Below are 115343 nucleotides of genomic sequence, written 5' to 3'. Positions count from 1 at the left end.
ATCGTCGACCACCACACCTATGTGTTCCTCGGTGATGGCTGCATGATGGAAGGCATTTCCCACGAAGTCGCTTCCCTGGCCGGTACCCTGGACCTGGGCAAGCTGATCGCCTTCTACGACGACAACGGCATCTCCATCGACGGCGAAGTCGAAGGCTGGTTCACCGACGACACGCCGAAGCGTTTCGAAGCCTACAACTGGCAAGTGATCCGCAACGTCGACGGTCACGATCCGGAAGAGATCAAGACCGCGATCGAGACCGCGCGCAAAAGCGAGCGTCCGACCCTGATCTGCTGCAAGACCACCATCGGCTTCGGTTCGCCGAACAAGCAAGGCAAGGAAGACTGCCACGGCGCCCCCCTGGGTGACGCGGAAATCGCCCTGACCCGTGCGGCGCTGAAGTGGAACCACGGCCCGTTCGAAATCCCGGCCGACATCTATGCCGAGTGGGATGCCAAGGAAGCCGGTCGCGCTGCCGAAGCCGAGTGGGATCAGCGTTTCGCTGCGTACTCTGCGGCCTTCCCGACCGAAGCCAATGAACTGGTCCGTCGCCTGAGCGGCGAGCTGCCGGCTGACTTCTCCGAAAAGGCCTCGGCCTACATCGCTGAAGTCGCGGCCAAGGGCGAAACCATCGCCAGCCGTAAAGCCAGCCAGAATGCCCTGAACGCCTTCGGCCCATTGCTGCCTGAGTTCCTCGGTGGTTCGGCTGACCTGGCCGGTTCCAACCTGACCCTGTGGAAAGGTTGCAAAGGTGTCAGCGCTGAAGATGCCAGCGGCAACTACATGTACTACGGCGTGCGCGAATTCGGCATGACCGCGATCATGAACGGCGTGTCCCTGCACGGCGGCCTGGTGCCTTACGGCGCGACCTTCCTGATGTTCATGGAATACGCCCGCAACGCGGTGCGCATGTCGGCGCTGATGAAGACCCGCGTGATCCATGTCTACACCCACGACTCCATCGGTCTGGGCGAAGACGGCCCGACTCACCAGCCGATCGAGCAACTGGCGAGCCTGCGTTGCACGCCGAACCTCAATACCTGGCGCCCATCCGACGCGGTGGAATCCGCCGTGGCCTGGAAAAACGCCATCGAGCGCAAGGACGGCCCTTCGGCGCTGATCTTCTCCCGGCAGAACCTGCAGCACCAGAGCCGTGATGCCGAGCAGATCGACAACATCAGCCGTGGTGGTTATGTGCTGAAGGATTGCGCCGGCGAGCCTGAGCTGATCCTGATCGCGACCGGTTCGGAAGTGGGCCTGGCGGTGCAGGCGTTCGACAAGTTGACCGAGCAGGGCCGCAAGGTTCGCGTGGTGTCGATGCCGTGCACCAGCATTTTCGATGCTCAGGACGCGAGCTACCGCCAGGCGGTATTGCCCCTGCAGGTCGGCGCGCGTATCGCCATCGAAGCCGCTCACGCGGACTACTGGTACAAGTACGTGGGCCTGGAAGGCCGCGTGATCGGCATGACCACCTACGGTGAGTCGGCGCCGGCGCCAGCCTTGTTCGAAGAGTTCGGCTTCACCCTGGAGAACATCCTGGGTCAGGCTGAAGAGCTGCTGGAAGACTAAGCGCCGAACGCCCTGCGTTCGGATCGCGAGCAAGCTCGCTCCTACAGTGTCTAGGTCGTTCGCAGATTTTATGTATGACCCGGACGATTCGGGTCGTGCGTAGATTTTGCGCACGGCCCGGAACGGTGTTCGGGTCGTTCGCAAATCTTGCGGACAACCCGGCCCCCTGTAGGAGCGAGCTTGCTCGCGATAGGTCTCCCAGACGACACAAGAACCCAAACGAGAACCCCATGCCCCAACCGCGTCCCTACAGAGTTGCACTCAACGGCTATGGCCGTATCGGTCGTTGTGTCCTGCGTGCGCTGTTCGAGCGAGGGGATCGGGCCGGTTTTGAAATCGTTGCCCTCAACGATCTGGCCGATATGGCCAGCCTCGAATACCTGACACGTTTCGACTCCACCCACGGCCGCTTTCCTGGCGAAGTGCGGGTCGAGGACGATTGTCTGAATATCAATGGCCGCTGCGTGAAAGTCTTGCGCAACGCCACCCCCGAAGAAATCGACTGGGCCGCGCTGGACGTGGACCTGGTGCTGGAGTGCTCTGGCGCCTACCACACCCGCGAAGACGGCGAACGCTTCCTCGCCGCCGGCGTCCCCCGGGTGCTGTTCTCCCAGCCAATGGCCAGCGAGACCGACGTCGACGCGACCATCGTCTACGGTGTCAACCAGGACTGCCTGAGCGGCGACGAACGCCTGGTCTCCAACGCCTCCTGCACCACCAACTGTGGCGTGCCGCTGTTGCGCCTGCTGGACCAGGCCATCGGCCTGGAATACGTGTCCATCACCACCATCCACTCGGCGATGAACGACCAGCCGGTGATCGACGCCTACCACGCCGAAGACCTGCGCCGTACGCGCTCGGCGTTCCAGTCGGTGATCCCGGTGTCCACGGGCCTGGCGCGGGGCATCGAACGGCTGCTGCCGGAACTTGCCGGGCGAATCCAGGCCAAAGCCGTACGGGTGCCGACGGTGAACGTGTCCTGCCTCGACATCACGATGCAGACCGTCAGCGACACCGATGCCGTGGAGGTCAACCGGATCCTGCGCGAGGCCGCCACCAGCGGCCCGCTCAAAGGCCTGCTGGCCTATACCGAACTGCCCCACGCCAGCTGCGATTTCAACCATGACCCTCATTCGGCGATTGTCGATGCGAGTCAGACCCGCGTTTCCGGCCCAAGGCTGGTGAACGTGTTGGCCTGGTTCGACAACGAATGGGGTTTTGCCAACCGAATGATCGACGTTGCAGAGCATTACCTGCACGTTGTCCACCAAAAACCGTAAACCAGAGATTGCGACCCATGACCGTGTTGAAGATGACCGACCTCGATCTGCAAGGTAAGCGCGTACTGATTCGCGAAGACCTCAACGTCCCCGTCAAGGACGGTGTTGTCACCAGCGATGCGCGTATCCTGGCTTCGCTGCCGACCATCAAGCTGGCCCTGGAAAAAGGCGCGGCCGTCATGGTCTGCTCGCACCTGGGCCGTCCGACCGAAGGCGAGTTCTCGGCCGAGAACAGCCTTGCGCCTGTCGCCGACTACCTGAGCAAGGCCCTGGGCCGTGACGTGCCGCTGGTGGCCGATTACCTGAACGGTGTCGAGATCAAGGCCGGCGACATCGTGCTGTTCGAAAACGTGCGCTTCAACAAGGGCGAGAAAAAGAACGCCGACGAATTGGCCCAGCAATACGCCGCCCTGTGCGACGTGTTCGTGATGGACGCTTTCGGCACCGCCCACCGCGCCGAGGGTTCGACCCACGGCGTGGCCAAGTTCGCCAAGGTCGCCGCGGCCGGTCCCCTGCTGGCGGCTGAACTGGATGCCCTGGGCAAGGCTCTGGGCGCACCGGCCCAGCCGATGGCCGCCATCGTCGCCGGTTCCAAGGTGTCGACCAAGCTCGACGTACTCAACAGCCTGAGCCAGATCTGCAACCAGTTGATCGTTGGCGGCGGTATTGCCAACACCTTCCTGGCGGCTGCCGGTCATCCAGTGGGCAAGTCCCTCTACGAGCCGGACCTGCTGGACACCGCCCGCGCCATCGCCGCCAAGGTCAGCGTGCCGCTGCCCGTGGACGTAGTGGTGGCCAAGGAGTTCGCCGAGAGCGCCGTGGCGACCGTGAAACTGATCGCCGACGTTGCCGCTGACGACATGATCCTGGATATCGGCCCGCAAACCGCCGCGCACTTCGCTGAACTGCTGAAGTCGTCGCAGACCATCCTCTGGAACGGCCCGGTCGGTGTGTTCGAATTCGACCAGTTCGGCAATGGCACCAAAGTTCTGGCCCAGGCCATCGCCGACAGTTCGGCCTTTTCCATTGCCGGTGGTGGCGACACCCTGGCGGCCATCGACAAGTACGGCGTGGCCAAGGACATCTCCTATATTTCCACCGGCGGTGGTGCGTTCCTCGAGTTCGTCGAAGGCAAGGTGCTGCCAGCCGTGGAAGTGCTGGAAGCCCGCGCCAAGGCCTGAGCCGGTGTTGGCCTTTGACAGGGCGTCTTCATCGGGTCAGGCCGTCAAAGTACGGCACATCGTCCGGCACCCGGGAACAGGGTTGTCCTTGGCGGGTCAGATTCACTACAGGCAGTGCTGGCGGCCCGGGGTCGCCAGTCGAGGAACCGGCATGAAAGGCTTTATCGCCCTTGTTTCACTCGCTCTTCTGGGCGGTTGCTCCAGCTTCAATCTGCCCTCGTTTTCGTCATCGAAGCCGGCGGACAACTGGACGCACTGGACCTGTGACAGCCACGCCGAAGTGCTCTGGCGTTATGTCGACACGACGCAGCAGGCGGTGGATGTGCGCCTGGCCAGCGGTGACCAGGTGTACCGCCTCAAACCCGAGGTCGGTGCTGCCGAGAGCGGTGTGCTGTACAGCGACAACGTCCTGGCGTTTCACAAAAATGGTGAGGAAGGCCTGGTTTACTGGGTTGCCACCAACGATTTGATCGGCCGGGCCTGCAAGGCGCAGTAACGGCTGAGCACGGCCCCTTGTAGGAGCGAGCTTGCTCGCGATGAGATGAGCCAGGCGCAGAAGATCTGTCGGCTGGGCCATTTTTCGCGAGCAAGCTCGCTCCTACAGGGGCCGGCATTTAATGAAGAATCCGCAGGCGGGGCTGACCCCCGATCTGCAATGACTTGAATAGCAGCCGCCGCTCCGGCAGGCTTGCACGATTAACGACCCTCGTCCGGGAGAGACACACACAATGGCACTTATCAGCATGCGCCAGATGTTGGACCACGCAGCCGAATACGGCTACGGCGTTCCAGCCTTCAACGTCAACAACCTTGAGCAGATGCGCGCCATCATGGAAGCCGCTGACAAGACTGACTCCCCGGTGATCGTCCAGGCTTCGGCCGGTGCCCGCAAATACGCCGGCGCGCCGTTCCTGCGCCACCTGATCCTGGCCGCTATCGAAGAATTCCCGCATATCCCGGTGTGCATGCACCAGGACCACGGCACCAGCCCGGACGTCTGCCAGCGTTCCATCCAACTAGGCTTCAGCTCGGTGATGATGGACGGTTCCCTCGGCGAAGACGGCAAGACTCCGACCGACTACGAATACAACGTCCGTGTGACCCAACAGACCGTGGCCATGGCTCACGCCTGCGGCGTTTCGGTTGAAGGCGAGCTGGGTTGCCTGGGTTCGCTGGAAACCGGCATGGCCGGTGAAGAAGACGGCATCGGCGCTGAAGGCGTGCTCGATCACAGCCAGATGCTGACCGACCCGGAAGAAGCGGCAGACTTCGTCAAGAAGACCCAGGTCGACGCCCTGGCCATCGCCATCGGCACCAGCCACGGCGCCTACAAGTTCACCAAGCCGCCTACCGGCGACGTGCTGGCGATCGACCGTATCAAGGAAATCCACAAGCGCATTCCGAACACTCACCTGGTGATGCATGGTTCGTCGTCGGTGCCGCAAGAGTGGCTGGCGATCATCAACCAGTACGGTGGCGACATCAAGGAAACCTACGGCGTACCGGTTGAAGAAATCGTCGAAGGCATCAAGCACGGCGTGCGCAAGGTCAACATCGACACCGACCTGCGCCTGGCGTCCACCGGTGCCATGCGTCGCCTGATGGCCACCAACCCGAGCGAGTTCGACCCACGCAAGTTCTTCGGCGCCACCGTGACCGCCATGCGTGACGTGTGTATCGCTCGTTACGAAGCCTTCGGTACCGCCGGCCAGGCCTCGAAGATCAAGCCGATCTCCCTGGAAGCGATGTTCCAGCGTTACCTGAAAGGTGAGTTGAACGCCAAGGTCAACTAAGACTGGCAGCGTCATGAAAAACCCGCAGCGATGCGGGTTTTTTTATGTCCGAGCGAAGTGACTGTGGTGAGCGGGCTTGCCCTAATGTCAGTCAAGGCAGTTTGCGGTCTGGCACGGTCTTGTGGCGAGCGGGCAAGCCCCGATGCCAGTCAGTTGAGGACAATCTCAAGCCTGGCGGAAATTTGTGGCGAGCGGGCTTGCCCGCGCTCGGCCGCGCAGCAGCCGTAAACCCTGTGGTCGCGGTCTACCTGATGCACCGCAATCAGCGGTTTCAGGGCCGCTTCGCAGCCCAGCGCGGGCAAGCCCGCTCGCCACAAGACTGCGTTCGGCTTCAAATTTCCTTGACTGACGGGCATTGGGGCTTGCCTGCTCACCACATATCCTGGTTGTTTCAAAGCCAAATGGCATCCCACAACGGGTAGTCACCAATCTGTTCGACCAAGCCCGCGCGAAGAGGATTGGCGACGATGTATCGCGCCGTGTTGCGCAAATCTTCACCATCGCGAATGGCTCTGTCGTGATAACCACTTTGCCAGAAACGACCGCAATCATGAGTTGCCCGATTGATGGTCAACGTACTGCGAGATTTGAGGCTGCCAATGACCTGTGAGAGATGGCTATGGTGCAGTTGGAACAGCCAGTGGAAGTGATCCGGCATGATCACCCAGGCCATGGAGTCCACGCGGCCTTGTTCATGGGCTCGCTTCATTTCAGCGACGAGCAAACGCGCCAACTGCCAATCGGCAAATAGCGGTAATCGGTTATGCACTACTGCTGTGACCAGGTAGGCGCGGCCTGGTTCGGAGTATCGACCGATACGAAGGCGATGTGAGTCGGGGCGTTGAGGCAATCCGTTGCACTCTTTGGCTGGAGAGGATGCTACTAACGCTAGCAGCGCAGGCAACGACGTATGGAACGGAGGGTTTACCGCGTATTACAGAGCTGATTGTCTATGTGGCTCTGGATGTGGATGTGGATCTGAATGTTGGTCTGAATCTGGATCTGGATCTGGATGTGGATGTGGATGTGGATCTGGATCTGGATGTGGATGTGGATGTGGCGAGCGGGCTTGCCCGCGCTCGGCTGCGCAGCAGCCGTAAAACCATAGCCCCGGTTATGCCTGATACAGCACGTCGGCCGGTTTTGGGGGCGCTTCGCACCCCAGCGCGGGCAAGCCCGCTCGCCACAAGAGTGCGCTTTCAAGCAGCACACTCATCACCACCCAGACCATTCCCACTGAATAGGCTCAGCGCGAACTCACCTCCGGGGGGTGGAAAGACTGGCCCTCCCAGATATCGCCCACGCGCACCTCTTCACCCGGATTGACGGCGATCCAGCGCCAGGATCGAAGATGGGTCGGGTGATACGCTGGTTTGCTTTCCGATTCCCGGATTTCACTCACGTAAAAACCATGAACAGTGGATTCCATGACCAAGGCCCATTTCATATTCACCTCTGCCTGTCGTTCGACGCCATTGAATCGTTGACCAGACTTTGCACGCCTGTCTACTGTCAGAAATGACAGGTTTATAGACGGCTTTCGAATAGAGACTAACGCCTTGAGAAATAAAGCTGAGTTTCAAGAGGCAGGGCGTCAATGCACCCGCAACCGGCGCATATTTTCCAATGATGCTCCGATTGCCCGCTAATTAGGATTTCTTGCGTCATAAATACGGCGTTACTTTGGTCCATCGATTTTGAACAGTTTGAATTTCTGGTTTGTCGATCCCACATGGGGGTAATCGATAATACCGGCATTATCTGCTGTATTAGAACCGGCCACATCCATCACTTTTCCATCATATCGATTCTCAAGATAGACAAGTCCGAGTCCCGCGTCCTTGAACATCCACAGCTGGGCCGGCCGCTCAGTGATGGGTGATGCCCCTACATCATTGTTGTTCATCTCTCCGGCCGCCAGATCTTTTTCCCTTTGGTTGATCAGCAAGTAGTACCCGCCAGGTCGACGGGATAATGCCCAGGTGGATTCGAGCGAACTGTTGTCATGATACAGCTTGATACGGTGGACGCGCTGGTCACTCCCACTGACAGCCATATCGACAATACTTCTCTGGTTTAGCGCCGTGTAGATTTTATAGATACCTTCTTCGATGTCCAGAGCCCCGCCCGGAGCTCCCTTGGATGTATTTTCAGGGGTTGTAGCATCACGAGGGGTCGCTTCTTTTTTCATGATGACTCTCCTTATACCTTGCATAAGGTGCGCGGAATGTTGACGTGATCAACGCAACTGTCGAGGTGGCATGTAACCGCTGCGAGCGCCGGGTGACATGACCCAGGCCCATTTCATATCCACCTCTGCATGCCAATAACCGTCAGTGACTGAATAGATTGAACACGCTTTGCAAACTGGTCTACTGTCAGAACTGACAGGTTTATAGACAGTTTCCGAATAGGGCGTAGCACCCCAGCGCATAAAAGGTGTCTTTAAGAGCGCGCGAGAATATCAACCCTTCACATGATCAATGTCCAACTTGTAGAAGGTCACCATCCCACCCTCATTGGTATAACCGGTATTGTCCTGCACATAGACCCCCGCCTTGAAATACAGCGGTTTGTCACGCCAGGTGGTGCTGATCTGGGTGTACCAGCTGGCATCGGCGGCATGCACACTCAAGTAACCGCCGCGACTCAGGTGAATCACATAAGTGAAGGATTTATCCAACGGAACATTATCGGCAATCTCGATCACCCGGCTGTCCTTGTCGTCGGGGTGATTGCGGATCTTCACCACAATAATCCCGGTTTTGCGACTGTCCTTGTACTGGTACTCGACCTTGAGCATCGGCTGGGTGCTGTTGTACGCATGGATCTGGCCGATGACGATCTTGCCCGACGAAGGCACCTGGTTCACCGCCAGCGTGGCGCGCAGGTAGTTGTTGGCCTCGCCGTACAACCAGTTGCGCAGGCGGCCGTCGGGCCAGGTCTCGCGCAATTCGCTGCGCGGGTAGATGGCGTTTTCGGTCTTGGAACCGGTGACCGGCGACCAGAAGAACAACGTGCCGGTGTCGGAGTGAAAGTATTGATCCTTGAAGCCCTCTACCAACTTGGGCGTATCGATCGTCGCCGGCGGGGTGCCGACGGGAACGCTGAGGTTCCAGGTGGTCAGGTCGATCATGTCTGTTTCTTCCCTGTAAGCCGCTTGCACACGGGCAGCGGTTCAGCCTGGGAATATTCAGACAAACCGCTTTGGCCCGCGCTTTCGGCGTCCTTTATAACGGCTGAAGAATAGTTTGTTAACGCCGATCCGGCGAACGGTTGACGCCAATCCCTCGACGAACACCGGCCGCGCGGCCAGTTATAGAAGCGTCGTGCTGGGCTTTTATTAAGAAGCGATATAAGCACCTGTTATTTATGACAGTTGTTTTTCATCGGGCGAATTCCCACGATGGGGGTTCAACCGCTGACAAAAATGGACATCACTATGGACAAAGAGGAAGCACAGAACGAGCCTGAATATCTGAAGTACTTCAAGCGCAAACAAAAAATCAACCTGCGCGGCAGGCTGCACGGCGGGCCGGTGGAGTCCGAGCGCGGCGAGCTGTGTGGTATCGACTGGACGCACCGAACACTGACCTATCATGGGGAGTTCGGCCTCTACAATACGGTGCGTTTTGATGAGATTTTCGAGATTGAACCGATTGCGGAATATCGCACCTCGTAAAATCGACTGACCGTGTTACGGTCGTCATCGTGGTACGGCGTTGGCTCGCAGGCCTCGGGCGTTTTCCGAGCCGCGTCCGGGAGATGGGTACCGACCGTTAGTCGGGAGATTGTGGCCGCGCCTGGATGATGGCCTATTGCTCACTACGCTTTGCACAATCCCGGTCTAGAGTAGTGCTTAGGTTTAGCCCGGTTTCCTAGATTTCCGGTGGAGTTCCCCGAACAAGAGAAGCAGCATGGATTGCGTGCAACAGATACCCGGTGATGGTAGTTCCGTCCTTCTGGTCGTTGATGATTACCCTGAAAATCTGATCAGCATGCGTGCCTTGCTGGAACGTCAGGATTGGCAGGTGGTAACGGCTGCCTCGGGCATTGAGGCGCTGACGTTGCTGCTCGAGCATGAGATTGACCTGGTGCTGCTGGATGTTCAGATGCCCGGGATGGACGGTTTTGAAGTGGCCCGCCTGATGCGCGGCAGCCTGCGGACTCGTCTGACTCCGATTATTTTCCTCACCGCCAACGAGCAATCCCAGGATGCCGTGATCAAGGGTTATGCCAGTGGCGCGGTGGATTACCTGTTCAAACCGTTCAACCCCGATATTCTCAGGCCCAAGGTCCAGGCGTTGCTGGAGCAGCAGCGCAACCGCCGCGCCTTGCAGTGCCTGAGCCGCGATCTGGAAGCGGCCCGGGCGTTCAATGCCTCGGTGCTGGAGAATGCCGCCGAAGGCATTCTGGTGGTCAACGAAGACGGCATCATCCGTTTCGCCAACCCGGCGATCTCGCGTTTGCTCAACCTCTCGCTCGACGCCCTGGCCGGCCAGCCGTTCCTGGATTTTCTGCAGAACCCGCATTTTGCCGAATGGCAGACCTCGCCGCTGTACGAGGAATACCGCAAAGGCGAGACCTATCGCGTGCATGACGCCTACTTGCGCACCGGCCAGGACCAGATGCTGCCGGTGGCCTTGTCCTGCGCGCCGTTGCCGGGTGACCAGAAGGCCATGGTGGTGACGGTGCTGGATATGTCGGTGGTGCGGCATCTGCACCAGCAGTTGGAATTCCAGGCGGTGACCGATCCGCTGACCGGCCTGCTCAATCGCCGGGGCTTCTACCAGACAGCGGAAAATACCCTGCGCCGCAGCGACGGCGCGAACAAGTCCCTGGTGTTGATGTACCTGGACCTCGATGGCTTCAAGCGGGTCAACGATTCCCTGGGGCATGAAGCCGGCGACCGGGTGTTGCGCTGGGTCTCGGAGCAGTTGAAGTCCTGCCTCAATCCGTTCGATATCCTGGCGCGCATGGGCGGTGACGAATTCACCACCTTGCTCAATCTGGAGCGCCCCGAGCAGGCGGCGAAAATCGCCGAGCGGCTGATCGAGCGGGTGTCGATTCGCCAACAGATCGACGGCATGGAAATGACGCTCGGGGTCAGCATCGGCATTGCCACTTACCCCGATTGCGGCTCCAACCTCGATGGCCTGTTGCGGGCGTCGGATATCGCCATGTACGAGGCCAAGCGTGCCGGCCGCCAGCAATACCGTTACTACGATCACGAGATGAACGGCCGCGCCCGTTCGCGCCTGATGTTGGAGGAAAGTGTTCGCACGGCCATCGAGAGCAAGGAATTCAAGATGGTCTACCAGCCCCAGGTCTCCCTGGAAGATGGCCGCCTGCGCGGGTTCGAGGCGTTGCTGCGCTGGCACCATCCGAGTGTTGGCGATGTGCCGCCAGGGCTGTTCCTGCCGTTGCTGGAAGAGGTGCGGTTGATCAGCCGGCTGGGCAGTTGGATCTATCGCCAGGCGGCGACCCAGCGCCACGCCTGGAGCGGCGTGTACGCCGAGGACCTGGTGTTGAGCGTCAGCCTGAGCGCCACGCAGTTCAACATGCCGAACCTGGCGGACGAGTTGCAGGAGGTGCTGGAACGCCACGACCTGCGGGCGCGCCAGTTGGAAGTCGAGGTGACGGAGGCGGCGTTGATGCTGGACTTCGAGGCGTCGCGCAAGCAACTGCGGCGCATCCGTGCCCTGGGGGTGCGGGTGGCCCTGGACGATTTCGGTTCCGGGCATTGTTCGCTGAACCATCTGCGCGACCTCGAATTGGATACCCTCAAGCTTGACCGGCAATTGATCGCCAAGATTCTCGAATCACCGCGGGATGCGGCCATGGCCCGCACCGTGATCGACCTGTGCGAGCAATTCGGTTTGCTGGTGATCGCCGAAGGGGTGGAAACCATTGAGCAATGGCAGTGGCTCAAGGCCAACGGTTGCCCGATGGTCCAGGGTTTCCTGGTGGCCCGGCCACTGACGGCCAAGGACGCCACGGGCTTCGGCTCGGCGTTCGACTGGAGCGCGTTGTCCGCCTGAATTCGCTACACTGGCTTCTTTTTCGGTGTACGTAAGGCCTGTCATGACCGTGCTGAAATACCTTCAGGCTTATCCCGCGTCCCTGCAGGAACAGGTCCGTCAGATGATTGCCCGGGACGCCCTGGGTGACTACCTGAGCCAGCGTTATCCGGAGCGACACGCGGTGCAGAGCGACAAGGCGCTGTACGGCTATGCCCTGGCGTTGAAGCAGGAGCATCTGCGCAACGCGCCGGCCATCGACAAGGTGCTCTTCGATAACCGCCTGGACCTCACTCACCGCGCCCTCGGCCTGCACACCGCGATCTCGCGGGTCCAGGGCGGCAAGCTCAAGGCCAAGAAGGAAATCCGCATCGCCTCGCTGTTCAAGGACGCGGCGCCGCAGTTTCTGAAGATGATCGTGGTGCACGAACTGGCGCACCTCAAGGAGTCCGATCACAACAAGGCGTTCTACCAGCTGTGTGAATACATGCAGCCCGGTTATCACCAGTTGGAGTTCGACCTGCGGGTGTACCTGACCTGGCGCGATCTGCAGGGCAAATCGGCAAACCCGTAGGCGCCGGTTGCGCTCTTGATGAGTAGAAGCATTGGAAGGTCAACCCTAAGGATTACCGGATGGACGTCAGCAAGACCAAGAGCAGTTTTTACCGCCGTCTGTATGTGGCCTGGCTGATCGACAGCGGAGCTGCCAGCAATGTGCCGGCCCTGACCGAAGCCACCGGCATGCCGCGGCGTACGGCGCAGGATACGATCCAGGCCCTGGCCGACCTGGATATCATCTGCGAGTTCGAACAGGAAGACGGCGCCCGCAACCATGCCGGGCGGTACCGGATTCGCAGTTGGGGGCCGATCGACAAAAGCTGGATCGGCGACAACCTGGCTTCGATCAAGCAGGTGCTGGGTTACCCCTGAAAGGCGAACACGGTCCTTGAGCTGGCTGGCCGGCGATAGCGCCCGACAGGGCGCTGGAAAACCTCAGGACTTGCGCATGCCGATATGCGGGATATCGTCCTCCAGATACGCCTCGCCGACCACTTCGAAACCATAACGCCCGTAATAAGCCTGCAAGTGCGCCTGGGCCGACAGATAGATCGGCACTTGCGGCCAAAGCTTCTCGGCCTGCTTCAGCGCCTGGGCCATCAGCTCGTGGCCCAGCCCTTGGCCACGGGCCTCGGGGGCGATCACCACCCGCCCGATCACCACGTCGCCGCCCTGGGAGACCGGGTCTAGCAGACGCAGGTAAGCCACCAGTCGATCATCGCGCCAGGCCATCAGATGGCAGGTGTCGCCCTCCAGGTCGCGCCCGTCGACTTCCTGGTAGGGACATTTCTGCTCGACCACGAAGACTTCGGTACGCAGTTGCAGGATGCTGTACAACTGTTCTTTGCCAAGATCTCCATGATGTTTGCAGAGCCAGTCGATGGTCATTCTCGCCTCGGTATTCAATTGAGTTGATACCGATACTAGGCGGGTTGCCAGCCCTCGCCAACCGCGAATTTTTTTCCCAGCCAGGGCTGAAGCTGGAAGGCTCCTTGCAAGGGAGTCGAGCCCTGTCCGGTTGGTTGGCGGCTACTTGCTATCATTCACTTTGCTCGGCATCGTCATCTTTGTGTAATCTGCTGAGCCGTGCTTTTGCTCTGGCTCGGATGAGCTAATGTTAGGACCAGGGATGTAGCCGGTTGCTTCCAGACCGGCTCCTCCGGCTTCGGCTAACTCTGCTGGGCTATGTGCCCGCTAAGGATCTTTAGCATGCCGCGATTGCATCGAGCTTTTGTTTTGCTTGGATTGCTGCTGCTTTCACAAGGCGCTGCCGCCGACAAGTTGCGTTTGGTCGCCGACGGCTGGCCACCGTTTACCGATGCAACGCTGGTCAACGGCGGTCTGGCCACCGATATCGTCAGTACGGCGCTGGCGAGAGCCGGCTATGCCAGCGACTTTGAACAGGTCCCCTGGGCGCGTGCGCTCAAGGGCGTGGGCGAGGGCCGCTATGATGTGCTGATCAATGCCTGGTACAGCGACGAACGCACCTTGCTAGGGCAGTTTTCCGCCGAGTACCTGGTCAATCGCGTGCTGTTTCTCAAGCGCAAGGAGTCGGCCATCGAGTTCGATAATCTGAGCCAGTTGCACGACCTGCCGATTGCGGTGGTGCGTGACTATGCCTATAGCGCCGAGTTCGATGGCGACGCGCAGTTGCAGAAAATCCCGGTGCACAACTTTGCCATGGCCGTGCGCATGCTGGCCGCGGACCGGGTGAAGTTGACCCTGGAAGACGAGTATGTGGCGCGTTACTACCTCAAGAGCGAGGCGCCACGGGTGCGCAATGCCGTGGAGTTCCTGCCCAAGCCGCTGAGCGAGAACGCCCTGCATATCCTGGTGAGCCTGAAGAACCCGCAACATGCACAGATCGTGGCCGGCTTCGACCGCGAGATCGCGGCGATGAAGGCCGACGGCAGCTATGAGCGGCTGCTCAAGCTGCACGGGATGTAACGCAGACACCGTAACCCTTGTAGGAGCTGGCTTGCCAGCGATGAGGCCCTTGAGTCTTGCGGTGTTCTTGCTGACGTCATCGCCGGCAAGCCGGCTCCCACAGGACTGCGTCTCACCACAAAAGTATCGTGCTGCCGAGGTCCCTGTAGGAGCTGGCTTGCCAGCGATGAGGCCCTTGAGTCTTGCAGTGTTCTTGCTGACGTCATCGCCGGCAAGCCGGCTCCCACGGGAGGCGGGGTGTTTCAGGACTCTGCGTTTTCTTCCGGGTCCTTGATCAGGTGTGCCGCCAGGGTCCGTAGCGGCCCCAGTTGCCGGCAGATCAGCGCCAGTTGGGTCTGCACCAACCGCTGGATCTCGTCGATCTCGTCCGGCATGTGCTCCAGCTCCGTGGCCAGGGCTTCCTCGGCATCGCTTTGAATGGCGACCGGGGTCTTGTTCGCCAAGCCCCCGGCTATCTCTTCGATACTCGTGGCCAAGGTGCCGCCAGCGCCCTCGAGCAGATGATCGCGCACGGCCTCCGGTAGCTGGTTTTCACGGTGTGCACCGAGCCCCGACAGGTAGCTGAGCAAGGTGTGCGACAGCACCAGGAAGCGGAAACCGACATCGGCTTCCTTACGGAAATGCCCCGGCTCCATCAACATGTTCGCCAGGGTGGTCGACAGCGCCGCATCGGCGTTGTGGGCGTTGCGCCGGGCCAGCCGGTAGGCGAGGTCGTCGCTCTTGCCCTGGGCGTACTGGCGCATGATCTGGCGCAGGTACAGGCTGTTGCAGCTCAGGGTATTGGCCAGCACCTTGTTCAGGCGCCGTCCCTGCCAGTCCGGCAGGAACAGGAACACCGCGAGGCCGGCGATCAGCGCACCCAGCAGGGTGTCGAGCAGGCGCGGCAGGAACAGGCCGTAGCCGTCACCCACCTGGTTGAAGCAGAACAGCACCGTCAGGGTCATGGCGGCGGTCGCCAGGGTGTAGCGGGTGGTGCGGTTGATAAAGAACACCACCCCGGCGGCGATGGTGAACAAGGCCTGGATCAGGGGGCTCGGGAACAGGTCGAACAACGCCCAGGCGGCGGTCAGGCCGATGGCCGTGCCGAGGATCCGCTGGCCCAGTTTGCGCCGGGTCGCGCCGTAGCTCGGCTGGCAGACGAACAGGGTGGTGAGGATGATCCAGTAGCCCTGGGACGGGTGCACCAAATGCACCATGCCATAACCGATGCTCAGCGCCAGCGGCAGGCGCAGGGCGTGGCGGAACAGCAGCGAGGTCGGGGTCAGCTGGGTGCGCAGGCGCGTCCAGACGTCCTTGAGGTTGCGCGGCGAACGGTCCAGCAGGCTGCTGTCGGTGGCGTCGGCGAGGCTGTCGGGGTTGCTCGCGTCGCTCAGCAGGCGGTCGAGGGTACCAAGGTTGGCGGCCAGTGCCCGCAGCGAACGCAGCAAACCGCGCCAGGCCGGGTTGCTCTGGATGCGCAGGTGTTCCAGGGAAGCGTGCAGGTCACCCAGGGCTTCGGCGAAGCTGGCGTTGTAGACGAACGGCTGGCGCAGCTGGATCGACACCGCCAGGGCCTGGCAGGCCTTGCCTTGCTCGCGCAGCAGGCGTTGGCAGCGGAACAGCACGTCGCTGTGGAAGAACGCGTCGGCCAGGGCGTTGTACGGATAGTGCGAGGAACTGGCGCGCTCGTGGATGTCCTGGGCGAGGAAGTACAGCTTCAGGTAACGGCTGACCTTCGACCCCGGCCGGCCGTTGCCGACCCGGTGCAGGATGATTTCCTTGGCGCTGTTCAGCGCCGCGACCACCTTGCCGTTCTGTTGCGCCAGTTTCAGGCGTCGGGCTTCGACGTCCAGTTGGCGGATCGGCTCGAACAGCGAGGACTTGAGCTTGAGGTAGTAGCCCAGTTCGCGGAACAGCTTGGCCAGGCTCTGTTGCACCGGCTGGTTGGAGAACATCGCTTGCCAAAGCACCGAGAGCACGCCGTACCAGGCCGCGCCGGTGACCAGCAGCACCGGTTCGTGCCAGAGGTTGGCGACTTCGCCGCCGCGCTGGTCGACGCCGATCATGGTGTAGACCGAGAGGATCAGGGTCGCCGAGGCAATGGCGCCATAGCGCTCGCCGAGGGCGCCGAGCATGGTCAGGGCAAAGGCCGCCAGGGCCATGGCGCAGACGAAGACCAGCGGATAGGGGAACAGCAGCTCGACCGAGAATGCCGCGACACTGAAGCACACCAGCGTCACCGCCAGGGCATTGAGGCGGCCCTGCCAACTGTCGTCGGTTTCGGCCAGGGCACAGGCGATGACCCCGAGGAACAGCGGGATCAGCAACTTCATCTCGTTCTGGAACCAGCACAAGGTCATGATGCCGGTCAGGGCGATAAACACCCGAACGCTATAGCTGAATTTGTCCAGCGCCCAGAGACGGCGCAGGGACTGGTTGAACGAGGTCGATGCCATGAAGGTGAGAGAGCCTGCCAAGCGGTTGATCTGAATGATGGGTAGACGGGCGGCATTGCAATGACGCCACATCGGTCTACAGCAAAATTTGTTCCGTGATCGGTGTGCGGCCGAGAATTGTGTTCAGCGCAAAAGCATCGTCAGGCCCAGGACCCTGTAGGAGCGAGCTTGCTCGCGATGAGGCCCTTGAATCTTGTGGCGCTCTGGTGGCCGCTATCGCGAGCAAGCTCGCTCCTACAGGGGGGCTGGGTCGACGATCATTCTGCGGTGAAACGCAAATTCGTGGGAGCCGGCTTGCTGGCGATGAGGCCCGCAGCTCAGGCGAATTGCGCCGCCGCGTACCCCGAGGCCCAGGCCCACTGGAAGTTGAAACCGCCCAGGTGGCCGCTGACATCCAGCACTTCACCGATAAAGTACAGCCCCGGACTTTTCAGCGATTCCATGGTTTTCGATGAGACTTCCCGGGTGTCGACGCCGCCCAGGGTCACTTCGGCGGTGCGATAGCCTTCAGTACCGGCCGGCACCAGGCGCCAGTCGCCGAGTTTCTCCGCAACCTCGGCCAACTCCGCCGGGGTGTACTGCTTCATCGGCTTGGAAACGAACCAGTGGTCGGCCAACAGGTTGGCCATCTTCTTGGTGAACAGCTCGCCCAGCAGGGTTTTCAGCTCGCTGTTGGGCCGTTCGGCCTGCTGCTGTTGCAGCCAGTCCAGTGCGTCGTGGTCCGGCAGCAGGTTGATGTGCAGCGTGTCGCCGGGGTTCCAGAACGAAGAAATCTGCAGGATCGCCGGGCCGCTGAGGCCACGGTGAGTGAACAGGATATTTTCCCGGAAGCTCTGCTCGTTGCAGCTCACCAGGCAATCCACCGAAGTCCCGGACAGCTCGGTGCAGAGGGCCTTGAGTTGATCGGTAATGGTGAACGGCACCAGGCCCGCGCGGGTCGGTAACACCAGGTGGCCGAACTGCTTGGCCACCTGATAGCCGAAGCCGGTGGCGCCCAGGGTCGGGATCGACAGCCCGCCGGTGGCGATCACCAGGGACTGGCAGGTGATCTGGCCGAGGGTGGTTTGCAGCAGGTAGCCGTTCTCCAGTTTTTCGATGTGCTGGATGGCGGTGTCCAGGTGCAGGCTGACGCCGGCCTGGTCGCACTCGTCGAGGAGCATGCCGAGGATGTCGCTGGACTTGTTGTCGCAGAACAGCTGGCCGAGTTTTTTCTCGTGATAGGGCACGCCGTGCTTGGCCACCATCGCGATGAAGTCCCACTGGGTATAGCGGGCCAGGGCCGACTTGCAGAAATGCGGGTTCTGCGAAAGGAAGTTGCCAGGCTCGCTGTACATATTGGTGAAATTGCAACGCCCGCCGCCGGACATCAGGATTTTCTTGCCGGCCTTGTTGGCGTGGTCGATCAGCATCACCTGGCGCCCACGGGCGGCGGCGGTAAAGGCGCACATCAAACCGGCGGCGCCAGCGCCGATGACTACAACTTCAGTAACGGGCACAACGATGTCCTCATGTATGTTTCAGGCGGGCGCGGTTTTTGTGTGGGAGCCGGCTTGCTGGCGATTCAGGCGACGCGGTGTTTCAGCTACACCGCGTTATCGTTCATCGCCAGCAAGCCGGCTCCTACAGGTCTCTGGCGTTTGCGCGGACAAGGCCAGTCGCGCCGAGCAGGCTCGCGATAGTCAGAGAATCCGCACGCGCAGCGAACGGCCCTTGATCTTGCCGTCGTTCAGGCGCTGCAAGGCCTGCTTGGCCACGCCGCGTTCTACCGCGACATAAGCCTGGAAGTCGAAAATGGCGATCTTGCCGACCTGGGCACCGGGAATTCCGGCGTCGCCGGTCAGGGCGCCGAGGATGTCTCCCGGGCGAACCTTGTCCTTGCGGCCGGCAGCGATGCACAAGGTGCTCATGACCGGCAGCAGCGGACCGCCGCCCTGGGACTTGAGGTTGTCGAGTTGGTCCCAGTTCAACGGCGACTTCTGCACTTCCTCGATGGCCCGCGCACGCAGGCTTTCGGACGGCGCCACCAGGCTGATCGCCAGGCCGGTCTCGCCCGCCCGGCCGGTACGGCCGACACGGTGGATATGCATCTCCGAATCACGTGCCAGTTCGACGTTGATCACCATGTCCAGGGCATCGATATCCAGGCCGCGTGCCGCGACGTCGGTCGCCACCAGCACCGAGATGCTGCGGTTGGCGAACATCGCCAGGACCTGGTCGCGGTCACGCTGCTCCAGGTCGCCGTGCAGCGCGACGGCGGAGACGCCCTTGGCGGTCAAGGTGTCGACGGTTTCCTGGACCTGCTGCTTGGTGAAGCAGAACGCCACGCAGGACTGTGGGCGGAAGTGGTTGAGCACCTTGACCACGGCTTCCATGCGCTCTTCCGGGGAAATCTCGTAGAAGCGCTGTTCGATCTGGCTATCGGCGTGCATCGCCTCGGCCTTGACCTGCTGCGGGTTGCGCATGAACTTGGAGGCCAGCTGCTTGATGCTCACCGGGTAGGTGGCGGAGAACAGCAGGGTCTGCCGGCGCTCGGGGAGCTGGGCGATGATTTCCTCGATGGCATCGTAGAAACCCATGTCGAGCATGCGGTCGGCTTCGTCGAGGACCAGGGTATTGAGGCCGTGCAGGACCAGCGAACCTTTGCGCAGGTGCTGCTGGATGCGTCCCGGGGTGCCGACGATGATGTGGGTGCCGTGTTCCAGGGAGGCGATTTGCGGGCCGAGGGACACGCCGCCGCAGAGGGTCAGCACCTTGATGTTGTCTTCGGCGCGGGCCAGGCGGCGGATTTCCTTGGCGACCTGGTCGGCCAATTCGCGGGTGGGGCAGATCACCAGGGCCTGGCAGCCGAAGAAGCGTGGGTTGATCGGGTTCAGCAGGCCGATGCCGAAGGCGGCGGTTTTGCCGCTGCCGGTCTTGGCCTGGGCGATCAGGTCCATGCCTTTGAGGATCACCGGCAAGCTTTGCGCCTGGATCGGCGTCATCTGGGCATAACCGAGGGAGTCGAGGTTAGCCAGCATGGCGGCGGACAGGGGCAAGGAGTTAAACGCGGTGGCGATGGTGGTCACGGGACTGGCCTGCAAAACAAAATGTCGCGCAGTGTATCAGTCCCGATTGGCGCTGCTGCAAATTCTGGACGAAAAGTAGCCAAATAGTGTCGGACCCCAGCCATTTAGGAGTTCCTGAGGCCACATCTGTGGCGAGCGGGCTTGTGTGGCGAGGGGGCTTGCCCCTGTTCGGCTGCGCAGCAGTCGTAAAACCGGCCACTTCGTCGTGTCAGGCACAACGAGTTCTCTGGTTTCAGGGGCGCTTCGCGCCCCAGCGCGGGCAAGCCCGCTCGCCACAAATTTCGGCCAGACTTAAGATCGCTCTTAACTCGCAGGCTCTAGGGCAAGCCAGCTCGTCACACCGTGAGATCAGTGTTCGATGTGCTGTTCCTGAACCACCTTGGTCCGGCGCCCATCCTGGGGCGACAACTGCAGAAAAATCGCCGCCGCCAGCATCGCCATGACGCCCACGGTGAGGAAGGTCAGCTGGAACGCGCCAAGCACCGTCTCCACGCCATCATTGCCGACGGCGGCGGTAAAGCCGCCGAGCAGGGCGCCGGCGCACGCCACCCCAAGGCTCAGGGACAACTGCGCCACCACCGACAGCAAGCTGTTACCGCTGCTGGCGGCCTTGTCGTCGAGGTCGATCAGGGTCACGGTGTTCATCGCCGTGAATTGCAGCGAGTTGATCGCCCCGGCAATCGCCAGCATGCCCAGTAGCAAGGGGTAAGGCGTGTGCTCGGTGACCAGGCCCATGGCCGCGAGCATGATGCCCAGGGCCAGGGTGTTGCCGGTGAGGACGATGCGATAGCCCAGGCGCTCGATCAGCGGCCGGGCAATCGACTTGGCGAACATCGCCGCCGCCGCCAGGGGCAACATGCTCATCCCGGCCTGGGATGGCGAGTAACCCAGGGCCACTTGCAACAGCAACGGCACCAGGAACGGCAGGGCGCCGCTGCCCAGGCGGGCGAACAGATTACCGAGGATGCCGACGGCAAAGGTCCGGGTCTTGAACAGCGACGGGGCGAACAACGGGTTATCGATATGCCCGGCCCGCAGCCAGTACGCCGCCAGGCAGGCGAGGCCGGCGAAAAGCAGCAACATCACCCGCAGGTGTGGCAGTTGCAGTTCGCCCAGGCCCTCCATGGCGATGGTGATCAGCAGCATCGCCGCGCCGAACAGCAGGAAACCGATACCGTCGAAGCGTGTGCGCTCACTGCCGCGCAGGTCCGGGATGAACTTCCATACCGCATAGCAGCCGAGCAGGCCCACGGGCAGGTTGATCAGAAAAATCCAGTGCCAGGTCAGGTATTGCACCATCCAGCCGCCCATGGTCGGGCCGATCAACGGGCCGAGCAGACCGGGGATGGTGATGAACCCCATGATCCGCACCAGCTCCGAGCGCGGATAGGCGCGCAGCACCACCAGTCTTCCCACCGGCAACATCAGGGAACCGCCCAGGCCCTGGATGATCCGTGCACCCACCAGCATGTTCAGCGAGCTGGACATGGCACAGAGCAGCGAGCCGATGCTGAACAGCAGGATCGCGCCGAAGAAGATGCGTTTGGTGCCGAAGCGGTCGGAAACCCAGCCCGAGGCGGGGATCAGCAAGGCCACGGTGAGCATGTAGGCGATCACCACGCCCTGCATGCGCAGGGGGTTTTCCGCGAGGTCGAGGGCCATGGCGGGCAGGGCGGTGTTGAGGATGGTCCCGTCGAGGGACTGCATGAAGAAGGCAATGGCCACCACCCACGGTAGCCAGCGAGCGGTCGTTACGTCGAGAGGGGCACGGTCGGGCATGGGCGGCTCTATTTGTTAGCTGGCTACGTAGTTGCAGTATGCCTGATCGGTCAGAAATCGTGTAGGCGCGCAGGTGATTGCCGGCCATGGCAATGCTGGATTCACCACCGCTATCGCCAGCAAGCCGGCTCCCACAGGGTGTCGTCGGACACGAAGTTTGTGTACGGCCCAATCCCGTGGGAGCCGGCTTGCTGGCGATAGGGCCGGTGAGTGCGCTATAGCCGACAAGCCGGTCTCACTGCTCGCCGTTACTCGCGGTGGGTGGCAGCAGGAAACCGAGCAGGGCCTGATGGACCGCGTTGGCCGATTGTCGCGACTCCAGGTCCAGCAGGTGACCGGTGTCCTCGGCGATGGAGAAGCTGCAACGGCGGATGTATTCCTGAAATACCCGGGCACCCTCGGCCGGGGTGTAGATGTCCTTGGCACCGTTGATGAAATGCACCGGGCTGCGGATCTCGGACAGCGCCCGCAGATAGTTGCCGTCACCCAGTTGCAGCACCTGGTCGATATGGAAGCGCGCCTGGCGGTATTCGGTGCTGGGCATCGAGGACAGGTGCTGGTGGTTGGTGGTCTTGAGGCGCGATGGCAGGTAGTGGCCGACGGTATCGTTGAGCAGGTGGCCGATGGCGGATTTGTCGTCCAGCGCAATCAGTTCATGGACCCGTTGCACATACGCCCGCATCGGCGGGTTCAGGTCGGGCGCCAGGGCCATCACCACCGAGCTTTCGAGGGTCGGCGGGTGGCGGGTCAGGGCCAGCAGGGTGGAAATACCGCCCCAGGAGGCGGACACCAGGTGATTGACCTCGAAGCGCTGCACCAGGGCCAGGAGGATTTCCACCTCGTCGTCCTTCGTCACCAGGCCCGGGTCGGGATTGTAGGCTTGCGAGCGCCCGGCGAACGGCAGGTCGAACAGCACCACGTTGAAGTGTTCGGCCAGGCACTTGCTGGTGCGGGTAAAGGAACTGGTGGTGGCCAGGGCGCCATTGACCAGCAGGACGGTCTTGCGCCGCGGATCGTCGCCGATGCGTTCGACATGGATGTTGAAGTGTCGGTACAGGTTGGGGATAACAAAGCTTCCATGATTCATATCCAAGCTCCGGCAAAACACTTTCGGGGTTGAAAGAGGTGCGGCACGGCATTGAGTAAGGAAATCGCAGGTAAAGCCTGATCTTTGATTGTGAGGGTGGCGTTTTGATGGTGTGCCGAAAGCAAGAGGAATATATAGCGCGCCGGGCGGCGTAGGGGCAACTGGCTGAACGGATAGGTAAGAGGGTGTTTCAGCCAACCAGTCTTGTATTGCCCAATAACCGCTATCGCCAGCAAGCCGGTTCCCACTGGGCGTCGTCGGACACGAAGCCTGCGCATGCGCAATCCCTTGTAGGAGCGAGCTTGCTCGCGATGAGGTCCTTGAGAATTGCAGCGCCGGTCAGGCCGTCATCGCGAGCAAGCTCGCTCCTACAACGGGGAGGGGGGGCGTGTTCAGGGGGAATGCGGGGTGTCGGCGGACGCGGACACCCCCGGGGGTTACAGGGTCAAGGTCAGCTTGCTGATCAGCGCCCCCGGCAGCAGGTTCGACGCAGTCTGCCGCTGGTCGTAGGTACTGGCCGACAGCAGCAACTCGCGTTCCTGGGTCAGGGCTTCCAAGTGGCTGCCCAGCAGGCTGTAGACACTGTCATCGAAGCGCATGGTGCTGACCGGCGCCTGGATCTCGCCGTTCTCCACCCAGAAGGTGGCGAAGCGGGTCATGCCGGTCATCCGCGCCGCCGGTTGGTCCGAGTAGTTCAGGTACCACAGGTTGCTGATGTACAGGCCGGTGCCCAGTTGCTTGAGGATATCGGCCTGGGCCAGTTGCCCGGCGCGCATCTGCAAGGCCCCCGGGTACTCGCCGCCGCTGGCGCCGTTGGTGGTCAGGCCGTATTCGGCGGCGCTGCGCGAATTGATCAATTGTTGATCAGCGGCGCCCGCCGCGACCAGCGACACATCGCCCCGTGGATAACCTTCGTTGGAAAACGCCGGGCTCAACGAACCGCTGATCTGCTCGCTGATCCAGACGTTGTGACTGAAGCTGGCTTCGCCGGCATAGAGCCTTTGCAGCGGGCTGTGTTTGCTGCCGATGGCCTGGGCCGAGAAACCGCCCCAACTGAGCATGCCCATGACTTCTTCCAGCGCTGCCGGTGCCAGGTAGGCGCGATACTCGCCCGGCGCCAGGGTGCGCAATGGCCGCCCGAGAAAGTCGAGCTGCTCACGGGCCTGCTGGAAGCGCCGGGCGAAGCTGTCGCTGTCCCAGTCATGGCCGGCAAAGCTGGCTTTCACCGCCTGGCCGTTTTCGTGGAACAGGCTCCAGTCGAAGTTGAAACTATTGGCCTGGTGCCAGCCGAAAGCCCCGTCGGAGCTGGCAAAACCCCGGCTGATGGGACCGGCGGCGTAGAAGCCGACCAGGTCCAGGCCGACCGCGGCTCGGCTGATCTCCTCCAGTACCTGTGCCGTTTCCGGCAACGCATGGCTTTGCACGTTCTGGCTTTGCCAGGCGTTGTGGTTGAGCAGCAGGTACGGGTCCGCCGGCAACAGCGGGAGGATTTCGCGCAGTTGTTGCAGGCCGTCCGCCAGGCGCTGATGATCCGGCGCGAGTTCGCCGCAGAGGGTGATCTGCAAGTCGGCGTGGCGCCCGTCATTGATCAGCTTGAAGCTCACCGACGCTTGCTGCACCTGCCCGGCCTGACGCACCCGGCCGTGATTGAAGCGGATAAAGTCCGAGGCTTCGGCGGCATAACCCAGGGTGAAGCGTTCCGGGCCACGCAGCTGTGCCTGCAACCCGTCGACCAGGGCGCGGAAGTGTTCGACCTGACTCAGTGAAGTACTCATCAGGCATCTCCTCCAAACACATCGACGTTACTGAAGACACAGGCGGGCGAGGCATGCCCGACGCGGATCACCTGGTTCGGCTCGCCTTTGCCACAATTCGGCGTGCCCAGGACCTGGAAGGTCTCGGCATTGCCGACGGCGCTGAGATTGCGCCAGAACTGTGCGGAAATCGCCCGGTAGTTGGGGTTTTTCACCACACCCTTGAGCTCGCCGTTCTCGATCAACTGGCCCCACTCGCAGCCGAACTGGAATTTGTTGCGGGCGTCGTCGATGGACCAGGAACGGTTGGTGGACATCAGGATGCCGTTCTCGATACCGCCGACCAGTTGCGCGAAGGACTGGTCGCCCGGTTCGATATTGAGGTTGGCCATGCGGTCGATGGGCGCCCGGTTCCAGCTGCAGGCGCGGCTGTTGGCGACGCCGTCGAGGCCGGAACGGAATTGTGACAGTGCACCGCCCAGTGGGCGCAGCAGCCGGCCTTCGCGAATCAGGAACTCCTTGTGGGCCGGGGTGCCGTCGTCGTCATGGCTGTAGCTGGCCAGCTGTTGCGCGATGGTCGGATCGAAGGTCACGTTGAGCAGCGCCGAGCCATATTGCAGGCTGCCAAAGTCGCTGGCCTTGACGAAGCTGGTGCCGGCGTAATTGCGCTCGTCGCCGAGGATGCGATCCAGCTCCAGCGGGTGACCGATGGATTCGTGGATCTGCAGGATCATCTGGTCCGGGGTCAGCAGCAGGTCGCGCGGGCCTTGCGGGGTGTTGGGCGCCAGCAGCAATTGCAGGGCCTGGTCGGCGATCCGGGTACCGGCGCCGATCAGCCCGGAGCGCGTGATGACATCAGCGCTGCCTTGCTGGCCGAAGTTTTCCCGGCCCAGGGTGCGGGTCTGGCTGTCCGCGCCGTCGTAGGCAGTGACGCTCAGGCCCGGATAGACGAAGCGCAGCGCCTGGCGCAGTTCGGCGCCAGCGTTGTTGAGGTAGATCTGCTCGACCTGGGTCAGGCCGAGGCTGACTTCCCAGTTGACCAGCCGCTCGTCCTTGGGCACGGCCGCCGATTCGGCGCCGAGCAGGGCGTAGCAGTCGCTCAGGGACGGGAAGGGTTGCTCGAGTTGTGGCGAGCGGTAATCGGCGCGGTCGCTGGACACGGCTTGCTGGCGCAGGTCGAGCAGGGCATGGGGGGCCATCAACCGGGCGTAGTTTTCGGCGCGTTCGAGGGCGCTTTGCAGGCCGGCCTGGGACAGGTCGTTGGTGGCGGCATAGGCTTCGACGCCGTTGAGCCGTACGGTCAGCATCGCCCCTTCGTCGAGGCGCAGGCTCGGGGGTTCCGCCACGTTCTTGCGGACCGAGAGGTATTGGCCGGATTCGCGCACGTAACGCAGCGAGAAAAATTCAGCGCCCGTGCGCAAGCCGGCGAACCGTTGCTTGAGCTGGGGGTGGAAGTCGAACATGGGGAACCTCCCTGGAAATGGCGGTGAAACGGATGATAGAGGTGGCGAGGGCCCTGCACTGATGCCAGTCAATTAAGAAAGTTTGAAGCCGGGCACGGTCTTGTGGCGAGCGGGCTTGCCCGCGCTGGGCTGCGAAGCGGCCCTGAAACCATTCAACTCGGTCCACCTGATGTACCGAGCTCTCAGGTTTTGGGGGCGCTTCGCGCCCCAGCGCGGGCAAGCCCGCTCGCCACACAAGAGCGCCCGGCTTCAACACGCCTTAACTGACAAGCCCACGCCACACTATCTTCATCGCACTCTACTGCGCGGTGAGCTTGCCTGCGAAGTTTTCTAAGGGATTACAGCGGGCAGCCCTTGGCGCGCAGGATCGCGTCGAAACGGTCCGGGTCCAGGGTGCCGGCTTCAATCGCCGCCAGCGTGGCTTTTTCCCGTGCCAGCAGGTCGTGGCAGCGGATCAGCAACTCCGGCAGTTCGGAGCGGGCCGCGGCGACAACGCCGTCACCGTCGCCGATCATCAGGTCGCCCGGGGTCACGAGCATGCCAGCACAGGAAATCGGTACGTTGATCTCGCCACCGCCGTCGGTGCTCGGGCCACGGTGTACGCCGCCGATGGCATAGGCTGGCAGTTCGCCGGTCTGCCATTCGTCGAGGTCACGCAGGGCCCCGTTGATCACCACGCCGACGATGCCGGCCTTGAGGGCCATGGCGCGCATGATGCCGCCGAACACGGCGCGGGTCAGGTCAGCGCTGCCGTCGATCACCAGCACGTCGCCCGGACGGGCCATCTGCATGGCCTTGAGGATCATCAGGTTGTCGCCCGGACGCACGCGTACGGTCAGGGCATTGCCGAGCATCGGGGTGTTGCCGTGGAACGGTCGCAGGCCCAGGCCGCCGACGTTACGACCGAGGCAATCGCTGACGGCGGCGGCCGGGATCTTGCTGAATTCCTTCAGCCATTTTGGATCGAGTGGTTCAGGATTCGGGTTGATCAGGTAGCCGGTGGGCCATTTGCTCGAAGAAACGACATCAAACATGGGAAAGCCTCGTGGCCAGCAATGTGGCGGTGTGTCGAATTGGGGCGAGGGGTGAAACGTTTGCGCGCCCTTAGATTAGGCCTGCGCGGAGGTAGGAGCAAGGGTGGGGCGGTGTGGGATGGGTTTACGTTGTGTTAATCAAATGCTGAGGTGTAGATCAAGCTGTAGGAGCTGTTTCCTACAGGTTGGTGTGTAATCGCAGGCGGTCGCCGTTGCGCGATCCTTGTGGGAGATTCTATGTTTGAGGGGAACCCTCAAACATAGATTTCGGTTGGTACTGACTTTGATTTTTCATCAAGGAAAACGCGATCCTCGCAAGCTTGCGGGCCAGCGCAACCAGGGCCTGTGTGGTCTTCAGACCTCTTGCCAGATAGCTCTCGTATAGCGGTTTCCACGTCGCTGATCGGCTCGCAGCCATAGCCGCGTTGTGCAGCAAACGGCGTATCTCTGAGTCTCCTCGCTTCGTCAGCTTGCGCCGGCCACTCTTCTGTCCTGAGTCAGACACCCTCAAATCCATGCCTAAAAATGCAATATAGGCATCGCTGCTCTTGAACTCACCACGCTGAAAAGCCATTGTCAGGGCCGTTGCCGTTAAAAAACCAACCCCCTCTAACGCTTGGCAACGCTCTACCTGACTCAGAAGTCCTGCCTCCTTGAGGGTGTCCCTGATCTTTTTCTGGATCAGTAGATCAAGTCTGACCATTGAGTCCGCATGACTCTTAAAGGCCTCTTTCAGAAGCGGCTCATCAGCCCAGCTTTGGGTCAGACTTACCTTCGCTTGGATCAGCGCCGCACGCCTACGTAGCAAGCTCTGAAGCCTGGTATAGACGGCTGGTGGGGGATTCCAGGCACGCAAATCATCCCCTTCATTTTTCAAATACCGCGCCAGCAAACGGGCATCCGAAGCATCGGTCTTGGCCCGCCCACCTATGCCCTTCCGGTAATTACTCAGGCGAAAACCGTCAATGACGTAGACCTGATGGCCCATTTCATAGGCGAGCTCAACGGTGTCCATATGAAAGATACCGGTTGCCTCAATGGCAATCGCACTGGACGGCAATGACTCCAACCACTGCTTGAGGGCTGAGCGGTTGTTGGGGATGATCTGGATCTGGTCCAGATCAGCTTGATAAACCACGATTTCGCTTTTGGCGACATCAACACCGATGACTGAGCGTGACACACGGATTGCCATACAAAACTCTCCGAGTTAGGGTTTAGAGGCTTGTTGGGGCTTCACCCTGGCGCTGGCTTGCTTCTATCGTCGGTGCTTGTCCGATGCATTCCTTATCGGCGCTTTGGGTGAGGGGGTGGGGCGAAGTCTCCCACGGTCTGTACTGGCTAGAGTCAGATTCCGGCTTTTAGTCCCACCACCCCTTCAAGTCTAAACATACAAGCTGGCTTGCCGGCGATGAGGCCCTCAAGCCTTGCACCGTCCATGCGGACGTCATCGCCAGCAAGCCGGCTCCTACCGTCGCGGCATTACCGCACCTTTCGCAGCGGCGTGCCACGCACCGGTGCATCGCCCGCCACGTAGTAGTCGGCCTTGCTGCGCGGCAGCGGCTGGCGGCCACGGATCTTGTCGGCGATTTTCTCGGCGATCATGATCGTCGGCGCGTTCAGGTTGCCGGTGGTGATGATCGGCATGATCGACGCGTCGACCACCCGCAGGCCCTGCATGCCATGCACGCGACCCTGGTTGTCGACCACCGCCATGTCATCAGTGCCCATCTTGCACGAGCAGGACGGATGGAACGCGGTCTCGGCGTGCTCACGGACGAACTGGTCCAACTGCTCGTCGGTCTGCACCTCGATGCCCGGGCTGATTTCACGCCCGCGGTAAGCGTCCAGGGCCGGCTGCTGCATGATTTCCCGGGTCAGGCGGATGCCGTCGCGGAATTCCTGCCAGTCCTGTTCGGTGGCCATGTAGTTGAACAGGATGCTCGGGTGCTGGCGCGGGTCCTTGGACTTGGCCTGCACACGACCGCGGCTCGGCGAACGCATGGAGCCCATGTGCGCCTGGAAGCCGTGCTCTTTCACCCCGTTGCTGCCGTTGTAGTTAATCGCCACCGGCAGGAAGTGGTACTGGATGTTCGGCCATTCGAACTCCTCACGGGTACGAATGAAACCGCCGGCTTCGAACTGGTTGCTGGCACCGATGCCGGTGCCGTTGAACAGCCACTCGGCGCCGATGGCCGGCTGGTTGTACCAGAGCAGCGAGGGATACAGCGAGACCGGCTGGGTGCAGGCGTATTGCAGGTACAGTTCGAGGTGGTCCTGCAGGTTCTCGCCGACACCCGGCAGATCGTGCACCACCGGGATGTCCAGGCTTTCCAGCAGTTGGCGCGGACCTACGCCGGAACGTTGCAGCAGTTGTGGCGAAGCAATCGCGCCGCTGCTGACGATGACTTCCTTGCGGGCACGGACTTCGACCGGTTCTTCGGCCGAACCCAGCAGGTAACGCACGCCGACCGCGCGCTTGTCTTCGAAGAGGATCTTGTCGGTCAGGGCGTGGGTGACGATGGTCAGGGTCGAGCGCTGCTTGGCCGTGTCCAGGTAACCGCGCGCGGTGCTGGCGCGACGGCCTTTGGGCGTCACGGTGCGGTCCATCGGACCGAAGCCTTCCTGCTGGTAGCCGTTGAGGTCGACGGTACGCGGGTAACCGGCCTGCACGCCGGCTTCGACCATGGCGTGGAACAGTGGGTTGTTGCCGGCCTTGGGCGTGGTCACGCTGACCGGGCCTTCGCCGCCGTGGTAGTCGTTGGCGCCGATGTCGCGGGTTTCCGCCTTGCGAAAATACGGCAGGCAATCGAGGTAGGCCCAGTCTTCCAGGCCTGGCAGTTTGGCCCAGCCGTCGTAGTCCATGGCGTTGCCGCGGATGTAGCACATGCCGTTGATCAGCGAGGAACCGCCGAGGCCTTTGCCGCGACCGCATTCCATGCGACGACCATCCATGTGCGGTTCCGCGTCGGTTTCGTAGGCCCAGTTGTAGCGCCGGCCTTGTAGCGGGAAGGCCAGGGCGGCAGGCATCTGGGTGCGGAAGTCGAAGCGGTAGTCGGGACCGCCGGCTTCGAGCAGCAGGACGGTGACACCGGCGTCTTCGGTCAGGCGGGTGGCCAGGGTGTTACCGGCGGAGCCGGCACCGATGATGATGTAATCGAATTCTTGGGACATTGAATGCAGCCCTCGTTGAAGTGGGTCAGGTCGCAGGCCGGCGCGGTTCAAATGTGGCGAGGGAGCTTGCTCCCGCTCGGCTGCGCAGCAGTCGCAAAGTCAGCGACTGGGTTCTGTCTGAATGAGTGAGGTGCCTGGAGTTGGGGCCGCTTCGCAGCCCAGCGGGAGCAAGCTCCCTCGCCACAAAGGGGCGCAACTCCAGAACCGCATCAGGTCAGAACACCGAGGCGTAATCGCCCAACTCGACCTGTACCGATTTGATCCGGGTGAAGTTGTTCAGCGAGCTGATGCCGTTCTCACGGCCGACACCCGATTGCTTGTAGCCGCCGACCGGCATCTTGGCGTCGGACTCGCCCCAGGCGTTGATCCAGCAGATACCCGCTTCAAGCTGATGAATCACGCGGTGGGCGCGGTTCAGGTCGCGGGTCACCACACCGGCGGCCAGGCCGAAGTCGGTGTCGTTGGCGCGGCGGATCACTTCTTCTTCGGTTTCGTAGCTGAGGATGCTCATCACCGGGCCGAAGATTTCTTCACGGACGATGGTCATGTCATCGCTGCAATCGGTGAACACGGTTGGTGCGACAAAGGCACCCTTGGCGAATTCACCCGCAGTCAGGCGTTCGCCGCCGCACAGCAGGCGCGCGCCTTCTTCCTTGCCCTTGGCGATGTAGCCGAGCACGCTTTCCATATGGGCGAAGCTGACCAGCGGGCCGAAGTTGGTGTTCTCATCTTCCGGGTTACCGACGCGGATACGCGCGACACGCTCGACGATCTTGGCTTCGAAAGCGGCTTTCAGGTGGCTCGGCACGAACACGCGGGTGCCGTTGGTGCAGACCTGGCCGGAGCTGTAGAAGTTGGCCATCATCGCGGTGTCGGCGGCGCGATCGAGGTCGGCGTCGTCGAAAATGATCAGCGGCGACTTGCCGCCCAGTTCCATGGTCACGTCCTTGAGCGACGAGCTGGAAGCGCTGGCCATGACCTTCTTGCCGGTGTCGGTGCCGCCGGTGAAGGAGACTTTCTCGATGCGCGGGTGCTCGGTCAGCCAGGTGCCGACTTCACGGCCGCTGCCGGTGAGGACGTTGAACACGCCGTCTGGTACGCCGGCCGCGGTGTAGATCTCGGCCAGTTTCAGGGTGGTCAGCGAGGTGACTTCGCTGGGCTTGAAGATCATCGCGTTACCGGCGGCCAGGGCCGGTGCGGATTTCCACAGGGCGATCTGGATCGGGTAGTTCCACGCGCCGATACCGGCCACCACGCCCAGCGGCTCGCGACGGGTGTAGACGAACGAGGTGGTGCGCAGTGGAATCTGCTCGCCTTCGATGGCAGGCACCAGGCCGGCGTAGTATTCCAGCACGTCGGCGCCGGTGACGATGTCGACGTAACGGGTTTCCGAGTAAGCCTTGCCGGTGTCCAGGGTTTCCAGTGCGGCCAACTCGTCGTTGCGCTCACGGAGGATGTCGACGGCGCGGCGCAGGATGCGCGAACGCTCCATGGCGGTCATCGCGGCCCAGATTTTCTGGCCCTTTTCGGCACTGACCACGGCCCGCTCGACGTCTTCTTTGGTCGCACGTTGCACTTTGGCGAGCACTTCACCGTTGGCCGGGTTGATGGCATCGAAAGTGGCATCGCCGCCGGCGTCGGTGTAGCCGCCGTCGATGTAGAGTTTTTGCAGTTCGAAACGGGCCATAGTGTCCTCGCAAGTGCATAAGTGGTTGGCGTTAACCGCCGGGTGCGCCAGTAAGGTTCTGGCAACACCGGTCAGCAGTCGTTCAGGGGCCGAGCGTTAACCGCTGCTCTAGCGCTCCTGCTTAGCCAGTTGGAAATCCATGTATTCGTAAGCGATCCGTTGCGCCTGTGCGGTGTCGAAAGCGTCTCCCGACAACGCGCCGCGCAACCACAAACCGTCGATCAACGCTGCCAGCCCCCTTGCCGCGCTGCGGGCTGCGGGCAGCGGCAGGACGCGGCGGAACTGGCAACACAGGTTCGAATACAGACGGTGATCGTTGATCCGCTGCAACCTGTGCAAAGACGGGTGGTGCATGCTGGTGGCCCAGAAGGCCAACCAGGTTTTCATTGCCGGGCCATTGACCTGGCTGGCGTCGAAGTTGCCTTCGATAATCACCTGCAGATGGGCCCGCGGGCTGTCATCTGTCAGCGCCAGGCGGCGCGCGGCGACGTTCTCGGTGAGGACATTCATCAGATACCGCATCGTGGCGGCGATCAGGCCATTCTTGTCCTGAAAATAGTGACTGATGATGCCATTCGAGACACCGGCCAAACGAGCGATCAGCGCAATGCTGGCGTCCCCCATCCCGACCTGATCGACCGCCGTCAAAGTGGCTTCGATCAATTGCTGGCGGCGTATGGGTTGCATACCGACCTTGGGCATCGTGCACCTCTCTTTAGGCCCGGCGGCAGACGTAGAACGACTACCGGCATGTGGGCCAGTCTATTTTGTTTTGATTGAACGTTCAATCAACAAAGAATAAGATCCGCGACAAAATGTCGCTGCCTACCGGTTTTTCCGGGGCGCCTTTATATCACCCACCGGTCGACTGCCCATTAAACGATCGGTCGGGTGCCGTGTTGCCTTGTGTCTTTCTCCCGCACTGCCTGGAGCCTCTGTGCAATGAGTTCTGCCTCTCTTATAAAGACCCCCGTCGAAAAGGTGCGGGTCAACGGTTGGGTGTTCTACACCTCGACCGCGTTGATTCTGCTGCTTACCGCCATCCTGATCATCGCTCCGCAAGAGGCCGGCAAACTGCTCGGCGTGGCTCAGGCCTGGCTCTCGCGCAGCTTTGGCTGGTACTACATGGTGGTGATCGCGTCCTACCTGGTGTTTGTCATCGGGCTGGCGTTTTCTTCCTACGGCAAGTTGAAACTGGGCACCCAGATGGACACCCCGGATTTCAGCTACGGCGCCTGGGCCGGGATGCTGTTCTCCTCGGGGATCGGTATTTCGCTGCTGTACTTCGGCGCTTCCGAGCCGCTGGACCACTATTTCAATCCGCCTGAAGGCATCGCTGGCAGCCATGCGGCCGCGCGCCAGGCGCTGCAGTTGACCTTTCTGCACTGGGGCCTGCACGGCTGGGCGATTTATGCGCTGGTGGGCCTGGCCGTGGCGTACTTCGCCTATCGGCACAACCAGCCGCTGGCGTTGCGCTCGGCGCTGTACCCGCTGGTGGGTGAGCGTTGGGTCAAGGGCGCGGCTGGTCACGCGGTTGACGGCTTCGGCATGTTCGTGACCCTGCTGGGCCTGGTGACCAACCTGGGCATCGGCTCGATGCAGGTGTCTTCGGGTCTGGAAAGCCTGTTCGGCATGACCCACAGCAACACCAACCTGCTGATCGTGATCCTGGTGATGAGCAGCGTGGCGACCATCGCCGCCGTGTCGGGGGTGGAGAACGGCATTCGCCGCCTGTCCAACCTGAACATCGTGCTGTTCAGCGGCCTGCTGATCTTCGTGCTGCTGTTCGGCCCGACCCTGCACCTGCTCAACGGGTTCGTGCAGAACATCGGCGATTACCTCAACGGCGTGGTGCTGAAGACCTTCGACCTCTACGTCTACGAGAACGACGCCGAGAAGTCCGACCGCTGGCTGGGCCTGTGGACCCTGTTCTACTGGGCCTGGTGGATTTCCTGGGCGCCATTCGTGGGTATGTTCATCGCGCGTATTTCCCGTGGCCGTACCGTGCGTGAACTGGTGGCCGGCGTGCTGCTGATTCCGTTGGGCTTCACCCTGGCGTGGCTGTCGATCTTCGGCAACTCGGCCCTGGACCTGGTGATGAACCATGACGCGGTGGCCCTGGGCAAAACGGCGCTGGAGCAACCGTCCATGGCCATCTACCAGTTGCTGGAACATTACCCGGCGTCGAAAATCGTCATCGGCGTGTCGATCTTTGTCGGTTTTGTGCTGTTCCTGACCCCGGCGGACTCCGGTGCGGTGATGATGGCCAACCTGTCCTGCAAGGGCGGCGAGGTGGATGAAGATGCGCCGCACTGGTTGCGGATCTTCTGGTCGGCGGTGATCACCCTGGTGACCATTGGTTTGTTGTTCGCCGGTAACTTCGAAGCCATGCAAACCATGGTGGTGCTGGCGGGCCTGCCGTTCTCCGTGGTGCTGGTGTTCTTCATGTTCGGTTTGCACAAGGCCATGGCCCAGGATGTGCGCATCGAAGCGGAAAAGTTCGAAAGCCATCGGCAGCTCCTTGGCCGGGGTTATAGCTAAGCGTCGAGCCAGGCGGTGCTTCCGTTGCACCGCCGTCAGGTCGCAAACAAAAACGCCGCGAGATTCTCGCGGCGTTTTTGCCTCTGTCTCAACCCAGGTTCTTGCCCAGCAGCGCGTGGTACAGCTCGCTGTCGCCGAGAATCCCCACGACCTTGTTGTTGTCGTGCAGCACCAGCTTATGGCCGGTCTGGTAGCGGATCTGCAAGGCATCGCGCATACCGATGTTCGAGTCGACCAGCGTCGGCGTGCGGCCCAGGGCCTCGACCGATTGGCCCTGCACCCAGCTTTGCAGGTTCAGGCTGGCACCGTTCTGGCGGGCACCCTTGACGGTATTGCCTTCGGCCAGGTCGATCCACGAATCGCCACCCGGATCGATGCACACCGAACCGTTGACCCGCTTGCAGTTGTCCAGGGTGCGCATCAGGCTGCGTCCGCAGAGCACGTTGAGCGGATTGGTGTGGGCGACGAAGGTGCGCACGTATTCGTCCGCCGGGTTGAGCACGATGTCTTCCGGCTTGCTGTACTGGATGATCCGACCGTCTTTCATGATGGCGATACGGCTGCCCAGTTTCAGGGCCTCATCCAGGTCGTGGCTGACGAACACGATGGTCTTTTGCAGCTTGCGTTGCAGGTCGAGCAGTTCATCCTGCAAGCCTTGGCGGATCAGCGGGTCGAGGGCCGAAAAGGGTTCGTCCATCAACAGAATGTCGGCGTCCATCGCCAGGGCGCGGGCCAGGCCCACGCGTTGTTGCATACCGCCGGACAGCTCGTCGGGCTTCTTGTTGCGCCATTGTTCCAGGCCAACCAGTTGCAGCTTCTCGTCCACCAGCTGGCGGCGTTCCTTCTCCGGACGACCCTGCATTTCCAGGCCGAAGCTGATGTTCTCGCGCACCGTCAGCCAGGGCATCAGGGCGAACTTCTGGAACACCATGGCGATGCGCTTGGTGCGCATCATCTTCAGTTCCGCGTCGGTGCAGTTGGCGATGTCGATCTGCCGGCCTTCATGCTCGACGAACAAGTGACCGCGGCTGACCGTGTTCAAGCCGTTGATGCAGCGCAGCAAGCTGGACTTGCCGGAACCGGAGAGTCCCATCAGTACGCAGATCTCGCCTTTCTCGATTTCCAGGCTGGCGTTTTCCACACCGACGATCTGGCCGGTCTTTTTCAGGATCTCTTCACGCTTGAGGCCTTTGTCCAGCAACGCGAGGGCCTCTCGCGGGTTCTTGGAGAAGATGACGTCTACCTTGTCGAAGCGAATGATGCTCATGCGTCACCCCTTACCTGTGCGTCGGGTTGTTTGCAGATACGGTCGAGCATGATTGCCAGCAATACGATCGCCAGGCCGGCTTCGAAGCCCAGGGCGATATCAGCGGTGTTCAGTGCGTTGACCACGGGTTTGCCCAAACCATCGGCACCCACCAGTGCGGCGATCACCACCATCGACAACGACAGCATGATGCACTGGGTGACACCGGCGGCGATGCTCGGCATGGCGTGGGGCAGTTCAATCCGTGAGAGCAGCTGACGGCGCGAGCAGCCGAAGGCCTTGCCGGCGTCCATCAGTTCTTGCGGTACATCCTGGATGCCCAGGTAGGTCAGGCGGATGGGCGCGGCAATCGCGAACACCACCGTGGAGATCAGACCCGGGACAACACCCAGACCGAACAGGGTCAGGGTTGGAATGAGGTACACGAAAGTCGGTACGGTCTGCATCAGGTCGAGGACCGGACGCATCAGGGTGTAGAACATCGGCTTGTGCGCGGCGACGATGCCCAGCGGCACGCCGATGACCACGCAGACCAGGGTGGCGAACATCACCTGGGCCAGGGTTTCCATGGTTTCCTGCCAGTACCCCAGGTTGAGGATCAGCAGGAAAGAAGCGATCACGAAGGCGGTCAGCCCCCATTTGCGCTGGATCAGGTGGGCGATCGCCGCGACCAGCGCAATCAATGCCAGCGGATTGAACCAGGCCAGCGCGAAGGTCACGCCGTGGATCATCGCTTCCAGTGTCGAGGCGATGAAATCGAAGTAGTTGGCACCGTGCTTCGTCAACCATTCGACGAACGCCGCGATGTACTGGCCCAGGGGGATTTTATGTTCAGTCAGCATGGTATTGAACGTCCACATGCGGGGAAATAAATGCCTGTCCAGGCGGGCGGACCCGCCCGGACATGGCGGTTATTGCGCGAGCTTGGCTTTCACGGCATCCAGGCCTGGTTTTCCGTCAATGGTGGTCACGCCCGCCAGCCAGGTGGTCAACACCTGTGGGTTTTTCTGCAGCCAGGCTTTGGCCGCGGCTTCAGGTTTCATCTTGTCGTCGAGGATGTTGCCCATCAGCGAGCTTTCCATGTCGACGGTGAACTCGAGGTTCTTCAGCAGTTGGCCGACGTTGCTGCATTCCTGGGCGTAGCCCTTGCGGGTGTTGGTCAGGACGGTCGCAGCGCCGAAGTCAGGGCCGAAGTAGTCATCACCGCCGGTCAGGTATTCGATCTTGAAGCGCTTGTTCATCGGGTGCGGCGCCCAACCGAGGAAGACCACGGCGGTGCCGCGTTTCTCTGCACGGTCGACCTGCGAGAGCATGCCGGCTTCGCTGGATTCGACGACCTTGAAGCCGGCGTCTTTCAGGCCGAAGGCGTTCTTGTCGATCATGCTCTGGATCAGGCGGTTGCCGTCGTTGCCCGGCTCGATGCCGTAGATCTTGCCGTCCAGTTCCTTCTTGAATTTGGCGATGTCGGCGAAGTCATGCAGACCTTTGTCGTAAAGCGCCTGGGGCACGGCGAGGGTGTACTTGGCGCCCTTGAGGTTGGTGCGCACGGTTTCCACGGTGCCGGCGTCGCGATAGGCCTTGATGTCGTTTTCCATGGTCGGCATCCAGTTGCCGAGGAACACGTCCATGTTCTTGCCGTCGGCCAGGGACTTGTAGGTCACCGGCACGGAAATCATCGTGGTCTTGGTCTTGTAGCCCAGGGCGTCGAGTACCACGCTGGTGGTGGCCGTGGTGGCGGTGATGTCGGTCCAGCCGACATCCGAGAAGTTAACGGTACTGCATTGTGCCGGCTCTGCGGCTTGGGCCAGCACCGGCAGACTCAGCATGGCGGCCAACAACAACGACGGGGAACCTTTCATGGGGTGGACTCCTGGATGTTCATTTTTGGCAGTGGTCCGACTGGACGATCGCGCTTAGTTATTTTGTGTTGCGGTTGTAGGCGTCGAGGACGGCTCTACCCCGGTGCCTTGCAATCGAGTCGAGACTGATCATGTACCAGCCTAAATCTGTCGCCTACAGGGTGCGTCGTATCCAGTACAGGGAGGGTCGCATCCAGTGTCGGTGAGGTCGTTTACAGATTTTTTCGGCCCTTTTTCCCTCTCTGCGCCGCAAAAAAACACCGAAAATTACCTGTGCGCGGACGCTGGCGTTGCTGGGCATGGGTGCGTCGGTGTGAGACGTCGCGTGGGCTTTCAAAAGGCTGATGATGCTTTATCCCGGCGGATTGCGACCCTTGAGCGTAGCAGCTCCGCCACCGGGCGCTCAGGCGTCTGGAACAGGCACTCAGAGGACTTCGCAACAATGGCAATCAGCGTGTTTGACCTGTTCAAGATCGGCATCGGCCCTTCCAGTTCCCACACCGTGGGGCCCATGCGCGCCGCGGCGTTGTTCGTCCAGGGGCTGCGTGAGCGCGGCGAGCTTGAGCAGGTGACGCGGGTCGAAGTGCAGCTCTATGGTTCGCTGTCGGCGACCGGTATCGGCCACGGCAGCGACAACGCGGTGATCATGGGGTTGATGGGCGAATGGCCGGACGCGATCGACCCGTCGCAGATCGGCCTGCGCATCGCCACCCTGCGCGAAACCGACACGCTGCTGCTGGATAACCGTCTGGCGATTCCGTTTGTCTGGGCGCGGGACATGCGCCTGATCGACGAGAACCTGGCGTTCCACCCCAATGCCATGACCCTGGTCGCTTTTGCTGAAGGTAAAGAGCTGCATCGCGACACCTACTATTCAGTGGGCGGTGGTTTTGTCGTCGATCAGGCCCAGGCCGAAAGCGGCGTGGCGGACATGGATCGCACGGTGCTGCCCTATGATTTTTCCAGTGCGGTGGAATTGCTTGAACTGTGTCAGCGGCATGGCCTGAGCGTTGCCGAACTGATGCTGGCCAATGAAAAGGTCTGGCGCGCTGAAGACGAAATCCGCAGCGGCCTGATGAAACTCTGGCGGGCCATGCAGGATTGCGTCGAGCAGGGCCTCAAGCACGAGGGCATCCTGCCTGGCGGCCTGAATGTGCGTCGGCGCGCGGCCAAGTTGCACCGCAGCCTGCAGGAGTTGAACAAGCCCAACGTCATCGGTTCGACCTTGAGCGCCATGGAGTGGGTGAACCTGTTCGCCCTGGCGGTCAACGAAGAGAACGCGGCGGGTGGGCGCATGGTGACGGCGCCGACCAACGGCGCGGCGGGGATCATCCCGGCGGTACTGCACTACTTCATGAAGTTCAGCGAGGTGGTGACCGACGCCAATGTCGTCGACTATTTCCTCGCGGCGGCGGCGGTGGGCATCCTCTGCAAGAAGAACGCTTCGATCTCGGGGGCCGAGGTTGGTTGCCAGGGCGAAGTGGGCTCGGCCTGTGCCATGGCGGCGGCGGGTTTGGCGCAGGTGCTCGGGGCGACGCCGGAGCAATTGTGCAACGCGGCGGAAATCGGCCTGGAACACAACCTCGGGCTGACCTGCGATCCGGTGGGCGGGCTGGTACAGGTGCCGTGCATCGAGCGCAACGCGATTGCCGCGGTCAAGGCGATCAACGCGGCGCAGATGGCCTTGCGCGGTGACGGCCAGCATTTCATTTCGCTGGACCGGGTGATCCGCACCATGCGGGATACCGGGGCGGACATGCATGACAAATATAAAGAGACTTCCCGTGGTGGGTTGGCGGTCAGTGCGGTGGAGTGCTGAGGTCGCCCGCTGCCAGGACTGTGCATAAATCGACCACTGCTCACGGGACGCGCCACCTTTTGGCGCGTCGCAAACAGGTAACTGGTAAGTCTTCGCAACACCCGGTTTTCACCCTGTTACCGCCGGTCGACCGTGCTTGCGGTGACACTCTTTTCCGGTGCTGTTCAGCGCCGCGCACGCAAGTGCTACCGAACTGCTCAAGCCGCCCAGGCCGGGCGCTTACAGACCTTTCCCACGCCTTATAACCCGCACTCATGGCGGGGGCTATATAGACACGCCGCGACGTCGTTTTCAGGAGTTATTGAATACCTATTCAACTTTCGGCATGGCAATTGCTCTGTCATTACAAAGCCCCTCTCCACGAGAGAACGAGGGCCATAACAAGAGCCTCCGCCTGAGGCCATCACCCGCTTTGTGTGAGGAGATATCGCGATGACGTCGTTCCAGTCCGGGGCTCAACCCCAGAACCGTGCGCCTCAATCCATCGGCTTTCTGCTGCTGGACAATTTCACGCTCATTTCCCTGGCTTCCGCCGTAGAACCCCTGCGGATGGCCAACCAATTGTCCGGCCGCGAGTTGTATCGCTGGACGACCCTGAGCGTCGACGGCGGACAGGTCTGGGCCAGCGACGGCCTGCAGATCACGCCTGACGCCTCCATGCACAAAGCGCCCGCCATGGACACCGTGATTGTCTGCGGCGGCATCGGCATTCAACGTACCGTCACCCGCGAACATGTGTCCTGGTTACAGAGCCAGGCGCGCCAGTCGCGCCGTCTTGGTGCCGTGTGCACCGGCAGTTGGGCGTTGGCGTGCGCCGGGTTGCTCGACGGCTTCGATTGCAGCGTGCACTGGGAGTGTCTGGCCTCGATGCAGGAAGCTTTCCCGCGGGTGGCCATGAGTACTCGTCTGTTCACCCTCGACCGTAACCGCTTCACCAGTTCTGGCGGTACGGCACCGTTGGACATGATGCTGCATTTGATCAGTCGTGATCATGGCCGTGAGTTGTCGGCAGCGATTTCGGAGATGTTTGTCTACGAGCGTATCCGCAACGAACAGGATCACCAGCGTGTGCCGCTCAAGCACATGCTCGGCACCAACCAGCCGAAGTTGCAGGAAATCGTCGCGCTGATGGAAGCCAACCTGGAAGAGCCGATCGACCTGGACGAACTGGCGGTGTATGTCGCCGTGTCCCGTCGGCAGCTGGAGCGCTTGTTCCAGAAGTACCTGCATTGCTCGCCGTCGCGCTACTACCTGAAGTTGCGGCTGATTCGGGCACGGCAGTTGCTCAAGCAGACGCCGATGTCGATTATCGAAGTGGCGTCGGTGTGCGGGTTTGTGTCGACGCCGCACTTCTCCAAGTGCTACCGCGAGTACTTCGGTATTCCGCCGCGTGATGAGCGTGTGGGTTCCAACACGACCCAGCAGGTGGCGATGATGCCGATTCCGCAGGCGTTGGTATTGGCGCCGTTGTCCGGGCCGATGTCGGCGTTGAGTCAGGCGCGTAACGAGTCGACGTTTGCCAGCGTAAGGCTATAAGACGGGTTGTCCGGTTGGGTCCCTGTGGCTAGGGGACTGGCCCCCATGACAGTTAATGAAATGTGAAGTCGAGCGCGGTCTTGTGGCGAGCGGGCTTGCCCGCGCTCGACGGCGAAGCCGTCGTAAAACCGGTTGTCGCGGTCTGCCTGACACACCGCAATCACCGGTTTCAGGGCCGCTTCGCACCCCAGAGTGGCGATGCGGCGTCCCGACAGGCCCACTCGCCACACTCTGGTGTTTCTGCTGTCAGGGTCGTGTTTGCTGGTATTGCGCCAATGCCGGCAACAACTGCTTGTCGATGGCCTGACGCACCGCCGGCAGAATCGTCGCGCTGCTGGTGTACATATCCTTGACCATCTTGCGTAGCTCATAGGCCCTGGCGTCGTCGAGGCCGCGTACCGCACATTCGCAGGCTTGCTCGGCGGTGGCACCGCTCGGCACTTGCAGGCCGAGGGATTTGAGCTGGCCCAACAGGTCTTCCTGGTCAATCAAATCCGCGTACATCATGGCGCTGGTCCTTGTTCCGATGTGATCGTGTTTCGATTCTGGTAGCCCTTCGCGGTGTCGGCAAGAGCGGATTGTCCGAGTGGCTCTGATACCTATGAACAGGTCGTTTTCGGCTAACTCGCGGGTAGGGCAAGCGAGCACACTGGGCACCAGTAGACCTGTCGACGGTTTGGTCACCCTCGCTTCGGGTTTCTGTGGACACTCTCTCAACCCCGATCCTGTCACGGCTTGATCGGGGTTTTTTTTGCTCCGGATTATTGAGTGAAATTGTGTCATTACCTTTCAGCAGGGCAGAAGGCCCTTGTGATGTGATGAGTCGTTGCTTAACGTCAGCGCCGACTACGCAGACAGCAGAAAATTTGTCGGCGGTGCTGCGCAGGTTCAAGCGAGTCTGGATCATATGAAGGGAAATTGTTGGCGTTCGGGCTGTTCTGCTTCGGTGCGGGAGACCTGCCAGCAAAGCCGTCCTTCCTCGTAGTCGATACCTCACCGAGCCCTGACGCATTTGCTCAAACATCAGGGCTCGCACTTGCTTGCACAGGGCTGTGCAGCGTCTTTATAGTCAGTCCAGTCATTGCCAATTCAATGACTGGACGTCGCGGTCAAAACATGTAACCTCACAAGCGCCATCAATTCGATGGCGTTTCGCTGCTTTGCATTCGTGTTATGGCGGTTGTGTGAGGGACACCTTCGGGTGTGCCGGTTTGTTATGTGTCCGGTCCGCGAACCCTTGCACAACTGCCACCCTTCAGTGTCGCGGCTGAAGGTGGTGGTCTCCTCATTTTGCTGGAGTTACACATGACGAACTTCATCGCTCTACAGTCCAACACCACCGAAACCCCCGTGCTCTTTTTTAACCCCGACGCCCCATTGCGCGACCTCTGTGCTTTCGCCAGTCGACGGCTGCGTGGCGCCCGCGATCTTTCGCAAACCTTGACCTGTACCACGATCAATAATCTGGATGAGCAGGATTTCCGGCATGTAATGGAGGTGATGTATACCCTGCTGGATGATGGCTGTGATGTCTTGAGTGTTGTGGAACAACGCACGATGAAACTGACCAATTAGGCTTTCTCAGAGGGGGATCGCGAGCATGCCTTGCGAGCAACTCCCTAATTCCAGTGATTCAGTGAATTAAAAGTTGGATACAATTTTTAGTGAATGAGCTTGTGAATATAAGGGCTGCAAGGCAGTCCTTATATCAAGCAATGTTATAATCGCCCACCATTTAGTATCGAACGGCCATACCTCATGCAGTGGAATGACTTGGTCATCGGTGGACGGACGTTCACGATGGAACATCTACAGCCGTTCGAGTTGGTGTTCGATATCGCGAGTGAACAGGTGATGGTAAAGTTCGAATTTGGTTTTCACTGCTTCACTGACGATAAAGGCATTGGTGAATTACTCAGGTTTCGCGGTGAACAACGATATTTTTGCGCAGATCGTTACCATTGCAGCACTCAGATTGTCGACTACATACGTAGACGCTTCATTAGCAGCATTGCCTTACCCTTCTTTGTCGTAAACAGCCAGCGTTACTTTTGTCTGGATATACACGACTACGCTATTTTCTTTTCGATCAGCAAACCGGCAGGTACAAGCAACTTGCTAAAAGTGCGGGTCGTCTCTGCGTACGAAGTGGCAACTTGGGGGCGCGGAAATCTCCCGAAGAAAGGTAAACCTCGCAATGTGCGATACATTCTGGAAATGCGAAACGCTGGTAAGTCTGTCTAAAATAAGCTACCCCATCACTGTCGATGCAAGTGTCAGGGTGGGTGGTGTTATGTTTTGTAAACAAAAAACCTCGGTGCTTTCGCATCGAGGTTTTTTGTGAATCACTTTATCGGCCTGTCCTTTCGCGTTTCCGCTTATCCCGCTCACTGGCTGGGAGTGATTTTCATCACCGAAATCAACACCCCTTGCTGCCAAGGTTCCGGTCTGTGTCGACGGGAAAATACTAGCGCTTTGATCAAAAAATAGCAATCGTGGCTCAATATCCAGTCGGCCGAAACAGGGTGTTCGAATGATCGATCTTCAGCGCTGCAACACCAATATCCGCGACAACAATTCATCCCGGTCGATATAACAACCCTGGAAATGCCGTGCCCCGGTGGCCGGGTCGAAGGCATTGCGTGCGTGCAGCGTGCGGCGGTTGTCGAAGCACCACAGTTCGCCCGGGTTGAGCCGCTGCATGATCCGGAAACGAGATTCGCGGGTCATGGCGATAAAGCGCCGGTAAGCTGAGTAAAGCACCGGCATCTGTTCCACCGACGCTTCGAAAGGACCCCGCAGGAAGTTGGCCATGCGGATTTCGCTGACCTGGCCGCTGCTGTCCAGCGCGATAACCGGCGCCAGGCGGCGGTAGTCGCTGTGTCGGTCCTTGTTGCGAAATTCCACCGGGATCTCGCTCAGGGCCCGGAACGCAGCGGGATCTTCCCGACGCAGCGCATCGGCAATGGCAAACCCATCGACGAAAATACTCTCGCCACCCTCGGCGTCATTCACCAGGCAATGCAGGAATTGCAGGCCCGGTTGCAGCTCGCGGGTCGGCAGGTCGCTGTGCAATGGCAGGTTGAAAGCGGTATAGGCGTTGCTGTCGGCGTCCGCTTTGGATTGCACGTTGAACAGCACGCCGAAGTTGGTCTGGCGGATAAACGCGATCAGCTTTGCCACCTCGCTCAGTGAACCCGGCTCGGTCGGTACTCCGCGGACTTGGGTCAGGCCGGTGTCGCGCAAGGCCAATAACCAGTGCAGCAGGGTTTTCGGGTCTTCCTTGAGGGCGGCGAACTCGAAGACCGGCAATTGCAGGCTGCTGTTCCACAACCGGCTTTTCGGTTTGCCGGCCTGCCGCTCGACCCGCGACTGGTCGTCATAGGCATGGGCCCGCAACCAGCCCGGATCGAAGCGGCTGGCGTGGCCGTCCTGCCAGTCGATGCACAGGCAGCCGCTGTCGTCGATACGGATGACGGCCGGGGCCAATCCCTCGGGCACGTCGACGATTTCCAGTACCTGTTCCCGGGTCACCGTGTACACGCACCGCGGACACGGGCAGTTGTCTCGTAGCCAGACGTGATGGTACGGACTGATACGGCCGTCCGCCCAATGCACCTCGATTCGATCCGCCAGCGGATGCACGGCGGTCAGGGCACTGATCAGCGGGTAACTGCGGAAATCGGCAAACGCGGCGGCGGTGTTCACGGTGAGTTCCTTTTCGGTGGTTTGTTATTTTTTGGCAGGCAGTCCAATCACACGGCCGACGTATTCCGGGGACGGAAGGTCGCTCTGGTCTTCGATGATGGCTTGCAGCTTTTCCAGCACGGTGTCGGTGAAGGGCGCCGAGCGTGGGCCGGCGAGGTCGACGTGGAGCAGCATCTGTTCGTTGCCGGCCAGTTCCTTGTCGCCGCCCACCAGGTGCAGGCTGTGATAGAGGTGCAGGCGCTTGGCGTCGTGGCCGATGATCTGGGTGCGCACTTCGACCTGGGCACCGAGTTTTACTTCGTGCAGGTAGTTGAGGTGCAGTTCGAGGGTGAACAGCGAGCTGCCGGTGGCTTCGCGGTTGTCGGTGTCCATGCCCAGGCGCTGCATCAGGGCATCGGTGGCGTAGCTGAAGATCAGCAGGTAGAAGGCGTCGCGCAGGTGGCCGTTGTAGTCGACCCAGTCGGGGATGACTTCGGTGGTGTAGGTGGTGAGGGTTGGCATGGTGGGGGCTCCACAAGAGGGCGGTGCTATCCCCGCTGTCTGTAGGAGCGAGCTTGCTCGCGAAAAATGGAACATCCGACGCCAATGTGTCGTCTGGACGATCCCATCGCGAGCAAGCTCGCTCCTACAGGGGGGAGGTGTGAGGCAAGTGGGGTTACTCGCTGAAGCTCATCCCGTGCTTGGCCTTGGTGGTCTTCACCGCTTCCAGCACTGCCAGCAGGCAGTCGTCGCGATAGCGTTCCAGGGCCGAAATGCTGTGTTTACCCAGTTGATCGCTGGTGCCGTCGACCACATCGTCGATCAGCTTGTCGGTCAACTCCGGTGCCGGCAGGTAGGTCCACGGCAATTGCAGCGCCGGGCCGAACTGGGCCATGAAGTGACGCATACCGGCATCGCCACCGGCCAGGGTATAGGTCAGGAAGGTGCCCATGAACGACCAGCGCAGACCCGCGCCAAAGCGGATTGCATCGTCGATTTCGCCCGTGGTGGCGACGCCGTCGTTGACCAGGTGCAGCGCCTCGCGCCACAGCGCTTCCAGCAGGCGGTCGGCGATAAAGCCCGGGACTTCCTTGCGCACGTGCAGTGGGCGCATGCCGAGGGATTCATAGACCTTCATCGCCGCCTGTACGGCTTCGGGGGCGGTGTTCTTGCCGCCGACCACTTCCACCAGCGGCAGCAGGTACACCGGGTTGAACGGGTGACCGACGACGCAGCGCTCCGGGTGGGTGGCGCCTTCGTAGAATTCGCTGGGCAACAGGCCCGAAGTGCTGGAGCCGATCAGGGCATTGGGCTTGGCCGCGGCGCTGATCTTGCCGTGGAGTTCGAGTTTCAGCTCCAGGCGTTCCGGGGCGCTTTCCTGGATAAAGTCGGCGTCCTTCACACATTCTTCGATGGTGGCGACAAAACGCAGGCGATCCTGCGAGGCACCAGGGGCCAGGCCCTGTTTCTCCAGGGCGCCCCAGGCATTGGCGACACGTTTGCGCAAGGCCGCTTCGGCGCCGGGAGCCGGGTCCCAGGCGATCACATCGAGGCCGTGGGCGAGGGCGCGGGAGACCCAACCGCTGCCGATAACACCGCTGCCCAGGGCGGCGAAGGTTTTGATTTCGGTGATAAAGCTCATGGTCATACCTTGAAGGAATTGATGACTACCGTGGGAGCCGGCTTGCTGGCGATTCAGGCGCTACGGTCCGTCAGGCAGACCGCGTTATCGTTCATCGCCAGCAAGCCGGCTCCTACATGGGGGGTTAGCGGCGTTGGGTCAGGCCCATCTTCACTCGCCCTTCGGCCGGGGTCAGGACGCGGGCGCCCAGGCGGCTGAGGATTTCCGAGGCCCGTTCGACCAACTGGCCGTTAGTCGCCAGCACGCCCTTGTCCAGCCACAGGTTGTCTTCCAGGCCGACCCTGACGTTGCCGCCCAGCAGCACCGCTTGCGCGGCCATCGGCATTTGCATGCGGCCGATGCCGAAACCGGCCCACACCGCGCCCGCCGGCAGGTTGTCGACCATGGCCTTCATGGTGGTGGTGTCCGCCGGTGCGCCCCATGGGATGCCCAGGCACAGCTGGAACAACGGATCGTCCAGCAGGCCTTCCTTGATCAGTTGCTTGGCGAACCACAGGTGGCCGGTGTCGAAGATTTCCAGCTCGGCTTTCACGCCCAGCTCCTGGATGCGTTTGGCGCCAGCCCGCAGTTGCGCGGGGGTGGAGACGTAGATGGTGTCGCCGTCGCCGAAATTCAGGGTGCCACAGTCCAGGGTGCAGATTTCCGGCAGCAGGGCCTCGACGTGGGCCAGGCGGGTCAATGGACCCACCAGGTCGGTGTTCGGGCCGAATTCCATCGGGTTCTCGCCGGCACCGATTTCCAGGTCGCCGCCCATGCCGGCGGTGAGGTTGACGATGATGTCCACGTCCGCCTCGCGGATACGCTCCATCACTTCGCGATACAGCGCCACGTCGCGACTGAACTTGCCGGTCTCGGGATTGCGCACGTGGCAATGAACCACGGTGGCGCCGGCCTTGGCCGCTTCCACGGCCGCCGCCGCGATCTGTTTGGGCGTGACCGGAACGTGAGGGCTTCGGCCGGCCGTGTCGCCAGCACCGGTGAGTGCGCAGGTGATGATGACGTCGTGGTTCATGGTGCGGATTCCTTACAGGCGTGGTCGTTCACGCCGCAGCCATCGGCGGCTGCGGGTGCGATTTTCGGTGGTTTATTGGCTGGTCAATTGCAGGTTGTCGGCGGCCGGCTTGCCGTCGAAGGTGGTCACACCTTCCAGCCAGCGGGCCTTGTCTTGCGGGTGATCCTTGAGCCACTGTTTGGCCGATTCGAGCGCGTCCTTGTGGTCGAGCAGCGGTTGCATCATGCGGCTCTCGTCGGCGGCGCTGAAGGTCAGGTTGCTCAACAGCTTGTTCACGTTCGGGCATTGTTCGGCGTAGCTCGGCGCGGTGACGGTCCAGACGGTGGCCATGCCTTCGTTCGGGCCCAGGGCGTTTTCGCTGCCGGTGAGATAGGTCATCTGCACGTTGACGTTCATCGGGTGCGGTGCCCAGCCGAAGAACACCACGGCTTCCTTGCGGCGCACGGCACGGTCCACCGCCGAGAGCATGGCCGCTTCACTGGATTCGACCAGCTGGAACTTGCCCAGGCCGAACTGGTTCTTGGCGATCATTTCCTTGATCTGGGTGTTGGCCCCCGAACCGGGTTCGATGCCGTAGATCTTGCCGCCCAGCTCCTTCTCGAACTTGGCGATGTCGGCGAAGGTTTTCAGGCCTTTGTCGGCCAGGTAAGTGGGCACGGCCAGGGTGGCGCGGGCGTCCTTGAGGCTCGGTTCGGCGAGGACCTTGACCTGCTTGGCATCGACGAACGGGGTGATGGTCTGGGTCATCAGCGGGTTCCAGTAGCCGAGGAACATGTCCAGGCGCTGGTCGCGGATGCCGGCGAAGATGATCTGCTGGGACGCGCTGGTCTGCTTGACCTGGTAGCCGAGGCCATCGAGCAGTACCTGGGTCATGGCGCTGGTGGCGATGACGTCGGTCCAGTTGACCACACCGAGGCGAACGTTCTGGCAGGAGGCTTGTTCTGCGGCCATGACCCCAGTGCTCAGGAGCGCGGTACCGGTGAGTGCAAGGGCGCAGCGGCTGATCAGTCGTTTCATGATGGTTTCCTCGGCAGGTCGTTATTGTCGGTTCCGGCGTCTTTCTGCGCCGGTGATGCCACGTTACGCAGGCGGACGTTGCTGAAAACGCACAGCGGCGACCGACTCTTGCACAGCAGCGACCTGTGCTCTTGTGGCCGCCTCGCAACTGGCGTATCACGTCGGGAACGCTACCCGTCTTGCGAGCGCGTTCCATGTCCCAGGATTTCTATTTCTTGTTGATGCCGGGTTTTTCGGCGATGGGTTTTATCTCGGCGATCGAGCCCCTGCGGGTGGCCAATCGCTTTCGTGGCGAGCTGTATCGTTGGCACGTGTTGAGTGCCGATGGTGGGGCGGTGCTGGCGAGCAATGGCATGTCGGTCAACGCCGATGCGGCGCTGGAGCCCTTGAAGAAGGGCGCGACCTTATTGGTGGTGGCCGGTTTCGAGCCACTGAAGTTCGCCACCCCGGCGTTGGCGCACTGGCTGCGGCGCCTGGATCATGAGGGCGTGACCCTCGGGGGTATCGACACGGGCAGTGTGGTGTTGGCGGAGGCGGGTTTGCTGGAAGGGCACCGGGTGACGCTGCACTGGGAAGCGCTGGAGGCCTTCAAGGAGTCTTATCCACAGCTGGAAGTGACCCAGGAATTGTTCGAGATCGACCGTCGGCGTATCACCTGTGCCGGTGGTACTGCGTCCATCGACATGATGCTCGACCTGATCGGTCAGGCCCATGGCCCGGAACTGGCGATCCAGGTGTCCGAGCAGTTCGTGCTGGGGCGGATCCGCCCGCGCAAGGACCACCAGCGCATGCAGATCGCCACGCGGTATGGCATCAGCAACAAGAAGCTGGTGCACGTGGTCGGCGAGATGGAACAGCATATGGAGCCGCCGTTGAGCACGCTGGAGCTGGCGGAATCGGTCAAGGTTACGCGGCGGCAGTTGGAGCGTTTGTTTCGGCTATATCTCAAGGACACGCCGAGCAATTTCTACCTGGGCTTGCGGCTGGAGAAGGCGCGGCAGTTGTTGCGCCAGACGGACATGAGCGTGCTGGAGGTAAGCATCGCCAGCGGGTTCGAGTCGCCGTCGTATTTCACCCGCAGCTACCGGGCGCGGTTTGCCCAGTGTCCGCGGGAGGATCGGCGCGGGATCAAGGCCTAGTGGGTGTTTCGAAGCAGCGCCGGGCTTGAAGATTGAACGCGATCCTGTAGGAGCCGGCTTGCTGGCGATGGCGATATTTGCCGCGCAGACAAGGTGGTGAATGTACCGGCCCCATCGCCAGCAAGCCGGCTCCCACAGAGTGTGCCTTGCCTACTTTTTCATCAGCGCCGCACAGGCTGCCTTATAGGCTTCATGCTGATACTTGTTCAGCGTGGCCGGCAGGGCGAAGTCGAACTTCTTGTTCTGCGCATTGATGGTCTGGGGTGACAGCAGCGTCACTTCGCAGTTTTCCAGTAACTGGAAGATCCCTTCGATCTTGAAGGTGGTCGGCCCACCGGCGAATTCGCCTTTCTTGCTGCGCTTCTTGATGGCAATGCGCTCAATGCCCGCGTCCTGGACGAACGCCTTGACCTGGGCGGCAAACGCTTTGACGTTGGCGGCCTCGTCATCCTCGTCCAGGGCGATTTTCTTGATGGTGACGGCCACGTGCGAGAGGGTGCTGCCCTGCAAGGTGGCGATGGCGAAGATGGCTTCGCTGCCTTTGATTTCGATGCCACAGAGGGTCATTGGAGTCCTTGGACGGTGTGGGGAGAGCGCAATGTTACTCCCTGTAGGAGCGAGCTTGCTCGCGATCGACTGCGCAGCAGTCGCAAACCTGTGCCGGTGTACTTCCAGGTTGGTCGAGTCGGTTGCATGACGGCCGCTATGCGGCCATCGCGAGCAAGCTCGCTCCTACAGTGAGGCGGCGATCATCGGGCAGGGGCCATCAGTAATAGACACCCTCCTCACGAAACCTGGCCATCTGCCGGTAATTCCAGCACAGCAGGCACAGGCACAACGCGATCAAGCTCACACTGGCGCTGAAAATGTAGAAGTCCGCGCGTTTGAAGCTGAATTCGCTCTTCAGGCTGTGAAAGCTCGGGAACCAGTCGGAGTAGACGACCTGCACCGGATCGCCGATGTGGTACGCAGGGTTTGTCACCAGGGCGTTCAGGGAGTGAACCCCCTGGCCGCGGTTGCCCAGTTCGTAGTCGAAGGCGTAGTAGATATCCGCCGGGGACGCCTCTTTACGGGTGTCGATGATCTGCGTGATGGTGCCGGTGACTTCCCGGGGCGCCGCCTTGATGGCGGCATAAAGCAGCCCGCCGCTCTTGGATAACGCCGCCATGCCAAAGGCCAGGAAAATCAGGAAAAGCAGCAGGACGCCTCGGGTAAAGAGGTAGTCCCGTTCGGTTTCTCGGGGGAAGTACATTCAAGTTCCTTTTGAATGAGTGGGTGCACTTCCCAGTCTAGCCGCTGTCTGGCGCCTGTGCAGATGTCGTCGCCCGGGTAGACCTTCAGTCCATGGTTTTGCGCAGGTCGAGCATGATCTGGTCGAAGTAGTCGACGCGGATAAGGCCGATCCGCGGGTACTCGAAATCCAGGATCACATACAGCACGCTGACCATCACCAGCGCATAACCCAGGCTGTACAGCCAGTTGCGCCTGGCCGTGCCCGCCATGTCGTAGCCGATGAACAGGGCGCTGACCAGGGTCAGGGCGACCAGCATCAGGTAGATCACCAGCGGCGGGTGGGTTGCCTGGGCCACGCCACGGGTGGTGGTGATGTCGATCATCTGGTTGAGGGCTTGCAGCAGGTTGGAGCCCAGCGTCGGCGTGGGCATCTGCGGCAGTGCGGCGACCGACTGCTTCCAGATCTCCAACTGCAAGGCATTGCCCCGGGTGTCATCCTGGCTGGAACGATCGAGTTCGTTGAGGTCTTGGTAGTAGGCGATGCGCGCGTCCACATAGTCGCGAAATGCCTGGCGCAGGGCCGGTTGGTTGGCCGGCGGCAGCAGGTCCAGGCGTAACCAGGCAGTACCCATGGCGTTGGTTTCTTCGACGATCAGGCTGCGTCGGACGTCCAGCCGGGTGGCCGCGCCGGAAAAGGTAAAGGCGATCAGCAGCGCCAGCAGGCCGAACACCGCGCCTTCGATAGCACTGGTTCCGGTCCGCGCGCCCTCGGGGTCGAGGGCCAGATGGCGATCACCGATACGCCGACCGATTTCAATGAACAGCATAATGGCGACGAAAATCGCCAGGGCATACAACGGGATGGCTGTCAGTGAGCGCATGCGAAGATCCTGTGATGATCGTCAACGACTCGCCTGTACAGCCAATTCAGGACGGGGTGTGGTCCAGTGTAGACAGCCGCCCGGATTATTCCTGGGCAATCGACTCAAGAAACTCCGACCGTTCGTCGCTCTTGCTCGCCAGGCAGTCGTACTGGTCGATGGTGAAGGGCTTGCTTCCGGGCTTGGCCGGCAGCGGCGCGATGGCGCAATCGGCGTCCCGCGACTTGATCCAGAGCTGTTGGGCGGCCTGCAGCTTGGCGCTGATGTCGGCGGCTTGCGCCTTGTCATTGGCGTATTGCGTCTTGACCCGGTCCAGCAGGGCGTCGAAGTTTTCCTTGAGCAATTGCTCGGCGGTGTTCTTGCTGTAGGTGGCGCACTCCAGGGTCTGCTGGTCGTTTTCGACCGCATCGCAGGGCGAGTTGTCCGCGTCTTCGGCCGCGTGGGCCCCCAGGCTGACAAGCACCAAAGCCAGGAAAATCGATTTCATTACGGCGTCCCGATCCTTGATCAAAAGAGGTGGCAGAGCGATGGAGGGCAATTCTGTCTCAAGCCCGCGTCAAAGAATAGTCGTACATGGGCAAGTACTTAAGCCTACGAGCCGGAAATCCGTACGGCAACGTCGCTTTGTCGCGGATTGACGCTTTCGGCAATTCCCCTGTCGTTTTTGCACCCGGCTCTCCGGTCCCCTGGGCATATGCTGATCCCAAAGCGCCGGCAGACGATTCGGCGCGTGAATCGCTAATAGGGGACAGCCTGATGAGCCCAGCCGAACTGCACGCCGACAGCATCGTTATCGACGGGCTGATCATTGCCAAGTGGAACCGCGAACTGTTCGAGGACATGCGCAAAGGTGGGTTGACCGCCGCCAACTGCACCGTGTCGGTGTGGGAGGGCTTCCAGGCCACCATCAACAGCATCGCCTCGAGCCAGAAGCTGATCCGCGAGAACAGCGACCTGGTGATGCCGGTGCGCACCACCGCCGACATTCGCAAGGCCAAGGAGCTGGGCAAGACCGGCATCCTCTTCGGCTTCCAGAATGCCCACGCGTTCGAAGACCAGATCGGTTATGTCGAGATCTTCAAGCAGCTGGGCGTCGGTATTGTGCAGATGTGCTACAACACCCAGAACCTGGTGGGCACCGGTTGCTACGAGCGTGACGGCGGCCTGTCAGGCTTCGGTCGCGAGATCGTCGCCGAAATGAACCGCGTCGGCGTCATGTGCGACCTGTCCCATGTCGGCTCCAAGACCAGCGAAGAAGTCATCCTCGAATCGAAGAAGCCGGTGACCTACTCCCACTGCCTGCCTTCGGGTCTGAAAGAGCATCCGCGCAACAAGTCCGATGCCGAACTGAAGTTCATTGCCGACCATGGCGGTTTTGTTGGCGTGACCATGTTTGCGCCGTTCCTCGCCAAGGGCATCGAATCGACCATCGACGACTACGCCGAGGCCATCGAGTACGTGATGAACATCGTCGGTGAAGACGCCATCGGTATCGGCACCGACTTCACCCAGGGCCATGGCCAGGACTTCTTCGAATACCTGACCCACGACAAGGGCTACGCCCGTCGCCTGACCAGTTTCGGCAAGATCATCAACCCGCTGGGCATCCGTACCGTGGGCGAGTTCCCGAACCTCACCGAGACCCTGCTCAAGCGCGGTCACCCTGAGCGTGTGGTGCGCAAGATCATGGGCGAAAACTGGGTCAACGTCCTCAAGGACGTCTGGGGCGAGTGAATACCATCACAGCCTACTCCGCTCGCCGATAGCTGCGTCAGGTCCTCGCGAAAAGCTCGCCGTACATTCGTACTGGCCTTCGCTCTTCGCTCCGGTCCTTCCTTGCTCTCGACGTGCTCGCTACGGCTGTGAAGGCATTCACACTGCTTTTTATTTTTAAAGCCAAAGCCAAAGCTTTGCAAAGCGTCCAATACGAATTCTGGAGTGTTACCCATGGCTAAAATCGCCCCGCAACTGCCTATCGAAGTCGACAGCGAAACCGGTGTCTGGACTTCCGACGCCCTGCCGATGCTCTACGTGCCACGGCACTTCTTCGTCAACAACCACATGGGCATCGAAGAAGTCCTGGGCGCCGACGCCTACGCCGAGATCCTCTACAAGGCCGGCTACAAGTCCGCCTGGCACTGGTGTGAAAAAGAAGCCGAGTGCCATGGCCTGGAAGGTGTCGCGGTGTTCGAGCACTACATGAAGCGCCTGTCGCAACGCGGCTGGGGCCTGTTCAAGATCCAGGACATCGACCTCGACCAAGGCACCGCCAGCGTCAAGCTCGAACACTCGGCGTTCGTCTACGTCTACGGCAAGGTCGGGCGCAAGGTCGACTACATGTTCACCGGCTGGTTCGCCGGCGCCATGGACCAGATCCTGGCGGCACGCGGCAGCGCGATCCGCACCGTGGCCGAGCAAGTCTACGGTGGCTCCGAAGAAGGTCACGACGACGGCCTGTTTACCGTCAAGCCGTTGTAAGTCGAGGATCGCACCATGGCTTTCGAAGCAATGTTCCAGCCGATCCAGATCGGCAAACTGACCATCCGCAACCGCGTGCTCAGTACCGCTCACGCCGAGGTCTATGCCACCGACGGCGGGATGACCACCGAACGTTATATCCGTTACTACGAAGAGAAAGCCAAGGGCGGCATCGGCCTGGCGATTTGCGGTGGTTCGTCCGTCGTGGCGATCGACAGCCCGCAGGAATGGTGGAGCTCGGTGAATCTGTCCACCGACCGCATCATCCCGCACTTCCAGAACCTGGCCGACGCCATGCACAAGCATGGCGCCAAGATCATGATCCAGATTACCCACATGGGCCGTCGCTCGCGCTGGGACGGCTTCAACTGGCCGACCCTGATGTCGCCCTCGGGCGTGCGTGAGCCGGTGCACCGTGCCACCTGCAAGACCATCGAGCCGGAAGAGATCTGGCGGGTGATCGGCAACTACGCCCAGGCCGCGCGCCGGGCGAAGGAAGGCGGCCTGGATGGCGTCGAACTGTCCGCCGTGCACCAGCACATGATCGACCAGTTCTGGAGCCCGCGGGTCAACAAGCGCACCGATGAATGGGGCGGTACCTTCGAAGGCCGGATGAAGTTCGGCCTGGAAGTGCTCAAGGCCGTGCGCAAGGAAGTCGGCGACGACTTCTGCGTCGGCATGCGTATCTGCGGTGATGAGTTCCACCCCGATGGCCTGTCCCACGATGACATGAAGCAGATCGCCAAGTATTACGACGATACCGGCATGCTCGATTTCATCGGTGTGGTCGGTTCGGGTTGCGACACCCACAACACCCTGGCCAACGTGATTCCGAACATGAGCTACCCGCCGGAGCCGTTCCTGCACCTGGCGGCCGGGATCAAGGAAGTGGTCAAGGTTCCGGTGCTGCACGCACAGAACATCAAGGACCCGAACCAGGCGACCCGTATTCTCGAAGGCGGTTATGTCGACATGGTCGGCATGACCCGCGCGCATATCGCCGACCCGCACCTGATCGCCAAGATCAAGATGGGCCAGATCGACCAGATCAAGCAATGCGTCGGTGCCAACTACTGCATCGACCGTCAGTATCAGGGCCTGGACGTCCTGTGCATCCAGAACGCCGCGACCTCCCGTGAATACATGGGCGTGCCGCACATCATCGAGAAATCCACCGGGGTCAAGCGCAAGGTCGTGATTGTCGGTGCCGGCCCTGCCGGGATGGAGGCTGCACGGGTGGCCGCCGAGCGCGGGCACGACGTGACCCTGTTCGAGAAGAAGGACGCCATTGGCGGGCAGATCACCACGGCCTCGAAAGCGCCGCAGCGTGACCAGATTGCCGGTATCACCCGTTGGTTCCAGCTGGAGTTGGCGCGTCTGAAGGTTGACCTGCGCCTGGGCACTGCCGCCGATGCCGCGACTATCCTCGACCTGCGTCCGGACATCGTGGTGCTGGCCGTCGGCGGGCATCCGAACCTGGAGCAGAACGAACACTGGGGCGCCGCCGAAGGGCTGGTGGTCAGCAGCTGGGATGTACTGGATGGCAAGGTCGCGCCGGGCAAGAACGTGCTGGTCTACGACACCATCTGCGAGTTCACCGGCATGTCGGTGGCCGACTTCCTCGCCGACAAGGGCAGCCAGGTGGAAATCGTCACCGACGATATCAAGCCGGGCGTGGCCATTGGCGGTACGTCGTTCCCGACTTACTACCGCAGCATGTACCCGAAAGAAGTGATCATGACCGGCGACATGATGCTGGAGAAGGTCTATCGCGAGGGCGACAAGCTGGTGGCGGTGCTGGAGAACGAATACACCGGGGCCAAGGAAGAGCGGGTCGTCGATCAGGTGGTGGTGGAGAACGGCGTGCGTCCGGACGAGGAAATCTACTACGGGCTCAAGGAAGGTTCGCGGAACAAGGGCCAGATCGATGTTGAAGCCCTGTTCGCGATCAAGCCGCAGCCTTCGCTGAGCGAGGCGGGTGACGGTTACCTGCTGTTCCGTATCGGCGACTGCGTGGCCCAGCGCAACACCCACGCGGCGATCTATGACGCGTTGCGTCTGTGCAAGGATTTCTGACGGCGTGGCCTCCACACCTGTGGTGAGGAGGCTTGTTGTGGTGGGCGGGTTGTTGTGGCGAGGGGGCTTGCCCCCGTTCGGCTGCGAAGCAGTCGTAAAACCGGTCAATGCGTTTTTCCTGACAGACCGCATTGGCTGGTTTGGGGCTGCTTCGCAGCCCAGCGGGGGCAAGCCCCCTCGCCACACAAGCGCGTTCGCCACAAGTAGGTGCAAGGCCCTCATCGGCATGCATATGAACCCTTGCAAGACCCGAGGTCTTTTGGGAGCTTCACCATGTTGAATACCCTTCTCCCCATCCTGCTGTTTGCCGCCCTGGGCCTTGCCGTCCTCGGCGCGCTGCGGCGGGTAGCCATGTGGCGTCGCGGTCGACCCTCGAAAGTCGATCTGCTCGGCGGCCTCTTCGCCATGCCCAAGCGCTACATGGTCGACCTGCACCACGTGGTGGCGCGGGACAAATACATCGCCAACACCCACGTCGCCACGGCTGGCGGGGCGGTGGCGTCCATCGTGCTGGCGATTCTGGTCCATGGGTTCGGCCTGCATAACCGCATCCTCGGCTATGCGCTGTTGCTGATGTCGGCGGTGATGTTCGTCGGTGCCATCTTCGTCTATCTGCGTCGCCGCAACCCGCCGTCGCGCCTGTCGAAAGGCCCGTGGATGCGCCTGCCGAAAAGCCTGCTGGCCTTCTCGGCGTCGTTCTTCCTGGTGACCCTGCCGGTCGCCGGCATCCTCCCGGAAGACTTCGGCGGCTGGGTGCTGGCGGTGATTCTCGGCATTGGTGTGCTGTGGGGTGTGTCGGAGCTGTTCTTCGGCATGACCTGGGGCGGCCCGATGAAACACGCCTTCGCCGGTGCCCTGCACCTGGCCTGGCACCGTCGCGCCGAACGCTTCGGCGGCGGCCGTTCCACCGGTCTGAAACCGCTGGACCTGAGCGACCCGAAAGCGCCCCTGGGCGTGGAAAAACCCAAGGACTTCACCTGGAACCAACTGCTGGGCTTCGATGCCTGCGTGCAGTGCGGTAAATGTGAAGCCGCCTGCCCGGCGTTCGCCGCCGGCCAGCCGTTGAACCCGAAAAAACTGATCCAGGACATGGTGGTCGGCCTGGCCGGCGGCACCGACGCAAACTTCGCCGGCAGCCCTTACCCAGGCAAAGCCATCGGCGAGCACGCCGGCAACCCGCACCAACCGATCGTCAACGGCCTGGTGGACGCCGAGACCCTGTGGTCCTGCACCACTTGCCGGGCCTGCGTCGAGGAGTGTCCGATGATGATCGAGCACGTCGATGCCATCGTCGACATGCGTCGTCATCTGACCCTGGAAAAAGGCGCGACCCCGAACAAGGGCGCCGAAGTCCTGGAAAACCTGATCGCCACCGACAACCCCGGCGGTTTCGCCCCCGGTGGGCGGATGAACTGGGCGGCGGACCTGAACCTCGACCTGCTCGGTGAGAAGAAAACCACCGACGTGCTGTTCTGGGTCGGCGACGGTGCGTTCGACATGCGCAACCAGCGCACCTTGCGCGCCTTCGTCAAAGTGCTGAAAGCGGCCAAGGTCGACTTCGCGGTACTCGGCTTGGAAGAACGCGATAGCGGTGATGTGGCTCGCCGCCTGGGCGACGAAGCGACCTTCCAGCTGTTGGCCAAACGCAATATCCAGACCCTGGCCAAGTACAGCTTCAAGCGCATCGTCACCTGCGACCCCCACAGCTTCCATGTGCTGAAAAACGAATACGGCGCCTTTGGCGGCGAGTACCTGGTACAGCATCACAGCACCTATATGGCCGAACTGATCGGTGCCGGTGCCTTGAACCTCGGGCAGCACAAAGGCAACAGCGTGACTTATCACGATCCGTGCTACCTGGGCCGCTACAACGGCGAATATGAAGCGCCGCGTGACGTGCTGCGGGCACTGGGGATCGAGGTCAAGGAAATGCAGCGTTCCGGTTTCCGTTCCCGCTGCTGTGGCGGCGGTGGCGGCGCGCCGATCACCGACATTCCCGGCAAGCAGCGGATTCCCGATATGCGCATGGACGACATTCGCGAAACCGGCGCCGAACTGGTGGCCGTCGGTTGTCCGCAATGTACGGCGATGCTCGAAGGCGTGGTTGAACCGCGCCCCCTGATCAAGGACCTGGCCGAACTGGTGGCCGATGCCCTGCTTGAAGAGGCGGCGCCGAGTAAATCGCCAGTCAAACGTGAACCTGCGGAGGTGCACTGATGAGCGACATTATCCGCCGCGACCCTCGCGCCGAGTGGATCGCCCGCAACCGCCTGCACCCGTTGCACGCGGCCATGCAACCGCAGCAACAGAGCTGGACGGGGCCTAACGGCCTGATCCGCAAGAATGTCCATGGCGTCGGGTTTATCGGTCCTAACGGCATCAAGCGCATCGACCGCAGCGGTGCCCAGCAAGGCGGCGCGACCAAGCGTTCGGCCAGTGTGGAGGTGCAACTGCCGCTGCATCAGGTGCTGCAACCGGCGTTCTATATCAGCGTGGTGCCGGACATGGTCGGCGGGCGCCTGAGCAGTCACGACCGCGACCTGCTGGGCCTGGCCCATCAGATGGCGGGCCAGGACGGCGCGGTGTTGGCCGTGGTCTTTGGCGAGCATAAGGAATCGACTTTCGAAACCGCCGGCGTCGATCGCCTGTTGGTGCTCGACGGCAATGAGTTCAGTGGTTATTCACCCGAGCAACGGGTCCAGGGCCTGCGGGCTGTGGATAACCAGTTCAACCCCCGTCACTGGTTGCTGCCGGACAGCCGCAGCGGTGGTGGCGAGCTGGGCCGGCGCCTGGCTGCAAGCCTGGGCGAACGCCCGGCCACGCGGGTCTGGCAGGTCAAGGGCGAGGAGTGCATCGGCCGTGCCGGTGCCGGTCTGCAGGACCTGGCGCGACCTTTGGCACGCCTGATCCTGGCGGCTGCCGAATGCGCCGAGCCGGTCAGCGAAACCCGCCATGAAGCCTTGCCCGTGGAGTTATCCACAAGCCTGGTGCGCAGCTTGCCGCGTATCGAGGATCTCGGTGCGGTGGCGGTGGACCCGGCGGCGATTCCCATGGCCGAAGCTGAGTTTATTTTCTCCGGCGGCAATGGGGTCAAGGACTGGGCGCTGTTCCACCAGACCGCCGCCGCCCTGGGCGCGACCGAAGGCGCTTCGCGGGTGGCGGTGGACGACGGTTTCATGGCCCGCGAGCGCCAGGTCGGCGCCAGCGGCACCTGGGTGACCGCACGGGTCTATGTGGCCGTGGGGATTTCCGGGGCGATCCAGCATCTGCAAGGCATCGGTGCCTGCGACAAGGTGGTGGCGATCAACCTCGATCCGGGTTGCGACATGATCAAGCGCGCCGACCTGTCGGTGATCGGCGAGAGCAGCGAGATCTTCCGTGCCCTGATTGCAGCGGTGACGGCATATCGCAACGGCGCCAAGCGCGATGCGGCTTAAGGTAGGGATGACGTCATGAGTACGAATGTAATCAGCCTGGTCTCCATCGGCGCCCACCCCACCTCCGGCCGCGCCCGTCGCGCCGAACAGGATGCCCGCGCGGTGGAGCTGGGTTTGCAACTGGCTGGGGATAACTTGCAGGTGGTGCATGCCGGCGATGTCTCGGAGCCGGCGTTGCGGGCTTACCTGGGCATGGGCCTGGATGAATTGCGGGTGCTGGAACAGCCGGCCGGGGCCGATGCGCTGCCGGCGCTGACCGATTATCTGCGTGATGCCGGCGCCCAACTTGTGCTCACCGGCAGCCAGGCGGAAACCGGCGAAGGCTCGGGCATGCTGCCGTTCCTGCTGGCGGAAAACCTCGGTTGGCCGCTGGTGGTGGGCTTGGCCCAGGTCGAGTCCATCGAAGGCGGCGTAGCCCATGTGCTGCAAGCCTTGCCCCGCGGCCAGCGGCGGCGCCTGAAAGTCCGCCTGCCGTTTCTTGCGACTGTGGATAACGCTGCGCCCAAGCCACGGCAAAGCGCCTACGGCCCGGCGCAACGTGGCGTGCTGCATGCCGACGAAGTGGAGGTGCTTGAGGATGAGTTATTCACAGGCGCCTTGCTACAACCGGCCAAGCCACGGCCCAAGCGCTTGAAGGTGATCAAGGCCAAGAGCGGCGCCGACCGGATGAAGGCGGCGACGGCCAAGGCCAGTGGCGGCGGTGGGCAAGTGCTCAAGGGCGTCAGTGCCGAAGCTGGGGCCGAGGCCATTCTCAAACTTTTGATTGAGGAAGGCGTGCTGCGCTGAAGCCGTTCAGCGCCGCGTCGGTCGGTACCGCGTCAATAACTCATGGTAGTAATGCCACACCTGCAACGCATAACGCTCGCGCCCGTCACCCTGCTCCTGCAGGGTGCCGGCGTTGTAGGCCCCCACGGCTTGCCAGCCGTAGCCCAACTGTTGAACAAACTGCGCCAGAATCCAGGCCCCGACCATGACACTGGTACACGGCTCGCTGCGTAGCTTGTGTTCGTCGATACCAAAGGCCGCCAGGCGTTGCAGATGACGGCTGTTGATCTGCATCAGGCCGATATCCCGGCTGCCGTCGCGGTTGGTGTTGAGTGCCGCCGGGTTCATGCCCGATTCGACCTGGGCGATGGCGTAGAGCAACAGCGGGTCAATGTGATAACGCTCGCCTGCGTCCTGAAAACAGTTGGCTGCGGCGCTACCGATCATGATCAGGTAGACGGCGACGCACGTTGTGTATGAATGACGCATCGGGTTCCCTCGCGAAGCGTGGGGCCAAGACACCTCCTCTGCAAGAACATGGCGCGCGGTGAAAAGAGTGTAGTTCGCCTGCCGTCTGATGCCTCAGCCCCTTATGCCACGAACAAGTGTCCACAGAGACTGTGGGCCGGCCTGTGGATAAGGTGTTTGTGCATCGCCACAGCCCATGCAAATCAATGCCTGTAGCCCTTCGTACGAAAATTGATCAGCCTAACCGACGGTTTTTATTCGAGTTTTTATGTGGATAAGGACGTTGGAAGGTTTTCCTCGAACCTCGAGTTGTTAACAAAGTCTGTTGGCGTATGTGTGGATAAGATGTTTGCTGTCCTCTGCGGGCCTTGTTTTATATGGCTTACATAGGTTTGATCAAAAAACACTCAAATTGAGCTTTTGCGCTATTTGATTGGCCTGAAAGCTTCATATCTCGCGGCTTTCAGCGGTTTTCCACAGACGCCTGGAAAAATGCCCGACTTGCACACAAAGTCTGTTGGCCTTTCTGTGGATAAGGTGTTCGCGGTCCTCTACAGGCCTTTAAATACGTGGTTTACAAGGATTAGGTTAAAAAGTGATCAAAGTCCGCCTGAACAGGCCTTTCTGAATAAGTCACGGATTTTATTCAGATTTCAGTGTGGCAGCCGGTGCATAAACCGTGACTTGCCCACATTTGCTGTGGGTGGCTCTGTGGATAAGTTGTTCGTTAAGGTCTGTAAGCCCCGGTTCTTATAGCCCATAACGTTATAGATCAAATTTCATACAGTTCTAAGGGTGTTTATTGACACCCCCCGGTGCAAAGACTTCACTCATGGCACAAGGACACAACCTTATTCGCATCCACATCAGCTTCAGGGAGAACGCTCGATGGGTCGCCAGCCATACCAACGTCCACCGTCACTCCCGACCTTCAATGTCGTGGTCAAAGCCTGTGCCCTGGTGCCCAGGCGCATTCATCGCCATGCCACCAACCAGCGTGCGCGCCTATAGCGCCTGACCTGGCGCCTGTGCGCCCGTCCTGTTTTTCGTCCGCATGCCCAGCTGGTCTGAGAACCCGCGTGCGCGTTCGCCTGTTGCATCACCGTCTGCCCCCTGTAGCGGTAACCGCAGAGTTGCCCGACCTAGCCTGATAGAGGAAATAACCATGACACGGATTTCGACATCCATCAGTGAGATCAAGGAACGCTACGACGTCATCGTGATCGGCTCCGGCTACGGCGGTGGTATTGCTGCCTCGCGACTGGCCCGTGCCGGGAAAAGTGTCTGCCTGCTGGAGCGCGGGCGCGAGATGCAGCCGGGGGAATACCCCAACACCATGATCGCGGCGACGGAGGAGTTGCAGGTCCATGATCCGGACGGCCATATCGGTTCGCGCACCGGCTTGTTCGACTTGCACGTCAATGCCCAGCAGAACGTGGTGGTCGGCTGCGGCCTGGGCGGCACCTCGCTGATCAATGCCAACGTGTCCCTGGAACCGGAGCCGGGGGTTTTCGATGACCCGCGCTGGCCCCAGGCGGTCCGTGAACACCGTGACACGCTGCTCGCCGAAGGTTATGCGCGAGCCCGGGAAATGCTCAAGCCCAACCCTTATCCGGCCTCCGGACCGAAACTGCCGAAGCTGGACGCCAATCGCAAGTCGGCGGATTACCTCGAGGAAAAAGCGCATTTCTACACGCCGCCGATCAACGTGACCTTCGACAAGCTGCCCAACAACCTCAACCATGTCGGTGTCGAACAACTGCCGTGCAACCAGTGCGGCGACTGCGTCTCGGGCTGTAACAACAAGGCCAAGAACACCACCTTGATGAACTACTTGCCGGATGCCTGGAACCACGGCGCGGAGATTTTCTGCCAGGCCGAAGTGCGGCACCTGGAGCGTGACGGTGACGGCTGGATCGTGCACTTCCAGTACCTGGACAGCGGCAGGGAAAAATTCTCGGCACCGACGTTGTTTGTCAAAGCCAACATCGTGGTGGTCTCCGCCGGCACCCTGGGCTCCACGGAAATCCTCCTGCGCTCGCGCAGCAAGGGTGTGCCGATGTCCGACCAGCTCGGCGAAAACATGAGCGGCAACGGCGATATCCTCGGTTTCGGCCACAACTGCGAACAGACCATCAACGGCATCGGTTTCGGCGCCCACCCGGCCAAGGAGATGGAGCCGGTCGGGCCGTGCATCACCTCGGTCATCGACATGCGTACCGAAGGCGACTGGCGCAGCCGCATGGTGATCGAGGAGGGCTCGATCCCGGGAGCGCTGGGACGGCCGATGGTGCCGGCCATGGCCGGGTTTGCCGGGATGATCGGCGAGGCCACCGACAAGGGCGTCAGCGCCGAACTGCATTACAAGGCCCGCGAGCTCGAAAGTTTTGTGCGCGGCCCGTATTACGGCGCGCTGCACAATATGCAGACCTACCTGATCATGAGCCATGACGATGGCAAGGGGCGCATGCTGCTGGATGACAAGGATCAGCTGCGCATCGACTGGCCGGGGGTGGGCGAACAGGAAAACTTCAAGCTCGGCAACGAACGCCTGCATCAATCGACCAAGGCCTTGGGCGGGGTCTGGGTGCCGAACCCTATCTGGACCAAGCTGCTCAAGCACAGCATCGTCTCGGTGCACCCGCTGGGCGGCTGCGTGATGGGTGAGGACGCCGCGCAGGGCGTGGTCAACCACAAGGGCCAGGTGTTCAGCGGAGCCTCTGGCGACGCGGTCTATCCGGGGCTGTATGTGACCGATGGGGCGGTGATTCCGACCTCGCTGGCGGTCAACCCGCTGCTGACCATCTCGGCGGTGAGCGAGCGCAATATGGGCCTGCTGGCCGCTGATCGTGGCTGGGTCATCGACTACCGCCTGCCGTCGGCACCGCGCAAACCGGTGGCGCCGCCGACCCTGGGGGTGCAGTTCACTGAAACCATGAAGGGTTATTTTTCCAGGGATTTCACCCAGCCCCAGGGCACCGACCTGGCGCTCTACCAGGCGGCCGCCAAGGCCGGTGAGGCGCAGAACTCACCTATCGAGTTCACCCTGACCATTACCGGCAATGACCTCAATCGCCTGATCAAGGAGCCGGAGCATGCCGCGACCCTGGTCGGCACCCTCAATGCTCCAGCGCTTTCGCCTTATCCGCTGACGGCCAGCAACGGCGTGTTCAACCTGTTCGAGCAGTTTCAGGAGCAGGTCGGCGTGCGCCATATGAACTACGACATGAAACTGACCGCCGAGGATGGTCGCGACTATTACTTCAGCGCCTTCAAGACCGTGCCCGAGGACAACGGCGTGCTGAATATCTGGCCGGACACCAGCACCCTCTACGTCACGCTCTATCAGGGGCCGGACAAGACCGGCGCGGTGATCGGCTCCGGGGTCATGCATATCAAACCGGCCGACTTCGCCAAGCAGATGACCACCATGAAGGTGCTCAATGCGCGCAATGAACGCGAGCGGATCGAAGCCCTGGCGCGTTTCGGCAAGTTCTTCGCCGGGATTCTCTGGGAAAGCTACGGCGGGGTGTTTGCCGGCGATATCTACTTCAACCCGGACGCGCCACCCCGGCACAAGCGGCCGCTGGATGCGCCGGCGCCGAGCGTGCATTTCTTCGAGACCGAGGACAAGGTGCAGCTGCGCCTGACCCGTTACCAGGCGGGTGACAAAGGCCCGGTGATGCTGGTACACGGGCTGGGCGTGGGTTCGAATATCTTCTCCACCGACACCATCCAGACCAACCTGCTGGAGTACCTGTGCAAGCACGACTACGACGTCTGGCTCCTGGATTTCCGCGTCAGCATCCTGCTGCCGGCGAGCAAGCACGAGTGGAACGGCGACCAGATCGCCCAGTATGACTACAAGGCGGCCATTGCGCAGATCCGCCAGGCCACCGGCGCCCTGGACGTGCAATGCGTGGTGCATTGCTACGGCGCCACGACGTTCTTCATGTCAATGCTGGCAGGGTTGCAGGGGGTGCGCTCGGTGGTCTGTTCACAGATTGCCGCAGACACGGTGGTGGCCACGGCGACCGGGATCAAGGCCGGCCTGCACCTGCCGGGGGCGCTGGATGCGGTAGGCATCAAGTCGCTGACCGCCTATGCCGACAGCAAGGAGGGCTGGTTCAACAAGCTCTATGACAAGGCCCTCAACGTCTATGCGCGGATCGAAGCCCAGGGCTATTGCACCAACCCGGTCTGCCACCGGATCACCTTCATGTATGCCTCGCTGTACCGTCACGACACCCTCAATGAAACCCTGCACGACAACCTCCACGAACTGTTCGGCGAGTCGAATATCCAGACCTTCGAGCACCTGGCGCTGATCTGTCGCAAGGGGCATCTGGTGGACTTCAAGGGCAATGATGTCTACATGCCGCATTTCAGCCGGCTGCAATTGCCGATCTGCTTTATCAGCGGTGCCGACAACCAGTGTTACTTGCCGGAAAGTACCGAGAAGACCTACGACCGGCTGGTCGACCTGCATGGCCCCGAGCTGTTCAGCCGCCATGTGGTGCCGGGCTACGGCCATATCGACTGCATGTTCGGCAAGAACGCGGTGGTCGATGTGTATCCACTGATCCTGGAGCACCTGGAGAAAACCGCGTCTTCCTGATGGTCGCGATACCTGTGGCGAGCGGGCTTGCCCGCGCTGGGGCGCGAAGCGGCCCTAAAACCTGCGGACTCGGTACATCAGATAGACCGCGGCGGCCGGTTTTGCGACTGCTCCGCAGCCGAGCGCGGGCAAGCCCGCTCGCCACAAATAAGACGCCGTTGGCCGCAGAACGGGTGCTCCTGCATAACAAGGAAGGGTGATATGGACAATTACATCCGCTGGTTTCAACGCTTTATCTGGATAGGCATCGTGATGAACATGGTGTTCGCACTGCCTGCCTTGTTTGCTCCGGCGCTGCTGACCTCGGTGGTCGGCCTGCCGCCGGTGCTCTCGGACCCCTGGCTGGAAAACGCCGGCATGCTGCTGGTGGGGATCAGCCTGTTCTACATGCCGTCGGGCTTCAATGCCCCGCGCTTCGTGATCCACTCCTGGTTATGCGTCTTGAGCCGGTTGGTCGCCGTGGCGTTCTGGATCTACCTGATCGACACCAGCAGCACCCCCACGGTGTTCGTGCCCATGCTCTACGGCGACCTGAGCATGTTCCTGATCCTGGGCGTCACGCTCTATATGGGCAGCACACCGGCCAACCGGCCCTGGGCCTTGCTGGTTGATGGCTGGCATGCCTGGTGCCAGGGTTGGGAAGCCCGCTGGCATCGCCACGGCTTCCGGGTCGGCCTGCTGATCACCCTGCTGGTGCTGGGTTTTATCGGCTATGAAACTTGGTACAACATGCTGCGGGTGGTGCCCGAGGAGAAGTTCGCCTCCGACGAAGACCACTTCAAATACGCCGCCATCGGCCTGGGCATCGAGGCGCGGATTCCCTACTACCTGTTTGCCGTGCTGCCGCAGATGTGCCCGGAAAAAATGCCCAAGCCCGGCGCCGGTTGGGATGCGTTCGGCTTTCTCTATGAAAACGGTCGCGACCTGCCCATCGGCATGGCCAAGCGGCAGATCGGCTACCCGACCGTGGAGCCCAACTGCGCCTTGTGCCACACCGGCTCCTACCGGGCTTCGCCGAGCGATGTCGCCAAGCCGATCGCCACGGCGCCGGCCAATACCCTGCAACTGCAAGCGTTCCAGTGGTTTGCCTACGATTGCGCCAGCGACCCGAAATTCACCACCGATGCGGTGATGACGGCGATCAACGCCAAGTTCCAGTTGGGCTTCTTCGAGCGCCTGTACAACCGCTACCTGATCATTCCCATGGCCAAGACCGCGCTGCTCAAGCAGAAACAGGCCTACGCCTGGCAGAAACTGCGGCCGGCACAAGGCCCGGGGCGCACCGACACCTTCAACCCGACCAAGATGGTGGTCTTCGGTTTCCCGGACGACTCGACCATCGGCACCGTCGACCTGCCGCAGATCTGGAACCAGAAACCACGGGAGTCGCTGTACCTGCACTGGGACGGCAACAACAACGATATCCACGAGCGCAACTACGCGGCGGCCATGGCCGTGGGCGCGACGCCACAGTCGGTGTTGCCGGAAAGCTTCAACCGGGTCACCAACTGGCTGCTGGGCACCAAGCCGCCGGCCTGGCCGTTCGCCCTGGACCAGGCGCGGGTGGCCCAAGGCAAACCGCTGTGGGACAACAACTGCGCGGGCTGTCATGAGTTCGGCAAGGCCGATACCGGCCAGGTCACGACTAATATCGATCAACTGGGCACCGACTCCCATCGCCTGGATTCCTTCACCGTCGGCCTGGTGCAGGCGTTCCATGGCTTCAAGAAACCGCCCTTCGACTTCAATGCCTATCGCAAGACCCAGAGCTACAGCAATACGCCTACCGACGGCGTCTGGATGCGTGCGCCGTACCTGCACAACGGCTCGGTGCCGAGCCTGTGGGACCTGTTGCAGAGCCCGGATAAACGGCCTGTGGTGTTCAACACCGGTTCGGATGTCTACGACCCGGTCAAGGTCGGCTTCGTCACCAGCGGCCCATTGGTCCAGGCGCCGACCTACTTCCGTTATGACACACGCCTGGAAGGCAACCACAACAGTGGGCACCTGTACGGGACCCAACTGACCGACGCCGAGAAATGGGCGCTGATCGAATTCATGAAGACGTTGTAGGGAGACCGCCATGAACTTGTCGCATCTGGAAAATGAATTAGCCAAAATCCGCGTCCGCCTCAGCGGTCTGAAAGCCCGGATGGAGTTGTCCTGGAAAAAACTCATCAGTGATATCGAACCCGAGGAATTCCAGGCCATCCAGACGTTGTTGCAACGTGGGCACGACCAGGCCCAGTACGTGCTGGACCATGGCGATCTGCCGACAGACGAGCCATCGGTGCCGTGGGAGTTGTCCCATGGGCTGTCGATCCTGCATCTGGGCAACGCCAAGGCCTTGCCGACCTCGGAGTCGCAATTGCCGACCCGGGTCCTCAAGGACGGTACGTTGCTGGGCTGTCGCAAGTGGGAGTTGCTGGACCTGCTGTGGAGCGAGGCGCTGATCAAGTGGATCGAAAACCTGCGACGCCATGCCGCCTTCGGTACCACGCCGATGGTGATGATGATCGACAACGAGGTGACTTTGGCGATTGCCGGCGACTGGGGCACCGGGCCCTTTGAAAGCCATGCCCCGGCGGTCAATGTCGCCAACCAGATGCAACTGGCCCAGGCTGATTTCACCATTCACCTGGGGGATGTCTACTACGCCGGCACCGGTTCCGAGGAGGATGTCGACATGGCCGGTTGGCCGATGGGCAAGCACGGCGCCTTCACCCTCAACTCCAACCACGAGATGTACAGCGGTGCCCATGGCTATTTCGCGGAACTCAACTCACGTTTCCCGGTGCAGCAGGGCACCAGCTACTTTGCCTTGTACAACGATCACTGGCTGATTGTCGGGCTGGATTCGGCCTATGCCTCCGCGCCGCTCGGTCTCTATATGGACGGCACCCTGAACCAGCAGCAGATCGACTGGATGAAGAGCTTGCCCAAGGGCCGGAAGTTGATGGTGCTCAGTCATCACCAGGGTTTCGATATCAGTGGGGAAAACCAGACCACGCTGTATCAACCGGTGTGTGACGCCCTGGGCCGGGTGCCGGATTACTGGTACTGGGGGCATCTGCATAACGGTATCGTTTACGCCGAGCAGGGCGGGTTGCGGGCGCGCTGTGCCGGGCATGGGGCGATTCCCTATGGCGTGACCAGCGAGCTGGACGGCAATGAGCGGGTGCTGTTTTCCGAATTCAAGAATGCCATGGACGACGAATACCCGGAGCGGGTGCTCAATGGGTACGTCAAGGTGCGGCTAAGCGGAGAGAATATTATCGAGGAGTTTATTGGCGAGGATGGGACGGTGCGGTGGGCGTCGCATAGCTAGAGAGATGTTGATTGTGCCGACGCCATCGCCAGCAAGCCGGCTCCTACATTAGTCTTGTGTCGTTCCATGATCGGGCGAACGACACAAGACTGTAGGCGCCGGCTTGCTGGCGATAGCGGTTTCAGCCGCAATGACTCCCGTCAGCCGTGAACCGGTACGCCTTTGAGGTACGGCGCAGGCTCGGCTCCCAGGTTGCTCAGCAGCCGCTCGCTGTACCAATCGACGAAGTTGACCACGCCAAACTCATAGGTTTTCGAGTACGGGCCCGGCTGGTACGCCGTGGAGTTGATACCGCGCTGGTTCTCTTCGGCCAGGCGACGGTCCTGGTCGTTGGTCGCATCCCAGACTTCACGCATGCGCGCCACGTCATAGTCGACGCCTTCGACCGCATCCTTGTGCACCAGCCACTTGGTGGTGACCATGGTTTCCTGGGCGCTGATCGGCCACACGGTGAACACGATGATGTGGTCGCCCATGCAGTGGTTCCACGAGTGCGGCAGGTGAAGGATGCGCATCGAACCCAGGTCCGGGTTCTTGATCCGGCCCATCAGCTTCTTGCAGCCCTGCTGGCCGTCCATGGTCATGGACACGGTGCCCTTGAGCAGCGGCATGCGCACGATACGGTTACGCAGGCCGAAGCTGGCGTGGGCGTAAGGGATCTTCTCGGCTTCCCAGGCCACGGTGCATTCGGCTACGTGGTCCTTGAATTTCTGGTCGGCCCGCGGGTCGGTGACGTCGTCCCATTCCAGCAGGGTTTTCAGCAGTTCCGGGTGGGAGCCGCCGCAGTGGTAGCACTCGCGGTTGTTCTCCAGCACCAGCTTCCAGTTGGCCTTCTCCATCAAGGTGGTTTGCACCGCCACCTTGGTGTTTTCCATGTCGTAGGGTTCCATGTAGTGATTCAGAGTCGCCAGGAACTCGTCGATCGGCGGCGGGGTCTGCGCCAGGCTGATGAAAATGTAGCCACCGGAAGCCTTCACGTGCACCGGCTTGAGGCCGTATTGCTTCATGTCGAAGTCGGCGCCCATCTCGGTGCCGGCGAACAGCAGGCGGCCATCCAGTTCATAGGTCCACTGGTGGTAGTGGCAGACCAGCTTGGCGACCTTGCCCTTGTCGCTGGTGCACAAACGCGAACCACGGTGGCGGCAGACGTTGTGGAAAGCGTGGACCACGCCATCGGCGCCGCGAATCACGATGATCGGGTTTTTGCCGATCTGCAGGGTGATGTAGTTGCCCTTGGCCGGGATTTCGCAGGTCATGCCGGCGATCAACCACTCTTTCTGGAAGATTTCCTGCATATCGATTTCGTACAGCCGCTCATCGGAGTAGAACGGTTGCGGCAGGGAATAGGTGCGCTCGCGCTCTTGCAGCATTTGCGCGGTGGCCTTGCGTGCGGGTTCCAGCGGATCGCCCAGGCTCAGGGTTGCGGTGACGTCCATCGATTTAGTCCTCATGGCCATGCGGTGTGGCCGGCGAATAGTGGCTGATACGGCTGATACGGTTGCGACGCAAGACAAGAATGCTGTGGATCATTTGCGATGGAGTGTGCGACTGGTAGCGACATGAACCTTATCCATGGGCGACATGGCCGAATCCGTTCCCGACGCGCAAGCCCCGGTCGTTGTGGGCTGGTCGCGATAAGCATGCCAATGTCGCGGATAGGTAAATGGTCGCATCGACCCTTGCGCAGAATCGCCAACATAGAGCCGACAGTCGGCGGTGGAGAACAATATGTCGAACAACTTCCTCAATCCGGTAACAACCCAGACCTGGGCCAATGGTCGGCATATCGTGCGCTGCGTGAAAGTCATCCAGGAAACCTGGGATGTCCGCACCTTCTGCTTCATGGCTGACCAGCCGATCATGTTCTTTTTCAAGCCGGGGCAGTTTGTCACCCTGGAGCTGGAAATCGAAGGCCAGCCGATCATGCGCTCCTACACCATTTCCAGCTCGCCGTCGGTGCCTTACAGCTTTTCCGTGACCATCAAGCGCGTGCCGGGTGGCAAGGTCTCGAACTGGTTGCACGACACCTTGCACGAAGGCCAGGAGCTGGCGGTGCACGGGCCGGTGGGCTTGTTCAACGCCATCGACTTCCCGAGCCCGAAAGTGCTGTACCTGAGTGGTGGCGTCGGTATTACGCCGGTGATGTCCATGGCCCGCTGGTTCTACGACACCAACGCGAATGTCGACATGGTGTTTATCCACAGCGCCCGTTCGCCGAAAGACATCATCTATCACCGCGAGCTGGAGCATATGGCGTCGCGGATCGACAACTTCAGCCTGCACCTGATTTGTGAGAAGCACGGCCTGGGCGAGCCTTGGGCCGGTTATCGCGGCTACCTGAACCACAAGATGCTGGAGTTGATGACCCCGGACTTCCTTGAGCGCGAGGTCTTCTGCTGCGGCCCGACGCCTTACATGAGTGCGGTCAAGCGCCTGCTGGAAGCGGCCGGGTTCGATATGAGCCGTTACCACGAGGAATCGTTTGGCGCGACGCCGCCGGAAGCCCGTGCCGATGCGGTGGAGCAGGCCGAACAGGCCGCCGAGGCGCCGGAAGTGGATGCCGCGGACCTGCATCAGGTGGAGTTCACCGCGACTGGGAAGAGCATTCGTGTGGCGCCGGGAGAAACCGTGCATGCGGCAGCGGCCAAGCTTGGCCTGATGATTCCCAAGGCCTGCGGCATGGGCATCTGCGGGACCTGCAAGGTACTCAAGCTGGGCGGCGAAGTGGAGATGGAGCACAACGGCGGGATCACCGACGACGATGTGGCCGAGGGTTATATCCTGTCGTGCTGCAGCGTGCCGAAGGGTGATGTGCGGATCGAGTACTGATCTGCCCTTGGGCGGAACTCTGCTGCGTCGCGAGATATTTAATGTGGCGAGCGGGCTTGCCCGCGTTGGGCTGCGTAGCAGCCCCAAAACCTGTTTCCCTGTTCCCTCAGCCAAAACGCGGTCGCTGGTTTTAGGGGCGCTTCGCGCCCCAGCGCGGGCAAGCCCGCTCGCCACAGGTGGGTATTCGTCTGCCTTTAGAGGCTGAACCGCGCCACCATGCTGTTCAAATCCACTGCCAGGCGCGACAGCTCATTGCTCGCCGCGCTGGTCTGGTTCGCCCCGGTCGCCGATTGCACCGACAGATCACGGATATTCACCAGGTTACGATCCACCTCACGGGCCACCTGAGCCTGTTCCTCCGCCGCACTGGCGATCACCAGATTACGCTCGTTGATCTCGACGATGGCCGTGTTGATGGTGTCCAGCGCCAAGCCCGCGCCCTTGGCAATATTCAAGGTCGACTCGGCCCGCTCGGTGCTGTTACGCATCGAATCCACCGCCTGTTCGGTGCCACCCTGGATGCTGCCGATCATCCGTTCGATTTCGCTGGTGGACTGCTGGGTGCGATGGGCCAGGGCCCGGACCTCATCCGCCACCACGGCAAAACCACGACCGGCTTCCCCGGCCCGGGCTGCTTCAATCGCCGCGTTCAGGGCCAGCAGGTTGGTCTGGTCGGCCAGGCCGCGAATCACGTCCAATACCTTGCCGATATCCTGGGATTCCTTGGCCAGGTTGCCGATCAGCGTCGCGGTGCCCTGCACATCGCTGCTCATGCGCTCGATGGCGCCGACGGTTTCCTGGACCAGGTCACGACCGTCACCGGCTGAAGCAGTGGCATTTTTCGAGGCTTCGGAGGTGCTCACGGCATTGCGTGCGACTTCTTCCACGGCGCTGGTCATTTCATTGACGGCGGTGGCCGCCTGCTCGATCTCGTTGTTCTGCCGCACCAGACCACGGGCGCTTTCGTCGGTGACGGCGTTCAGCTCTTCCGCCGCCGAAGCCAACTGGGTGGCCGAACCGGAAATACGCTGCAGGGTGTCGCGCAGTTTCTGCTGCATCTTGACCATGGCCTGCAGCAGGCGACCGGCTTCGTCATTGCCCTCGACCTTGATCGGTCGGGTCAGGTCGCCTTCGGCGATCTGCTCGGCGGCGTTCAGGGCGTCGGCGATGGGGTGGGTGATGCTGTTGGTCAGCAGCCAGGCGAGCAGGAGGGTCAGGCCGGTGGCGATCACCAGCAGACCCACCACCAGGTTGAACGCCGAAGCGTACTGGTTGGCGGCGTCTTGATGGGTGTCGTCGGTCTGCTGGGTATTGATCTCCACCAGCTTGGTGAGCACGGTATTGACCTGCTCGGAGTTGGCCAGCAACTCGCTGTTGATCAAGGCCGCCAGTTCAGTGACCTGATTGTTGCGCGACAGGCCCTTCATCCGGTCTTCAAGCTGACGGTACTGACCGAGTACCTGTACATAGCGGTCGTAGGCCGCACGTTCTTCCGGGCTGGTGATCAGCTTTTCGTAAATCGCCTGGGCCTTGCCGATCTGCTGGTTGCGCTGGGTGAACAGGTCGAGGATTTTCTGTTGCTCGTCGGGCGTCCGGTTGGTCACCAGGCGATAGGACAGTACCCGCAGGCGCAGGGTCAGTTGGGTGAGGTCGTCGAGGCTCCTGATGCTCGGCACGCTGTTGGTGCTCAGCTCTTCGGCGGCGCCACGGATCTTGCTCATCTGGTTCAGGGCAAATATCCCCAGGATCAGCATCAGCGCGCCGATCACGGCGAAGCTGAGGAATGCGCGCGGAGCGATGTTCATATTGCGTAGGGACATGGTGGCTACCTGAGAGGAGGGCGCATTCCGTGCGACTTTTAAGGCGTGTTTGAATGACCTATCGGTCATTCGACTAAAGTCTTAAGCCCCTGCGCGTATTTGTCGCAGGAGAAGGTTTCCGACAGGGGGTGGGGAACATGTCCTGGCAATCGCAGTCCCTAAGGTTCGAGGAAAAGCATCCCGCCAGGAAAATCAAGGCTTTGCGACAGTTTTCCCCTGGCAAACGGGGGGGCTTTTCTTTATCGTACGCGCCCTTTGAAACTGCCCGAGAGATCAAGAAAATGTTGGAAGCTTCCCTGAGTCAACTGGAACAACTGGTCAGCGAGCTGGTTCAGCAAAAGCAGGAACTGCTGGCGGCCAATGCCACGCTGAGCGCCGAGCTGGCCCAGGCCAAGGATGAAAACGAAAGCCTGCAACTGAACCTGATGGAGCAGGAAGAAAAGCACGGTGCCACCGCCGCCCGTATCCAGGCGCTGGTTGAGCGTGTCAGCGCAGGTCCTGTGAGCGCATGAAGACCAGCACCGACGGGGTGACCGTCATCTCGATCCTTGGCGAGGAATACTCGATCAAGGCCCCGGCCGGCCAGGAGCAGACGTTGCACGATGCAACCCACATGCTGAAGATGGCCCTGGTCGACACCAAGAAGAAGTTTCCCACGCTGATCGGCGAGCAATTGCTGGTCCTGGCGGCGCTGAACCTGTGTTCCCAGCAGATCACCGCGCAGCGCCAGCACCGTGAGGAGCTCGACCGTTATCAAGAGCAAGTCAGCGCCACGGTTGAGGTGATTTCGAAAACCATCGGGCAGAGCTGAGCCGGCCTCTGGGAGGCTGTCGGTGACGGTAGCGTCTTGTCGTGTCAACAAAGCTGTTGTGTATTGTATTTGTGTTTGTATACAAAATGGCATGACGATTGCTGTGTGAACATCTCTTGTCCTTTGGAGGTGTTCCATGCCGTTTTGGCGCCGCAGTATTCAATGGCAGTTGATCCTGGGAATGGGCAGCGCGTTGCTGGTCAGTATCCTGATCGTCGTGGGCATCTACACGGCAGTCGTCAACCGCCTGACGCGCAACTACCTGATCGATCAGGCGCTGCCATCGAGCATCGAAGCCACCCGCAACGATATCGAACGGATCCTGGTCCAGCCGCTGACGGCGGCGCGGGACATTGCCGCCAACCGACAGGTACGCGACTGGCTGGCCGCTGGCGAGGACAGTGGCCAATCGGCGAGCTTTGTGGGCTATCTGGACGGTATCCGCAGCGAACACCAAGCTTTTACCGCGTTGATTGCCGGCGCCGAGAGCAGTCACTACTACACCGAAAAAGGCCTTGAGCGGACCCTGAGTCGCACAAACCCGGCGGACAGCTGGTTCTATGCCTTCCTCGACAGCGGCAAGCCGAGCACCCTCAATATCGACACGGACACCGGCAGCGGTGAACTGACGCTGTTTATCGATCTGCGCATCGAGCAGGCCGGCAAGACCCTGGGCGTGGCCGGGCTGGGCCTGCGGATACGCGAATTGTCGGAGCTGATTCACAACTACCGCTTCGGTGAGCGCGGCAAGGTCTATCTGGTGCGTGCGGACGGTTTGATCCAGGTTCACCCGCAGCCTGAATTCAGTGGCAAGCGGCGCTTGGCCGAACAGATCGGCAACACCGCTGCGGCGGCGGTCATGGGCCACACGGGACTGGTTGACAGCAGGTTCGAACGCGATGGCGAGGAGTTCCTGGCACTGAGCCTGCCACTGCGTGACCTGGGCTGGACGCTGGTGATCGAAGTCCCGCAGGCGCAGCTCTATGCCCAGGCACGGCAGGCGACCTGGATCAGCAGCCTGATCGGTCTCGCGGTAGCCCTGCTCAGCCTGTTGCTGGTCATCTGGCTGGCGCGTGGGTTGGTGCGCCCGATCCGTCGGGTAACAGCGGCATTGGTGGCGATTGGTAGCGGTGGTGGCGATCTGACACAGCGTCTCGATGATTCCCGTGCCGACGAGCTGGGTGACCTGGCGCGAGGTTTCAACCGTTTCCTGGATAGCCAGCGCGATCTGATCGGCGAGGTGCTGACCACCAGCGAGCGCTTGCGCCAGGCTGTCGGACAGGTGGCCCAGGTGGTGGATAACACCGCGCAGCGTTCCGGACGGCAGCAGGAAATGACCGACATGGTGGCCACGGCGGTCCATGAAATGGGCCTGACGGTGCAGGACATCGCGCAGAACGCCGGCAACGCGGCCTATGCGTCGCAAACGGCGCGGGATGAGGCCCAGCAAGCGCGGGAAATTGTCGGCGGATCGATTCTGCACATCGAGGGCATGTCCCGGGAAATCGGCCAGGCCGCGCACGCCGTGGGCGAGCTGGCGGTCCAGGTGGCCTCCATCGACCAGGTGCTGGCGGTGATTCGCGGTATTTCCGAACAGACCAACCTGCTGGCACTCAATGCTGCCATCGAAGCGGCGCGGGCGGGCGATATGGGGCGGGGGTTCGCGGTGGTCGCCGATGAAGTGCGGACCCTGGCGCGGCGGACCCAGGGCTCCACCGATGAAATCCAGGCGATGATCCAGAGTCTCAAGCAGGGCGCCGAGCATGCGGTGTCATCGATGCGCTCGGGGCAGGCGGCGACGGGTACCGGGGTTGAGGCCAGCCAACGGACGGGGGCTTCGCTGCAAGCGATTACCGGGCAGGTCGAGCGTATCAGCGACATGAATCAGCAGGTGGCGACGGCAACGGAAGAACAGTCGGCGGTGACCGAGGAAATCAATCGCAACGTGCAGGGGATTTCCGATCTGGCCCGGGAGACGGCCGGTGAGGTCAGGGCGTGCCGGGAGGATTGCCAGGCGTTGCTGCGGCTGGCCGATGACCTGGCGCAGCAGATGGGTGGTTTTCGCTTGAAATGATCGTATCCGTCGCAGGGCGGGCTTATCGGCGAACAAAACTCGCCGGTGAGCCGCGCCCTGCGGACCGGTGGTCAGGCGCTCATAACGGTGCGGATATCCGCCGCCAGTTCCCGTACCCGTGCTTCTTCGGTGTCCCACGAGCACATGAAACGGGCGCCGCCCTTGCCGATGAAGGTATAGAAACGCCAGCCCTTGGCGGTCAGCGCGGCGATGGCCGGCTCCGAGAGGTGCAGGAACACGCCGTTGGCTTCCACCGGGAACATCAGCTCCACGCCGGGAATGTCCTTGACCAGGCTGCTGAGCAACTGCGCGCAGTGGTTGGCGTGGCGGGCGTGCTTGAGCCAGGCGTCGTTTTCCAGCAAGCCGACCCAGGGCGCTGAGAGAAAGCGCATCTTTGAAGCAAGCTGCCCGGCCTGCTTGCAGCGGTAGTCGAAGTCCACCGCCAGGTCGTGGTTGAAGAACAGGATCGCTTCACCCACCGCCATGCCGTTTTTCGTGCCGCCGAAGCACAACACGTCGACGCCGGCCTTCCAGGTCAGCTCCGCCGGGGTGCAACCGAGGTAGGCGCAGGCATTGGAGAAACGCGCGCCGTCCATGTGCAGGTGCAGGCCCAGTTCCTTGCAAGTGGCACTGATGGCGCGGATTTCATCCGGGGTGTAGACGCTGCCGACTTCAGTGGCCTGGGTCAGGGTCACCACGCGCGGTTTGGGGTAGTGGATGTCCTGGCGCTTGAGGGCGATTTCGCGGATCGAGTCCGGGGTCAGCTTGCCGTTTTCGGTGCGGGCGGTGAGCAGCTTGGAGCCGTTGGAGAAAAACTCCGGCGCGCCGCATTCGTCGGTTTCGACGTGGGCGGTCTCCGAGCAGATCACGCTGTGGTAGCTCTGGCACAGCGACGACAGGGCCAGGGAGTTGGCCGCGGTGCCGTTGAAGGCGAAGAACACTTCACTGTCGGTTTCGAACAGATGGCGGAAGCCGTCGGCGGCGCGCTGGGTCCATTCGTCGTCGCCGTAGGCGCGCTGGTGGCCGTGGTTGGCCTGTTCCATGGCGGCCCAGGCCTCGGGGCAGATACCGGAATAGTTGTCGCTGGCGAATTGTTGGCTCTTGTCGGTCATGGCCCGGTCCTTGTGAACGATTATGGTGCGCACTGTAACCAGAATTGACGTTATCGCACAGGCACAGTTTCCGTAGGAAAACGCCTCTATCCAAAGATCACGAATCACCTTGTGGCGAGCGGGCTTGCCCGCGCTGGGGTGCGAAGCACCCCTGAAACCAGATAATTCGTTGTGCCTGATACAGCGAGGTGTCCGGTTTTGCGACTGCTGCGCAGTCGAGCGCGGGCAAGCCCGCTCGCCACAGGGGGCCCCGAATGCCTTGTTTGTTCAAGCGCGCCAAGCCATGTCGTAAACGCACCTTTGCGTGGCGTCCATAGGCATTTGATCGGTCTGCGTCGGCCCTACCATCGCATTCAAAGGGCACTGCCGTCAGGCAAAGGCCTCACCGAGACGAATGGCGCACCAACGCCGCTGGGAGAGACGCGATGTTCAGCAAGCAAGACCAGATCCAGGGTTATGATGATGCACTGATGGCGGCCATGAATGCCGAGGAGCAACGTCAGGAAGATCACATCGAGCTGATCGCGTCGGAAAACTACACCAGCAAGCGCGTCATGCAGGCCCAGGGCAGCGGTCTGACCAACAAATACGCCGAAGGTTATCCAGGCAAGCGTTACTACGGTGGCTGCGAGCACGTGGACAAAGTCGAGGCCCTGGCCATCGAACGCGCCAAGCAACTGTTCGGCGCCGATTACGCCAACGTCCAGCCGCACTCCGGCTCCTCGGCCAACAGCGCCGTGTACCTGGCCCTGCTGCAAGCCGGTGACACCATCCTGGGCATGAGCCTGGCCCACGGCGGCCACCTGACCCACGGGGCCAAGGTGTCGTCCTCGGGCAAGCTGTACAACGCCGTTCAATACGGGATCAACACCGATACCGGTCTGATCGACTACGACGAAGTCGAGCGCCTGGCGGTCGAGCATCAGCCGAAGATGATTGTTGCCGGTTTCTCGGCTTACTCGAAAACCCTCGATTTCCCACGCTTCCGTCAGATCGCCGACAAGGTCGGTGCACTGTTGTTCGTCGACATGGCCCACGTCGCCGGCCTGGTTGCCGCCGGCCTGTACCCGAACCCGCTGCCGTATGCCGATGTGGTCACCACCACCACTCACAAGACCCTGCGCGGTCCCCGTGGCGGTCTGATCCTGGCCAAGGCCAACGAAGAAATCGAGAAGAAACTCAACGCCGCGGTATTCCCGGGCGCCCAGGGCGGCCCGCTGATGCACGTGATCGCCGGCAAGGCCGTGTGCTTCAAGGAAGCCCTGGAACCGGGCTTCAAGGTCTATCAGCAACAAGTGATCGATAACGCCCAGGCGATGGCGAGCGTATTTATCAAACGCGGCTACGATGTAGTGTCCGGCGGCACCGACAACCACCTGTTCCTGGTCAGCCTGATCCGTCAAGGCCTGACCGGCAAAGAGGCCGACGCCGCCCTGGGCCGTGCCCATATCACCGTGAACAAGAACGCCGTGCCGAACGATCCACAGTCGCCGTTCGTGACCTCGGGCCTGCGCATCGGCACCCCGGCCGTCACCAGCCGTGGTTTCAAAGTGTCCCAGTGCGTTGAACTGGCTGGCTGGATCTGCGACATCCTCGACAACCTCGGCGACGCCGATGTCGAAGCGAACGTCGCCAAGCACGTGACTGCACTGTGCGCGGATTTCCCGGTTTATCGCTGAGAGCGGTTTTGGAGTAAATGACTATGCAACGCTATTCGGGCTTCGGCCTCTTCAAGCACTCTCTCAGCCACCACGAAAACTGGCAGAAAATGTGGCGCACGCCGACCCCGAAAAAGGTCTATGACGTGATCATCGTCGGCGGTGGCGGGCACGGTCTGGCGACCGCCTACTACCTGGCCAAGGAACACGGCATCACCAACGTCGCCGTGGTCGAGAAGGGCTGGCTGGGCGGCGGTAACACCGCGCGCAACACCACCATCGTGCGTTCCAACTACCTGTGGGACGAGTCGGCGCACCTGTACGAACACGCGATGAAATTGTGGGAAGGCCTGTCCCAGGACCTGAACTACAACGTGATGTTCTCCCAGCGTGGCGTCTACAACCTCTGCCACACCCTGCAGGACATCCGTGATTCGGAGCGTCGGGTCAGCGCCAACCGCCTCAATGGCGTCGACGGCGAACTGCTCAACACTCAACAGGTGGCGGACGAGATTCCGTACCTGGACTGCTCGAAGAACGCCCGTTACCCGGTGATGGGCGCCACCGTCCAGCGTCGCGGCGGCGTGGCCCGTCACGATGCCGTGGCCTGGGGCTTCGCCCGTGCGGCCGACGCCCTCGGCGTGGACCTGATCCAGCAGACCGAAGTGATCGGTTTCCGCAAGGAAAACGGCGTGTGCATCGGTGTTGAAACCAACAAGGGCTTTATCGGCGCCAAGCGCGTCGGTGTGGTCACTGCCGGTAACTCCGGGCACATGGCCAAACTGGCCGGCTTCCGTCTGCCGATCGAATCGCATCCGCTGCAAGCCCTGGTGTCCGAGCCAATCAAGCCGATCATCGACAGCGTGATCATGTCCAACGCCGTGCACGGCTACATCAGCCAGTCCGACAAGGGCGACCTGGTGATCGGTGCCGGTATCGACGGCTACAACGGCTACGGCCAGCGTGGTTCGTACCCGGTGATCGAGCACACCATCCAGGCCATCGTCGAGATGTTCCCGGTATTGTCCCGCGTGCGCATGAACCGCCAGTGGGGTGGCATCGTCGACACCACGCCGGACGCCTGCCCGATCATTTCGAAAACCCCGGTCCCGAACATGTTCTTCAACTGCGGTTGGGGCACCGGCGGCTTCAAGGCCACACCTGGCTCGGGCAACGTGTTTGCCGCGAGCCTGGCCAAGGGTGAAATGCACCCATTGGCCGCTCCCTTCTCCATCGACCGTTTCCACAACGGTGCGTTGATCGACGAACACGGTGCTGCTGCGGTCGCCCACTAACAGGAGAAATCCCTATGTTGCATATCTTCTGTCCTCATTGCGGCGAGCTGCGCTCCGAAGAGGAATTCCACGCTTCCGGCCAGGCGCATATTCCGCGTCCATTGGACCCGGGCACCTGCACCGACGAGCAGTGGGGCGACTACATGTTCTTCCGCGACAACCCCCGCGGCCTGCACCACGAGCTGTGGGACCACGTTGCCGGTTGCCGCCAGTATTTCAACGTGACCCGCGACACCGTCACCTACGAGATTCTCGAAACCTACAAGATTGGCGAGAAGCCGCAATTCACCGCTAAAGCAGACAGTTCGAAAGTGCCCGGCGCGGCTGTGGGAGAGAAGGTATGAGCCAGGTCAATCGCCTGTCCAACGGTGGTCGGATCGACCGCAACAAAGTCTTGAGCTTCACCTTCAACGGCCAGGTCTACAAGGGCTTTGAAGGCGACACCCTGGCCGCCGCGTTGCTGGCCAACGGCGTTGATATCGTCGGCCGCAGCTTCAAGTATTCGCGGCCACGGGGCATCTTCGCCGCCGGTGCCGAAGAGCCGAACGCGGTCCTGCAGATCGGCGCCACCGAAGCGACCCAGATTCCCAACGTGCGGGCTACCCAGCAAGCGCTGTATCAGGGCCTGGTCGCCACCAGCACCAACGGCTGGCCGAGCGTCAACAACGACATGATGGGGATTCTCGGCAAGGTCGGCGGCAAGCTGATGCCACCGGGTTTCTACTACAAGACCTTCATGTATCCGCAGTCGTTCTGGATGACTTACGAGAAGTACATCCGCAAGGCCGCGGGCCTCGGTCGCTCGCCGACCGAGAACGATCCGGACACCTACGACTACATGAACCAGCACTGTGACGTGCTGATCGTCGGTGCCGGCCCTGCCGGTCTGGCCGCCGCACTGGCTGCTGCACGCAGCGGTGCCCGGGTGATCCTCGCCGATGAACAGGAAGAGTTCGGCGGCAGCCTGCTCGACTCCCGTGAAAGCCTCGACGGCAAGCCGGCGGCCGAGTGGATCGCCAGCGTGATCGCCGAATTGAAAAGCCTGCCGGATGTGCTGCTGTTGCCACGGGCCACCGTCAACGGCTACCACGACCACAACTTCCTGACCATTCACGAGCGCCTCACCGATCACCTCGGTGACCGTGCGCCGATTGGCCAGGTGCGTCAGCGTATTCATCGGGTCCGCGCCAAGCGCGTGGTCCTGGCCACCGGTACCCATGAGCGTCCGCTGGTCTACGGCAACAACGACGTGCCGGGCAACATGCTGGCCGGTGCTGTTTCGACTTACGTGCGCCGTTACGGCGTGGCGCCGGGCAAGAAACTGGTACTGAGCACCAACAACGATCACGCCTACCGCGTGGCCCTGGATTGGCTCGATGCCAGCCTGCAAGTGGTCGCCATCGCCGATGCCCGCAGCAACCCGCGTGGCGCCCTGGTGGAAGAAGCACGGGCCAAGGGGATTCGTATCCTCACCGGCAGCGCCGTGGTCGAAGCCCGTGGCAGCAAGCACGTCACCGCGGCGCGCATCGCCGCCATCGACGTCAAGGCGCATAAAGTCACCAGCCCCGGCGAATGGCTGGAGTGCGACCTCGTGGCCAGCTCCGGCGGCTACAGCCCGGTGGTTCACCTGGCCTCGCACCTGGGCGGCAAGCCGACCTGGCGTGAAGATATCCTCGGTTTTGTTCCGGGCGAAGCACCGCAGAAACGCGTGTGCGTTGGCGGCATCAACGGTGTCTACGGCTTGGCCGATGCTTTGTCTGATGGTTTTGAAGGGGGCGTTCGTGCCGCCAGCGAAGCCGGCTTCAAGGTCGTCGAAGGCGTACTGCCCAAAGCCCTGTCGCGTCTGGAAGAACCGACCCTGGCGCTGTTCCAGGTCCCCCATGAAAAAGCCACTGCCCGGGCGCCGAAGCAATTCGTCGACCTGCAGAACGACGTCACCGCCGCCGCCATCGAACTGGCGACCCGCGAGGGCTTCGAGTCGGTCGAACACGTCAAGCGCTACACCGCGCTGGGCTTCGGCACCGACCAGGGCAAGCTGGGCAACGTCAACGGCCTAGCCATTGCCGCTCGTTCGTTGAACGTGACCATCCCGCAGATGGGCACCACCATGTTCCGCCCGAACTACACGCCGGTGACCTTCGGCGCGGTAGCCGGCCGTCACTGCGGGCATATCTTCGAGCCGGTGCGCTACACCGCCTTGCAGGCCTGGCATGTGAAGCAGGGCGCCGAGTTCGAGGACGTCGGCCAGTGGAAACGCCCATGGTACTTCCCGCGCAACGGCGAAGACCTGCATTCGGCGGTCAAGCGTGAGTGCAAGGCCGTGCGCGACAGCGTCGGCCTGCTCGACGCCTCGACCCTGGGCAAGATCGATATCCAGGGCCCGGATGCTCGTGAATTCCTCAACCGCATCTACACCAACGCCTGGACCAAGCTCGATGTGGGCAAGGCCCGCTACGGCCTGATGTGCAAGGAAGACGGCATGGTCTTCGACGACGGCGTCACCGCCTGTCTGGCCGACAACCACTTCCTGATGACCACCACCACCGGCGGCGCGGCTCGCGTCCTGCAGTGGCTGGAGCTGTACCACCAGACCGAATGGCCGAACATGAAGGTGTACTTCACCTCCGTGACCGACCACTGGGCGACCATGACCCTGTCGGGGCCGAACAGCCGCAAGCTGCTCAGCGAAGTCACCGACATCGACCTGGACAAGGATGCGTTCCCGTTCATGACCTGGAAAGAAGGTCTGGTCGGCGGTGTGCCGGCGCGGGTGTTCCGGATTTCCTTTACCGGCGAGCTGTCCTACGAGGTCAACATCCAGGCCGACTATGCGATGGGCGTGCTGGAGAAGATCGTCGAGGCTGGCAAGCAGTACAACCTGACCCCGTACGGCACCGAGACCATGCACGTGCTGCGGGCCGAGAAGGGTTTCATCATTGTCGGCCAGGACACTGACGGCTCGATGACCCCGGACGACCTGAACATGGGTTGGTGTGTCGGTCGCACTAAACCGTTCTCCTGGATCGGCTGGCGCGGGATGAACCGCGAAGACTGTGTGCGCGACGAGCGCAAACAGTTGGTCGGGCTCAAGCCAATCGATCCGACCAAGTGGCTGCCGGAAGGCGCGCAGTTGGTATTCGACACCAAGCAGACGATCCCGATGAAGATGGTCGGTCACGTGACCTCCAGCTATGCCCACAACTCCCTTGGCTATTCATTTGCCATGGCAGTGGTCAAGGGCGGCCTGAAGCGGATGGGCGAGCGGGTGTTCGCACCGTTGGCCGATGGCAGCGTGATCGAGGCGGAAATCGTTTCTTCGGTGTTCTTCGATCCGAAGGGCGATCGCCAGAACATCTGACGAAACACGGGATCGAGGTTGGACGCGGACCCTTGTAGGAGCGAGCTTGCTCGCGATGACGGCAACACCGTCACCACGGGGTTCACGTACCAGCGCAAAGACAGCATTCAACACAGGTGTTTCACATGACCACAGCCAACGTTTACCAACAACGCCCGACTTCCGGGGCCAAGGCCGAGTCGTCGTTGCACCATGCCGACCTCGCCAGCCTGGTGGGCAAGGGCCGCAAGAACGCCGGCGTGACCGTGCGCGAAAAGAAACTGCTCGGTCACCTGACCATCCGTGGCGACGGCCATGATTCGGCCTTCGCCGCCGGCGTGCACAAGGCCCTGGGCCTGGAACTGCCGGTCGCGTTGACCGTGGTCGCCAAGGGCGACACCAGCCTGCAATGGCTTGGCCCTGATGAGTGGCTGCTGATCGTCCCGAGCGGCGAAGAGTTCGCCGCCGAGAAAGCCTTGCGCGAAGCCCTTGGTGACCTGCATGTCGCCATCGTCAATGTCAGCGGCGGCCAGCAACTGCTGGAACTGAGCGGCCCGAACGTGCGCCAGGTGCTGATGAAGTCCACCAGCTACGACGTGCACCCCAACAGCTTCCCGGTGGGCAAGGCAGTGGGCACGGTGTTCGCCAAGTCGCAACTGATCATTCGCCACACCGCCGAAGACACCTGGGAGCTGGTGATCCGTCGCAGCTTCTCGGATTACTGGTGGTTGTGGTTGCAGGATGCGGCGGCGGAGTACGGTCTCAGCGTCCAGGCCTGACAGCGTTTTTGCGGCCACCCTGTAGGAGCCGGCTTGCTGGCGATGGTATCGACGCGGTGTCCTGTCACACCGCGTCGCCTGGATCGCCAGCAAGCCGGCTCCTACGGGATTTGTGTCGTACACCAATGTTGGGTTGGACCGCGTTCCTGTAGGAGCAGCCGGTCGACGCTCGATTGCTCGCGATCAACCGCGCAGCGGTTGTTATTCAAGAATAGGAGTCAAGCAATGAGCCGCGTCCCCGATACATGGATTTTGACCGCCGACTGCCCCAGCGTGCTCGGCACGGTGGATGCGGTGACCCGCTACCTGTTCGAGCAGGGCTGCTATGTCACCGAGCACCATTCGTTCGATGATCGCCTTTCGGGGCGTTTCTTCATTCGTGTGGAGTTTCGTCAGCCCGAAGGTTTCGACGAACTGGCCTTCCGCGCCGGCTTGGCCCTGCGCGGCGAGACCTTCGGCATGCTGTTCGAACTGACCGCGCCGAACTACCGGCCGAAAGTGGTGATCATGGTCTCCAAGGCCGATCACTGCCTCAACGACCTGCTCTACCGCCAGCGTATCGGCCAATTGTCCATGGACGTGGCCGCCGTGGTCTCCAACCACCCGGACCTCAAGCCCCTGGCCGACTGGCACCAGATTCCCTACTACCATTTCCCCCTCGACCCGAACGACAAGCCAGGCCAGGAGCGTCAGGTCTGGCAGGTGATCGAGGAGTCCGGTGCGGAGCTGGTGATCCTTGCCCGCTACATGCAGGTGCTCTCGCCTGAGCTGTGCCGCAAGCTCGACGGCAAGGCCATCAATATCCACCACTCGTTGCTGCCCGGCTTCAAGGGCGCCAAGCCCTATCACCAGGCCTACAACAAGGGCGTGAAACTGGTGGGGGCCACCGCGCACTACATCAACAACGACCTCGACGAAGGCCCGATCATCGCCCAGGGCGTCGAGGTGGTGGACCACAGCCATTACCCCGAGGACCTGATCGCCAAGGGCCGCGATATCGAAGGGCTGACGCTGGCCCGGGCGGTGGGTTATCACATTGAGCGGCGGGTCTTTCTGAACGCCAACCGGACCGTTGTCCTCTGATCTTTTTACTGCCCGTGCGGGCCTCATCGCTGGCAAGCCAGCTCCTACAGTGGACACGGTGCCTGCCGTGACGCAATTCCCCTGTAGGAATCGGCTTGCTGGCGATGAGGTCCGTCAGAACAACGCAACAACCGCAGGCAATAACCCGAGCAATTTGCGCGCTGCCCCCTGGCAACGTGTCGCTACATAAAAACAACAGCGAGGTGAAAGCATGTCTGGCAATCGTGGTGTGGTGTATCTCGGCAATGGCAAGGTCGAGGTGCAGAAAATCGACTATCCGAAAATGCAGGACCCGCGTGGCAAGAAGATCGAACACGGTGTCATCTTGCGCGTCGTCTCCACCAACATCTGTGGTTCGGACCAGCACATGGTCCGTGGCCGTACCACCGCCCAGACCGGTCTGGTCCTGGGTCATGAAATCACCGGCGAAGTGATCGAGAAGGGCAACGACGTCGAGAACCTGAAAATCGGCGACCTGGTCTCGGTACCGTTCAACGTGGCTTGCGGGCGCTGCCGTTCCTGCAAGGAGCAACACACCGGCGTCTGCCTGACCGTCAACCCGGCCCGTGCCGGCGGTGCCTACGGTTATGTCGACATGGGCGACTGGACCGGCGGCCAGGCCGAATACGTGCTGGTGCCTTACGCTGACTTCAACCTGCTCAAGCTGCCGGACCGCGACAAGGCCATGGAGAAAATCCGCGACCTGACCTGCCTGTCCGACATCCTCCCGACTGGCTACCACGGTGCAGTCACTGCGGGCGTTGGCCCGGGCAGCAGCGTGTACATCGCCGGTGCCGGTCCGGTTGGCCTTGCGGCGGCGGCTTCGGCGCGCCTGCTGGGTGCGGCGGTGGTGATCATCGGTGACGTCAACCCGGTCCGCCTGGCCCACGCCAAGGCCCAGGGTTTTGAAATCGCCGACCTGTCCAAGGACACCCCGCTGCACGAACAGATCGCCGCGCTGTTGGGCGAGCCTGAAGTGGATTGCGCCGTTGATGCCGTGGGCTTCGAAGCCCGTGGTCACGGCCATGAAGGCGTGAAGCACGAGGCTCCGGCCACCGTGCTCAACTCGCTGATGGGTGTGGTGCGGGTGGCGGGCAAGATCGGTATTCCGGGCCTGTACGTGACCGAAGACCCGGGTGCCGTGGACGCCGCCGCAAAAATCGGCAGCCTGAGCATCCGCTTTGGTCTGGGCTGGGCCAAGTCCCACAGCTTCCACACCGGCCAGACCCCGGTGATGAAGTACAACCGTCAGCTGATGCAGGCGATCATGTGGGATCGGATCAATATCGCCGAGATCGTCGGTGTCCAGGTCATCAGCCTGGATGACGCACCGAAGGGCTACGGCGAGTTCGATGCGGGCGTACCGAAGAAGTTCGTGATTGACCCGCACAAGCTGTTCAGTGCGGCGTAAGCAGTAAAGGGCAAGACGGAAAAAGGGCGACTTCGGTCGCCCTTTTTAATGGGTGAAATTCGTTGGGATCGCTGGGCTTTTCAGTCGATATCCCGGCGGTACACAGTCATGGCGATCGCGAACCGCCGAGACGGAGATCAAAGCATCGCCAGCGGCCCCTGATACAACACCGGCCCGGTCGGCTGCCCGGTCGGCGAACCGCCTGGTGGTTCAAGGCTGACCGCCAACACCACCGAGGGGCCAAGCAACGCCCGGTGCGCTTCGCTCAACTCGACCCGCCCCTTGCCTTCCTTCGGCACCAGGCCCAGTGATACCGGCTTGCCGTCCGCCGGAATCGCCCACAGTTCCAGGCTGCGGTCAGCTTCTACCGCCGCCAGGGTCAGCGGCTCGACCTGCAGGTAGTCGGCATGGGCCTTGACCCGCAATGCCGGGGTTTGTGTGCCGCTGAGCAGCGTCGCGCTGGCGCTGACCGGGTCATGGTTGTAGAGCACGCCCAGGGCCGCCACCAGCACCAGTGAACAGGCCGCCGCGAAGAGGCGCAGCCGGTTCCAGAACGGCTGTTTCTCGGGCAGGTGCAGTCGCTGTGGATCAATCCGCGCGACGATGCCCTGCCACACACGATCGGGCACCGGCTGTTCGGCCACCGAGTCGGTCAGGACCAGCAGGTTTTCCTGCCATTCGGCGACCTGGGCACGCAGTTTGGCATCGTCACGCATCAGCGCCTCGAAGCGTCGGCGCGCGGCCTTGGACATCAGGCCAATGGCGTAGTCGGCAGCGAGGGCACGGCGCAGGCGGGGGTTCTGGTAGTTCATGATTCAAGGCACCTGCGTAGGCGCTCCATGCCGCGACGTATCCAGGATTTGACCGAGCCCAGGGGCGCGGGCAGTTGTTCGGCCAGCTCCGCGCAGGACAGGCCGTGGAAATAGGCCAGGGTGATCGACTGGCGTTGCAGGCCCTCCAGCGTCTCCAGGCAGCGGTTCAAGGCATTGGCCTCGCGGGCGCTGTCGAGCAGTTCGTGGGCCGAGGGGCTGTCGTCCGCCAGGTTCTCTTCTTGCCCGTCAACCAAGGGTTCCTCGCGGCGTTTGCGCAACTGGTCGATGGCCAGGTTGCGGGTGATATTGACCATCCAGGTCATCGGCGCCGACAGGTGGGCCTCGTAGCGCGCGGCGTTGTTCCAGATGCGTACGAAACTTTCCTGAAGGATTTCCTCGGCCAGGTCGGCGCGGCCCAGGCAACGCAGGGCCACACCGTGAAGGCGTGGGGCGACGCTACGATACAGCGTCTCGAATGCGCGGCGGTTGCCCAGTGAGCACTGGGCCAACAGCTGCCTGAGTTGATCAGCGTCGGCGGTGGGAATGAGGGTTCTCCAGACAATCACAATACGATGAATGGGCCGCGTGTTGCGCTCGTTGCCGGCTGAGGGTAGTTCACGGCACGCGGTTGTTCCATTCATGAGTGTTTCCTCGTGGCCGGGGGCTCAGCTTTTAGGCAGCAGCACCTTGTCGATCACCTGGATCACGCCGTTGGATTGCATCACGTCGTAGGTGGTGATGTCGGCGGTGGTGCCTTTCTCATCCTTGATCACGATGTTGTGCGGGCCATTCATCATCGCCCACAACTTGCCACCGGAAACGGTGGTCAGCTCGGTCTTGCCGCCACCGGCCTTGATGCGTTTGGCCAGTTCGGCCATGTCCAATTTCCCGGCCACCACGTGGTAGGTGAGGATATGGGTCAGGGTGCCTTTGTTTTCCGGTTTGAGCAGGGTGTCGACGGTGCCGGCGGGCAGGGCGGCGAAGGCGGAGTTGACCGGGGCGAAGACGGTGAACGGGCCTTTGCCCTTGAGGGTCGGGACCAGGCCTGCGGCCTTCACGGCGGCGACCAGGGTGGTGTGGTCGGCGGAATTGACCGCGTTATCGACGATGTCCTTGCTCGGCAACATGCTTTGTCCGCCGACCATCACACTGTCGTGGTCCATGCTCATGCTCGCCGCCTGGGCCAGGCCACCGGACAGCGCGAGGGTCAGCAGGCTGGCAATCAGGGGCGCTTTGATCGAAGTGCATTTCATGATGAGGAATCCTTGTCAGTATGAGGTCGGCCAGGAAGTTCTGTCCGTGCTTGATATACGCAAGGGCGTAAGGATCGGATGCACAGTCCGTCGATTCTTTTTACCGGCGGGTGGGAGGATTCGCCGGGCACGGAACAAGTTCGGTTTTTTTGACTCCAACGACAGGTGTTCAGCGCCTGTCCCTGCTGGCGGGTGGTCATGATGACTTTCGAGGTATTGCAATGAAGATTTCACGCGGTGTTGTACTGGCTTCGCTCCTGGCATTCGCGGCTACGCCGGTGTTTGCGGCGTTCAGCCTGAACGATGCGGCCAACGCGGTCTCGTCCATGCAGGGCGGCCAGAATGGCAATGCAGCGGCACCGGCGAGCGGGTTGTTCAGTGCCCTGGGTTCGCAACTGCATGTCACCCCGGAACAGGCAGTGGGTGGCACCGGTGCAATGTTGGGCCTGGCGAAGAACAAACTCAGCAGTAGCGATTATTCGCAGTTGGGCAAAAGCGTGCCGGGGCTCGACCAGCTCTCGGGTGGCGGTTCCCTGGCTGGCCTGGGCGGGCTGCTCGGACAATCGGGTAACTCGTCGGCGGTGGGCAGCGCCTTGGGCAATGTGCAGAACACCGGTGACCTGAACAAGGCCTTCGGTGCCCTGGGCATGGACAGCGGCATGGTCGGCCAGTTTGCCCCGGTGATCCTGCAATACCTGGGGCAGCAGGGCGTCGGTGGTCCGCTGCTCAAAAGCCTGGGGGGAATCTGGGGCGCCGGTAGCTGATTCAGCCTCTGGCCCGAATAAAAACGCCTCGAATGGTGCAAGCTGTTCGAGGCGTTTTTTTGTTATGCGCGAACAGCGGTATTTTTATGGTGGGACGCGGTTTTGTGGGAGCCGGCTTGCTGGCGATGGCGCCCGAACAGGCACCGCAAGACTCAAGGGATCCCACAGGTGCTAGTCAAACGGGCCGGTCTGTCGGCTCGTGCTCGTTACGCAAGGTCGCGATGCGCTGGTCCTTTTCGCTCCAGAGCTGGTTGACCCAGTCCTGGATCTGCTGGCGAAACAGCGGGTCGTTCTCGTAGTCGCCTTGCCACAGGTCGGCGCTCAACTCGCGGGTCTGGAAGTCGATGATGACCTTGGGCAGGTTGCCGCTGATCAAATCCCAGAAACCCGGAATCCGCTCTTGTGGATACACCACGGTCACGTCGAGGATCGCGTCCAGCTGTTCACCCATGGCCGCCAGGACAAAGGCCACGCCGCCGGCCTTGGGTTTGAGCAGGTGGGTAAAGGGCGAGCCTTGCTCTTCGCGTTTGGCCGGGTTGAAGCGGGTCCCTTCCAGGTAATTGACCACGGTCACCGGTTGGCGCTTGAACAACTCGCAGGCGGCCTGGGTGATTTCCAGGTCATGGCCCTTGAGTTCGGGGTGTTTGTCGAGGAAGGCCTTGGAGTAGCGCTTCATGAACGGATAATCCAGGGCCCACCAGGCCAAGCCCAGGAACGGCACCCAGATCAATTCCTTCTTGAGGAAGAACTTGAAGAACGGCGTGTGCCGGTTGAGCGTCTGGATCAGCGCCGGGATATCGACCCAGGATTGATGGTTGCAGACCACCAGGTACGAGGTGTCGCGGCGCAGGCCTTCGGCGCCGCGAATATCCCAGCGGGTGGGGATGCACAGGGCGAAGATCAGTTTGTCGATCTCGGCCCAGGTTTCGGCGATCCACATCACCGCGCCGCTGGCGTAGTCGCGCAAATGACCGGGCAGCACCAGCTTGAGCAGCGCGAAGAGCATCAGCGGGCCGAACAGTACCAGCGTGTTGAGCAAAAGCAGGAAGGTGACGAAACTGCCGGTGAGCAGGCGGCGCATACAGGGACTCTTTCAAAACGTGAGGGCGCGCCATGATAAAGGCGGGCGTGGCCGGACGCCAAATCGTACGGGTGACGTCGGGGACGAACACGGCCCTTGTGGGCGCTGGCTTGCCGGCGATGGCGATGTCATATTCACCAGCGCTATCGCCAGCCAGCCGGCTCCTACAGGGTAGGAAGGCAGCCTGTCAGATTTGTTCATGAACCAACGCGCGAACAGCGGTCTAAAATGGCGCCCCTTGTGCGTCCACTCAAAGGTACAGCCGAAGTGAAATCCATTCTTGTCCTGTTGTCCCTCCTGGCCCTGCCGGTCATGGCGGCCGAACCGACCCTCTACGGGCGCTACGAATACATCCAGTTGCCGGAAATCGGCCAGACCTTCAAGGCCAAGATGGACACTGGCGCGCTCACCGCTTCGCTGTCGGCCAAGGACATCGAGTTGTTCAAGCGCGATGGCGAGGATTGGGTACGCTTCCGCCTGGGCACCGCGGATGCCGACGGCAAGGTCTATGAACACAAGGTTTCGCGCATCAGCAAGATCAAGAACCGTACCGAGGAAGACGAGGACGGTGAAACAAGCGCCGACCCGAGCAAGCGCCCGGTGGTGGAGCTGGAGATGTGCCTGGGCAACGTCAAGCGCAGCGTGGAGGTCAACCTGACCAACCGCAGCAGCTTCAACTACCCACTGCTGATCGGCGCCAAGGCCCTGCGTGAATTCGGCGCGGCGGTGAACCCGGCGCGACGTTATACCGCTGACAAACCCGACTGCTGATTGACGGGGCGGCACGCGTCCGGCACCGTTGCGCCATTAACGCCAGTGCTCGGACGCCATGCCCCATATCCTGATTGTCGAAGACGAAGCGGCGATTGCCGATACCCTGATTTACGCCTTGCAGGGTGAGGGCTTCACCACCACCTGGCTGAACCTGGGCGGTGCGGCGGTCGAGCACCAGCGGGCGACACCGGCCGACCTGCTGATTCTCGATATCGGCCTGCCGGACATCAGCGGTTTTGAGGTGTGCAAGCAACTGCGGCGCTTTACCGAAGTGCCGGTGATGTTTCTCAGCGCCCGTGATGGCGAGATCGACCGCGTGGTGGGCCTGGAAATCGGCGCCGACGATTACGTGGTCAAGCCCTTCAGCCCGCGAGAAGTCGCGGCGCGGGTACGGGCGATCCTCAAACGTGTGCTGCCCCCGGCGGCGTCGCCGGTTGCCAACGGGCGTTTCCTGGTCGATCACGAGCGGGTACAGATCAGTTATCGCAGCCAGCCCTTGAGCCTGACCCGTCACGAATTCCGTCTGCTGGCCTGCCTGCTGGAACAACCCGAACGGGTCTTCAGCCGCGAGCAGTTGCTCGATGCCCTGGGCGTGGCGGCGGACGCTGGCTACGAGCGCAATATCGACAGCCACATCAAGAGCCTGCGGGCCAAGTTGCGGCTGGTGGCGGCCGATGCCGAGCCGATCCAGACCCATCGCGGCCTGGGCTACAGCTACAGCCTGGGGAATAGCTGATGCCGTTGGGGATCCGGATTTTCCTGGTGTACTTCCTCTTCGTCGGCCTGACCGGCTATTTCGTGCTGAATACGGTCATGAAGGAAATCCGCCCCGGCGTGCGTCAGTCCACCGAGGAAACCCTGGTGGACACCGCCAACCTGCTGGCGGAAATCCTCCATGACGATGTGAAGCACGGCACCCTCAGCCAGAGTCGCCTGCCCGACGCGCTCAAGGCCTACGGCCAGCGCAAGCCGGCGGCGACGATCTGGGGCCTGGAGAAGAATCAGGTCAACCACCGGATCTACGTGACCGACGCCCACGGCATCGTGTTGCTCGATTCCGCCGAGCAGGCGGTGGGGCAGGACTATTCGAACTGGAACGATGTCTACCTGACCCTGCGCGGTGAGTACGGCGCCCGCTCGACCCGTACGGTGGACGGTGACCCGAACTCCTCGGTGATGCACGTTGGCGCGCCGATCACCGACAACGATCAGATCATCGGCGTGGTCACGGTGGCCAAGCCCAACAGTTCGTTGCAGCCTTACGTGGACCGCACCGAGCACCGCCTGCTGATGTATGGCGCCGGGTTGATCGGCCTCGGTCTGTTGTTCGGCGCGCTGCTGTCCTGGTGGCTGAGCGCGGCGTTACGGCGCCTGACCGCTTACGCCCAGGCGGTCAGCGAGGGTCACAAGGCCGAGTTGCCGCGCTATCGCGGTGGCGAGATGGCGCAGTTGGCCAACGCCGTTGAGCACATGCGCACGCAATTGGAAGGCAAGGCCTATGTCGAGCGTTATGTGCACACCCTGACCCATGAGCTGAAAAGCCCGCTGGCGGCGATTCGCGGCGCGGCGGAGTTGTTGCAGGGCGAGATGCCGCAGGCCCAGCGCGAGCGTTTCGTCGACAATATCGACAGCGAAAGCGCACGGATGCAGCAGTTGATCGAGCGGCTGCTGAACCTGGCGCTGGTGGAGCAGCGCCAGGTGCTTGAGGAACAGGTCGAAATACCCCTGGCCAGCCTGGTGGATGAGGTGGTGCAGGCCCAGGCCGCGCGGATCGAACGCGGGCGCTTGCAGGTGGAGCAGTCGATTACGTCGGACCTGAAGGTCTTCGGCGAGTTGTTCCTGTTGCGTCAGGCCATCGGTAACCTGTTGGACAATGCCCTGGACTTCACGCCGCTGGAAGGGCTTGTGCGCTTCAAGGCCGAACGCCAGGGTCGGCAGCTGTGCTTGACCCTGTTCAACCAGGCCGATGCCATTCCCGAGTATGCGTTGCCGAGATTGAGCGAACGCTTCTATTCCCTGCCACGGCCGGGCAGCGGTCGAAAAAGCACCGGGCTGGGACTGAATTTCGTCGAGGAAGTGATGAAGCTGCACGGCGGCGAGTTGACCATCGGCAATGTCCCCGGCGGGGTCGAGGTCAGCTTGATCTTTCCCTGAGATACCGGGCATCTCCACACAGTCTCCATATTCACCCCATCAAGCCTCCACACAGGCTCTACAGACTCTCCCTCATTCCAACAGGGAGAGAACCCATGAATCGCGGTCTGGCTATAAAACTCGGGGCGATTGCCCTATTGATGCTGGTGTTGCTGGTGCCGTTGATGATGATCGACGGCGTCATCACCGAACGTCAGCGCCTGCGCGACGGTGTCCTCGAAGACATCGCCCGCAGTTCCAGCTACAGCCAGCAAGTGAATGGTCCGCTGCTGGTGGTGCCGTATCGCCAGACCGTTCGTGAATGGAAGACCGATGCCAAGGGCGAGCGTTACCAGCAAAGCAGCGAAGTCAGCGGGCGCCTGTACTTTTTGCCGGAGCGTTTCGAACTCGATGGCAAGGTCCAGACCGAGTTGCGCTCGCGGGGCATCTACGAAGCGCGGCTGTTTCACGCCAATAACCAGATCAGCGGCAGTTTCGTGTTGCCGCTGCAATTGGGCATCACTGAGGACTTTGCCGACTACCGTTTCGACGAGCCGTACCTGGCAGTGGGCATCAGCGATATCCGCGGCATCGAAAACGCCCTGACCTTGCACGTGGGCAGCCAGAACCTGGAGTTCCGGCCCGGGACCCAGGTCAGTTGGTTGGGCGATGGTGTGCATGTGAACTTGCCGCGCGTCGATGGTCGCGAAGAACAACGCCTCGACTTCGCCTTCGACTTGGCGCTGCAAGGCACCGGTCAGTTACAGGTGCTGCCGGTGGGCAAGACCAGCAGTATTCATCTGAGTGCCGATTGGCCGCATCCGAGCTTTATCGGCAATTACCTGCCGTTCAAACGGGAAGTCACCGACCAGGGTTTCAGCGCCCAGTGGCAGACCTCGTTCTTCTCCACCAATCTGCGTGAAGCGCTGAACAACTGCTTGCAGACCACCGACTGCGATGGCTTCAAGGCCCGCAGCTTCGGTGTGAGTTTTATCGAACCGGTGGATCAGTACCTCAAGTCCGATCGGGCGATCAAATATGCGTTGCTGTTTGTCGCCCTGACCTTTGCCGGCTTCTTTCTGTTCGAAGTGCTCAAGCGTCTGGCGGTGCATCCGGTCCAGTACGCCCTGGTCGGGGTGGCGCTGGCGTTTTTCTACCTGCTGTTGCTGTCGCTGTCCGAGCACCTGGGGTTTGGCCTGGCGTATCTGTTGTCGGCCGGTGCCTGTGTCGCGTTGATCGGCTTCTATGTTTGCCATGTGTTGCGCAGCCGGGTCCATGGGCTGGGCTTCGGCGTCGCCCTGGCGGCCTTGTATGGCTTGCTCTACGGGCTGCTCAGCGCCGAGGACTATGCGCTGCTGATGGGCTCGCTGTTGTTGTTCTGCCTGCTCGGGGTGTTCATGGTGCTGACTCGCAAACTCGATTGGTACGGCATCGGCCAGGGCAAACCCGCCGAGGCGCTGAACTTCGACATCGGGGTTGCCCATGAGTAGGTCGCTGGGGTTGCGTGAGGATCAGCAATGGGGCGCGGCGTTGGTCCGCTTGTTGAATGGGTTACCGGTGACGCCGGCCCATCAGCCCACGCAGGGAAATGGCCGCCGGAATCCCCAAGCCCAACCAGCTCAGCGCATCCCAGGCGCCGTCGCCCAGTAGGGCGGCGAACAGCCCGGCGGCACTGAGCAGGGCGATCAGCGTGGGAATGCCGAAGACCTTCCAGAAATTCGATGAGCGCGGTTTCATCGTGGGCCCTCGGTTTTCAGGCTGGCCCGTCGGCGTACCCACCACAGGTACAGGCCGCTGCCGAGCACGATGATGGTCAGGATATCCAGCACGGCCCAGAGCACTTTCATCGGCATGCCGCCGTAGTCGCCGAAATGCAGGGGCTGCGACATGCCCATGGCGTCCATGTACCAGGGGCGCTGGCCCACGGCGGTGACCTGCAGGGTGCTGGCGTCGATCAGCACCGGAGTCAGCAGGTGCGAGGTCAGATGGGTGCTGCCTTTCATGAAGACCGCGTAGTGGTGTTCGCTGGAAAAGCGCGTGCCGGGGAAGGCGATAAAGTCCGGGCGCATGCCGGGGGCGGCTTCGGCGGCGATCTCCAGCAGGTGCGTGGCCGGTGCCAGTGCGGTCAGCGGCGGGGCGTTGCGATAGGGGGCGACCATGGCGCCCAGGGTGTCGGTGCGCCAGGCGGCGATCAGCAGGTCGGCGCAGGCGCTGATCACCCCGGTGATGCCCACCACCAGGCACCAGGTCAGGGTCACGATACCGATCAGGTTGTGCAGGTCGAGCCAGCGCAGGCGGGTGGATTTTTCGCGGCGTACGCTGGCGAACTTCAGCCGGCGCATGAACGGCAGGTAGAGCACCACGCCGGAGATGATCGCCAGTACGAACAGCACGCCCATGAAGGCCAATAGCAGCTTGCCGGGCAGCCCGGCGAACAGGTCGACGTGCAGGCGCAGCATGACCATCATCAGCCCGCCGTTGGCCGAAGGCAGTTCCAGGGCCTGGCCGGAGCGGGCGTCGAGCATGAAGGTGTGGGAGGAGTTGGGCTCGGTGCCGGCGGTTTTCGCCATGATCGTGGTCACGCCATTGGGCTCGTCTTCGTCCCAGCCGAAATACTGCATGACCTCGCCTGGGCGATGGGCCTCGGCGGCGCGGACCAGTTGTTGCAAGTCCAGGCGCGGGGTATCGGCGGGCAGCGTCGGCACCTCGGCGGTGTCGCCCAGCAGGTGGTCGATCTCGTGGTGGAAGATCAAGGGCAGGCCGGTCAGCGCCAGCATCAGCAGGAACAGGGTGCAGATCAGGCTGGCCCAGGTATGGACAAAGGACCAGCGGCGGATGGTTTGGCTTTTCATGGATTGCCACAGTTCGGATGGGGGGCCGCTATAGGAATGGGGCTTACCTCAAGGTTGTTCAGCTAAGTAAATAAGTCCGGAAAACGCCGAAAAACCTGTAGGAGCCAGCTTGCTGGCGATGGCGTCCGAATGGGCGCTGCCAGGCTCAAGGGCCTCATCGCCAGCAAGCTGGCTCCTACAGGTCCGCGGTGGTTCAGGCCGTCCGCGTCATAGGTGTGGTTACCACTTGTAGTTGACCGCGGCGACCACGCTGCGTTGGTCACCGTAGTAGCACCAGGTGCCGTCACAGGTGGAGAGGTAGTCCTTGTTGAACAGGTTTTTCGCGTTGACTTCCACCGATGCGCCGGCCAGGGAGCTGCTCAGGCGGCTCAGGTCGTAATGCACCGCTGCGTCATAAACCGCGTAGGAACTGACGTGACCGTTGGGGGTGTTGGCCGTGTTGCCGAAGGTATCGCCGACATAACGCACGCCACCACCGACACCGAAGCCGTCGAGGAAACCGGTGCGCCAGGTGTAATCGCTCCAGACGGAAGCCTGGTTACGCGGTACCAGTTGCAGGCGGTTGCCCTGGTCGTCGCCCTTGAGGATTTCCGAGTCGGTGTAGGTGTACGCCGCGATCAGCTTGAGGTTTTTGGTCACGTCGGACGTGGCTTCCAGCTCCAGGCCTCGGACCTTGGTTTCGCCGATCTGGCTGGTGATGCCGCGGTCACTGACCGAGACGTTTTTCTGGCGAAGGTCGAAGACGGCCGCGGTGAGCAGGGTCTTGCTACCCGGCGGTTGGTACTTCACACCGGCTTCGTACTGGTGGCCTTGAGTCGGCTTGAACGACTGGGTCGCGCTGGCGTTGGCACCCTGGGATGGTTGGAACGACTCGGTATAGGAAATATACGGGGTAATCCCGGAGTCAAACACATAGCTCAGGCCGGCGTTGCCGCTGAAGGCGCTGTCGCGCTGGGTGTTGGTGGCGTTGTTGTTATTGAAGAAGGTGGTGCCGGTGTGAATCCAGTCCTCACGACCGCCGAGGGTCAGGCGCCACTTGTCCAGGGCGATCTGGTCCTGGGCATAGAGGCCGGTCTGGTCGGTTTTCTGGTTGTAGTTGTAGAAGGTGTTGTAGGCGATGTTGGAGAAGTTTTGCCCGTAGATCGGGTTGTTCACGTTGCTGTTCGGCGCGGCGCCTTCTTGCCATTTGTAGCTGGTATCGGTGCGCTGATGGTCCAGCCCCAGCAGGACGGTGTGGCTAAGGGCGCCGGTCTGGAAGTCGGCCTGGAAGTGGTTGTCCAGTGCGATCTGGCTGATGTTTTCATCGACCTTGTCGACGAGACGGGTCAGGGTGCCGTCCGGCGCGACGACATCACCGTAGGAGGCGTAGGCCTGGCGGAAATTCAGCTCGCTCTTGGTGTAGCGCAGGTTCTGTTTGAACTGCCAGACATCGTTGAAACGATGATCGAAGGCGTAGCCCAGGGCGTAGTAGGTACGGTCGTAGTAGTCCGAATCCGGATCGCCGAGGTTTTTGCTGTGGGAAATAGTCCCGGCAGCCGAAGGCAGTTTGGTGCCCTGCAGGGGCAGGAACTGACCGCTGATGCCGGTATCGTCGCGGGTGTACTCGGACAGGAAGGTCAGGTGCGTGTCGTCGTCGATATTCCAGGTCAGGCTCGGCGCGATGTTGTAGCGCTTGTCGCCGACGTCGTCGATGGGGGTGTCACCGTCACGGATGACACCGTCGATGCGATAGAGGAAGCGGCCGTCGTCGTCGATCTTGCCGGTGCTGTCGAAGCTGATCTGTTTGCGATTATCGCTGCCCACTTCGGCACGGACTTCGTGGCTGCTCTCGGCCTCGGGACGGCGGCTGACCATATCGAGCATGCCACCTGGCGGAGTTTGACCATACACCGAAGAGGCTGGGCCACGGAGTACGGCAATACGTTCCAGGTCCCAGGTTTCGAGTTTTGGGTTGGCATAGGAGCCTTTGGGCAGAGGCAGGCCATCGAGGAACTGGGTCGGTTCGAAGCCACGGATCCGCAACCAGTCGGCGCGCGAGTCGGTGCCGTAGCTGCTGGCGATCACACCGGGGGTGTAGCGCAGGGCGTCGTCGAGGTTCTGGACGCCGCGGTCTTCCATCTGCGCGCGGGTAATGACCGAAATCGAGCGAGGCGCTTCGACGATCGGCGTATCGGTCTTGGTGCCCGCCGCCGTGCGCGTGGCGGTATAACCTTCGACCGGGCCCCAGGCGCTTTCAGCGGTGCCTTGGCCGGTGATATTGGTTTCCGGCAAGGCCAGAACGCCGCTCGGGATTGCGATCAGGGTGTAGGTCCCGGCGCTGCTTTGCACCAGTTGCAGACCGGTGCCGCCGAGGGCGGTGTGCAAGGCGGTGATGGCATCGAACTGGCCTTTGACCGGGGCCGAGGTTTTACCCGAGGCCAGTGCGGGGTCGAGGCTCAGGGCCAGGCCCGCCTGGCTGGCGATCTGACTCAGGGTCGAACCCAGTGGCCCGGCCGGCAGGTTGTAGGCGTGAACGTTGGAAGCCTGTTCGGCCGCCATCAGCATCGGGCTGAGCAATGGGGCGCTGAAGGCAATGGCCACGGCGAGGAGACTGGGGCGCAGCAAGGTGTCGAGCGAGCGGGACATAGGGCGGTTCCTGAATGTAAATGTTTCTCAATGCCTATGTGCCGAACGAAATTCAGAAAGTGATAGGGCTGATTGAAAATAATTTAGATTTACAAAATGAGTGTCTACAAACGCAGAGGTTCTCCTTGTGGCGAGCGGGCTTGTCGGAACGCCGCACCGCCGCGCTCGGCTGCGAAGCCGTCGCAAAACCTGCCGTCGGGATCTGCCAGATACACCGCGAGCACCGATTTGAGGGCCGCTTCGCGCCCCAGCGCGGGCAAGCCCGCTCGCCACAAGACCGTGCTCGGTTTCAAGGTTTCTGAAGCGGCGCAGAGGAGCGCAAACATCCTTGCCAGGAGACGTGCACCCACCACGACTCAGGGCTTGGTGTCGGCCTTGGCCTGCACCGTCACCCACCACTGCGTATGCCGGGCGATCTGCACCGGCAAGGTCGGCAGCAAGGCGGTCAGCGCCAGGTTGGTGTCGTGCAGCGGGAAGCTGCCGGTGATCCGCAGGTCGGCGACTTTCGGGTCGACACCCAGGTGGCCGTGTCGGTAGCGGCTCAATTCTTCGAGCATGTCGGCCAGGCGCACGTTGTCCACCACTAGCATGCCCCGGGTCCAGGCATCGGCGCCGGGGTAGAGGGCCTGCAACGGCCCGAGGTGGTCGCGGCGCATCAGCACCTGCTGGCCTTCATGGAGGATTTGCTCGTCGGCGCTGGCCTGCGGACGGGCGGCCACCGCCGATTGCAGGACGCTCAACAGCGTGCCGTCTTCCTCGCGCTTGACCAGGAACCGCGTGCCCAGCGCGCGCATGCGACCGTCATCGGTTTCGACGATAAACGGCCGGGCATCGCCATGGCCGGTCTCGATGAGGATTTCGCCGTCGCGCAGCACGATACGCCGGGTCTTCTCGTCGAAGCGCACATCCAGCGCGCTATGGGTGTTGAGCTGGATCACGGTGCCGTCGGCCAGGTGCAGGGTGCGCTGCTCGCCCGTAGCGGTGCGTTGGTCGGCCAGCCAGTAATCGATGGGCAGATAATGATTGCCCAGGAACAACACCAGGCCGCAGGCCAGCATCACACTGGCCAGGCCGCTGCCGAGTTTGCGCACTCGTTGGCGAACGCCGTCGCGGGACTTCAGCAGGGCGCCACGCGCCGGGCCGCTGGTGCCGCTGAAACGCTGGTCGAGCATGCCCAGTTGCGACCAGGCGCGGGCGTGTTCTTCATGGGCCGCGTGCCATTTCTCGAATTCGGCCTGCTCCACCGTGTTGCGCCCGCCGGCGTCCAGGCACAACTGCCAGGCAATGGCGGCATCGAGGACGCGGGCGGAAACCGGTTTGGCGCTGAACTGATTCATGTCGGCTCGCCGTACAGCGCGACATAGCACTGGCGAATACCCTGGGCCAGGTACTGGCGCACGCGAGGTACCGACACGCCGAGTTTTTCGGCGATCTCGGCATGGCCCAGGCCGTCCACGCGGCTATAGAGGAACGCGGCCCGGGCCTTGCTCGACAGTTTGCCCAGCAGATGGTCGATGGCCCGCAGATCTTCGAGGATCAGGTGCTGTTCTTCCGGGGACGGTTGTTCACCTTCCGGGATCAGCATCAGTTCACTGAGGTAGGCCTGTTCCAGCGCGGCGCGGCGAAAGTGATCGAACAGCAGGCCCTTGGCGATGGCCACCAGGAAGGCTCGGGGCTGGCGCGGTGTGTTCAACTCGTCGCGGCCCAGCAAGCGCACGAAGGTGTCCTGGCTCAGGTCTTCGGCCCGCTGCGGGCAGGCGATGTTGCGGCGCAGCCAAGCCAATAGCCAGCTGCGATGGTCGCGATACAACGCGCCGACAAGGGCATGATGGGGGCTTCGGACTGACGACAACGGACATCACCGACAAGAAGTTTAAACTAACGAGAATTATTCGCGATTGTGTCAGGGCGTAGGAAAAGGCGCAATGGCTGCTGGTCGGTTGCCATAGTGCCATTGGTCTGAATGGACATAGGGTTGTGGGACGTATGCTTGCTGGTGGCCAGGCCTTTGAGTCTTGCATCGTCTGTTCGGTCGCCATCGCTGGCAAGCCAGGCTCCTACAGGTCGGCGTTCCACCACAGGGATAGCTGCCGCACTCGGTCCTTGTAGGAGCCGGCTTGCTGGCGATGGGGCCTTTGGGGCTTGCACCGTCTGTTCGGCCGCCATCGCTGGCAAGCCAGGCTCCTACAGGTCGGCGTTCCACCACAGGGATAGCTGCCGCACTCGGTCCTTGTAGGAGCCGGCTTGCTGGCGATGGGGCCTTTGAGTCGTGCACCGTCTGTTCGGCCGCCATCGCTGGCAAGCCAGACTCCTATAGGTCGGCGTTCCACCTCAGGGATAGCTGCCGCACTCGGTCCTTGTAGGAGCCAGCTTGCTGGCGATGGGGCCTTTGAGTCGTGCATCGTCTGTTCGGCCGTCATCGCCGGCAAGCCAGGCTCCTACAGGTCGGCGTTCCACCTCAGGGATAGCTGCCGCACTCGGTCCTTGTAGGAGCCAGCTTGCTGGCGATGGGGCCTTTGAGTCGTGCATCGTCTGTTCGGCCGCCATCGCTGGCAAGCCAGGCTCCTACAAGGGGATATGGTTTGGCTTAGAAGGAGGGTGTTTGCTGGCGACGTTTCCACTGGCCCAGACGCTGTTGCAGATTCAACGGACTTTGGATCTGTTGCTGCCGCGCCCGGCTAAACAGAATCAGCGCCAGTTCGGCGGTGGCCAGGGCATCGGCGCTGGCGTTATGCCGCTCCTCCACCTGCAATTTGAAATGGCCGATCCAATCGTCCAGCCCCGCTTCGCGCAAGGTCGCTTGCGGGCAGAGCAATGGCGCCATCTCGGCGACATCGAGAAACGGATGTTGCAGGCGATAACCGAGGCTGTCTTTCAATGCACGGGTGAGCATGTGTTGGTCGAAGGGCGCATGGAACGCCAGCAACGGGCTGTCGCCGACAAACGCCATGAACTCCAGCAACGCCTGCGCCGGATCGCTGCCGGCCGCCAGAGCACTCGGCCCCAGGCCGTGGATCAGCACGCTGGGGTTGACGCTCTGCCCAGGCCGCCACAACGTCCGTTCAAAGCATTGCCCCAGGTCGATGGCGCCGTCTTCGATCACCACCGCGCCTATGGACAGCACCTGGTCGCGGTTCAGGTTCAGGCCGCTGGTTTCCAGGTCGACGACAATCCAGCGTTGTTCCCGCAGCGAACACTCGCCCAGGGGCTTGGCGGCCGGCAGTTGCCTGAGCCGTTCAAGGGTCGCGGCATCGAGTGTCGGCTCGCGGGTTTTCAGCCAGGAAAACAATTTCATAGTTGATACCGCAGGGCCAGACTGCTTTGCAGGCGCTGGGCCTGGCGCAGGGCTTCACGCAGGATGCGTCGGTCCAGCTGGTTGAGGCTGTCCGGATCGACCCGATTGGAATAGGGCAGGTTGTGCCGGGTTTGCAGTTGATGTTGCTGCAGGCGGGTCTGCTGGATGAAGTGATAGGCCTCTTCATAAGCCGCGCCGTCGAGGCGCTCGATCACGTCCTTGGCCACCAGTTGGCGCAGCCGTTCGAGGGTGTTGCCGGCTTCGATGCCATTGGCCAGCGCCAACAGGCGGGCACCGTCGACGAAGGGAGTCAGGCCCTGGACTTTCAGGTCCAGGGTGGCCTTGTCGCCACCGTTGCGGCTCAACACGAACTCGCGCAAACGCCCGACCGGCGGACGCTGGCGCAAGGCGTTGTCGGCCATCATGCGCTGGAACAGCCGGTTGTCGGCGACCTGGGCGAGGATGCCCTGGCGCAACTGCTGGCAAGTCTGTTCCTCGCCCCAGACCACCCGCAGGTCGAAGTAGATGCTGGAGGCCAGCAGGTTTTCCGGCGTGGCTTCACGAATAAAGGCGGAGAAGCGCCGCGCCCATTCGGCCCGCGACAGACACAGTTCGGGGTTGCCGGCCATGATATTGCCTTTGCACAGGCTGAAGCCGCACAGCGCCAGGCTCTGGTTGATCTGCTGCGCCAGGGGCAACAGCTTGCCGCGAATCTCGGCGGCATGGGCGGCGTCGCGGGCCTCGAACAGGATGCCGTTGTCCTGGTCGGTGTACAGCGTCTGTTCACGACGGCCTTCGCTGCCGAAGCACAGCCAACTGAATGGCACGCCCGGGTCGCCCTTGTCGGCCAGGGTCAGTTCGATGACCCGGCAGACGGTGTGGTCGTTGAGCAGGGTGATGATGTGGGTGATCTGGGTCGACGATGCGCCATGGGCCAGCATGCGCTCGACCAATTGGCCGATTTCGCCGCGAATGGCGATCAGGTTGTCCAGGCGCGCCGCGCTGCGGATGGTCCGCGCCAGGTGCACTAGGTCGACCCGTTGCAGGGAAAACAGATCACGCTCGGAGACCACGCCGCACAGGCGCTGGTCCTTGACCAGGCAGACATGGGCGATGTGCCGTTCGGTCATGGCAATCGCGGCGTCGAAGGCGCTGTGGTCCGGGGTCAGGGCGAAGGGCGCCTGGGTCATGTGCTGGTCGATGGGGTGGTTGAAGTCATGCACGCCGTCGGCCACCACCTGGCGCAGGTCGCGCAGGGTGAAGATGCCCAGCGGCGCCTTGGCTTCATTCACCACCACGATGCTGCCGACCTGTTGCTCGTGCATCAGGGTCACCGCTTCGCGCAGCGGGGTGCTCGGGCTGCAGGTCACCGGGTGACGCATCGCCAGTTCGCCGAGGCGGCTGTTGAGGGAATATTGGGTGCCGAGGGTTTCCACCGCCTTGCGCTGCACTTGCTGGTTGACCTGATCCAGCAGGCTGCTGACGCAACGCAGGGCAAAGTTGCGAAAGGTTTCGGAGGACGAGAACAGCTTGATGAACGCCGGTTTGTTCAGTTGCAGGCAGAAGGTGTCTTCGCCGGCCAGGTGTTCGGTGCGGGTGGCCCGTTCGCCGAGCAGCGCCGCGAGGGGGAAACATTCGCCGGTGGTGATTTCGAAGACGGTTTCGGTGCCGCCCTTGGCCGTGTGCGGGCGCTCGCCGACCACGCGGCCCTGCTTGACGATATAAAAGTGCTCCACCGGCCCGTCGACAGGCTTGATGATACTCTCGCCCATACTGTAGAAACGCAGCTGGCACTGCTCAACCAGATAGGCCAGATGGGCGTTCTCCATCTGATTGAAGGGCGGGAATCGCTGCAGGAACTGCAAGGTGCCGTGGATGTTTTGCAACACCGCGGTCTTCCCGGCCTGGGTGAAGGCATCCGTTTTGCTCATGACCGCTACCGCTTTTTTGTCGTTATCAGGGACGCGAAGAATCGCTGTTGCGAGCATGGTCGGCCCCTGTTCCCCGGGTGCCCATTGGACGTAAGTCTAGGTCTGCGAAATGGCCTACAGTTGAATAAGCAGATTCTTAACAAATATCGACTTGGAAAACTTTCCGACGAAGTGCACATTGAGCATCCGTTTAGCGATGTCTGAGCACTGTGCTAGGGGATTGGATTGCCAAGGGATACCAGAGAGCCGTATGTCCGACCACGATATTTTGAGCGATGCCGAGCGCGCGGCCATTCTGCAGGTGATGCAGGCACCGCAATTGTCGTATCAACGGGTCCTTATCGTCGATGACGATCAGGATGCCCGCGAACTGCTGTCGGAAATTCTTGCCCTGCACGATATTCACTGCGTGACCGCCGCCAGTGGCGCGGCCGCTTTTGCGTTGCTGGAGTCCAATCGCACCATCGGTTTGCTGATCACGGATTTGCGCATGGCCGATGATGGGCTGGATCTGATCCGCAAGGTGCGTGACTCGGAACGGGCGGCGCTGCCGATCATCATCGTCTCCGGCAATGCCGAAGTGCGTGATGCCATTGATGCCATGCATTTGAGCGTGGTGGATTTTCTGCTCAAGCCCATCGATACCACGCAGTTGTTGAAGCTGGTCAAGCGTGAGTTGGGGATGGTGCCCTAGGCTGTGTGGGGGGCGCCCTTGCGGGCGCTATCGCGAGCAAGCTCGCTCCTACATTGGAAGCTCGGGCCGGGCGATATTCTGCGGTGAAACACGGCCCCCTGTAGGAGCGAGCTTGCTCGCGATGGCGATCAGTCATTTAACGATGACGTTACCTGACAGAACGCTATCGCAAGCAAGCCCGCTCCTACATTGCTCCCGCAGCGTTACAAGCCGTTACGGGCCTTGAACTCGCGACGCCGACGGTGCAGCACCGGCTCGGTGTAGCCGTTGGGTTGTTTAGTCCCTTCGATCACCAGTTCGACCGCCGCCTGGAAGGCGATGTTGCTGTCGAAGTCCGGGGCCAGCGGGCGGTACAACGCATCACCGGCATTCTGTCGATCGACCACCGGGGCCATGCGCTTGAGGCTTTCCATGACCTGGTCCTGGGTGACGATGCCATGGCGCAGCCAGTTGGCAATGTGCTGGCTGGAAATGCGCAGGGTGGCGCGGTCTTCCATCAGGCCGACATCATGGATGTCCGGCACCTTCGAACAACCGACACCCTGGTCGATCCAGCGCACCACGTAGCCGAGGATGCCCTGGGCGTTGTTGTCCAGTTCGCTGCGGATGTCCTCGGCCGACCAGTCGGTGTTGCTCGCCAACGGGATGGTCAGGATATCGTCGACCGAAGCCCGAGGGCGCTTGGCCAGTTCGGCCTGGCGGGCGAACACGTCGACCTTGTGGTAATGCAGCGCGTGCAGCGCGGCCGCAGTGGGCGACGGCACCCAGGCGGTATTGGCCCCGGCCAGCGGGTGGGCGATCTTCTGTTCAAGCATCGCCGCCATCAGGTCGGGCATCGCCCACATGCCTTTACCGATCTGGGCGCGACCTTGCAGGCCGGTGCTCAAACCGATATCGACGTTCCAGTTCTCGTAGGCGCCGATCCATTTCTCGGCCTTCATGGCGGCCTTGCGCACCATCGCGCCGGCTTCCATGGAGGTGTGGATCTCGTCGCCGGTACGGTCGAGGAAGCCGGTGTTGATAAACACCACGCGCTCGCTGGCGGCCTTGATGCAGGCTTTCAGGTTGACGGTGGTGCGCCGCTCTTCGTCCATGATCCCGACTTTCAGCGTGTTGCGCGGCAGGTTCAGGACTTCTTCGATGCGCCCGAACAGCTCGTTGGTGAACGCCGCTTCTTCCGGGCCGTGCATCTTCGGCTTGACGATATAGACCGAGCCGGTGCGGCTGTTCTTGCGCACGCTGTTGCCGTTGAGGCTGTGGATCGCCGCGAGGCTGGTGAGCAGGCCGTCGAGGATCCCTTCGGGGACTTCGTTGCCGTGGCTGTCGAGGATCGCGTCGATGGTCATCAGGTGACCGACGTTGCGCACGAACAGCAGCGAGCGACCGTGCAGGCTCAATTCACTGCCATCGACGGCGCTGTAGGTGCGGTCGGCGTTCATGGTGCGGGTGAAGGTGGTACCGCCCTTGGCGACTTGTTCCGCCAGGTCGCCCTTCATCAGGCCGAGCCAGTTGCGGTAGATCACCACCTTGTCATCGGCATCGACGGCGGCGACCGAGTCTTCGCAGTCCATGATGGTGGTCAGGGCCGCTTCCATCAGCAGGTCCTTCACGCCGGCGGCGTCGGTCTGGCCGACGGGGCTGCTGGCATCGATCTGGATTTCGAAGTGCAGGCCGTTGTTCTTCAGCAGGATGGCGCTGGGCGCCGCGGCATCGCCCTGGAAACCGATCAGTTGGGCGTCATTGCGCAGGCCGCTATTGGTACCGCCTTTGAGCGCGACCACCAGTTTGCCGTCGACGATCTTGTAGCCCACGGAGTCGACGTGGGAGCCGGCCGCCAGGGGCGTGGCCTCGTCGAGGAAGGCACGGGCGAAGGCGATGACCTTGTCACCCCGGACCTTGTTGTAGCCTTTGCCTTTTTCCGCGCCGTCCGCTTCGCTGATGGCATCGGTGCCATAGAGCGCGTCATACAGCGAGCCCCAGCGGGCGTTCGAGGCGTTGAGGGCGAAACGTGCGTTCATCACCGGCACCACCAGCTGTGGGCCGGCCATACGGGCGATTTCGTCGTCGACATTCTGGGTTGTGGCCTGGAAATCCGCCGCTTCTGGCAGCAGGTAACCAATGTCTTGCAGGAAGGCTTTGTAAGCCACGGCGTCATGGGCCTGACCGGCCCGGGACTGGTGCCAGGCATCGATCCGGGCCTGGAAATCATCGCGTTTGGCGAGTAGGGCTTGGTTCTTCGGCGCCAGGTCATGGATGACCTTGTCGGCACCGGCCCAGAACTGGTCGGCGGTCAGACCGGTACCGGGAATGGCTTCGTGGTTCACGAAGTCGAACAGGACTTTGGCGACCTGAAGGCCACCGACTTGAACGTGTTCAGTCATTGCTTGCCTCACTCTGCTCAGCTATTCAGCTCTTCTATTTAAAGCCTTGCGTGCTTCTCTAAACACAGTACCAGAACATGCCTTTGCAGGCGGCTGGGCGAACCCCTCCCGCGTGAGCGGGCGAGGCTTGGCGTGCTTTCGCAGGCACTCGGGCAGATGTCGTTGCAACGTTATGTAGTGCGTGCTGGCGCATACTACATGATGGATTGCGCTTGTGAAAATCAGACTAAATACGTCGTTTCGCGACCATTGGGTTCTGTCTGGTCATGCTGCGGGCGATGATGTTCTCAAGAAATGCATGGATTGTTCCAGATAAATCTGAAAATGGTACACGATTTGTTTTTCCTTCCGCCGATGCCGGAGGGGCGGTGTGGGGCGTGCCTCAATGCCTGTCAATTAAGCAGCTTGAAGCCAAGCGCGGTCTTGTGGCGAGCGGGCTTGCCCGCGCTGGGCTGCGAAGCGGCCCTCAAACCGGTGATTGCGGTGTATCAGGCAGGCCTCGATCAAAGGGTTTACGACTGCTTCGCAGCCGAACGCGGGCAAGCCCGCTCGCCACAAATCTCAGCTAGGCTTGAGATTGCTCTTAACTGACTGGCATCAGGGCGTGTTTAACCTTTCGAAGGGCGGGCCCGGTGTGAACCACTCGTCTGCGGCCTGCGCGCATAGGGTCTGGGCGAGCTTGTATTTTTTACCCGCAAACTATACTGGGTACTCGGGTATTGTGTGTCAGCCGGTTGTTGGCAAACTCTTTTAGTTCTTCGCCATTGCTGTCTTCATTGTTGTTGCCTCAAACCGCAAGAGTCAGCAGGCAAAGGAGAGCTGTAATGAAAAATAGCAAAAATACCCCTGGGTCTGGAACTTCAGATCAGACAGTTGAGGGCGGTTCGCATGGAGTGATGCGCTTTCCGGATGTTCCATTAAGAATAGTTTCACTTGTGAACGGAGGCTATCTCATTGCCTCCCGGCCAGGCGCAGACATCAGGTATACCCTTGTAGGGAGTCCTTCATATATAAAATTGTGGCGAGTTCTTGCTCATGGAGATAAGTATCATATTCTGACCGCTGTGGGTGATCACGAATACTGGACTGCAGTGGATGAGCGGGCGGTCAATCTCGAAAGATATAGAGAGGGGGACAAGGAACAAGAATGGATTGTTGTGGATGCAGGAGATGGGGTTGTGGGTATAGAAAAACATACAGACGGTCGCTTCAAGTGTTTGACTGTCAATCCGACTGTAGTGGAAGGTAGTGCCGTCTACCTTGAATATAGGGAAACTGCGTTGAAGCAAAATCAGAAATTTAGATTAGTGGTTTAATTCAACTGAAGTTGAGCAAGCCTCTGCAAGAGCAAGGGTTGAGGGAGAGACGACTCCGCCTTCTTCAGGCCGGGAAAATATCCATGGAGCAAAAAGCGGCTTAAGCACCGTAATTGGTGTCCGGGATTACTTGACCCGTTCAGCTTGCTTGCGATGGGGGCTTTGAGATTTGCGTCGTTCTTGCGGCCGTCATCGCGAGCAAGCTCGCTCCTACAGGGGGCGTGTCCAGCCTGATCCCGCAGGTTTGGCCCCTCTTGCCTATACTGGGTCGACCCATGACCAGAGGGCTTTCCCGTGGACCATCTCGTATTGACTGTATTCGCACCCGACAAGGCCGGCCAGGTCGAACAGATTGCCCTGTGTATTGCCGAGCACGGCGGTAACTGGCTGGAAAGCCGCATGTCGGGCCTGGCCGGGCAGTTTGTCGGGATTGTCCGGGTCGAGGCGCCCGCCGAGACCCATGACGCGTTGATCAAGGCCCTGCAAGCGCTCGCCAGCCAAGGGATTCAGATCCAGGTGATTCCCGGTACCGGTGAAGCCCCCGGCCGTTGGAAACCCATTGCGATGGAACTGGTGGGCAATGATCGCCCGGGCATCGTGCGGGACATCACTCGTCTGTTGACGGAACAGGGCATCAACCTGGAACAACTGGTGACCGACGTCAGCCCCGCGCCCATGAGCGGCGACCCGCTGTTCCACGCCGAGGCGATCCTGGCGGTACCGTTTGACCTGCCGCTGGATGCCTTGCAGGCGGGCCTGGAAACCCTGGCCGATGAACTGATGGTGGAGTTGATGTTGCGCAGCGAGGACGAGTGAGGCGGGTTATCCAGTTTTAACGGGGACGGGCCTGTGGATAACCTGGGGAGATCGAGCGCCCGGCCAGGCGGGCCGGGGCTTTTCAGGATGTGAGCAAAAAACGAACAGTTTCAAGGGCTTGTGCACAAACGGCGTGGACCGGCTTGTGGATAACCTTGGGGTAGAAGCCTGTAGGCCACGTGGATCAAGGTCTACAGGCTTTTGTGCGTTTTTTGATCAGTTTTGCCTGTGGATATTCAATCCGCTGTTGCGGCGACGGTCGATTCGCTGCGCTTGCGCAGGCTGAGCCAGGCATCGACGCTGTACACCGCCAGGCCCGTCCAGATGAACACGAAGGCCACCAGGGTGCTGGAGGACAGTTGCTCGCCATAGAGGAACACCGCCAGCAGCAGCACCAGGGTCGGCGCCAGGTATTGCAGGAAACCCAGGGTGGTGTAAGGCAGGTGACGCGCCGCCGCGTTGAAACTCACCAGCGGAATCAGCGTGACCGGGCCGGCGGCGACCAGCCACCAGGCTTGCGAGGTGGTCCAGAATTCGGCCTGGGCGCTGGTGGCGGCCGGGTGCAGCAACAACCAGCCGATGGCGATGGGCACCAGCATCCAGGTTTCCACCACCAACCCCGGCAGGGCCTTGACTGGTGCCTGTTTGCGGATCAGCCCGTAGAAGCCGAAGGTCAGCGCCAGCACCAGTGACACCCAGGGCAGGCTGCCGACCTGCCAGACCTGTTGCGCCACACCGATGGCGGCCAGGCCGACGGCGACCCATTGCAGGCGGCGCAGGCGTTCGCCCAGCAGGAGCATGCCCAGCAGCACGTTGACCAGTGGATTGATGTAGTAGCCTAGGCTGGCCTCGAGCATGCGCCCACTGTTGACCGACCAGACGTAGGTCAGCCAGTTGGCGGCGATCAGGGTGCCGCTCAGGGCCAGGATCGCCAGGCGGCGTGGGTTGTCCCGCAGTTCGCGCCACCAGCCCGGGTGTTTCCACACCGCCAGCAGCAGGCTACCGAACAGGGCGGACCAGAGGATGCGGTGGATGATGATCTCCGCGGCCGGTACGGCGGCGAGGGCTTTGAAGTACATGGGGAACAGGCCCCAGATGGTGTAGGCGCTGAGGCCGAGGATGTACCCGCGACGCGGGTTGGCGGCTTGCATGCAGAGTCCTTTCTTGGGCTGCTGACAAATTGGATATTGTTGGGTGATGCGGTGTTGCTGAAGGCCCTATCGCTGGCAAGCCAGCTCCTACAAGGGTCGTGTAGTGGTTCTGTGCACGGTTGATAGGGTGGCGACCGCTATCACGAGCAAACGCATCACTGTGGGAGCTGGCTTGCCAGCGATGGCGTCTTTTCAGACACCATCGTCAGCAAATCCTGCCACAACCGTCAGAATAATTTCAGCGGTTCTTCATTCAGTGCGGAAAGTTGTTCGCGCAACGCCAGGACCTGGTCGCCCCAGTAACGCTCGCTGCCGAACCACGGAAAGCTGTGGGGAAACGCCGGGTCGTCCCAGCGGCGAGCGAGCCACGCGCTGTAGTGCATCAGGCGCAAGGCACGCAGCGGTTCGATCAGCGCCAGCTCGCGGGGATTGAAGTCGTGGAACTCGCTGTAGCCGTCCATCAGTTCCGAGAGTTGGCCGAGGCATTCCTGGCGGTCGCCGGCGAGCATCATCCACAGGTCCTGCACCGCCGGGCCCATGCGGCAGTCGTCGAGGTCGACGATATGGAACATCTCGTCGCGGCACATCATGTTGCCCGGGTGGCAGTCGCCGTGCATGCGGATGTTCTGGTGCGGGGTCTCGGCGTAGACCTGTTGCACCCGCTTGAGCAGATCGCGGGCCACGGATTCATAGGCCGGCAGCAGGCTGCGGGGAATGAAGTTGCCTTCCAGCAGGGTGGTCAGCGAGTCTTCGCCGAAGTTCTTCACGCCCAGGGCTTCGCGGTGTTCGAACGGACGGGTGGCGCCCACGGCGTGCAGGCGGCCGAGCAGTTGCCCGAGGCGATAGAGCTGGTCGAGATTGCCCGGTTCCGGGGCCCGGCCGCCACGGCGGGGGAACAGGGTGAAGCGGAAGCCGGCGTGTTCGAACAGGCTTTCGCCGTTGTGGATCATCGGGGCGACGACCGGCACTTCGCAGTCGGCCAGTTCGAAGGTGAAGCGGTGTTCTTCGAGGATGGCCTCGTTGGTCCAGCGCTGGGGGCGGTAGAACTTGGCGATCAGGGGTTCGCCGTCTTCGATGCCCACCTGATAGACACGGTTTTCATAGCTGTTGAGCGCCAGGACCCGGGCGTCACTGAGAAAGCCGATGCTTTCCACGGCGTCGAGCACCAGGTCGGGGGTGAGTGTTTCAAACGGGTGGGACATGCTGACTCCTGCGGGCGGCAGGCGGCCGCGTCCGGCCAAGCATGTTAGCGCACCGGGGCTTAGAAAGGTGATGGACTGCTTGTGGTGAGGGGGCTTGGGCTAACGAGTGTGAGTCAGTTAAGAACAATCTCAAGCCTGGCCGAAATTTGTGGCGAGCGGGCTTGCCCGCGCTCGGCTGCGAAGCAGTCGTAAACCCAGGCACCTCGGTGTACCTGATACACCGCGTTTAATGGTTTTAGGGCCGCTTCGCAGCCCAGCGCGGGCAAGCCCGCTCGCCACAAGATCGTGATCGGCTTCAAATGGGTCGTGGGAGCGGAGCTGGTCGGGTCGCCGCGAAGGGCGGATCGTCAGGCACCGATAATCCCTCCATCCTCCCGCCGGATCGCCATCACCGACGAGCGCGGCTTGCCGTTCGGCAAATGCTCGGGGAAGGTCGAGTTGCCGGCCTCACCCGGATGCTGGATGCCGACGAACAAGGTCTTCTGGTCCGGCGAGAAGCTGATGCCGGTCACTTCGCAGCCCACCGGGCCAACCATGAACCGACGGATCTCCCCGCTGGCCGGATCGGCGCAGAGCATCTGGTTATTACCCATGCCGGCAAAATCCCCGGCATTGCTGTAGTCGCCGTCGCTGAGGATCCACAGGCGCCCGGCCTGGTCGAAGCCCAAACCATCCGGGCTGTTGAACATGTTCTGCGGCGTGATGTTCGATGAGCCGGCCTTGGCCGTGCCGGGATGCACGCCGGGGTTGCCCGCGACCACGAACAGGTCCCAGGAAAAATGGTCGGCGCCATGGTCGTCGGCCGCGGCCTGCCAGCGCAGGATCTGTCCGTAGACATTCTTCTCCCGCGGGTTCGGTCCGCCCACCGGCTGACCGTCTTCGCCGCGTTTGGAGTTGTTGGTCAGGGTGCAGTAGACCTGGCCGTCAATGGGGCTGACGACAATCCACTCCGGGCGATCCATGCGCGTGGCCTTGACCACGCTGGCGGCCAGGCGCGCGTGGATCAGCACTTCGGCCTGGCTGGTGAAGCCGTTGCCGGCGTCGATGCCATTTTTACCAAAGGTCAATTCGACCCATTGTCCCGATCCCTTCGGACGATCCGGGTTGCCGTCGCCGTTGTCGAAACGCGCCACGTATAGCGTGCCGTGATCCAGCAGGTCGCGGTTGGCCTTGGGGTGCTTGTGGTCGATCTGGTCGCGGCTGATGAACTTGTAGATGAACTCGCCGCGTTCGTCGTCGCCCATATAGACCACGGCGCGGCCGTCACGGGTTTCGGCCAGCGCGGCATTCTCGTGCTTGAAGCGTCCCAGGGCGGTGCGTTTGACCGGCGTCGATTGCGGATCGAACGGGTCGATTTCCACCACCCAGCCATGACGGTTCAGTTCGTTGGGGTTCAGGGCCATGTCGAAGCGCGGATCGTGGAGGTGCCAGTTGATCTCCTTGCTGCTGGCGACGACGCCATAACGCTTTTGCGCGGCATCGAATTTCTGCTCGGCATGGCTGCTGCCGAAGCAGTCGGTGAAGTTCTCTTCGCAGGTCAGGTAGGTGCCCCACGGTGTCTTGCCGTTGGCGCAGTTCTGGAAGGTGCCGAGGACTTTGCGACCCTGCTTGTCGGCCTGGGTCTGCAGCCAGGGGTGACCGGCTGCCGGTCCGCCGAAGCCGATCGGCGTGTTGCCGTGGATCCGCCGGTTGTAGGGCGAGCCCTGGACGAAACGCCATTGCTCGTCCTGGCGCTGCACTTCGATCACCGATACGCCTTCGCTGGCCTGGGCCTTGCGCACCTCTTCGGGGGATTGCGGCTGGCCGCCGTGGGCGTAGAGGTAGCGGTAGTTGGTGTATTCGTTGTTGATCGCCAGCAGCGCACGATTGTCGTCGCCGGGGAAGGGGAACAGGCTCATGCCGTCGTTGTTGTCGCCGAACTGGACTTCCTGGGCCTTGGCGCTGCCGTTGCCGCTGGGGTCGAAGGCCGGGCCGTTCTTGGCCAGCGGTTGGCCCCAACTGATCAGCACTGAGGAGGTGTAGCCGGGCGGCAAGGTCAGGGTGTCGCTGGTAGCGGCAGCGATGCTGTCGAAGCCCAGCAGTTTGCCGGAGGAGGCGCTGACGCTGGCGGCCATCACGCTGCGGGTCAGCAGGTTGCCGCCGATGAACATGGCCGCGCCGCACAAGGCGCCGGCACTGATAAAACCACGGCGGCTGAGGCCGACCATGTGTTCGAGGTCGGTGGGTTGGTTTTCTTCTAAGAGATTCATGATCAGGCTCCCTGCGGGTCAGGGGCTCACCTTAGTAATGCGGTGTGACGGATTTGTTGCAGGAAAAAGCCGGGGATCGCTGCGCGATCGATCGCCAGCAAGCTGGCTCCTACAAGGGGGATGCGGGCTTCGATTGCTGGCGATGGCGTTATAACGGTGTGCCGAGAATCACCATGGACGGCGCAAACACCGTCTGCACTGGGCTTCCCACGCTCAGGCCGAGGTTTTTTATCTGCTCCGGTGGCGCCAGCGCGCAGAGCGTCTGTCCGTTCGGCAGCGCGATTCTGACCTCCGAAGGGCCGTCTTCGTCCTCGGAAATGGCCTCGATTTGACCGCTTAGAGAATTGTGTCCGGATTTTGCGGGGTGCTCGATGGCGTTCAATTCCAGCCAACCGGCCTTGATCAGGGCGACCACTTCGGTGCCGCTCTCAAGTTCCAGGCGCAGGGTGCTGTCGTGGGTGATTTGTGCCTGGAGGGTGAGACCGTCGGCCAGTGCCAGGCGTACCAAGTCGTTGCGTCCGTGGCGGGTGATGTCTTGCACCGTGCCGTGGAGCTGGTTGCGGGCGCTGGTACGCAGCATCAGGCGGCCGAGCAGGTCGAGGTCGCCGCTGTCTTCGGCGGCTTCTAGGACTTGGGCCTGAATAGTTTGCAGGCGTTGATAAAGACGCAGCACCCGTTCGCCTTCAACCGACAATTTTGCGCCACCGCCGCCCTTGCCGCCGACGCTGCGTTCCACCAGGGGCTTTTGCGCCAGGTTGTTCAACTCGTCGATGGCGTCCCAGGCGGCCTTGTAACTCAGGCCCGCACTTTTCGCGGCGCGGGTGATCGAGCCCTGCTCGGCGATATGTTGCAGCAGGGCAATGCGCTGCGGGCGGCGGACGATATGTTGGGTCAACAGGACGGGCAGGGACATGGGGCGGGCTTCGGGTAGCAGGGGTATTGGGCAAGGTGCCTCTCGGCACTTGTGACGTCAAGCCGAACGCGGTTTCTGTGGGGGCTGGCTTGCTGGCGATGGCGTCCGCAAGGACAGTGCAAGGCTCAAGGGCCTCATCGCTGGCAAGCCAGCTCCTACAAGGGCTTCGGCAACACGATAGTTTTGTGGTGAGGCTCGATCCTGTGGGGGCTGGCTTGCTGGCGATGGCGTCCGCAAGGATAGTGCAAGGCTCAAGGGCCTCA

General features: G+C 61.7%; 97 protein-coding genes and 2 pseudogenes (1 of these 99 running past the window's edge). 46 read left to right on the top strand and 53 right to left on the bottom strand.

Features of this window, described 5'->3' with window-relative positions; all coding sequences use genetic code 11:
* The 5 genes from tkt to fba form a co-directional block, all read left to right on the top strand.
* Window positions 1-1569, top strand: partial view of a transketolase gene (gene tkt / locus HX866_RS31050; RefSeq protein ID WP_177098326.1) — the 3' portion only. The gene continues 429 nt to the left of window position 1, outside the view; only the last 1569 of its 1998 coding nucleotides appear in the window; its start codon lies beyond the left edge, outside the window; it ends in the stop codon at window positions 1567-1569.
* 230 nt (window positions 1570-1799) lie between these two features.
* The gene (gene epd, locus HX866_RS31045) at window positions 1800-2849 is read left to right on the top strand and encodes an erythrose-4-phosphate dehydrogenase (RefSeq protein ID WP_177141066.1); all 1050 of its coding nucleotides are present in this window, start codon (window positions 1800-1802) and stop codon (window positions 2847-2849) included.
* 17 nt (window positions 2850-2866) lie between these two features.
* Window positions 2867-4030 carry a phosphoglycerate kinase gene (locus HX866_RS31040; protein WP_177141065.1) on the top strand — a complete coding sequence of 388 codons (1164 nt, stop codon included), beginning with the start codon at window positions 2867-2869 and terminating at the stop codon, window positions 4028-4030.
* Between the two features lie 151 nt (window positions 4031-4181).
* Window positions 4182-4526 (top strand): MliC family protein, encoded by a 345-nt coding sequence (locus HX866_RS31035; protein WP_177104976.1) that lies wholly within the window; start codon window positions 4182-4184, stop codon window positions 4524-4526.
* A 232-nt stretch (window positions 4527-4758) separates the two neighbouring features.
* Window positions 4759-5823 (top strand): class II fructose-bisphosphate aldolase, encoded by a 1065-nt coding sequence (gene fba, locus HX866_RS31030; protein ID WP_121135253.1) that lies wholly within the window; start codon window positions 4759-4761, stop codon window positions 5821-5823.
* 149 nt (window positions 5824-5972) lie between these two features.
* On the opposite strand, the gene HX866_RS31025 is transcribed toward fba, so the two are convergent.
* From HX866_RS31025 to HX866_RS31000, 6 genes are all read right to left on the bottom strand, one after another.
* Complete coding sequence (locus HX866_RS31025) at window positions 5973-6179, bottom strand: hypothetical protein (protein ID WP_177141064.1); 207 nt, start codon at window positions 6177-6179, stop codon at window positions 5973-5975.
* A 35-nt stretch (window positions 6180-6214) separates the two neighbouring features.
* Entirely contained in the window at window positions 6215-6673 is a 459-nt protein-coding gene (locus HX866_RS31020; protein ID WP_177098330.1) for an REP-associated tyrosine transposase, read from the bottom strand.
* A gap of 74 nt (window positions 6674-6747) precedes the next feature.
* On the bottom strand, window positions 6748-7026 hold the full coding sequence (locus HX866_RS31015; RefSeq protein ID WP_177141063.1) for a hypothetical protein: 279 nt from the start codon (window positions 7024-7026) through the stop codon (window positions 6748-6750).
* A gap of 43 nt (window positions 7027-7069) precedes the next feature.
* Complete coding sequence (locus HX866_RS31010; protein ID WP_177141062.1) at window positions 7070-7270, bottom strand: hypothetical protein; 201 nt, start codon at window positions 7268-7270, stop codon at window positions 7070-7072.
* Window positions 7271-7501: 231 nt separating this feature from the next.
* Window positions 7502-8014, bottom strand: a complete 513-nt coding sequence (locus tag HX866_RS31005) for an RICIN domain-containing protein (RefSeq protein ID WP_177141061.1) — start codon at window positions 8012-8014, stop codon at window positions 7502-7504.
* A 273-nt stretch (window positions 8015-8287) separates the two neighbouring features.
* The gene (locus HX866_RS31000; protein WP_177098336.1) at window positions 8288-8959 is read right to left on the bottom strand and encodes a polysaccharide lyase family 7 protein; all 672 of its coding nucleotides are present in this window, start codon (window positions 8957-8959) and stop codon (window positions 8288-8290) included.
* 306 nt (window positions 8960-9265) lie between these two features.
* On the opposite strand from HX866_RS31000, the gene HX866_RS30995 reads away from it, so the two are divergent.
* The 4 genes from HX866_RS30995 to HX866_RS30980 all read left to right on the top strand — a co-directional run bounded on the left by HX866_RS30995 (window position 9266) and on the right by HX866_RS30980 (window position 12773).
* Complete coding sequence (locus HX866_RS30995) at window positions 9266-9505, top strand: hypothetical protein (RefSeq protein ID WP_256261528.1); 240 nt, start codon at window positions 9266-9268, stop codon at window positions 9503-9505.
* A gap of 235 nt (window positions 9506-9740) precedes the next feature.
* Window positions 9741-11864 (top strand): putative bifunctional diguanylate cyclase/phosphodiesterase, encoded by a 2124-nt coding sequence (locus HX866_RS30990; protein ID WP_177098337.1) that lies wholly within the window; start codon window positions 9741-9743, stop codon window positions 11862-11864.
* Window positions 11865-11907: 43 nt separating this feature from the next.
* A complete protein-coding gene (locus tag HX866_RS30985) occupies window positions 11908-12417 on the top strand; it encodes a YgjP-like metallopeptidase domain-containing protein (protein WP_177098338.1) in 510 nt (169 codons plus the stop codon).
* A gap of 59 nt (window positions 12418-12476) precedes the next feature.
* Window positions 12477-12773 (top strand): winged helix-turn-helix domain-containing protein, encoded by a 297-nt coding sequence (locus HX866_RS30980; RefSeq protein ID WP_177104969.1) that lies wholly within the window; start codon window positions 12477-12479, stop codon window positions 12771-12773.
* Between the two features lie 63 nt (window positions 12774-12836).
* Here the strand turns inward: HX866_RS30980 and HX866_RS30975 are convergent, their stop codons facing one another.
* Window positions 12837-13289 (bottom strand): GNAT family N-acetyltransferase, encoded by a 453-nt coding sequence (locus tag HX866_RS30975; RefSeq protein ID WP_177126632.1) that lies wholly within the window; start codon window positions 13287-13289, stop codon window positions 12837-12839.
* A gap of 321 nt (window positions 13290-13610) precedes the next feature.
* On the opposite strand from HX866_RS30975, the gene HX866_RS30970 reads away from it, so the two are divergent.
* Window positions 13611-14348, top strand: a complete 738-nt coding sequence (locus HX866_RS30970) for a substrate-binding periplasmic protein (protein WP_177098341.1) — start codon at window positions 13611-13613, stop codon at window positions 14346-14348.
* A 242-nt stretch (window positions 14349-14590) separates the two neighbouring features.
* Here HX866_RS30970 and yccS read toward each other — a convergent pair whose 3' ends face one another.
* The 12 genes from yccS to betI form a co-directional block, all read right to left on the bottom strand.
* The gene (gene yccS / locus HX866_RS30965) at window positions 14591-16783 is read right to left on the bottom strand and encodes a YccS family putative transporter (protein WP_177098506.1); all 2193 of its coding nucleotides are present in this window, start codon (window positions 16781-16783) and stop codon (window positions 14591-14593) included.
* A gap of 317 nt (window positions 16784-17100) precedes the next feature.
* The gene (locus HX866_RS30960; protein WP_177098505.1) at window positions 17101-18279 is read right to left on the bottom strand and encodes an NAD(P)/FAD-dependent oxidoreductase; all 1179 of its coding nucleotides are present in this window, start codon (window positions 18277-18279) and stop codon (window positions 17101-17103) included.
* Between the two features lie 183 nt (window positions 18280-18462).
* Complete coding sequence (dbpA, locus tag HX866_RS30955) at window positions 18463-19800, bottom strand: ATP-dependent RNA helicase DbpA (RefSeq protein ID WP_256345045.1); 1338 nt, start codon at window positions 19798-19800, stop codon at window positions 18463-18465.
* 396 nt (window positions 19801-20196) lie between these two features.
* Window positions 20197-21627 (bottom strand): multidrug transporter subunit MdtD, encoded by a 1431-nt coding sequence (mdtD, locus tag HX866_RS30950; RefSeq protein ID WP_177141060.1) that lies wholly within the window; start codon window positions 21625-21627, stop codon window positions 20197-20199.
* A gap of 235 nt (window positions 21628-21862) precedes the next feature.
* Entirely contained in the window at window positions 21863-22714 is an 852-nt protein-coding gene (locus tag HX866_RS30945; RefSeq protein ID WP_177099364.1) for an alpha/beta fold hydrolase, read from the bottom strand.
* Between the two features lie 437 nt (window positions 22715-23151).
* Window positions 23152-24489, bottom strand: coding sequence for a TldD/PmbA family protein (locus tag HX866_RS30940; RefSeq protein ID WP_177141059.1), 1338 nt, complete (start codon window positions 24487-24489; stop codon window positions 23152-23154).
* The gene (locus HX866_RS30935) at window positions 24489-25931 is read right to left on the bottom strand and encodes a TldD/PmbA family protein (protein WP_177141058.1); all 1443 of its coding nucleotides are present in this window, start codon (window positions 25929-25931) and stop codon (window positions 24489-24491) included. The genes HX866_RS30940 and HX866_RS30935 overlap by 1 nt, the downstream gene beginning before the upstream one ends.
* Window positions 25932-26269: 338 nt before the next feature.
* Window positions 26270-26965, bottom strand: coding sequence for an RraA family protein (locus HX866_RS30930; RefSeq protein WP_177098499.1), 696 nt, complete (start codon window positions 26963-26965; stop codon window positions 26270-26272).
* A 235-nt stretch (window positions 26966-27200) separates the two neighbouring features.
* Window positions 27201-28160, bottom strand: a complete 960-nt coding sequence (locus HX866_RS30925) for an IS110 family transposase (RefSeq protein ID WP_177106005.1) — start codon at window positions 28158-28160, stop codon at window positions 27201-27203.
* A 287-nt stretch (window positions 28161-28447) separates the two neighbouring features.
* Entirely contained in the window at window positions 28448-30139 is a 1692-nt protein-coding gene (gene betA / locus HX866_RS30920; protein WP_177125619.1) for a choline dehydrogenase, read from the bottom strand.
* Between the two features lie 214 nt (window positions 30140-30353).
* The gene (betB, locus tag HX866_RS30915; RefSeq protein WP_177125620.1) at window positions 30354-31826 is read right to left on the bottom strand and encodes a betaine-aldehyde dehydrogenase; all 1473 of its coding nucleotides are present in this window, start codon (window positions 31824-31826) and stop codon (window positions 30354-30356) included.
* 108 nt (window positions 31827-31934) lie between these two features.
* Window positions 31935-32528, bottom strand: a complete 594-nt coding sequence (gene betI, locus HX866_RS30910) for a transcriptional regulator BetI (RefSeq protein ID WP_177098496.1) — start codon at window positions 32526-32528, stop codon at window positions 31935-31937.
* 297 nt (window positions 32529-32825) lie between these two features.
* Here betI and HX866_RS30905 point away from each other — a divergent pair, with 297 nt between their 5' ends.
* Entirely contained in the window at window positions 32826-34367 is a 1542-nt protein-coding gene (locus HX866_RS30905) for a BCCT family transporter (protein WP_371319307.1), read from the top strand.
* An 88-nt stretch (window positions 34368-34455) separates the two neighbouring features.
* On the opposite strand, the gene choV is transcribed toward HX866_RS30905, so the two are convergent.
* From choV to HX866_RS30890, 3 genes are all read right to left on the bottom strand, one after another.
* Window positions 34456-35634: a choline ABC transporter ATP-binding protein gene (gene choV / locus HX866_RS30900; RefSeq protein ID WP_177098495.1), complete on the bottom strand. Its 1179-nt coding sequence runs from the start codon at window positions 35632-35634 to the stop codon at window positions 34456-34458.
* Window positions 35631-36476, bottom strand: a complete 846-nt coding sequence (choW, locus tag HX866_RS30895; RefSeq protein ID WP_177099354.1) for a choline ABC transporter permease subunit — start codon at window positions 36474-36476, stop codon at window positions 35631-35633. Before choW ends, choV begins: the two co-directional genes overlap by 4 nt.
* Window positions 36477-36545: 69 nt before the next feature.
* On the bottom strand, window positions 36546-37493 hold the full coding sequence (locus HX866_RS30890; RefSeq protein WP_177098493.1) for a choline ABC transporter substrate-binding protein: 948 nt from the start codon (window positions 37491-37493) through the stop codon (window positions 36546-36548).
* Between the two features lie 442 nt (window positions 37494-37935).
* Between HX866_RS30890 and HX866_RS30885 the strand changes: the two genes are divergently transcribed.
* Both HX866_RS30885 and HX866_RS30880 read left to right on the top strand, forming a co-directional pair.
* A complete protein-coding gene (locus HX866_RS30885; RefSeq protein WP_177098492.1) occupies window positions 37936-39312 on the top strand; it encodes an L-serine ammonia-lyase in 1377 nt (458 codons plus the stop codon).
* 432 nt (window positions 39313-39744) lie between these two features.
* Window positions 39745-40848 carry a GlxA family transcriptional regulator gene (locus tag HX866_RS30880; RefSeq protein WP_017128334.1) on the top strand — a complete coding sequence of 368 codons (1104 nt, stop codon included), beginning with the start codon at window positions 39745-39747 and terminating at the stop codon, window positions 40846-40848.
* Between the two features lie 246 nt (window positions 40849-41094).
* Here the strand turns inward: HX866_RS30880 and HX866_RS30875 are convergent, their stop codons facing one another.
* Entirely contained in the window at window positions 41095-41355 is a 261-nt protein-coding gene (locus HX866_RS30875; RefSeq protein ID WP_177098491.1) for a hypothetical protein, read from the bottom strand.
* A gap of 798 nt (window positions 41356-42153) precedes the next feature.
* On the opposite strand from HX866_RS30875, the gene HX866_RS30870 reads away from it, so the two are divergent.
* Window positions 42154-42423, top strand: coding sequence for a hypothetical protein (locus tag HX866_RS30870; RefSeq protein WP_177098490.1), 270 nt, complete (start codon window positions 42154-42156; stop codon window positions 42421-42423).
* A 225-nt stretch (window positions 42424-42648) separates the two neighbouring features.
* Window positions 42649-43092 (top strand): hypothetical protein, encoded by a 444-nt coding sequence (locus tag HX866_RS30865; RefSeq protein WP_177098507.1) that lies wholly within the window; start codon window positions 42649-42651, stop codon window positions 43090-43092.
* A 300-nt stretch (window positions 43093-43392) separates the two neighbouring features.
* On the opposite strand, the gene HX866_RS30860 is transcribed toward HX866_RS30865, so the two are convergent.
* The 5 genes from HX866_RS30860 to choX form a co-directional block, all read right to left on the bottom strand.
* Window positions 43393-44556, bottom strand: a complete 1164-nt coding sequence (locus HX866_RS30860; protein ID WP_177098489.1) for a gamma-butyrobetaine dioxygenase — start codon at window positions 44554-44556, stop codon at window positions 43393-43395.
* Between the two features lie 24 nt (window positions 44557-44580).
* Window positions 44581-45057, bottom strand: coding sequence for a thioesterase family protein (locus HX866_RS30855; protein WP_177098488.1), 477 nt, complete (start codon window positions 45055-45057; stop codon window positions 44581-44583).
* A gap of 154 nt (window positions 45058-45211) precedes the next feature.
* Window positions 45212-46177 (bottom strand): L-carnitine dehydrogenase, encoded by a 966-nt coding sequence (locus HX866_RS30850; protein ID WP_121135222.1) that lies wholly within the window; start codon window positions 46175-46177, stop codon window positions 45212-45214.
* 124 nt (window positions 46178-46301) lie between these two features.
* Window positions 46302-47189, bottom strand: coding sequence for a 3-keto-5-aminohexanoate cleavage protein (locus tag HX866_RS30845; protein ID WP_177098487.1), 888 nt, complete (start codon window positions 47187-47189; stop codon window positions 46302-46304).
* A gap of 72 nt (window positions 47190-47261) precedes the next feature.
* The gene (gene choX / locus HX866_RS30840) at window positions 47262-48206 is read right to left on the bottom strand and encodes a choline ABC transporter substrate-binding protein (protein WP_177098486.1); all 945 of its coding nucleotides are present in this window, start codon (window positions 48204-48206) and stop codon (window positions 47262-47264) included.
* Window positions 48207-48400: 194 nt separating this feature from the next.
* Between choX and HX866_RS30835 the strand changes: the two genes are divergently transcribed.
* Window positions 48401-49345: a GlxA family transcriptional regulator gene (locus tag HX866_RS30835; protein WP_177098485.1), complete on the top strand. Its 945-nt coding sequence runs from the start codon at window positions 48401-48403 to the stop codon at window positions 49343-49345.
* Between the two features lie 150 nt (window positions 49346-49495).
* Here HX866_RS30835 and HX866_RS30830 read toward each other — a convergent pair whose 3' ends face one another.
* The 4 genes from HX866_RS30830 to HX866_RS30815 all read right to left on the bottom strand — a co-directional run bounded on the left by HX866_RS30830 (window position 49496) and on the right by HX866_RS30815 (window position 51946).
* Window positions 49496-49912, bottom strand: a complete 417-nt coding sequence (locus HX866_RS30830; RefSeq protein ID WP_177099350.1) for a DUF3010 family protein — start codon at window positions 49910-49912, stop codon at window positions 49496-49498.
* A 199-nt stretch (window positions 49913-50111) separates the two neighbouring features.
* Entirely contained in the window at window positions 50112-50597 is a 486-nt protein-coding gene (locus HX866_RS30825) for a DUF3592 domain-containing protein (RefSeq protein ID WP_177098483.1), read from the bottom strand.
* An 85-nt stretch (window positions 50598-50682) separates the two neighbouring features.
* The gene (locus HX866_RS30820; protein ID WP_177099346.1) at window positions 50683-51459 is read right to left on the bottom strand and encodes a bestrophin-like domain; all 777 of its coding nucleotides are present in this window, start codon (window positions 51457-51459) and stop codon (window positions 50683-50685) included.
* 85 nt (window positions 51460-51544) lie between these two features.
* On the bottom strand, window positions 51545-51946 hold the full coding sequence (locus HX866_RS30815) for a lysozyme inhibitor LprI family protein (RefSeq protein ID WP_177141057.1): 402 nt from the start codon (window positions 51944-51946) through the stop codon (window positions 51545-51547).
* Between the two features lie 269 nt (window positions 51947-52215).
* Here HX866_RS30815 and HX866_RS30810 point away from each other — a divergent pair, with 269 nt between their 5' ends.
* The 6 genes from HX866_RS30810 (at window position 52216) to etfB (ending at window position 60236) form a co-directional block, all read left to right on the top strand.
* Window positions 52216-53193: a dipeptidase gene (locus tag HX866_RS30810; RefSeq protein ID WP_177098480.1), complete on the top strand. Its 978-nt coding sequence runs from the start codon at window positions 52216-52218 to the stop codon at window positions 53191-53193.
* Window positions 53194-53406: 213 nt separating this feature from the next.
* Window positions 53407-53937 carry a DUF5943 domain-containing protein gene (locus HX866_RS30805; protein WP_121135213.1) on the top strand — a complete coding sequence of 177 codons (531 nt, stop codon included), beginning with the start codon at window positions 53407-53409 and terminating at the stop codon, window positions 53935-53937.
* Window positions 53938-53952: 15 nt separating this feature from the next.
* Window positions 53953-56013 (top strand): dimethylglycine demethylation protein DgcA, encoded by a 2061-nt coding sequence (gene dgcA, locus HX866_RS30800; RefSeq protein ID WP_177125621.1) that lies wholly within the window; start codon window positions 53953-53955, stop codon window positions 56011-56013.
* Window positions 56014-56286: 273 nt separating this feature from the next.
* Window positions 56287-58230, top strand: a complete 1944-nt coding sequence (gene dgcB / locus HX866_RS30795) for a dimethylglycine demethylation protein DgcB (RefSeq protein ID WP_177141056.1) — start codon at window positions 56287-56289, stop codon at window positions 58228-58230.
* Window positions 58230-59450, top strand: coding sequence for an electron transfer flavoprotein subunit alpha (etfA, locus tag HX866_RS30790; RefSeq protein WP_177141055.1), 1221 nt, complete (start codon window positions 58230-58232; stop codon window positions 59448-59450). Before dgcB ends, etfA begins: the two co-directional genes overlap by 1 nt.
* 15 nt (window positions 59451-59465) lie before the next feature.
* Complete coding sequence (gene etfB / locus HX866_RS30785) at window positions 59466-60236, top strand: electron transfer flavoprotein subunit beta (RefSeq protein WP_177099342.1); 771 nt, start codon at window positions 59466-59468, stop codon at window positions 60234-60236.
* 6 nt (window positions 60237-60242) lie between these two features.
* On the opposite strand, the gene HX866_RS30780 is transcribed toward etfB, so the two are convergent.
* Window positions 60243-60704, bottom strand: a complete 462-nt coding sequence (locus HX866_RS30780; protein WP_177141054.1) for a transglycosylase SLT domain-containing protein — start codon at window positions 60702-60704, stop codon at window positions 60243-60245.
* Window positions 60705-61848: 1144 nt separating this feature from the next.
* Between HX866_RS30780 and HX866_RS30775 the strand changes: the two genes are divergently transcribed.
* The 3 genes from HX866_RS30775 (at window position 61849) to HX866_RS30765 (ending at window position 68629) form a co-directional block, all read left to right on the top strand.
* Window positions 61849-65301, top strand: a complete 3453-nt coding sequence (locus HX866_RS30775) for a GMC family oxidoreductase N-terminal domain-containing protein (protein WP_177141053.1) — start codon at window positions 61849-61851, stop codon at window positions 65299-65301.
* A 201-nt stretch (window positions 65302-65502) separates the two neighbouring features.
* Window positions 65503-67374, top strand: coding sequence for a hypothetical protein (locus HX866_RS30770; protein ID WP_177141052.1), 1872 nt, complete (start codon window positions 65503-65505; stop codon window positions 67372-67374).
* Between the two features lie 10 nt (window positions 67375-67384).
* Window positions 67385-68629: a metallophosphoesterase family protein gene (locus tag HX866_RS30765; RefSeq protein ID WP_177141051.1), complete on the top strand. Its 1245-nt coding sequence runs from the start codon at window positions 67385-67387 to the stop codon at window positions 68627-68629.
* A 140-nt stretch (window positions 68630-68769) separates the two neighbouring features.
* Here the strand turns inward: HX866_RS30765 and gbcA are convergent, their stop codons facing one another.
* Entirely contained in the window at window positions 68770-70065 is a 1296-nt protein-coding gene (gene gbcA, locus HX866_RS30760; RefSeq protein ID WP_177098471.1) for a glycine-betaine demethylase subunit GbcA, read from the bottom strand.
* 292 nt (window positions 70066-70357) lie between these two features.
* On the opposite strand from gbcA, the gene gbcB reads away from it, so the two are divergent.
* Window positions 70358-71458, top strand: a complete 1101-nt coding sequence (gbcB, locus tag HX866_RS30755; protein WP_177099333.1) for a glycine-betaine demethylase subunit GbcB — start codon at window positions 70358-70360, stop codon at window positions 71456-71458.
* 194 nt (window positions 71459-71652) lie between these two features.
* On the opposite strand, the gene HX866_RS35070 is transcribed toward gbcB, so the two are convergent.
* Complete coding sequence (locus tag HX866_RS35070; RefSeq protein WP_442604712.1) at window positions 71653-72516, bottom strand: methyl-accepting chemotaxis protein; 864 nt, start codon at window positions 72514-72516, stop codon at window positions 71653-71655.
* Window positions 72508-73263, bottom strand: a pseudogene (locus tag HX866_RS35065) (MCP four helix bundle domain-containing protein); the annotation flags it as partial. The pseudogene HX866_RS35065 and the gene HX866_RS35070, both read right to left, overlap by 9 nt.
* Window positions 73264-73559: 296 nt before the next feature.
* Between HX866_RS35065 and HX866_RS30745 the strand changes: the two are divergent.
* From HX866_RS30745 to HX866_RS34955, 4 genes and pseudogenes are all read left to right on the top strand, one after another.
* The gene (locus HX866_RS30745) at window positions 73560-73790 is read left to right on the top strand and encodes a hypothetical protein (RefSeq protein WP_177098468.1); all 231 of its coding nucleotides are present in this window, start codon (window positions 73560-73562) and stop codon (window positions 73788-73790) included.
* Window positions 73787-74089, top strand: a complete 303-nt coding sequence (locus HX866_RS30740) for a cell division protein ZapA (RefSeq protein WP_177098467.1) — start codon at window positions 73787-73789, stop codon at window positions 74087-74089. The genes HX866_RS30745 and HX866_RS30740 overlap by 4 nt, the downstream gene beginning before the upstream one ends.
* A 136-nt stretch (window positions 74090-74225) precedes the next feature.
* A pseudogene (locus HX866_RS34960) lies at window positions 74226-75299 on the top strand (HAMP domain-containing protein); the annotation flags it as partial.
* Between the two features lie 123 nt (window positions 75300-75422).
* Entirely contained in the window at window positions 75423-76163 is a 741-nt protein-coding gene (locus HX866_RS34955) for a methyl-accepting chemotaxis protein (protein ID WP_371319306.1), read from the top strand.
* A 71-nt stretch (window positions 76164-76234) separates the two neighbouring features.
* On the opposite strand, the gene HX866_RS30730 is transcribed toward HX866_RS34955, so the two are convergent.
* Window positions 76235-77275, bottom strand: coding sequence for a threonine aldolase family protein (locus tag HX866_RS30730; RefSeq protein WP_177098465.1), 1041 nt, complete (start codon window positions 77273-77275; stop codon window positions 76235-76237).
* A gap of 425 nt (window positions 77276-77700) precedes the next feature.
* Between HX866_RS30730 and HX866_RS30725 the strand changes: the two genes are divergently transcribed.
* The 7 genes from HX866_RS30725 (at window position 77701) to fdhA (ending at window position 86838) form a co-directional block, all read left to right on the top strand.
* Complete coding sequence (locus HX866_RS30725) at window positions 77701-78954, top strand: serine hydroxymethyltransferase (protein WP_177098464.1); 1254 nt, start codon at window positions 77701-77703, stop codon at window positions 78952-78954.
* Between the two features lie 23 nt (window positions 78955-78977).
* Window positions 78978-80228: a sarcosine oxidase subunit beta gene (locus tag HX866_RS30720; protein ID WP_177098463.1), complete on the top strand. Its 1251-nt coding sequence runs from the start codon at window positions 78978-78980 to the stop codon at window positions 80226-80228.
* Between the two features lie 14 nt (window positions 80229-80242).
* The gene (locus HX866_RS30715; protein WP_177098462.1) at window positions 80243-80572 is read left to right on the top strand and encodes a sarcosine oxidase subunit delta; all 330 of its coding nucleotides are present in this window, start codon (window positions 80243-80245) and stop codon (window positions 80570-80572) included.
* Window positions 80569-83586 (top strand): sarcosine oxidase subunit alpha, encoded by a 3018-nt coding sequence (locus HX866_RS30710; RefSeq protein WP_177098461.1) that lies wholly within the window; start codon window positions 80569-80571, stop codon window positions 83584-83586. The genes HX866_RS30715 and HX866_RS30710 overlap by 4 nt, the downstream gene beginning before the upstream one ends.
* Before the next feature lie 125 nt (window positions 83587-83711).
* Window positions 83712-84344, top strand: coding sequence for a sarcosine oxidase subunit gamma (locus HX866_RS30705; protein ID WP_177098460.1), 633 nt, complete (start codon window positions 83712-83714; stop codon window positions 84342-84344).
* Between the two features lie 225 nt (window positions 84345-84569).
* Window positions 84570-85427: a formyltetrahydrofolate deformylase gene (purU, locus tag HX866_RS30700; protein ID WP_177098459.1), complete on the top strand. Its 858-nt coding sequence runs from the start codon at window positions 84570-84572 to the stop codon at window positions 85425-85427.
* A gap of 211 nt (window positions 85428-85638) precedes the next feature.
* Window positions 85639-86838, top strand: a complete 1200-nt coding sequence (gene fdhA / locus HX866_RS30695; RefSeq protein ID WP_177098458.1) for a formaldehyde dehydrogenase, glutathione-independent — start codon at window positions 85639-85641, stop codon at window positions 86836-86838.
* Between the two features lie 137 nt (window positions 86839-86975).
* Here the strand turns inward: fdhA and HX866_RS30690 are convergent, their stop codons facing one another.
* From HX866_RS30690 to HX866_RS30680, 3 genes are read right to left on the bottom strand one after another with little or no spacing between them, the layout of a single operon-like run.
* Window positions 86976-87650 carry an anti-sigma factor gene (locus tag HX866_RS30690; RefSeq protein WP_177126593.1) on the bottom strand — a complete coding sequence of 225 codons (675 nt, stop codon included), beginning with the start codon at window positions 87648-87650 and terminating at the stop codon, window positions 86976-86978.
* Window positions 87647-88291, bottom strand: coding sequence for a sigma-70 family RNA polymerase sigma factor (locus HX866_RS30685; RefSeq protein ID WP_177098456.1), 645 nt, complete (start codon window positions 88289-88291; stop codon window positions 87647-87649). Before HX866_RS30685 ends, HX866_RS30690 begins: the two co-directional genes overlap by 4 nt.
* Window positions 88292-88315: 24 nt before the next feature.
* Entirely contained in the window at window positions 88316-88903 is a 588-nt protein-coding gene (locus HX866_RS30680; RefSeq protein WP_177099315.1) for a fasciclin domain-containing protein, read from the bottom strand.
* 221 nt (window positions 88904-89124) lie between these two features.
* On the opposite strand from HX866_RS30680, the gene HX866_RS30675 reads away from it, so the two are divergent.
* The gene (locus tag HX866_RS30675) at window positions 89125-89667 is read left to right on the top strand and encodes a DUF2780 domain-containing protein (protein ID WP_177098455.1); all 543 of its coding nucleotides are present in this window, start codon (window positions 89125-89127) and stop codon (window positions 89665-89667) included.
* 175 nt (window positions 89668-89842) lie between these two features.
* On the opposite strand, the gene HX866_RS30670 is transcribed toward HX866_RS30675, so the two are convergent.
* A complete protein-coding gene (locus HX866_RS30670; RefSeq protein WP_177141049.1) occupies window positions 89843-90748 on the bottom strand; it encodes an acyltransferase in 906 nt (301 codons plus the stop codon).
* Between the two features lie 267 nt (window positions 90749-91015).
* Here HX866_RS30670 and rloA2 point away from each other — a divergent pair, with 267 nt between their 5' ends.
* The 4 genes from rloA2 (at window position 91016) to creD (ending at window position 95145) form a co-directional block, all read left to right on the top strand.
* Window positions 91016-91519 carry a retropepsin-like aspartic peptidase RloA2 gene (gene rloA2 / locus HX866_RS30665; RefSeq protein WP_177141048.1) on the top strand — a complete coding sequence of 168 codons (504 nt, stop codon included), beginning with the start codon at window positions 91016-91018 and terminating at the stop codon, window positions 91517-91519.
* A gap of 58 nt (window positions 91520-91577) precedes the next feature.
* Window positions 91578-92258 (top strand): two-component system response regulator CreB, encoded by a 681-nt coding sequence (gene creB / locus HX866_RS30660; RefSeq protein ID WP_177141047.1) that lies wholly within the window; start codon window positions 91578-91580, stop codon window positions 92256-92258.
* Window positions 92258-93676 (top strand): two-component system sensor histidine kinase CreC, encoded by a 1419-nt coding sequence (creC, locus tag HX866_RS30655; RefSeq protein WP_177141046.1) that lies wholly within the window; start codon window positions 92258-92260, stop codon window positions 93674-93676. Before creB ends, creC begins: the two co-directional genes overlap by 1 nt.
* Before the next feature lie 95 nt (window positions 93677-93771).
* Complete coding sequence (gene creD / locus HX866_RS30650) at window positions 93772-95145, top strand: cell envelope integrity protein CreD (protein ID WP_177141045.1); 1374 nt, start codon at window positions 93772-93774, stop codon at window positions 95143-95145.
* A 61-nt stretch (window positions 95146-95206) separates the two neighbouring features.
* Here the strand turns inward: creD and HX866_RS30645 are convergent, their stop codons facing one another.
* The 3 genes from HX866_RS30645 to HX866_RS30635 form a co-directional block, all read right to left on the bottom strand.
* A complete protein-coding gene (locus tag HX866_RS30645) occupies window positions 95207-95392 on the bottom strand; it encodes a hypothetical protein (protein ID WP_177099305.1) in 186 nt (61 codons plus the stop codon).
* Entirely contained in the window at window positions 95389-96507 is a 1119-nt protein-coding gene (locus tag HX866_RS30640) for a PepSY-associated TM helix domain-containing protein (protein ID WP_177141044.1), read from the bottom strand. The genes HX866_RS30645 and HX866_RS30640 overlap by 4 nt, the downstream gene beginning before the upstream one ends.
* A gap of 219 nt (window positions 96508-96726) precedes the next feature.
* The gene (locus HX866_RS30635; RefSeq protein ID WP_177141043.1) at window positions 96727-99132 is read right to left on the bottom strand and encodes a TonB-dependent siderophore receptor; all 2406 of its coding nucleotides are present in this window, start codon (window positions 99130-99132) and stop codon (window positions 96727-96729) included.
* Between the two features lie 20 nt (window positions 99133-99152).
* Between HX866_RS30635 and HX866_RS30630 the strand changes: the two genes are divergently transcribed.
* Complete coding sequence (locus HX866_RS30630) at window positions 99153-99434, top strand: hypothetical protein (RefSeq protein ID WP_177141042.1); 282 nt, start codon at window positions 99153-99155, stop codon at window positions 99432-99434.
* A 54-nt stretch (window positions 99435-99488) separates the two neighbouring features.
* Here the strand turns inward: HX866_RS30630 and HX866_RS30625 are convergent, their stop codons facing one another.
* From HX866_RS30625 to HX866_RS30610, 4 genes are all read right to left on the bottom strand, one after another.
* On the bottom strand, window positions 99489-100469 hold the full coding sequence (locus tag HX866_RS30625; RefSeq protein WP_177099299.1) for a FecR family protein: 981 nt from the start codon (window positions 100467-100469) through the stop codon (window positions 99489-99491).
* Window positions 100466-100984 (bottom strand): RNA polymerase sigma factor, encoded by a 519-nt coding sequence (locus tag HX866_RS30620; RefSeq protein ID WP_121135175.1) that lies wholly within the window; start codon window positions 100982-100984, stop codon window positions 100466-100468. Before HX866_RS30620 ends, HX866_RS30625 begins: the two co-directional genes overlap by 4 nt.
* Before the next feature lie 735 nt (window positions 100985-101719).
* The gene (locus HX866_RS30615) at window positions 101720-102427 is read right to left on the bottom strand and encodes a 3'-5' exonuclease (RefSeq protein WP_177095362.1); all 708 of its coding nucleotides are present in this window, start codon (window positions 102425-102427) and stop codon (window positions 101720-101722) included.
* Window positions 102424-104358: a putative nucleotidyltransferase substrate binding domain-containing protein gene (locus HX866_RS30610; RefSeq protein WP_177141041.1), complete on the bottom strand. Its 1935-nt coding sequence runs from the start codon at window positions 104356-104358 to the stop codon at window positions 102424-102426. The genes HX866_RS30615 and HX866_RS30610 overlap by 4 nt, the downstream gene beginning before the upstream one ends.
* 250 nt (window positions 104359-104608) lie before the next feature.
* Here HX866_RS30610 and HX866_RS30605 point away from each other — a divergent pair, with 250 nt between their 5' ends.
* Window positions 104609-105052, top strand: coding sequence for a response regulator (locus tag HX866_RS30605; RefSeq protein WP_177095366.1), 444 nt, complete (start codon window positions 104609-104611; stop codon window positions 105050-105052).
* Between the two features lie 203 nt (window positions 105053-105255).
* Here the strand turns inward: HX866_RS30605 and HX866_RS30600 are convergent, their stop codons facing one another.
* The gene (locus tag HX866_RS30600) at window positions 105256-107433 is read right to left on the bottom strand and encodes a malate synthase G (protein WP_177141040.1); all 2178 of its coding nucleotides are present in this window, start codon (window positions 107431-107433) and stop codon (window positions 105256-105258) included.
* A gap of 824 nt (window positions 107434-108257) precedes the next feature.
* Here HX866_RS30600 and HX866_RS30595 point away from each other — a divergent pair.
* Entirely contained in the window at window positions 108258-108749 is a 492-nt protein-coding gene (locus HX866_RS30595; RefSeq protein ID WP_177095371.1) for a hypothetical protein, read from the top strand.
* Window positions 108750-109043: 294 nt separating this feature from the next.
* Window positions 109044-109565, top strand: a complete 522-nt coding sequence (locus tag HX866_RS30590; RefSeq protein ID WP_177095372.1) for a glycine cleavage system protein R — start codon at window positions 109044-109046, stop codon at window positions 109563-109565.
* A gap of 236 nt (window positions 109566-109801) precedes the next feature.
* Here HX866_RS30590 and rarD read toward each other — a convergent pair whose 3' ends face one another.
* The 4 genes from rarD to HX866_RS30570 form a co-directional block, all read right to left on the bottom strand.
* Window positions 109802-110716: an EamA family transporter RarD gene (rarD, locus tag HX866_RS30585; protein ID WP_177095374.1), complete on the bottom strand. Its 915-nt coding sequence runs from the start codon at window positions 110714-110716 to the stop codon at window positions 109802-109804.
* A gap of 227 nt (window positions 110717-110943) precedes the next feature.
* Window positions 110944-111918, bottom strand: coding sequence for a serine/threonine protein kinase (locus HX866_RS30580; protein ID WP_177095376.1), 975 nt, complete (start codon window positions 111916-111918; stop codon window positions 110944-110946).
* Window positions 111919-112265: 347 nt separating this feature from the next.
* Complete coding sequence (locus tag HX866_RS30575) at window positions 112266-114167, bottom strand: PhoX family protein (protein WP_177141039.1); 1902 nt, start codon at window positions 114165-114167, stop codon at window positions 112266-112268.
* Window positions 114168-114315: 148 nt separating this feature from the next.
* Entirely contained in the window at window positions 114316-115080 is a 765-nt protein-coding gene (locus tag HX866_RS30570) for a TOBE domain-containing protein (protein WP_177105824.1), read from the bottom strand.
* Window positions 115081-115343: the final 263 nt, after the last annotated feature.

This window comes from Pseudomonas gingeri (assembly GCF_013386165.1).
Taxonomy (GTDB): domain Bacteria; phylum Pseudomonadota; class Gammaproteobacteria; order Pseudomonadales; family Pseudomonadaceae; genus Aquipseudomonas; species Aquipseudomonas gingeri_C.
Note: the sequence above shows the minus strand (reverse complement) of the source record. Positions and strands in the feature narration are given on the sequence as shown.

Coding starts and splice junctions, on each gene's coding strand:
- epd (WP_177141066.1), top strand. CDS start 1,800: ATGCCCCAACCGCGTCCCTACAGAGTTGCACTCAACGGCTATGGCCGT.
- HX866_RS31040 (WP_177141065.1), top strand. CDS start 2,867: ATGACCGTGTTGAAGATGACCGACCTCGATCTGCAAGGTAAGCGCGTA.
- HX866_RS31035 (WP_177104976.1), top strand. CDS start 4,182: ATGAAAGGCTTTATCGCCCTTGTTTCACTCGCTCTTCTGGGCGGTTGC.
- fba (WP_121135253.1), top strand. CDS start 4,759: ATGGCACTTATCAGCATGCGCCAGATGTTGGACCACGCAGCCGAATAC.
- HX866_RS31025 (WP_177141064.1), bottom strand. CDS start 6,179: ATGCCCGTCAGTCAAGGAAATTTGAAGCCGAACGCAGTCTTGTGGCGA.
- HX866_RS31010 (WP_177141062.1), bottom strand. CDS start 7,270: ATGAAATGGGCCTTGGTCATGGAATCCACTGTTCATGGTTTTTACGTG.
- HX866_RS31005 (WP_177141061.1), bottom strand. CDS start 8,014: ATGAAAAAAGAAGCGACCCCTCGTGATGCTACAACCCCTGAAAATACA.
- HX866_RS31000 (WP_177098336.1), bottom strand. CDS start 8,959: ATGATCGACCTGACCACCTGGAACCTCAGCGTTCCCGTCGGCACCCCG.
- HX866_RS30995 (WP_256261528.1), top strand. CDS start 9,266: ATGGACAAAGAGGAAGCACAGAACGAGCCTGAATATCTGAAGTACTTC.
- HX866_RS30990 (WP_177098337.1), top strand. CDS start 9,741: ATGGATTGCGTGCAACAGATACCCGGTGATGGTAGTTCCGTCCTTCTG.
- HX866_RS30985 (WP_177098338.1), top strand. CDS start 11,908: ATGACCGTGCTGAAATACCTTCAGGCTTATCCCGCGTCCCTGCAGGAA.
- HX866_RS30980 (WP_177104969.1), top strand. CDS start 12,477: ATGGACGTCAGCAAGACCAAGAGCAGTTTTTACCGCCGTCTGTATGTG.
- HX866_RS30975 (WP_177126632.1), bottom strand. CDS start 13,289: ATGACCATCGACTGGCTCTGCAAACATCATGGAGATCTTGGCAAAGAA.
- HX866_RS30970 (WP_177098341.1), top strand. CDS start 13,611: ATGCCGCGATTGCATCGAGCTTTTGTTTTGCTTGGATTGCTGCTGCTT.
- yccS (WP_177098506.1), bottom strand. CDS start 16,783: ATGGCATCGACCTCGTTCAACCAGTCCCTGCGCCGTCTCTGGGCGCTG.
- dbpA (WP_256345045.1), bottom strand. CDS start 19,800: ATGCTGGCTAACCTCGACTCCCTCGGTTATGCCCAGATGACGCCGATC.
- mdtD (WP_177141060.1), bottom strand. CDS start 21,627: ATGCCCGACCGTGCCCCTCTCGACGTAACGACCGCTCGCTGGCTACCG.
- HX866_RS30945 (WP_177099364.1), bottom strand. CDS start 22,714: ATGAATCATGGAAGCTTTGTTATCCCCAACCTGTACCGACACTTCAAC.
- HX866_RS30940 (WP_177141059.1), bottom strand. CDS start 24,489: ATGAGTACTTCACTGAGTCAGGTCGAACACTTCCGCGCCCTGGTCGAC.
- HX866_RS30935 (WP_177141058.1), bottom strand. CDS start 25,931: ATGTTCGACTTCCACCCCCAGCTCAAGCAACGGTTCGCCGGCTTGCGC.
- HX866_RS30930 (WP_177098499.1), bottom strand. CDS start 26,965: ATGTTTGATGTCGTTTCTTCGAGCAAATGGCCCACCGGCTACCTGATC.
- HX866_RS30925 (WP_177106005.1), bottom strand. CDS start 28,160: ATGGCAATCCGTGTGTCACGCTCAGTCATCGGTGTTGATGTCGCCAAA.
- betA (WP_177125619.1), bottom strand. CDS start 30,139: ATGTCCCAAGAATTCGATTACATCATCATCGGTGCCGGCTCCGCCGGT.
- betB (WP_177125620.1), bottom strand. CDS start 31,826: ATGGCCCGTTTCGAACTGCAAAAACTCTACATCGACGGCGGCTACACC.
- betI (WP_177098496.1), bottom strand. CDS start 32,528: ATGCCCAAGGTCGGTATGCAACCCATACGCCGCCAGCAATTGATCGAA.
- choV (WP_177098495.1), bottom strand. CDS start 35,634: ATGAGCATCATTCGCTTCGACAAGGTAGACGTCATCTTCTCCAAGAAC.
- choW (WP_177099354.1), bottom strand. CDS start 36,476: ATGCTGACTGAACATAAAATCCCCCTGGGCCAGTACATCGCGGCGTTC.
- HX866_RS30890 (WP_177098493.1), bottom strand. CDS start 37,493: ATGAAAGGTTCCCCGTCGTTGTTGTTGGCCGCCATGCTGAGTCTGCCG.
- HX866_RS30885 (WP_177098492.1), top strand. CDS start 37,936: ATGGCAATCAGCGTGTTTGACCTGTTCAAGATCGGCATCGGCCCTTCC.
- HX866_RS30880 (WP_017128334.1), top strand. CDS start 39,745: ATGACGTCGTTCCAGTCCGGGGCTCAACCCCAGAACCGTGCGCCTCAA.
- HX866_RS30875 (WP_177098491.1), bottom strand. CDS start 41,355: ATGATGTACGCGGATTTGATTGACCAGGAAGACCTGTTGGGCCAGCTC.
- HX866_RS30870 (WP_177098490.1), top strand. CDS start 42,154: ATGACGAACTTCATCGCTCTACAGTCCAACACCACCGAAACCCCCGTG.
- HX866_RS30865 (WP_177098507.1), top strand. CDS start 42,649: ATGGAACATCTACAGCCGTTCGAGTTGGTGTTCGATATCGCGAGTGAA.
- HX866_RS30855 (WP_177098488.1), bottom strand. CDS start 45,057: ATGCCAACCCTCACCACCTACACCACCGAAGTCATCCCCGACTGGGTC.
- HX866_RS30850 (WP_121135222.1), bottom strand. CDS start 46,177: ATGAGCTTTATCACCGAAATCAAAACCTTCGCCGCCCTGGGCAGCGGT.
- HX866_RS30845 (WP_177098487.1), bottom strand. CDS start 47,189: ATGAACCACGACGTCATCATCACCTGCGCACTCACCGGTGCTGGCGAC.
- choX (WP_177098486.1), bottom strand. CDS start 48,206: ATGAAACGACTGATCAGCCGCTGCGCCCTTGCACTCACCGGTACCGCG.
- HX866_RS30835 (WP_177098485.1), top strand. CDS start 48,401: ATGTCCCAGGATTTCTATTTCTTGTTGATGCCGGGTTTTTCGGCGATG.
- HX866_RS30830 (WP_177099350.1), bottom strand. CDS start 49,912: ATGACCCTCTGTGGCATCGAAATCAAAGGCAGCGAAGCCATCTTCGCC.
- HX866_RS30825 (WP_177098483.1), bottom strand. CDS start 50,597: ATGTACTTCCCCCGAGAAACCGAACGGGACTACCTCTTTACCCGAGGC.
- HX866_RS30820 (WP_177099346.1), bottom strand. CDS start 51,459: ATGCGCTCACTGACAGCCATCCCGTTGTATGCCCTGGCGATTTTCGTC.
- HX866_RS30815 (WP_177141057.1), bottom strand. CDS start 51,946: ATGAAATCGATTTTCCTGGCTTTGGTGCTTGTCAGCCTGGGGGCCCAC.
- HX866_RS30810 (WP_177098480.1), top strand. CDS start 52,216: ATGAGCCCAGCCGAACTGCACGCCGACAGCATCGTTATCGACGGGCTG.
- HX866_RS30805 (WP_121135213.1), top strand. CDS start 53,407: ATGGCTAAAATCGCCCCGCAACTGCCTATCGAAGTCGACAGCGAAACC.
- dgcA (WP_177125621.1), top strand. CDS start 53,953: ATGGCTTTCGAAGCAATGTTCCAGCCGATCCAGATCGGCAAACTGACC.
- dgcB (WP_177141056.1), top strand. CDS start 56,287: ATGTTGAATACCCTTCTCCCCATCCTGCTGTTTGCCGCCCTGGGCCTT.
- etfA (WP_177141055.1), top strand. CDS start 58,230: ATGAGCGACATTATCCGCCGCGACCCTCGCGCCGAGTGGATCGCCCGC.
- etfB (WP_177099342.1), top strand. CDS start 59,466: ATGAGTACGAATGTAATCAGCCTGGTCTCCATCGGCGCCCACCCCACC.
- HX866_RS30780 (WP_177141054.1), bottom strand. CDS start 60,704: ATGCGTCATTCATACACAACGTGCGTCGCCGTCTACCTGATCATGATC.
- HX866_RS30775 (WP_177141053.1), top strand. CDS start 61,849: ATGACACGGATTTCGACATCCATCAGTGAGATCAAGGAACGCTACGAC.
- HX866_RS30770 (WP_177141052.1), top strand. CDS start 65,503: ATGGACAATTACATCCGCTGGTTTCAACGCTTTATCTGGATAGGCATC.
- HX866_RS30765 (WP_177141051.1), top strand. CDS start 67,385: ATGAACTTGTCGCATCTGGAAAATGAATTAGCCAAAATCCGCGTCCGC.
- gbcA (WP_177098471.1), bottom strand. CDS start 70,065: ATGGACGTCACCGCAACCCTGAGCCTGGGCGATCCGCTGGAACCCGCA.
- gbcB (WP_177099333.1), top strand. CDS start 70,358: ATGTCGAACAACTTCCTCAATCCGGTAACAACCCAGACCTGGGCCAAT.
- HX866_RS35070 (WP_442604712.1), bottom strand. CDS start 72,516: ATGCAGCAGAAACTGCGCGACACCCTGCAGCGTATTTCCGGTTCGGCC.
- HX866_RS30745 (WP_177098468.1), top strand. CDS start 73,560: ATGTTGGAAGCTTCCCTGAGTCAACTGGAACAACTGGTCAGCGAGCTG.
- HX866_RS30740 (WP_177098467.1), top strand. CDS start 73,787: ATGAAGACCAGCACCGACGGGGTGACCGTCATCTCGATCCTTGGCGAG.
- HX866_RS34955 (WP_371319306.1), top strand. CDS start 75,423: ATGACCGACATGGTGGCCACGGCGGTCCATGAAATGGGCCTGACGGTG.
- HX866_RS30730 (WP_177098465.1), bottom strand. CDS start 77,275: ATGACCGACAAGAGCCAACAATTCGCCAGCGACAACTATTCCGGTATC.
- HX866_RS30725 (WP_177098464.1), top strand. CDS start 77,701: ATGTTCAGCAAGCAAGACCAGATCCAGGGTTATGATGATGCACTGATG.
- HX866_RS30720 (WP_177098463.1), top strand. CDS start 78,978: ATGCAACGCTATTCGGGCTTCGGCCTCTTCAAGCACTCTCTCAGCCAC.
- HX866_RS30715 (WP_177098462.1), top strand. CDS start 80,243: ATGTTGCATATCTTCTGTCCTCATTGCGGCGAGCTGCGCTCCGAAGAG.
- HX866_RS30710 (WP_177098461.1), top strand. CDS start 80,569: ATGAGCCAGGTCAATCGCCTGTCCAACGGTGGTCGGATCGACCGCAAC.
- HX866_RS30705 (WP_177098460.1), top strand. CDS start 83,712: ATGACCACAGCCAACGTTTACCAACAACGCCCGACTTCCGGGGCCAAG.
- purU (WP_177098459.1), top strand. CDS start 84,570: ATGAGCCGCGTCCCCGATACATGGATTTTGACCGCCGACTGCCCCAGC.
- fdhA (WP_177098458.1), top strand. CDS start 85,639: ATGTCTGGCAATCGTGGTGTGGTGTATCTCGGCAATGGCAAGGTCGAG.
- HX866_RS30690 (WP_177126593.1), bottom strand. CDS start 87,650: ATGAACTACCAGAACCCCCGCCTGCGCCGTGCCCTCGCTGCCGACTAC.
- HX866_RS30685 (WP_177098456.1), bottom strand. CDS start 88,291: ATGAATGGAACAACCGCGTGCCGTGAACTACCCTCAGCCGGCAACGAG.
- HX866_RS30680 (WP_177099315.1), bottom strand. CDS start 88,903: ATGAAATGCACTTCGATCAAAGCGCCCCTGATTGCCAGCCTGCTGACC.
- HX866_RS30675 (WP_177098455.1), top strand. CDS start 89,125: ATGAAGATTTCACGCGGTGTTGTACTGGCTTCGCTCCTGGCATTCGCG.
- HX866_RS30670 (WP_177141049.1), bottom strand. CDS start 90,748: ATGCGCCGCCTGCTCACCGGCAGTTTCGTCACCTTCCTGCTTTTGCTC.
- creB (WP_177141047.1), top strand. CDS start 91,578: ATGCCCCATATCCTGATTGTCGAAGACGAAGCGGCGATTGCCGATACC.
- creC (WP_177141046.1), top strand. CDS start 92,258: ATGCCGTTGGGGATCCGGATTTTCCTGGTGTACTTCCTCTTCGTCGGC.
- creD (WP_177141045.1), top strand. CDS start 93,772: ATGAATCGCGGTCTGGCTATAAAACTCGGGGCGATTGCCCTATTGATG.
- HX866_RS30645 (WP_177099305.1), bottom strand. CDS start 95,392: ATGAAACCGCGCTCATCGAATTTCTGGAAGGTCTTCGGCATTCCCACG.
- HX866_RS30640 (WP_177141044.1), bottom strand. CDS start 96,507: ATGAAAAGCCAAACCATCCGCCGCTGGTCCTTTGTCCATACCTGGGCC.
- HX866_RS30635 (WP_177141043.1), bottom strand. CDS start 99,132: ATGTCCCGCTCGCTCGACACCTTGCTGCGCCCCAGTCTCCTCGCCGTG.
- HX866_RS30630 (WP_177141042.1), top strand. CDS start 99,153: ATGTTTCTCAATGCCTATGTGCCGAACGAAATTCAGAAAGTGATAGGG.
- HX866_RS30625 (WP_177099299.1), bottom strand. CDS start 100,469: ATGAATCAGTTCAGCGCCAAACCGGTTTCCGCCCGCGTCCTCGATGCC.
- HX866_RS30615 (WP_177095362.1), bottom strand. CDS start 102,427: ATGAAATTGTTTTCCTGGCTGAAAACCCGCGAGCCGACACTCGATGCC.
- HX866_RS30610 (WP_177141041.1), bottom strand. CDS start 104,358: ATGAGCAAAACGGATGCCTTCACCCAGGCCGGGAAGACCGCGGTGTTG.
- HX866_RS30605 (WP_177095366.1), top strand. CDS start 104,609: ATGTCCGACCACGATATTTTGAGCGATGCCGAGCGCGCGGCCATTCTG.
- HX866_RS30600 (WP_177141040.1), bottom strand. CDS start 107,433: ATGACTGAACACGTTCAAGTCGGTGGCCTTCAGGTCGCCAAAGTCCTG.
- HX866_RS30595 (WP_177095371.1), top strand. CDS start 108,258: ATGAAAAATAGCAAAAATACCCCTGGGTCTGGAACTTCAGATCAGACA.
- rarD (WP_177095374.1), bottom strand. CDS start 110,716: ATGCAAGCCGCCAACCCGCGTCGCGGGTACATCCTCGGCCTCAGCGCC.
- HX866_RS30580 (WP_177095376.1), bottom strand. CDS start 111,918: ATGTCCCACCCGTTTGAAACACTCACCCCCGACCTGGTGCTCGACGCC.
- HX866_RS30575 (WP_177141039.1), bottom strand. CDS start 114,167: ATGAATCTCTTAGAAGAAAACCAACCCACCGACCTCGAACACATGGTC.
- HX866_RS30570 (WP_177105824.1), bottom strand. CDS start 115,080: ATGTCCCTGCCCGTCCTGTTGACCCAACATATCGTCCGCCGCCCGCAG.